The organism is Micromonospora olivasterospora (assembly GCF_007830265.1).
Lineage (GTDB): Bacteria > Actinomycetota > Actinomycetes > Mycobacteriales > Micromonosporaceae > Micromonospora > Micromonospora olivasterospora.
Genome location: NZ_VLKE01000001.1, coordinates 114,992 through 230,334 on the forward strand (window position 1 = coordinate 114,992; position 115,343 = coordinate 230,334).

Consider the following 115,343-nt stretch of genomic DNA (forward strand, 5'->3'; position numbering starts at 1 on the left):
ACTGCGAGGCGTATCGGGCGGCGTTCGCCGACGCGGAGATCACGCCGGCCGCGCTGGCCGAGTTCCAGCACAGCCACGACATCGCCGGCCTGCGGGCGGTCGACGACCACACCCTGGTCTTCCGGCTGGTCCGACCCGCCAACGACTTCCTGAACATCCTGGCCACCGGCTTCGCCACCCCCGCGCCGGTCGAGTACGACGCGTACCTGCCCGACAGCATGGAGTTCCGCCGCAACACCCGGTCCTGCGCCCCGTACCGGCTGACCCACTACGCCGACCGCGGGCTGGAGATCCGGATGGAGCGCAACCCGGTCTGGCGCAAGGAGACCGACCCGATCCGCAACCAGTACGTCGAGGGCATCCACATCACCGTCGCCTCGAACGTGCCGGTGCCCGAGATGGAGCGCCGGATGGACGCCGGCGAGGTGGATCTCGCCTGGTCGTACACCGCCGTGTCGTGGGACCGCCCGAAGCCCGGCCAGGAGGCCGCCCCGCGCACCTACCCGGGCTTCGCGCTCAACCCGTACATCGTGTTCAACCTGCGCAGCCCGAACCAGGGCCGGGCGACGTCCAACCCGAAGGTGCGCCAGGCCATCGCGTACGCGATCGACAAGGTGGCCATCGGCGAGATCCTCGACGCGCTGGACGCCCCGAACGAGCCGCTCGGGTCGATCATTCCCCGGGGCAGCGTCGGGCACCGCGACGACTTCGACCCGTACGCGACGCCGGGGCAGCGCGGCGACCGGGAGCGCGCCCGCCAGTTGCTGGTCGAGGCCGGGTACGGCGACGGGCTGACCCTGATCGCCGCGGTCCGCGAGATCGGCATCCACCGCAAGGTGATGGACTCGGTGGCCGCCAACCTCGCGGAGATCGGGATTGCGCTGGAGTGGCGGACCTTCACCCAGGCCGAGTACTACGGCTCGGCGCTGTCCGACCCGGAGGCGGGCCGGCGCGGCGACTGGGACATCGCCGAGCCCGGGTTCACCCCCGACTGGTTCGGCAACAACGGCCGGGTGATCGTGCAGCCCCTGTTCCAGACCAACGACGTGCCGGGCACCACGAACTACGGCGGCTACTCCAACCCGCGGGTGGACGCCCTCATCGAGCGCGCGCTGGAGGAGCCGGACGAGCGGCGGGCCGAGGAGCTGTGGCACGAGATCGACGTGCTGATCATGCAGGACCTCCCCGTCGTGCCGATCCTGTCCTTCGCGGCGATGACCTCGCGCTACTACGGCAAGCGGGTGCGCAACGCCGTGCACGTCCCGCAGATCGAGTTCTTCGACATCACCAACCTGTGGCTCGAACCGGCCCGGTGACCCCCCCGGTTGGCGGCATCCCGCCACCATCCGGGCCGGCCCGCCCGCCGCGCCGACCCCCCTCGTCCGGCGCGGCGGGCCCGTCCCGGCAGGTCCCGGCCCATGCCCGCGCCGACCCCCTCGTCCGGCGGATAGCGTGGGCGCATGGCGAACCCGACCCGCTGGGCCACCGACACCGGCCCCGAGCACTCGCAGTGGTACATCGACCGGTTCCGGAGGCTGGCGACCGAGGGCGCCGACCTCGCCGGCGAGGCCCGGCTGGTGGACACGCTGGTCGCCCCGGGCTCGCGGATCCTCGACGCCGGCTGCGGCACCGGCCGGGTCGGCGCGGCGCTCGCCGCCCGCGGCCACCGGGTCGTCGGGGTGGACGCCGACCCGGCGCTGGTCGAGGCGGCCCGGGCCGACCACCCGGGCCCGCGCTGGCTGGTCGCCGACCTGGCCGAGCTGGATCTCGCGGCGGCCGGCGAGCCGGAGCCGTTCGACGCGGCCGTGGTGGCCGGCAACGTGATGGCGTTCGTGGCGTCCGGCACCGAGCGGGAGGTGCTCCGCCGGGTCGCCGCCCACCTGCGCCCCGACGGGGTCGTCGCGGTGGGGTTCGGCACCGACCGGGGCTACCCGCTCACCGACTTCGACGCGGACGCGGTGGCGGCCGGGCTGCGCCTCGAGCACCGCTTCGCCACCTGGGACCTGCGCCCCTGGCGGGACGACGCCGACTTCGCCGTCACCGTGCTGCGCCGGCCGGCCGCCGCCTGAGCCGCGCCACGCGTCCACCGCGCCAGGCGTCCGTCGCGTCGCCGAGGCCGGAGTTGACCCGGCACGTGCGCACGGTATGTCTGTCCACGCAGGCGATCAGGTCGCTCACGCCGGGGCGGCGACCGCCCGAGCGGCGGCCGGGTCGAGAGGACTGCCGGCGGGTACCAGGCCGACCAGGCCGGCCGGCAGCCGCAGCGGTCGCACGTCCCGGTAGCCGAGCATGCCGAGCACCTCGGCGTCGGCCAGCACGTACCGTCGGCCCAGGTCGGTGACCACGGAGACCGCGCCGCCGGTGGCCCCGGGGGCGGCGGACGACTCGACGACCGCGCCGCGCCCCGGCTCGACCAGGACGTGGTCGGCGAGGGTGCCGCCGCGCGCCGCCGCGCCCGCGGTCCGGGGGCTGCCGGACAGGTCGGGCACGGCGGCGCCGAGCCGGACCTCGCGTACCCCGCCGTCGTCGCCGACGCGGGCGCAGAGCGCCCCGCCGTCCGGGGTGGCCAGCCGGGGCGGGCTGGCCGGCGGGGCGGCGGGCCCGGTCGGCGCCAGGTCGGGCAGCTTGGGCAGGGCGGCGAACCGGCCGAGGGTCATCGCCTCCGGCTCGCCCTGGCCGGTGCGGGCGAGCAGCAGGCTGGCCTGCAACTCGGTGATGCCGGCGAGGCCCCGGGCCAGCGCGACGGCGTACTGCCGGTTGCCGCCGGGGTTGCGGACGAGGAAGACGTCGCCGACCGCCGCGCCGGACACCCGCGCCGAGGGCTCCCCGAGGCCGGGCAGGTCCAGCGGGGCCAGGTCGGCGCCGGCCGGGAAGCTGTCGACCAGGGCGGGCGCGGCCGGCACGGCGCGCTGCCGGGTGGCGGCCAGCGCGGCCAGCACCCGGCCGGTGTCGCGCAGCAGGTGGCGCCGGCCGTGCCAGACCAGGTGCAGGCTGCCGTCGGGATGCCGGAGCAGGACGGCGTCGTCGCCCGGCGTACGGCCCCCGGCGGCGGCCACCCCGATCAACAGCGCCGACCGGGGGCCGCCCACCCGGCCTCGCCGGAGGCGACCGAGCAGACCGTCCACGGCGCGGTCGACAGGCGGTCGCGCTCCGGCAGCGAGTCGGGGGCGTCGGCGATACCCAGCGGGAGCCCGCGCGGCACGCCCTCGATCGAGCGACGGGAGACCAGCACGGTCTGCGGGCGCTCCGCGCCGACGATCAGCAGCGCGGAGGCGTAGTTGAGCACCGGGTGCAGCCGGCCGTCCCGGTAGACGAACCGGGCCCCGGACTCCTTCTCCACGATCACCGCGCCGGGATCGCGCCACTTGGTACCGCCGCCGGCGAACAGCCCGTACAGGGCGAAGCCACCGAGTGCGATCGCGGCCACCAGCACGCTGGCCAGCCCCGCGCCGGCCAGCCGGCGGAACGGCGACCGCGCCGGGTCGGTCTCCCGCATCACCAGGGCGGCGACCGCCCGCTGGACGGTGAACTGGTACGAGTGCAGCTGGTCCTGCCGCGACGGCATGCGCTCCCCTCCGACGGGCGACGAGTCGGTCGGCGCACAGGATAAGCGCTCCGTCGATCCCCCGGAGACCCTCCGTCGCCCCGCCCCGCCGCCCCGCCGCCCCCGGTGCCCGCCCCGCCCCGCCGCCCCGCCCCGCCGCCCCCGCCCCCGCCGCCCTCGCTTCGGCGATCAAGAGACTTCCGTCAGCCGCAGGCACGGATCCCGACACAAATCTCTTGGTCAGCGGGCGCCGCGGCGGCAAGGACGCCGCGCGGGCGGTAGCATCCGCACGAACCGGCCGAAGTGAGGACCCGTGGGCACGCGATTCGAGGAACTGGCCTGGCGGGAGACCCCGATCGGGGAGATCAGCCTGCGCCGACGGCACGATCCCGCGCTGGACCGCGAGGTGTACGAGGTCAAGCTCGACGACGAGTTCCTGATGTCCAGCCTCTTCCCGGTCGCGGAGATCGAGCTGGCCCGGCTGGGGCTGGCGCCGCTGGGCGGCGAGGCCCTCGACGTCGTGGTCGGCGGCCTCGGCCTCGGGTACACCGCCCGCACCGCCCTGGAGGACCCCCGGGTGCGCTCCCTGCTGGTGGTGGAGGCGATCGAGGACGTCATCGACTGGCACCGGCGGGGCCTGCTGCCGTTCGCGGAGGGGCTGGCCGCCGACCCGCGCACCCGCTTCGTCCGCGCGGACTTCTTCGCGGCCGTCCAGGACGGGACGGGCTTCGACCCCGACGAGCCGGGGCGGCGCTTCCACGCGGTCCTGCTGGACGTGGACCACTCCCCCCGGCACGTGCTGCACCCCGGTCACGCGCCGTTCTACACCGCCGAGGGATTGCGCCGGCTCGCCGAGCACCTGCACCCGGACGGCGTCTTCGCGCTGTGGTCCAACGACCCGCCGGACGCCGCGTTCCAGCGGGTGCTGACCGGGGTGTTCCCGACGTCGCTGGCCCACGTCGTCCGGTTCCCGAACCCGCTGCAGCGCCGGGAGTCCGCCAACACGGTCTACGTCGCCCGCAGGTGAGGACCGGCGCGCGCTACGCGTCGGCGAGCGCCGGGACCGGCAGGTCGTCGACGGGACGCGGCGCGGGCGTCGAGCGGTTGGGCAGCGACAGCCGGATCACCTTCCACCACGCGGAGGCGACCTGCCTGGGCAGGGAGCCGGTGGTGTACGTCAGCCCGTACCTGGCGAACAGCGCCCGCACCTCCGGCGCGATCTCCTGGTACCGGTTGCTCGGCAGGTCCGGGAAGAGGTGGTGCTCGATCTGGAACGACAGGTTCCCGGTCATGATGTGCAGCAGCCGGGGGCCGCTGATGTTGGCCGAGCCGAGCATCTGCCGCAGGTACCACTCGCCCCGGGTCTCCCCCTCGATGGACGTCTTCTCGAAGGTCTCCACACCCTCCGGGAAGTGCCCGCACATGATCACCGAGTGGCTCCACAGGTTGCGGATCAGGTTGGCGGTGAAGGTGGCCGCAAGGGTGCTGAGGAAGGACGGGCCGGACAGCAGCGGGTGCACGACGTAGTCCTTGAGCACCTGCTTACGGATCTTGCGGCCGACCGCCCGGACCCGGGCCCGGAACTCGGGGCGCTTGTGCCGGCCGTCGCGCAGGTTCTCGCCCAGCTCAAGGTCGTACGCGGCGATGCCGTACTCGAAGAAGCAGGCGTTGAGGAGGTTCCACAGCGGCTGCCCCAGGTGCACGGGGTGCCACGGCTGGTCCTCGTCGACCCGCATGATGCCGTACCCGAGGTCGTTGTCCTTGCCGAGCACGTTGGTGTACCGGTGGTGCAGCTCGTTGTGCGAGCGCTTCCACTGCTCCGGCGGGGAGACGTGGTCCCAGTCCCAGGTGGTCGAGTGGATCTTCGGGTCGCGCATCCAGTCCCACTGGCCGTGCAGGACGTTGTGGCCGATCTCCATGTTCTCCAGGATCTTGGCCACCGCGAGGCCGGCGGTGCCGACCACCCAGGCCGGCGGGAAGAGCGAGAACAGCAGCACCGCCCGGCTGCCCAGCTCCAGCTTGCGCTGGGTGGAGATGACCCGACGGATGTACCTCGCGTCGCGCTCGCCCCGGCTGGCGATCACCCGTTCCCGGATGGCGTCCAGCTCCCGGCCCAGGTTCTCGATGTCCTCGGCGGTGAGGTGGGCGATCTGGTTGCCGGGCTTCTTCTGGATCGCGGTCACGCGCGCTTCTCCTGTCAGAGGTCGATGTCGCAGGTACCGGCCGCCGCCGACACACAGGTCTGGACGAGCACGCCGTCGCCGGGTTCGGCTGTGGTGATCTCCCCGTTGCGCAGGTCCCGGACCGCCCCCTGGCGCAGCGGCACCACGCAGCCGAAGCAGATGCCCATCCGGCACCCGGACGGCATGAGCACCCCGGCGGCCTCGCCCGCGTCGAGCAGGGCCGTGCCGCCGTCGGCCCGGACGGTCACCCCGGCCCGCGTGAACGTGACGGCGCCGCCCGCACCGGGCGAGATCACCGTCGGCCGGAACCGCTCGGTGTGCAGCCGGTCGGCCACCCCGTGGTCGGCCCAGTGCCGCTCGACCGCGTCCAGCATGCCCCCGGGCCCGCACGCCCAGGTCCGCCGCTCCAGATGGTCGGGCACCAGGCGGGCCAGCTCCGCCACGCCCAGCCTGCCGTCGGCGTCGGTGTGCCGCGCCACCAGGCGGATCGCGCCGCGCGCGGCCAGCCCGCGCAGCTCGTCGCCGAAGATCACGTCGTCGGGCGTCGGCGCGGAGTGCACCAGCACGACGTCCGCGGCCGCGAGCGCCCCGGCGCGCAGCATGCCCATGACCGGGGTGATCCCGCTGCCGGCGGTGACGAACAGGACCCGCTCCGGGACGGCGGCGGGCAGGACGAAGTCCCCCTCGGCCTGGTCGAGCTGGACGAGGGTGCCCGGCCGGATCCGGCGGACCAGGTGGTTGCTGACCCGGCCGTCCGGGATCGCCTTCACGGTGACCGTGATCAACCCGTCGGCCCGGCCCGGGGCCGAGGTGAGCGAGTACGTCCGCCACTGCCGCACCCCGTCGACGTCCACGCCCAGGCGGACGTACTGCCCGGGTGTGTGCCCGCGCCAGCTGCGCCCCGGACGGATGGCCACGGTGGCCGCGTCCCGGGTCTCCGGGCGGACGTCGACGATCCGCCCACGCAGGGCGGTCCCCGCGCGCAGCGGGGCGACCATGTCGAGGTAGTCCCCGGGCAGCACCGGCGTGGTGACCGTCTCGGCGAGCCGGAGCAGCCGGTCCCGGAGGGTGACCTTGCCGGGCGGACGCGGGACGGTGGTGGTCATACGACCAGCCTGGCGGCGGCATCGCATAACATCTTGACCGGCGAAGGTGAATCAGCCGCGGGGTTTTGTTCGGGGAGTACAAGTGATGCCGGATCGCTCGGGGACCACCCGCCGGGCCGCCCATCTCGAACTGGACGAGCGGACCGCAACCGGACTGCGCGCCGCGCTGCCCCTGGTCGCCGAACGCACGGTCACCGCGATCACCGCCGAGGTGCCCGCCTACTCCGGCACCCTCACCGGGCAGATGCGGGACAAGATCGAGAACGCGGTACGCATCGCGCTGGGCACGTTCCTCCAGCTCCTGGAGCGGCCCCAGGGGTCCGACCCGGGCACCCCGCTCACCCCGGCGCTGGAGGCCGCGTACGCGCTCGGCAGCGGCGAGGCGCGCTCGGGCCGCAGCATGGACGCGCTGCTCGCGGCGTACCGGGTGGGCGCGCGGGTGGCGTGGCGGGAGGTCTCGGCCACCACCGTACGCGACGGGCTGCCCGCCGGGACGGTCGCCGAGTTCGCCGAGCTGATGTTCGCCTACATCGACGAACTCTCCGCCGCCAGCGTCGCCGGGCACGCCGACGAGCTGGCCAGCGCCGGGCGGGCCCGCCAGCGGTACCTGGAGCGGCTCACCCAGCAACTGCTGGCCGGCGAGGCCGAGGAGGTGCTGCGCCGCAGCGCCGAGCGGGCGGACTGGCCCCCGCCGCAGACCCTGACCGTGGTACTGCTGCCCCGCAGCAACCTGCGGGCCGTGCTGCCGGCGCTGAGCCCGCACACGCTGGAGAGCGGCGAGGACATGCCGGGGGTGGACGCGGCCGAGGAACTGGCCGTGCTGCTGGTGCCGGACATGCACGGCGGCCGGCGACGGCAGCTCGTCCGGGTGCTGCACGGGCACCGGGCGGTGCTGGGGCCGGCCCGGCCGTGGCACCGGGTCGCCGCCTCGTACGAGCGGGCGGCCCGGGCGCTGCCGCTGGGGCTGCGCTGCGGCGACCCGGACGCGCCGCTGGACACCGAGCAGCACCTGGCGCGCCTGCTGCTGAGCATGGACCCGGACGCCCTGGCCGACCTGCGTGCGCAGGTGTTGCGACCGCTGTCGTCGCTGCCGCCGGCAACCGCTCACCGGCTCGCCGAGACCCTGCGCTCCTGGCTGCTGCACCAGGGGCGCCGGGACGACGTCGCGGCGGACCTGTTCGTCCATCCGCAGACCGTCCGGTACCGGATGGCGAAGGTACGGGAGCTGTACGGCGACCGGCTGCACGACCCGGCCACGGTGCTCGACCTGACCCTCGCCCTGGCGGTCCTCCCAAACCCGACCCCAACCTGACCCACCCACCCACCCACCCACCCTGCCCCCGGCCCCGCCCCGCCCGCGGCCCCGCCCCGCCCGCGCGGCAGGCGCCGACACCCGCGATCTTGCACTTTTGGCCCCCGGTTCGCGGCCTTTGCACCATATGACCGGGCACAAAGTGCAAGATCGCGGGGGCGGGGGGTGGGGGTGGGGTGGGGGTGGGGGTGGGGTGGGGGTGGGGGTGGGGGTGGGGTGGGGGTGGGGGTGGGGTGGGGTGGGGGTGGGGTCAGGGTGGGGGTCAGGGTGGGGTGGGGCGGCGGACGGTGGTGAACAGGGCGGCGAGGGCTACGGCCAGGCAGCCGGCTCCGGCCAGCGCGAACGCCGCCGTGGTGCCGTGCCGCTGGGCCAGCCAGGTGAACGCCGCCGCGCCGATGCCGCCGAGCGAGAAGTGGATCGTCCAGAACGCCGCGGTGACGCGCCCGAGCAGATGCTCAGGCGTCACCTCCTGGCGCAGCGACAGCGAGCAGATGCCGCCCACGCTCACGCAGGCAAACCAGACGACCACCAGCGCGCCGACCCCGGTGGGCCGGCCGGTCAGCGCCAGGGCCGCGACGGCGACGCCGGCCAGCGCCACCGAGCCGATCCAGCACGCCCCGAAGCCGAGCCGCCGGCGCAGCCGCGCGACGAGCAGGGAGCCGGTCACCGTCCCCGCCGCGCCGGCCGTGAGCACCAGGCCCACCGTGCCGTCGGGCTGCCCGAGATCGTGCTTGAGGTGGTAGATCACCACGTCGTCGATGCCGTAGGTGAGCAGGATGAAGACCGTCAGCAGCCCGGTGAGCGGCCGCAGCACCGGGTGGCGGAGCAGGAACCGCGCCCCGGCCAGGAACTCGGCCCACGGCCCGGTGCGCTCGTCGGCGGGCGCGGCGGCCCGGGCGGGCAGCCGTACCAGCAGGAGCAGCGCCGCGGAGAGCGCGAAGCTCGCGGCGTCGACGGCGATCGCGCCCGCGGGGCCGAACCGGCCCGACACCGCGCCGGCCAGCGCGGGCCCGGCGACGGAGGCCAGCGCGGTGCCGGCGTGCAGCCGGCCGTTGGCCCGGGTCAGGCCCTCGGCCGGCACCAGGCTGCGCACCGCCGTGACGGCGGCGACCTGGAACACCATTCCGGTCGCCGCGGCCAGGGGCAGCAGCACGAACAGCGGCCAGACCGGCGGGGCGGGCGCCAGCAGCCAGACCAGCGGGATCGCCGCGAACAGCAGCGTCCGCAGCACGTCGCAGCCGACCAGCAGCGCCCGGCGATCGACGCGGTCCACCACGACGCCGGCGAACAGCCCGGCGAGGACGGCCGCCGTGCCGGACGCGCCGGTGAGCAGCCCGGCCGTGGCGACCGAGCCGGTCGCGTCGAGCACCAGCAGCGGCACGGCCAACTGCGAGAACGAGTCGCCGAGCACGGAGAGAACCTGCGCCGACCAGAACGTCTGGAAGCGCCGGTCGTGGCGCGACGAGCTGGGTACGGCCGGTTTTCCGGTGGCGACCGTCACGGCGCCGAGGCTAGCGGAACCCGGCCCGATCCGAGCACCCGCCACACCTCAACCACGAAGAGTAACCATGTTACCAACTCTTGACGCCCTGATGAACCGCGGACTACGGTCCCTCCTAATCGTTTAGGGGCCAGGCAGCGGTTACTCCGCGTTCTGCCTAATCGTTTAGGAGGCTTCGGCGGCCAAGAAACCCACCCTGCGCGACGTGAGCCGCGCCGCCGGGGTCTCCGTGTACACGGTCTCGCGGGCACTCAGCAACAGCGACGGCGTCTCCGCGACCAGCCGGGAGCTGGTGCTCCGGGCCGCCCGGGAGCTCGGCTACGTGCCCAACCGGGCGGCGCAGGAGCTCCGTAAGAACACCCGCAGCTCGGTCACGGTGATCACCGCCAGCACCTCGAACCACTACTACATCGACCTGATGAAGGGCATCCAGCGCACGCTGCGGGCCACCGACCGCACCATGGTCGTGGCCGACGTCGCGGCGGAGGGCGAGTACACCGAGGCGGTGGAGGACGCGGTCGTGCGCGACCTGATCCAGTCCCGTACCGCCGGGGTGATCGCCACCCTGACCCTCAGCCCCGAGAACGCGAAGCTGCTCAGCGACTGGGACATCCCTGTGGTGTTCGTGGACTCGGTACCGTCGGCCGGCGAGGTGCGGTATCCGGGAATCGCCACGGACAACTTCGCGGCCAGCATGAAGGTCGGGACGCACCTGGCGCAGCACGGCCTCACCGACTGGCTGTTCCTGGTCTACCCCGGGCGCTGGTCGACCCGGGCGGAACGCGAACGCGGCATCCGCGCCGCCGCGCAGGCGTACGGCGTACGGCTCACCGTCCTGGAGAGCCGCAACGACGCGCAGTCGGCGTACGAGACCCTGCGCGGGTACCTCGACGCCGCCGGGTCGCCCCGGCCGCAGGCGATCATCGCCGGCAACAACCCGATCGTGCACGGCACCCTGCGGGTGCTCCAGGAGAAGGGGATCCGGATCCCCGACGACACGGCCGTCGTCGGCTTCGACGAGTTCGCCTGGGCGCCCCTGCTGAACCCGCCGCTGACCGTCCTCAACGAGGACAGCGAGAGCATCGGCGTGCTGGCGGCCCAGACCCTGACCCGCGTCATCGACGAGCAGCTCGCCACGGAACGCCGGGGCGAGCACCCCACCCCCGTCTACCGACCCGAGGACCGCCGGGAGCTGGGCGCCGAACTGATCATCAGAAGATCCTGCGGCTGCTGACCGCAGCCGTCTCCGCCGCCGGCCCGGGCCGGTGGCCCCCGGCTCCGGCGCAGGTTCCACCGACCCGAACGGTCGCCTCCCAACCATTCCCCGCCCCACGGAGAACAGCTCATGAACCGTATCGCGCGCACCGTCGCCGTCCTTTCCCTCGCCGTCACCACCGCTCTCGCCTCCGCCGCCTGCACCTCCGGGGACAGCGAGGTCGCCGACAAGCCCAAGAAGATCGAGAAGATCGGGCTGATGGTCCAGGACATGTCCAACCCGTTCTTCTCGGCGATGGACAAGGGCGCCAAGGAGGCCGCCGCGAAGATCGGCGCCACCACCAACACCCAGGACGCCCAGCTCGACCTCGCCAACCAGAACAACCAGATCGACACGTTCATCCAGCAGGGGGTCGACCTGATCGTCGTCAGCGCCGTCGACGAGAACGGCATCCAGCCGGCGATCGAGCGGGCCAAGCGGGCCGGCATCATCGTGATCGCCGTGGACACCCCGGCCAAGGGCGCCGACGCGGTCATCATGACCGACGCCGTGCAGGCCGGCGAGAAGTCCTGCGAGTACCTGATCCAGCAGCTGGGCGGCAAGGGCAACATCCTGCTCGTCGACGGCACCCCGATCCAGACCATCCGGGACCGGATCACCGGCTGTAACAACGTGGTGAAGAAGAACCCGGGGATCAAGGTGGTCGGCCAGCAGGCGTCCAAGAACGACCGCGCCTCCGGGCTCGCCGTCACCACCGACATGCTCACCGCGACCCCCGACGTGCAGGGCATCTTCGGGATGAACGACCCCTCGGCGCTCGGCGCGGTGCTCGCCGTCGAGCAGGCCAAGGCCGCCGGCCGGATCAAGGTGACCGGCGTCGACGGCAGCCCCGAGGGCGTCGCCGAACTCAAGCGCGCCGGCCTCACCGTTCGTCGGGACCGCCACCCAGAACCCGGCCGAGATGGTGCGCCGGGCGGTCGAGGTGGCCCAGGGCATCGTCGACGGCAAGCCGCCGGCGCAGACCACGATCCTCATCCCGAGCGAGCTCGTCACCCCGGACACCGTCAACGAATACCAGGGCTGTTGACTTCCTCTGCCCCCTGAAGAGGGCAGATTCCTGGCGGCGCTCATGCGGCACGCCGGGTGGTTGACGCTTCGCAGCCCACAGGTGCGGGGCTCCACGTCCGTACACGACCAAGCCCGGCCGCGTTGAGAATGTTCAGGGCCGCGTTGGTGTCGGCGTGGTCGAGGTGCCCGCACGAGGTACAGGTGAACACGACGCCGTGACGGGAGCGGGGGTCACGGTGCCCGCAGGTTGAGCACGTTTGCGACGTGTACGCTGCTGGCACTTTCAGCAGTTGCCCGCCCCGCTCGGCCAGCTTGTACGCCAGCAGTTCAACGGTGCGTGCGTGGGCCTCGTTGAGCATGACCCGGTTCAGCCCGGCCTTCTGCCGCACGTTGCGGCCCGGCTCGGCGATGGCGCCTCTCGCAGAGCGGGTCATGTTTTCCACCCGCAGTTCTTCCACCGCCACGATGCCGTACCTTCCGGCGATGGTCGTGGTGGTCTTGTGCTGCCAGTCGTAGCGGCGGCGCTTGGCTCTCGCGCGTAACCCCGCGATCTGGGCGTAGGTGCGGTGCAGACGGTTCGACGTACGCTCGAACGGATTGCGGGCCCGCTTCTGCCGGGCGGCCTTGCGTTCCAGCCGCAGCAGCCGTTCGGCCTCCTTCGGCCGCAACCACGGTCCGTGGTGCTGGTCGTTGCCGTCGGACAGGGCCAGGGCGACGTTGACGCCCCGGTCGATCCCGACGGCGGGCCCCTGGTGCCGCGCTGGTGTCCCCACCTCCACTTCGGTGCGGAACACGATGTGCCAGCCGAGCGCGTCCCTGACGAGCCGGCCGCCGGTGGTGCGGCCGGGTTCACGGCCGACGCCGGGGATCGGCCCGGACCAGCGGAACCGGACCACGCCGGCTTTCGGGATGCGCACCTGACCGACGCGGCGGGACAGGCGGGTGATCGCGAGGTCTCGTCCCTGCGGCACGTCAACGGACATGCGTGACCGTAGGCGGGCTTTGAACTCCGGTACGGACGCCCGGCCTTCCCAGCAGTTTCTCCACGCCCGCACGTACGTTTTCAACACCTGCTGTGCGGCCTGCGCGGGCAGGTCCGCGAGCCACGGGATGTCCTTGCGTGCCTGCCGGATCGCTTCATCGGCCTGCTTCAGTGTGGGGCGTCGGTCGCGTCCGCCGCCCCACGTCCACCACCCGTGCAGCAGGTTCCACATCGTACGGGCCGCGTGGCCCTGAATGTCGAGTGCGGCGGCCTGCTCCGCAGTGGGGGCGAGACGACGTACGTATCCGTGGTTGATCTTCACGACGCGCCTCTCTTCCTCCACGGCCGCTCCCACTGGGTTTCGATGTACTTCTGGATGGTTACGGCGGACACGTTGCCGACCGACGACACGAAGTACGACCGGGACCACAGGGTTGGCAGCCGGCTGCGCAGGTGAGAGAACTCGTCGCGAAGCACCCGCGAGGTGAAGCCCTTGAACTGGTTCGCGATGTACGACGGCGAAGCGTTCGGGTCGGCCCGGACGAACAAGTGCACGTGGTCGGGCATGACTTCCAGCGCCACGATCGACCAGCCATGCTCGTCACACTTCTGCCCGATCAGGTCCCGCAGACGTTCGGCGACTGGGCCGACGAGCACGGGGCGGCGGTACTTCGGGCACCACACCACGTGGTATCCGAGGCTGTACACCGCCCCACGGTTCGTCTGATATTCGACCACGAACCTAGTATACGCATGGCACACAACTAACAGAGCAGCATCAGGGCAGCGATTCACCCGCCGCCTGAACACGGCAGCCCTCTCGCCTCAAATCGGTAGTTGTCCGCCACGGTGCGGCGCCGTCGCCGGCGCCGCACCGACCGGGAGCGAAGAGGGCACCAGATGACCAGGTCGGATCGCCAGCCGCTGCTGCGGTTGGACGGGATCAGCAAGCGCTTCGGCGCCACCCAGGCGCTGCGCGGAGTGGACTTCGAGCTGCGGGCCGGCGAGGTGCACGCCCTGATGGGCGAGAACGGCGCCGGCAAGTCGACCCTGATGAAGATCCTGGCTGGCAACGTGCGCCGGGACACGGGCCGCATCCTCATCGACGGGGAGGAGGTGGAGATCGCCTCACCCGCCGACGCCGTACGGCACGGCATCGCCGTCATCCACCAGGAGCTCAACACGGTGCCGGCGATGACCGTGGCGGAGAACCTCGCCCTCGGCCGGGAGCCGCGCACCCGCTACGGCGCACTCGACCGGCGGGCCATGACGGAGGCCGCCCGGCGCAAGCTCGCCCGGATCGGCGCGCGCATCGACCCGCGGCGGGAGTTGGGCGGGCTCAGCGTCGGCATGCAGCAGCTGGTGGAGATCGCCCGCGCGGTCAGCGAGAACGCCCGCATCCTGGTGCTCGACGAGCCGACCGCCGCGCTGTCGCGGGGCGAGGCGAGGCGGAGCAGCTCTACCGGATCATCGGGGAGATGCGCGCGGCCGGATCGAGGTCGTGGAACGGGGCCCGGTGCTGCACCACTACCGCATGCACGGCACCATCCCGGACGGCCTCCTGCCCGAGCTGCGGGGCAAGCGGTTCGCGATCGACTGGTGGTTCACCCACGGCACCCCGTACTTCCGCCGCCGCTACCACGTCGACGACTTCCGTACGGTCGTCAACGGCCGGTCCGTGACCAACAAGATCACGGTCGGCGACGAGTTCGAGGGCGGCCCGGGCGAGCTGGTGTTCGACCGGTTCGCGGCGTACGGCGGCACCCGCTACCGGGCCGGCGACCCGTACGCGCGGCAGCTGGTGCGGATGGTGCAGGAGACCGTCGCCGACTCGACCGCCACCTCGGCGAAGTTCGCCGCGTTCCGGGAGCTGCTGACCGGCGACATCGAGGCGGCGCACTGGGACCTGTACTGGCGGCTGTTCTGCGCCTGGGAGGGCGCCCTGGACACCGACGAGATCCGCCAGCGGCTGGCCCGCGTACGGGCCGACTCGCACGTCCTGGCCGACCTGCCCGAGCGCGCCTGGACGCTGACCGACCAGCCGGTGGACGTCTCCGCCGCGCCGGACGAGACCATCTTCCCGGGCGCGGCGGACAAGACCGTCGAGTTCCACAGCCGGCTGGGCCGGGCGATGGTGTGGTGGACCTCCGCGCCGTCCGGGGCGTTCCAGATCGTCCAGCGCCGCCAGTCCGGCTGGGTCAACTGGGGCACCAACGGCGAGAACGAGTGCCCCGAGCTGCCGGTCGGCGTCGAGATCAAGACCGCGTACGGCATGTTCCGGGACACCTGGCGGGCCGTCGCGGCGCAGCTGGAGACACCCGTGACCGTCGCCGTCTTCGATGTCGACTGAGCCCGGCCCGGCGGGCGGCCTGCTCGTGGTCGGCGAGGCGCTGGTGGACGTGGTGCACGGCCGGGACGGCTCGGTGCGGCGGCACCCGGGCGGCAGCCCGGCCAACGTGGCGGTCGGCCTGGCCCGGCTCGACCGGCCGGTGCACCTGCTCACCCGCACCGGCGACGACCCGGACGGCGCGCTGGTCCGCGGGCACCTGCGGGCGGCCGGCGTCCGGCTGGTCGGCGGCGGGGTCGACGGCCGCCGCACCGCGACCGCCGCGGCGTTCCTCGACGCCACCGGCGCGGCCCGGTACGAGTTCGACCTGCACTGGGAACTGCCGGGCGACCCACCGTTGCCCGAGCCGATCCTCGCCCTGCACGTCGGGTCGGTCGGCGCCTACCTGGAGCCGGGCGCGGGCGCCGTCGGGCGGATCGTGCGCGACCTGCGCGGCCGGGCCACGGTCAGCTACGACCCGAACGTCCGACCGGCCCTGGCCGCCGACCCGGGCCGGGCCCGGGACCGGATCGCCGCGACGGTGGCGCTCAGCGACGTGGTCAAGGTCAGCGACGAGGACCTGGCCTGGCTGCGGCCGGGCGTCGCGCCGGAGGCGGTGGCGGCCGAGTGGCTCGCGTCCGGCCCGGCCGTCGTCGTGGTGACCCAGGGGGCGCGGGGGTCGTTCGCCCTCAGCCGGGACGGGGTGACCCGCGCACCCGCGCGACCGGTGACCGTCGTCGACACGGTCGGCGCGGGGGACGCGTTCACCGTGGTCCTGCTCGACACCCTGGCCTCGGCCGGCCTGTTGGGGGCCGGGCAGCGCGCCGCGCTGCGGGAGGTCGACGGCCCGGCGCTGCGCGGGGTGCTCGACCACGCGGCGAGGCTGTCCGCGTACGTCTGCGCCCGGCCGGGCGCCCAGTCGCCCACCCGGGCGGAGCTGTCCGCGGGCTGACCGCCGGCGTCACCGGGGCCCAGTCGGCCGCCCCGCCGTCGGCGCGTAGCTTGGTGTGGCAGACGTCGCCGTCGGCAAAGACCGGGTGCCGGTGACCTTCCAGACCTTCCCGTTGGCCTTGGCCAGCAGGTACAGCTCGCCCGCGGCGTCGGTGCCGAAGCGCAGGTCGACCCGCGCCGGGTCGCCGGGCGCGCCGGGGCCGGAGAGGTCCTGCATCCGCACCGCGTTGCCGGCGGCGTCGAACAGGGCGAGCCGGTGGATCGGGGCGAGGCCGGCACCCCGGCGCATCTCGTTCGCCTCGGTGTAGAGGACGCGGCCGTCAACCAGGTCGCCGAAGACGTACTTGCCGCGCAGCGCGGGCAGGTCGTGCCCCCGGTAGACGAAGCCGCCGGCCACCGCGACGCCGAGGTCCGAGGTGCAGTCCCAGCCGGGCGGCGGGTCGTGGTCGTACGCCGCGACGGGGTACGTGTAGCCGTACCGCTCATCGTCGGCGGGCAGCGGCAGCAGCTTGTCGCAGGGGTTGGTGGCCGCCTTGTCGAAGACGTACGACCCCTCGCGCTCGCTCCAGCCGAAGTTGTCGCCGGCGCGCACCTCGTCGATCGCCTCGACGGCGTGCTCGCCGATGTGGCCCAGGAACATCCGGCCCGTGGCCAAGTCCCAGCTGAACCGGTGCGGGTCGCGGAAGCCGACGGCGTAGATCTCGCCGAGCGCGCCGTTCCGGCCGACAAACGGGTTGGCCGGCGGAATGCCGTACCGCCCGTTGGCGGAGTCGGTGCCGCGGGGGTCGATGCGCAGCAGCTTGCCGTGCGGCATGCCCAGGTTCTGCGGGTCGCCGTTGCGCACGCCCAGGCCGCCGTCGCCGACGGCGACGTACAGCAGCCCGTAGTCGGCGTCGTCGGGCTTCGCCGTGGGGTTGAAGTTGATTTCCTGGACGCCGTGGATCGGCCCGCCGAACCCGATGCGCAGCACCTCACGATGGGTGCCGGCGAAGGTGTCGGCGGCGGGGTCGGCGGCCGTCCACTCGGTGATGACGCCGTGGTAGATGGTGCCGGACTGGGCGTAGTCGGGCACCTTCCTGGTCGCGGACGCCTGCTCGGTGTGCAGGGTGTAGAACCGGCCGTTGCTGCCGAACTCGGGGTGGAACGTGACGTAGCCGAAGCCCTGGCCGAGGCCCCGGCCGGAGAAGAACCGCGGCGCGAAGGTCGCGGCCACGTCGAGGTAGACGTGCGGCACGCCGTTCTTGACCAGGTAGAGGTTGCCGTTGAGGTCGGGCACGGCCCGGCGTCCGGAGCCGTCGGGTAGCTCCATGATCGTGTTGATCCGGGCGGTCCGCATGAGCCGCTGGTCGACCGGCGCCGGGGTGGGCGTCGACCGCGGGAAGCTGGCGTACTCGCTCAGCACCAGCCCGAGCCGGGACTGGGCGGGCATCTTGGGGACGGGATCGTAGACGGCGTCGGTGGCGGGCCCGGCGGACACCGCGACCAGGATGGACAGGACGAGGGCGGCGGCCGTGAGCCCGGCCGCCGCCAGCACCGGCCGGCGGGTCGTCGGTGTGCGCACGGTGTTCTCCTTCTCGATGGGACGGTGCCGAGGATAGTCACCGAACCATGTGGTGGTACTGCTTGGCGACATCGTCCGGGGAGAGGACGCTGTCGAGAAACATCAGGCCGTCCATCCGGCAGTCGCAGGGGTTGGCCTCCCGGGTGTCCTGCGGGAAGCTCCCGCCGATCTTGATGCCGCGCGGGTCGGAAGCGGTGGTGACGTGCGGGCCGGGCCCGGACACGCGCCACGGGTCGTCGTCACGGGTGTAGAAGCCCGCCACCGGCTGACCGTCGCGGTACAGCGCCATGGCGCCCGTGGCGAAGTCGAAGGTGGCGGCGAGGTGCACCCACTCGCCCTTGGGCAGCAGGGTACGCCAGTCCTCGGCGGCGGCGAACGTCTGCGAGTTGCCCCCGTCGAGGCGCCGGCCGAACGCGACCAGGCGCAGCTCGCCGTGGACGTCGATGAGTTCGAGCAGCGCCCGCACGCCGTGCCCGTCGGAGTCGCCGGTCAGCACCCCGGCCAGCCCGATCGCGTGGTAGCGGTCGTCGAGGTCGGCGGTGCTGGAGTTGGGCGCCGGGCCGTCCATCTCCCGCTTGAACCACCCCAGCACGGTGGTCGCGCTGGTCCCGGCGAACGCCCGCAGGGTCCCCACGCCGCTGGCCGACCAGGTGCCGGCCTTCCAGTCGTCGTTGCCGGCCGTGGCCGGGTTGATCTGCCGGGTCTGCAGCGCGTCGCCGCTGCCCGGGTACGCGTGGTCCGGTACGCGCATCGCAGCGCCGCCGTTGATCAGCTCGATCTCGGTGCCGGAGCGGCCCTGGTCGCGTTCGAGGGCAGGGTCGCCCTCGACGGGGTGGTCGAAGTCGTAGAAGGCGACCAGGTGCGGTCGCAGGGCCGGGTGCACCCGGGGGCGGTCGGGATCCGCCTGCACGGGTGGCACTTCGGCACAGGCCGTCAGGCCCACCGTCAGTAGAGCGGCGGTGAGGGCGGCGGCTCGTCCTGGTCTGGTCAACGCGTACGGCCTTTCGTCGTATCCCGTCGGGCACGTGATCGCTTACGTGCCCGAGCTGGGGGTCGGCCAGCAGGTCTGTTCTGCGTCATGCAACCGCGAAGGTGAGGCGTCCGCCGATGCGACAGATTGAAATCAGATGGCCTGTCCTGGATGGCATCGCGGTTCCTGCTCCGCACGGCGGTGACGAACGGTCAGGGACGACTGATGTACCCGCAGCGTTGAAGGAATCCGACGCACCCCATCCAAAGAACGTTTGCGCACGGCCAGCGGTTCGGTGCGATCTATGTTTTCGCTGACCCGGCCCAGGAGGCGACCAACGCCACGGTGGCCACCACCGCGCCGGGCGCCGGCAACCCGACCGCCCACCGCACCTGGCCGGCGACCATCATCCCGCTGTTCGTCGCCGCGTTCGCCACCTACGCGTTCAGCTGGATGGAGTTCCCCGGCCGCGACCTGCTCTTCGTGGTGGTCGTCGGGCTGCTGGTCGTCCCGCTCCAGACCACGGCACAGGCCCACGGCACCCGAATCGCGAACCGGCCCGCCGGCACCCTCGGCCGGGTCGGCTGCTTCTCCACCCACGACCGCAAGCTCCTGTCCACCGGCGAAGGCGGCTTCCTCCTGACCAACGACCGCGAGCTCGCCGACCGCATCGACCGCTACACCCACCTCGGACACCTACGCGGCGGCCACGGCGTCAACTACAAACTGGCCGGCCCACTCGCCGCCATCGGCATGCGCCGCCTGACCCAACTCGACACCCAGCTCGACCGTCGGCGCCGCAACGCCGAACGGATCCTCGCCGCCCTGCCCGCTGGCGGCCTGCTGCGCGAGCTGCCGTACGGCGTGCAGGACAAACCGAACTACTACCACCTCGTGCTCCTCGCTACCAGCCGCGCCACCGATGTCGCCAGAGCCTTCCAGGCTGCGGGACTGCCGCCGGACTCGATCCGATGGCGGTACCGGCCGCTCTACCACCAGCAGCTGTTCCAAACACACGCCACGAGGTGCCCAAACGCCGAACGCCTCGCCACGAACACCATCCAACTGCCCGTTCACCCCCACCTGCCCGAGGCGACGGTAGCGTGGATGGCCGACCAAGCGGCCCAAGTCGCCCGAGGGGAAACCGCAGCATGATCCGCCACTTCACCAGCTCAGCGATCGTCTTCAACAGCGCGGGAAAGGTCCTTCTCGTCCACCACAACAAGATCGGCCTGTGGCTGTACCCGGGCGGACACGTCGACCCCAACGAAGACCCCGCCGAGGCCGCACTGCGTGAAGTCGTCGAAGAAACCGGCATCGAAGCCCAGATCCTCGCACCTCAGCGCTTCGCCCACCCCGCCGTCCGAAGCATCCCGACGCCATTCGCGATCATCGAGATGGACATCGAAGACCGCAAAGACGGCCTGCACCGGCACATCGACTTCGTCTACATCTGCCGAACCACCAGTGACACCCTCGACGCTCAACTCGAGGAGGTATCCAACGTCGCCTGGTTTGACATCGCCGACATCGCAGAACTACCCACCCCGAAGGAACTTCCATCGCTGATCGCCGAAGCATCCCGGGCAACAGCACAACTCGTCTAGGCCACAGCTCATAGCGCCCGTCGAGGGACTCGCCGCCGCCCGCCCTTCGCTATTCCCAGGAGCGAGCCGGAGATCCGAGCTCCGGCCCGCTCCGCATCAGTGACCACCGTGAAGTCGCGGACGTCGCGTGCGCTGACGAAGCTGCGCGGCCTGCTCGACCGCAAGGCTCCGCCGGCACAGGCCGGGGCCCGGCTCTCCTCGGAGAGCCGGGCCCCGGTGGTGCGTCGGTCGGTCAGTCGGTGCAGGACGGCAGGTCGAAGTGCCCCGGGGTGCCCGGGAAGGCCGCCCCGGCGCCCTGCTCCTTGTTGTCCCGCGGGTAGACGTAGGACAACTCCAGGAAGGCCGACGTTCCGGCCGTGGTCACGTCCGACGGGCTGCGACCCGCGCCGGTGGCCCAGGCCAGCCTGGTCAGGAAGTCCTGCATGGCCGGGCTGTGCTGGCGGATGTCGTTGAACCCGCCGTACGCCGAGTTGCAGTGGGTGAACAGGTTGTACGCGCCGTTCCAGTCGAACATCCGGTCGCCGTTGTTCGGCCCGTTCGCCGTCACGTCACCCTGCATCACGTCCCGGTCCCAGCCGCCGTACATCCAGTCGGTGCCGTGGTGGTGCTGGTTGTCGGCCAGGACGTCGTTGTCCAGGCCCGTCATCTCGAACCAGCGGCACGGGTCGACCGTGCCCGCCGCCAGGTCCACCGGCCAGGCCCCGGCCGCGCAGTTGTCCGGGTAGGAGCCGCGCGGACGGAAGTCCAGCAGGTCGGAGCTGAGCACCGCCGTCACGGCCGGGCCGCTGGTCGCCCCGGCGCCGCCGAAGAGGTGGTCGACGTACTGGTCGCGGTCGCCCCGGGCGGCGGCGCTGAAGACGCCGTTCACCTGGCACTGCGGGTTGGCCGCGTCGAGCACCGGGTCGCAGCCCTTGCCGCCCCACAGCACGTCCGAGCCCTCCGACCCGAACAGCTGGTCGCCGCCGCTGTCGCCGTTGGCGACGTCGTCACCGAAGCCGGCGTGGATGTTGTCGGCCCCGGCGCCGCCGCGGATCCAGTCGCCCGCCCCGGCGGTCAGCCCGGCGTACGGCATGGGCGCCGAGGTGGAGCCGCCGATCCAGGTGTCGCCGTCGGTGTCGTGCAGCAGGTCCACCCGCCGGTCGTAGTCGCCGGCCCGGAACCCGGTGAACGTCTCCTGCGGCACCGACGACAGCGTGACGGTGAAGCCCAGCGCCGCCACGTCGTCGGCGTTGAGGTACTGGTTCATCACGCCGCCCCGGTCACCGAGGATGGCGTCCGCGCCGTCGTCGCCGTACAGGGTGTCCGCGCCCAGCTCGCCGAACAGGTCGTCGTCGCCGGCCCCGCCCCGGATCAGGTCGTCGCCGTCCTGGCCCCAGACGCCGTCGTTGCCGGCATCGCCGTAGAGCTGGTCGGCACCGAAGGCGCCGGTCGGCTCGCAGGTGGGCTGGGCGGTGGTGCAGAACCGGGTGGACGGTCCCGGCAGCGCCGGGTCGTGGGTGCGGACCCGGGTGGCGTCGGCCGGCACCGCGCCGGTCGGGTACCGCTCGGTGTAGACCTTCTCGGCCTGCTGGCCGTTCACCGTGGTCACGGTGCGCAGCAGCGAGCCGTTGTCGCCGAGGATCACGTCGTCGGCGCCGTTGCCCTCGACCACGTCCGCGGTGTCCCGGTGGCCGGCGGCCGAGCTGCCGCCGATCAGGTCGTCCTGCCCGGCCGGCGCGCCGGCCCCGACCAGGTCGGCCGCGGCCGACGGGTCGCCCGGCCAGCCCGGGTCGGGCAGCGGCGTGACCGTGCTGCGCCCGGCCGCCGTCAGGGCGTTGTCGCCGCGGAGGACATCCGCGCCGCCGTTGCCCTCGGCGTAGTCGCCGTCACCGTCGCCGGCCAGGGCGTCGTCGCCGTCCTGTCCCCAGAGGGCGTCGACCCCGTCGCCGCCGCTGATCCGGTCGGCGCCGTACCGGCCGGCGACTGCCGCCGCCCGGTCCAGCAGCACCACGATCCGCGGGCCGAACGGGCTGCCGTCGGCGGCGAGCCGGACGGTCGCCGGGGTCGGCTGCTCACCGGGCAGCGGGCGCAGCACCGCGCCGTTGTCGCCGATGACCGCGTCGGAGCCGGGTCCGCCGAAGACGGCGTCCGCCGTGTCCGGCTGGCCCGTCGTGGTCGCGCCGCTGCCGTCGTACGCGGTGCTGGAGCCGCCGACCAGGTCGTCGTCGCCCGCGTTGCCCTCGACCCAGTCGGAGCCCGGGCCGCCCTCGGCGAAGTCGGCGCCGCCGCCGGCCTGCACCCGGTCCGGTCCGCCCTGGCCGAAGACCACGTCGTCGCCGTCGCCGCCGGAGATCAGGTCGCCGCCGCTGGTGCCGGCCACGGGGGCGAACCCGAGGTCGAGCAGGGTGACCTTGCGCTGCGGGCCGCTGCGGCCCTGGGTGACCCGGGTGGCGTCGGTGGTGGCCGGCGCGAACCGGGCGTTGTCCCCGGCGATCAGGTCGGCGTCGGCGTCGCCGTAGAGCTGGTCACCGGTGTCCGGCCGGCCGACTCCGGCGGCGGGCTCCTGCCCGGAGCCGCCGACGATCTCGTCCCGGCCGAGGTCGCCGTGGATGAGGTCGGCGCCGTTGTTCCCCTCGATCTGGTCGTCCCCGGCGTCGCCGTTGATCCGGTCGTCGCCCAGGCCGCCGTAGACGAGGTCGGCGTCCCCGCCGCCGGAGATCACGTCCCGGCGCCGGCGCCGGCCACGTCACCGGCCAGGTCCAGCGGGTACGGTCCGACGTCGCCGATGCGCGGGGTGCCGTTGTCGCCGACGATCCGGTCGGCGCCCTCCTCGCCGTAGAGGAAGTCCCGTCCGTCGGCGGCACCGGCGGCGCGCCCGCCGCCGTACAGCACGTCGTCGCCCGGACCGCCGGCGACCTGGTCGCCGCCGGCGTTGCCCTCGGCGGTGTCCGCGCCGGGCCCGCCGAAGAGGCCGTCGTTCCCGGCGTTGCCGAAGAGCAGGTCGTCGCCGTCGTCGCCGTGCAGCTGGTCGACGCCGTCGCCGCCCCAGGCCCGGTCGTTCCCGCCGCCCAGGTGCAGGGTGTCGTCGCCGAGCTGGCCGCAGGCGCGGTCGTCGCCGCCGCCGAGGTCCGCCCGGTCGTCGCCGCCGCCGGCGGTGACGACCTCGGTCCCGGCGCCGCCGAGGATGAGGTCGGCCGCGCCCTGGTCGGCGGGGGTCGGCTGGGCGTCGGCGAGGGTGGCGTCGGCGCACGCCTCGGCGGGCAGGTGCCGGTCGCCGAAGATGGTCGACCCGCCGTCCCCGCCGATCAGGTGGTCGCTGCCGAGGCCGCCGACGAGCAGCTTGGTCTGCGACTGCGTGTTCGCCGGCAGCGGCTCGTGGACGACCTCGCGGAACGGGCCGTAGCCGTCCGAGCCGTCCGCCTCGCCGACCCGGGAGGGCTCCGCGATCACGTAGTCGTCGTCGGGCCCGCCGAACAGCTCGTCGGTGCCGTAGCCGCCGACCAGCACGTCGTTGCCGCCGTAGCCGTAGACGCGGCCGGTCTGGCCGTTGGCCGAGTGCGAGACGACCAGGTCCACGCCGGCGCTGCCGTGCACGGTGTCCTGACCGGCGCCGGTGTCGACCTGGTTGACCAGCCCCTCCACGGCGTCGCCGCTGCCGGGCTGGTCCGCGTCGGCGGGGACGTTCGTGTCGTACGTGTGGATGGTGTCGTCGCCCTTACCGCCGTTGATCGTGTCCGCGCCGGGACCGCCGACCAGCGTGTTCGCGCCGTTGGGCCGGTCGTCGACGAGGACGCCGAGCACGTCGTCGCCGCCGTTGCCGAAGGCGGTGCTGGCGCCGTGTCCGACGGTGACGTGGTCCTGGGCGTCGTCGGCGTCGTGGCCGCCGTTCGGGGCGGTCAGGGAGGTCCAGTCCACCAGCCCGGTGAGGGGCTTGTCGCCGGCCCCGGTGCGCACGGTGGTGGTGCCCCGGTCGGTGCCGCCGAGGCCGCTGTCGCCGGCGACCACGTTGTCGCCGTCGCCGGTGGTGATGCTGTCGTTCCCGGGGCCGCCGGCGACCCGGCTGACCACGCCGGCCGCCTCGGCGGTGACGATCACGTCGTCGCCGCCGCGGCCGTCGACGTACGCCGGCCCGGTCCCGGTGCGGATGCGGTCCTTGCCGTCGGAGCCGAGCACCACCGCGGTCTTGTCGAACGCCGACGTCCTCGTGCCGTCGCCGCTGGTGTCGCCGTCGCCGACCAGCAGCACCGACAGGGACGTCTTGCCCGGATCGGCAACCTTGTAGCCGCGCCCGTCGACGACCACCCGGGTCAGGTTCGGGTCGAGGAACTCCTGCCGGCGGCCCAGGGCCTCCACCGCGAAGCCGTCGAAGTCGTCCGTGGCGCCCTCGGTGCCCGCGTCGGCGTAGTGCAGCGCGTACACCTTGACCACGTCACCGGCGTAGTCGTCGTCGGTGTTGTCCCACGCCGTGTCGCCGCGCTGCGCCTCCGTGCCGAACTTGCCGGCGAAGACGACCAGGGTGTCCCCGACGGTGCCGGCGAGTTCCGGCGGCGGCGGGTCGCAGTTCGGTTGCGCCCGAAAGTCGAGCAGCGTCGCGTCGACCAGGGTGAAGGCGAACTTCTTCTTGAACAGGAACAGGTTGATGGTGACGTAGACCCTCAGGAAGACCGAGAGCCGCCCGCTGGTGGTGAACAGGCAGATCGGGTTGTTCAGCAGGGCCTGGAGGAACTCGCTGGTGCGGAACTTCCCGTCGTTGTTCGGGTCGTTCCAGCTGAAGCCGACGGTGAGCTGGATGCCGCCCTCTATGCCGACCTTGACGATCAGCACGCTCACCTCGGCCCCGGCGGCGATCTCACCACGCAGGGTGACCACCGGGACGGGCTTGCCGCTGCTGTCGGCGGTCTTGAAGTACAGCCCGTCGAGCAGGCTGACGGCGTCCAGCTCGGTGCCGTCGGTGGCCGCCTCGACGGCGTGCCGGATGCCGGCGGTGTCCAGACCGGCGATGAACCGGGCCGTCACCGAGGCGCTGCCGGACAGCGTGACGAAGACCGGCGGCGGGGCGTAGACCGGGCCGAACGACTGCCGCCAGCTGAAGCCCAGCGCCAGCGGACCCGAGTCGAAGCTGACCAGCTCGACGTCCTGGCCCAGCAGCAGCCCGAACAGGGAGCCCGGGTTGTCGAAGATCGGGAAGCTGAAGCCGGTCTTCTGCGCGTTGCTCTTGCCGTCGGCGGTCGGGGTGAACAGCTTCTCGCCGTCGTCGCCCGCCGCGGTGTCGACGTCCGCCTTGACCTGCTCGGCCGTGGCCGGGTGGTAGTCCGACGTGCGGTCGATCAGGCTCTCGGCCGAGGCCGGCGAGACCTCCGTGGTCAGCGCCTTGGCGCTGTCCATCTTGAACGAGCCCAGCGGGATGGAGCAGCCGGAGTCGCAGTCGGGTATCCGGTTCACGAAGGTGACCACGGCGCGGATGGTGTCGACGAAGGCGAGGTCCGGCCCGCCGTTGAGGGTGCTGAACGTCTTCGCGAGCCAGACCAGGGTGATGTCGGGTCCGCCGGTGGCCCTCGACAGGTCCGACAGCACCGGGATCGGCGCGTACAGGGTGTCGATGACCGGCTGCAGCGGCCCGGTGACGGACTTGAGGTTCTCCACGACCGGCTTGAGGATCTTGTCGAAGAAGGCGCCGGCGTCCAGGGCGATGTCGGTGAACGTCACCTTCAGCGGCGTGGTCACGCCGTCGCCCGTCGCGGTGAGCCCGCCCCGCTTGTGCGTCAGGCCCCACTGCAGCCCGAAGTTGGCGCTGATGCCGGGCAGCGCGGAGTCCTCGCCGCCGGTGTCGACGGCCGCCGCCAGCTTCCAGTCGATCTTGACCTGGGCGGTGAGGTCGGTGGCCAGCAGCGAGCCCAGGTCGGCGAACTCGGCGAGGGTGAGCCGGTCGTCCGGGTTGGCCGTGCAGTCGGCGGTGACGGTGGGGTCGAAGCAGCTCTTCTCCCCCGGCGAGCCCTTCAGGTCGATGCCGAAGTACGCCTTCACCAGCGGGTCGGTGGCCCGCTTGGTCGCCTTGACCTGGATGAACGCGAGCTGGGCGGCGAGGTCGCCGGTCATGTCGAACTGGGCGCCGACCTGCACCTCGGGCGTCACGTCACCGTCGTGCGTGGGGACGTAGAAGCCCTCGTCCCGGTCCAGGACCAGGTCCAGGTGCAGCTTCCAGCCCAGCTTGGCCTGGATGCCGTCCGGGGCGCCCTTCTTCGCCTTCAGGGACAGGCCGGGGATGCCCAGGTCGAGCGGCACGTTGAGCTTCAGGCACTCGTCGGACGCGCTGGCGTCCTTGCAACCGTCGGCGGCGGACGGCGCACCCTTGGAGTTGGTGAGCTTGATCCGGATCGCCTGGAAGTCCTCGGGCGCGCAGGGCGCGGCGACGCCGCTGCGGCAGCTGACCACCGCGCTCACGCCCGGGTCCAGGTCGGCGAGCACCTCGTTGAGGGCCGCCTGCACGCCGGCGCTGTCGAGCGTGGCGTTGGCCAGCACCGGGCCGATCGCGGCCTTGATGTCCTCGCGCAGCTGCGCGACGAACCGCTCGCCCTGCTGCAGGTCGTCGCCGACCAGGGGCAGCTTGCCGTCGAAGCTGGCCAGTCGCAGCGCCTCCTCGATCTTGGCCAGGTACCCGTCGATGCCGACGTTGAAGTCGGTGAGCTTGAGCGACAGGTTGGCGAAGCAGGAGTCGAGGTTCGGGGTGCCGGCCGTGGGGGTGAGGTCCAGGCCGACGGTGAGGGTGAGCAGGTTGGTGTCGTCGGCCGGGTCGCAGTTGTTGACGAACAGCGGCGCCTTCGCGCAGAGCGGCACGTTCGCGCCACCGATCCCGTCGCCGCAGTCGGCGCCGGCGGTGGTGAACTTCGGCGTCAGCCCGAGCAGGCCGCTGATCGGCCCGTCCTCGGTCAGCCCGTCGAGGCCGACGCTCAGGTTGGCCTGCACGGTGGCGAAGTCGGGGTTCTTGCCGAGGTCGAGGGCGAGCGGCCCGACCCGCGCGGCGATCGCCGCGTTGGTGACCCCGCCGTCGACGGTGACGCTGGCCGAGGAGCTGTGGTCCAGCAGCGGCGCGGCGTTCAGCCGCAGGGGCAGCAGCAGGCCGAGCTGGGCGCGGGCGTCGACGTCCACCGCGAACGTGCCGGAGCTGTCGAGGGTGATCAGCTCCCGGTGGGCGTCCCAGGCGAAGTTGAGCGGCCCGCCGGTGTGGAACCTGCGCTTCCAGTCCAGCCCGAGCCGCAGGAACGGCCCGCCCTCCCGCTCGTCGAGCGTGAAGGCGATCCCGCTGTCCTCGCCGATGGCGGCGTTGAGCTTGTCGAGGACGTCCTGGAGGTTGTCCGGGGGCGAGGCGAGCAGCCGGTCCAGCGCGTCGGCCAGCTCCGGGCGCAGGGCGTACGCGGTGCCGTCCGCCGGCTTCGGCGTACCGGCCGCCTCGACGCGCAGGGTCTGCCGGTCGAGCTGCTTCAGCACCCGGTACGCCTTGCTGCCGATCACGACGGTCCGGCCCTCGAGCCGGGCGTCGAAGCCGGAGTCGTCGTCGACGCGGGAGGCGTCCTTGAGCCGGAAGTTCTCCCCGTCGGGGGCGAAGGTGACGTCCTTGCCGACGCCGCTCTCGTCCGCGCCGAGCAGCTGCCGGGCGGAGCGGCCGAGCAGCGGGATCTCCTTGTCCAGCGGGCCGCTGCCGTCGCCGGACTGGGACAGCGCGGCGTTGATCAGCCGCAGCGCCTCGACGACCACCGCGAAGAGCGCCTTCGGGTCGTCGGGGTTGAAGTCGACGGCGAACAGCCCGGAGAGCGCGGAGGTGTCGACCACCGGCTGTCCGCCGGCCGTCCAGCTCACGTCGACGCCGACGCCCTGACCGAGCGCGCCGGTGGCGCCTGGCACGCTGACCGTGACCCGGCCGGTGGTCTTCACCGACGTCGACACGACCAGGAGGTTCCCCGGGTCGGACTTCAACCGCTGGAAGAGCGTGCCCAGGCTGATGTCCTGCGCCTGCTTGAAGCTGACCTGGATCATCCGCTGGCCGGAGGCGGCCGGACCGACGGCGAGGTCGCCGGAGAGCTTGACCTTGAGGAAGCCGGCGGTGGCGAAGAAGTCCACCGCGGTGGCGATCGGGAAGTCGGCGGCGAACAGCGGCGTCGCCGGGTCGGTGCGCAGCAGCACCCGGTCGGCGGGCGCCGGGCTGCCGGGGCCGTCGCTCAGGTCGAGCACCAGGGTGACGGACGCGCTGTAGCGGGGCTTCACCTTCGCGAAGCTGGCCTGGGCGTTCGCCGCCCGCAGGCCGACCCGCTTGTCGCCGCCGACCGGCTTGGCGAGGGTGCCGGCCAGCTCGACCGCGCCGACGTTCGAGCTGGAGCCGCTGATCACCCACACGCTGTCGTTCGGCGGCTGCCCGCCGATCCAGTCCTCCCTGAGGGTGACGGAGTCGGCGGTGTTGGCGAGGACGGTGCCGGCGGAGGTGCCGGCGACCACCCGCTGGCCGATCAGCGCGCCCGGCGCGAACCGGTTGCCGCTGACGCTGAAGCCCTTGGCGGTGAAGGTCGCCCCGCGCCCGGACAGCTCCGCGGCGCCCGGGTCGAGCGGAACCTCCACCGTGGACTCGTGCTCCAGCTTGACCCGGAACACCAGCTTGTCGTCGGCGAAGGAGAGGCCGTCCACCGGCAGCCCCTCGGCGGCGAGCATGGCGAGCAACTGCTGGATGGAGCTGAACTTCGGCTGCCCGGCCAGGGCCGGGTCGTCGTGGTCAGGGTCGAACTGCGGGTCGTCCGGCCGCGGGTGGACGCTCTTGCGGAGGAAGTCGGTGAGCTTCTCGTTGACCTTCACCGCGTCGGCGAACGTGCCGCGCAGGAAGGGCAGGTTGAGGTTGCCGGCCGGGCCGCTCTGCTGCACGCCGCTGAGCAGGGTGGCGAGCTGGGCGAGCCCGGAGGCCAGGTCCAGCGGGCTCATGTTGCGGAACTTGGCGATCGTCTCGTCCAGGCCGGTGGTGGTCACCGTGGGGGTGCCGACGGAGATGTCGTTCCAGTCGACGTTCACGGTCGCCGCCACGGCGGGCAGCGCGAAGGGCGCGCCGGAGACGGCCGCGCCCAGCTTCACCACGCCGTGCACCGAGCCGGGGCCGGGCTCCGTCTCGGTGTCGGAGATCTTCCCGCCGCCGGAGTTGTCCAGCGCCACCTGCACCAGGCCGGCGAGCGAGCCGGGCGCGCCGAGCTCCCCGGTGTTCGCGCCGGCGGACGTGTCGAAGGCGAGCCGGCCGTCGCCGTTGGGGTCGGTCAGGGTGACCTTCAGGTGGGTACGCGCGGTGAGGGTGCTGCCGGCGGTCAGCGTGACCCCGAGAATGCCGACCGAGGCGGTGGCCTGGTCGAGGTCGGCGCGCAGCCGCGCCGCCGCGTCGATGTCGATGCGCGGGGTGTCCCCGTCGCGCACCAGATAGGTCTCCCCCGCGGCGGTGTGCCGGACCCGCAGGTGCAGGGTGGCCCAGCCGGTGACGCTGACCGCCTTGTCGAGCGTCACCCCGGCCAGGGTGAGGTCCTTGTCGACCACCTCCTGCTTCGTGGTCAGCAGCACGTCCAGCAGGTGATCCCCGCCGCTGCTGGTGACCGAGCTGGTGAGGCGGGTGCCGTTGCCCAGGTCCACATCGTCCTTGGTCAGGCCGCTGGCCAGGGCGTCGGACGCCTTCTTGGCCAGCTGGTCCGCGTTGACGAGCGCGCCCGGGCTGACCCCGAGCAGCGGCAACGGCTGGCCGAGCAGCCCGACCTGGGACAGACCCCCGTCGGCCCAGGTCGCGGTGCGGGACATCAGGTTCTTGAGCGCGGTCTCCCATGCCTCGTCGGCGTGGGCGGGCGCCGCCGTCCACACCAGAGCCAGCGCAGCGGTCACCACCGTCGCGATGGCCGCGGCGAGCAGCCGTCGTAGAGCCACCATGAGCCACCTCGTTCCTCGATGGCCGTCGACGACGGCACGGGGGTCGGCGACAGCACATCGACAGCGACCACCGTCCACAACGACTGTGTCGGCATCGTGACAAGGCGTCAGACCGAACGGCTAACGCCGCCGCACCGGGCGGCCACTCAGGCCGGTGCGCGCGGAGCGGAGACGCCTACCGAGGGCGGATTGCGGCCCGCCGGACGCGGGGCGAAAGTCGGTGCCCTACGCCCTGTGTCGCCCGCCGCCGGCCCAGGGTCCGCGGGGGTCGAGGTCGCGCGGCACGGCCGGCAGCGTCGGCGGCTCCAGCGGATCTGGTCGGGCGAGGCCACGGCCGCCGACTGGACGGCGATCACGCCGTTCACCCACGGCCGGTGGGACGCGGCCAGCCAGTCCCACGTCGCCCGGGAGGCGAGCCAACGGAACGCGGAGGCCGCGGCCGTCTACTACTCGGCCGGCGCCCTCGACCCGGAGGCGGTCAGGTCCGCCGCCGCCCGCCTCCGGGCGCGGGTCCTGCTCGTCGCCGGCGAATACGACGTCGCTCTCCCCCCGAAGTGCGCCGCCGGGTACGCGGGCCTGTTCCCGCACGCCGAGTTGGCCGTGCAGCCGGGCGCCGGGCACCACCCCTGGCTCGACGACGCCGAGGGGTTCCTCAGGACGATGGCCGGGTTCCTGCGCTGACGACGCGTCCCCGGCGACGGCGGCGCGGTCAGTCGACCCCGAGGCGCAGCAGCCGCGCGCCGTTGGTCCACGGGACCCCGCGCATCCAGTCGTCGCCCAGGTCGAGGCGGGTCAGCGCCCGCAGTTGGTGGGCGTAGGGGTACGGGATGTTGGGGAAGTCCGAGCCGCGGACGACCCTGTCGGCCAGGGCGGGCAGCCGCTGAGGGTATCCGGCGGGCAGGGGCGCGAACCTGTCGGCGAAGTCCGTGCCGCCCATGGTGGTGTCGAGGTGGACACCGGGATACCGCTCGGCGAGGTCGGCGAAGGCGTCGTACTCGGGCATGCCGAGATGCGCGATCACCAGCAGCAGGTCGGGGTGCCTGCCCAGCAGCCGCCGGACGCCGTCCGGGCCGGTGTGGCGCCCCGGCGCCGGCGCGGAGCCGCCGTGCAGGACGACGGGCACCCGCTGCTCGGCGAGGACGGCCCAGGCCGGGTCGAGCAGCGGGTCGTCCGCCGCGAACCCGCCCACCTGCAGGTGGACCTTGAACAGCCGGGCCCCGGCCGTGACGGCCTCGGCGACCTAGTCACCGACGCCCGGCTCCGGATACATGGTGGCGCAGCGCACCGCGTCGGGGATCGGCCAGGGGACCCCGTACCGGACGTCGGCCTCGTCGAAGAAGGCCCCCACGTTGCGCAGCATCGGCTCGGGCAGGAAGTGGACGTGGATGTCCACCAGCCCCGCCAGCCCGATGGCGGCCAGGTACGCGGGAACGTCGTCGTCCGTGGCGGGACCCGGCGTCGTACTCACGGGTGGCCAGCCTAGGGGAAGGGCCTTCCGCCGTGCGGACGCGCGTCCGCCGGGCCTACCGCCGGCGGGCCGACCGCCGCACGCCCGCCCGCCAGGCAACCAGGAGCAGGACGGCCAGCACGAGAGCGGCGGCGAGGCTGAGCGCGACGGGCACGGGGAACGACCGGGACGTCCCGATCCGATCGTGGCCCCGGCCCTCGGCGGCGACCGCGAGACTGTCGTGCTTGTCCTCGCCCGGCGCGACCAGGCGGCCGACCGAGGCGTCGGCGGGAAGGGCGAAGCCCCAGTTGAGCAGGGCCAGGGCCTCCCCCAGACTGCCCAGCGGCGCGGTCTCCGCCCCGAGCAGGGCCACCACGAGCCGCCGGCCGTCGCGCTCGGCCACGCCGACGTACGTCTGCCGGGCCAGGTCCGTGAAGCCCGTCTTGCCGCCCAGCATCCCCGGGTAGCTGTCCAGCAGGGTGTTCTCGTTGCGGATCTCGAAGGGGAGCTGCGTCGACACCTGCGCCGCCCTCGTCGCGACGTACCGCCGGAAGTCCTCCCTGGCGAAGGTCGCCCGGGCGATCAGCGCGAGGTCGTACGCGCTGGTGTACTGGCCGGGGCCGTCGAGGCCCGAGGGCGTCGCGGCGTGGGTCTGGTTCGCGTGCAGCCGGCGTGCCTCGTCGTTCATCGCCTGGACGCCGCCCTGCCTGCCGGCGGTGCCGCCGCCGACGCGGGCCAGCACGTTGGCCGCGTCGTTGCCCGAGCGGAGGAGCAGCCCCAGCCAGAGGCTCTCCACGGAGTACCGGCCGCCCGGGACCACCCCCATCAGCGAACTGGCCGAGTCGAGATCCTCCAGGTCGGCCCTGGTCGCCTCGACGACCTGGTTCGGGTCGAGGCGCGGCATGAGCGCCGCCGCCAGCAGCAGCTTCTGCACGCTGGCCGGCGTCCGGCGCTCATGGGGACCGCACCCGCCCAGGACCACGCCGCTGTTGAGGTCGGCCACGAGCCAGGAGGTCGCCGTCACGGCGGGCGCGTTCGGCGCGCCGGCGGGGATCACCAGTCCCGCCGTCGCCAGCGCCTCTCCCCCGACCGCCCCGTCGGCCGGGTCGACCGGCGGCGGGGCGGGCGCGGTCGGCGGCGGGACCGGCGGCGGCACGGCCGGGCACGCCACGGACGGCGCGGCGGCCGCCCGCGCCGGCGGCCCGACCGTCACCGCGGGCACGAGGAGAAGCGCGCTGAAGGTCGCGGTGGCGACGCGAAAGTCGGTCACGGTTGAGAACGTAGTCCTCGGAACCGGGGGCGCGGCCGGGTTCGGGAAACGGGCCGGGGGGCGTTCCGCCGCGGCTACCGTGACCGGCCCGGCCCGCACCCACTCGCGCGCCGGCACCCACCAGTGGAACGCCCCACCCAGCGACAGGTTGACGGGGTGGTCGCCGTTGGTCCCGGTGCCGCCGGCAGCGCACGGGCTGCCATTCGTCGCTCGACCGACCGCCCGTGAATCGATTTCGGGTATCCGCCGAAACGCCGGACGCGTCCGGGGGCCGCCGAGAGAATGTGGCGAAAGGGAATCACGAACGGGAGGAGGCATGATGGGCTTCGAGCGACGACTGTCGCTGCTGGCCGCGGCCATCGCGGCCGCGCCACTGGCCCTCGCCGCGTGTACCGCCGACCAGCGGCCGGACGGCAAGTCCGCCGGGGTACGGGCCGCGGCGCCGGAGCTGGCCCTGACGCCCGCCGACCGGGCCCGCGACGTGCCGATCAGCGCCGAGGTGGGCACCAGCGTCAAGGGCGGCCGGATCACCGACGTCCGCCTCACCGACGAGAAGGGCGTCCAGGTCAGGGGCGAACCGCGGGAGGACGCGTCGGCCTGGGTGCCGGTCACGCCGCTGCGGCCGCAGCGCACCTACACGGCCGAGGTCACCGCCACCGGCGACTCCGGGAAGACCACCACCCGCAGGACCACGTTCACCACGACGGCGGCGTCCGCGAAGCCGGAGATCACCAGCAACCTGTACTTCGAGAGCAACCAGACGTACGGCACGGCGATGCCGGTGACGGTCGCCTTCGACCCGCCGATTCCCGAGGCGGCCAGGGCCGACGTGCAGCGCCGCCTGTTCGTGAGGACGAACCCGCCGCAGCCGGGAACCTGGTCCTGGGTCTCCGACGGCTCCCAGGCGTACTACCGGGCGCCCGACCTCTGGCAGCCGGGCACGACGATCAGTGTGCGGGCCGCGCTCGAGGGGCTGCCGATCGGCAAGGACCGGATCGGCGACGCGGACCGGTCGGCCACCTCCAAGATCGGCCGGCAGGTGTCCCTGGAGATCGACAACGCCACCAAGCAGATGGCCGTGCTCCGCGACGGCAAGCTGATCCGCAAGATCCCGGTCAGCCTCGGCAAGCCGAGCACCCCGACCTCCAGCGGCAAGATGGTGATCATGGAAAAGCACCAGTACGCCACGTTCGACACCCGGGGTGACCCGAACGGCGGCTACGTGGTCGACGTGGAGGACGCCCAGCGGCTCACCGCCGGCGGCGAGTACATCCACGGGGCGCCGTGGTCGGAGGGGGACCAGGGCAACACCAACGTCTCGCACGGCTGCACCAACGTCTCCGCGGCGGCCGCCGACTGGCTGATGACCGTCACCCAGGTCGGCGACCTGGTCACCGTCAAGGGCACCGAGGTCCCGTTGACCGAGGGCAACGGCTGGACGGCCTGGAACGTCGACTGGGACGAGTTCGTCAAGGGCAGCGCCCTGCCGGTCCCGGCCGGGCTCCGGCCGGCTCCGGCCCAGGCGCCGCATCCGGGCGCCGTGGCCGGCGGTTCGCCGGCGCCGGTCCCGTCCGTCGGCGGGCGCTGACAGCACCGCCGGGCAGCCCCGCCCCGCACCCCTCGTCCGGCGGCGACGAGGGGCGCCGGGGCGGGGCGCCTGCGACCCGCGGGCTGGGGGCGGAGGCCAGCGCGGGGCCGTCGCGCCGGCGCGGGGCCGTCCTCCGGGAGCCTCCGCGCCGGCTCCGGACCGGGCCGACGAGCGGGTAGCAGGCGGCGGACCAGGTACGAGACGCAGTACGGCACCCCCCGAGCGCACCGAACGATCCTTATGTTCGTCGATATTTTTGCCACCAGGTGGGCGCCACTCGCCCCTCCCGTGATGGAGCCCACATGCGCGCTTCGCTCCGCGCCGCTCGCGACCGAGCTCAAGGTGTCGGTCCGCACGATCTACCGGGACGTGGTCGCGCTCGGCACCGCCGGCATCCCCGTCCACGCCGACCCGACCGGCTACCGGTTGGTGGACGGCTACCGGACCCACCTGACCGGGCTCACCGCGGACGAGGCCCGGGGGCTGGTGCTGGCCGGGCTGCCCGGCGCCGCCGCGGATCTCGGGCTGGCGGAGGCGGTGGCCGCCGCGCAGCTGAAGCTGACCGCCGCGCTGCCGGAGACGCTGCGGGAACGGGCGACCCGGATGCGGCAGCGGTTCCACCTCGACACCCCCGGCTGGTACCACGACGGGGACAACTCCGAGCACCTCGCCGCGGTGGCCGACGCCGTGTGGCGGCAACAGGCCGTCGCCGTGCGGTACGAGACCTGGACCCGGCTCGTGGACCGCCGGCTCGACCCGTACGGGCTGGTCCTCAAGGCCGGCAAGTGGTATCTGGTGGCAGCCCGACGGCTGGTTCCTGGCTCGGCTGCCGATCGAGTCGGACAGCCACGCCGAGGCGGAGTTCCTGCGGCTAGGCGCGCACGTCGAGGTGCTCGAGCCGGCGTCACTGCGGGAGCGGTTGGCGGCCACCGTGGCGGCCCTGGCGAGCCTGTACGCCGACGCTGGCGAGCCGGGTCCGCACCGACGAGCGGTGTAGGCCACCGAACGGCAGGCGGCGAAGGCCGTTCGCGCGCGGCCCGCCCGCCCACCCCTGGCGCCGAATCCACGGGACACCCCGCCGGGGCGTGACCCGATAAGCTCCGCGATCAGAGCGGACGTTGAGAACGGCCGGAACGGGGATGTGCGCTCCGGTCGCCGATTCACGAGGCTCGACCCTTGCCGTGCCCATCGCGACCGCCGTGGGGGACCCCGCCGCATGGAACCGCAGCCCCGCCCGTTTTCGCCGGGCCAGCCGCAGCCCTACGTCCCCCCACCGACCCACACCGTCCCGCAGAGCGCGCCGGTGGCGCCGGTGGCGCCGGTCGCGCCGGTCGCGCCGGTCGCGCCGGTCCCGGACGGGCCGGTGGCGTGGAGCGCGGCGGGGCCGGCCGCGACCCGGATGGCGGGGGCCACCGGGCACGCTGTCGGCATCGCCGGGCGGCAGACGCTGCGCGGCGTCAAGGCGGTCGGTAGCGGAATCGGGCGCTTCTTCGTCGGCGCCGGGTATTTCTTCCGCGGCGGGAAACTCTTCGTCACCACGCCCAGCCTGTGGGCGCTCGCGCTGTTGCCCGTCGCGCTGACCAGCCTGGCCCTGCTGGGGCTGCACGAGGCCACCGCGACGCTGGCCGGACGTCTCAGCGACTGGCTGCTCGGGCTCGTGTCCGGCTGGCCCGACGCCGTGCTGTGGCTCCTCGACCAGGTGCTGCGGATCGCCGCCAACCTACTGTTCCACCTGGCGATCACCGCGCTCACCGTGCCGCTGACCATGCTGTTCGGCGCGGCGTTCTTCCCGCTGCTGACCCGCAGCGTGATCCGGCGCAGCGGCGGGACGAACCGGGACGCACCGCCCTGGTACCGCTCGGCGGCCGTCTGCCTGCGCCAGGCCCTCATCATCACCGTGGTCCTGGACGTCGGCTGGCTGATCATCCTGCCGCTGCTGTGGATCCCCGGCGTGAACCTGGCCGCCGCTCTCGCGGGTGGGCTGCTGTTCAACGGATTCCTGGTCGGCTCGCTGGTGTTCGCCGTGCCGCTGCACCACCACGGCGTCCGCGGCGCCGGCGAACAACTACGCTTCGCCTGGCGGAACCTCAGCTTCACCCTCGGCTTCGGCGTGACCAGCCTCTGCGCGCTGATCCCGCCGGTACTGTCGCTGCGGATGCTCGCGCTGCTACCGATCAGTCCGGTGCTCGCCGCGCCGGGCGTCGGCCTGTACCTGCTGACCGCGCCCTCCGCCCTGGTCGGCGCGGTTCTGTTGCACCGCCGGATCGACGCGGCCGGCGACGCCCGGCTGGCCTCGCAGGCGCCACGGCCGGCCCTGGATCACGCGAGCTGAACCTGCCTCAGGCCTGCATCCGGTTGGCCAGGCCCGACTCGCGCAGGCGGCGGCGCTGCCCGTCGGCCACGATGATCTCCACGACGATCAGGATGAAGGAGACAGCCGCCAGCAGGCCCAGCGCGCCGGTCGCCGACATCCGCCATGCGACGGGGACGAGTGCGGCCAGCACCAGTACGGCGGTCACCCGGGTCCAGATGATCGTCCTGATCGTGTGGGCGATCCGCAGCTGGTAGGCGACGTTGGCCAGGAGGAAGAGGGCTATTCCCCCGTAGAGGCCGAAGAGACCGATCGCGGAGAGCGGTTCGCCGGGGTGACGTCCTTCGATGCGGCCGACGTTCTTGACCAGCTCGCGTATCCCGAGGGCCGGCAGGAGGATGCCGGCGACCATGGGCAGGTGCAGGTAGCTGTAGGCGTCCCGGGCGAGGGCGAATCTCGTCTTCGGGTCGGCCCGCTCGAGGACCTGCTCACCGATGAGCGCCACCACGTCGAAGTAGGCCCAGAGCACTGCCCCCGTGACGGTCATGGCCAGCAGGACGGCGAGCACGAGCCGCCAGCTGATCGACACGTCGGAGCTGGACGTTCCGATCGAGATGATGTTCTCGCCCACGGCCACGATCAGGATCAACCCGTACCGCTCGCACCAGTGCCGGGCGGAGAAGATACCGATCTCCCAGACGGGCAACGTGAAGCTACCCACGTAGTCCACGAGCACGGCCAGCAGCCAGAGGAGGGTCACGGTGGTGTAGACCTGTCGCTGGTCGGTGAGGAGCCGGTGCGGCACGAGCGCGGCGCAGAGGAGCAGGGCGGTGCTGGCGACCATCGGCACCGCAGGCACCAGGACGTGCCGGGCCAGGCGCTGGGCCGAGACGGCGTACGCGTACAGCGCCAGGTGCAGCGACCGCACGAGGAAGTAGCAGGCGGGGAAGAGGAGCGGGCCGTACAGTCCGCCGGGCCGGTCGGTGAACACGACGAGGGTCGACAGCGCCATCACGAAGGTGATCCCGGTGACCACGAACAGCCCGAACCGCATCACCCCGAAGCTGGCCTGCAGGTTGTTGCTCAGCCACGCGAAGGCGCCCCAGGACCACCAGAGCAGGGCCAGCACGAGCATCCCGCGAAGCACGCCCTGCGGGGTGTAGTCGCTCACGATCAGCGCGCCGAGCTGGACGAAGGCAAAGACGAAGACCAGGTCGAAGAAGAGCTCCTCGGTGGCCGCGCGGGTGCCCTCGCGTACCCGCCGCCTGCCGAACAGGCTACTGACGGCGTCATTCAGGTATACGCGTACGGGCTTGCGCCCTGTGGTCCTCCCCCTGTCACCTCCGCCCGCCGATCGGTCCTCCGTCACCGCGCCAGTCTGACAGGACGCCCGGCCCGTAATGGCCCGTTTCTTAGCGGATAGCCGGATTCTGTGCGGGTCCGACGCCCCACACCCTCACGCTCTACGCCGCGGCGACCACGCGGTCGCCACTGGGCCTTCCCGATGACGACTTCCGGGCGGCAACGCGGTGGCCTACCGCGCCCCTCCGGACCTCTCGCGCTGCGGCAGCACGGTGTACCTGGGATCGGCCGCGGAAGCTGCGGCGAGGCCGGTCGCCCCGAACGGGTACGGCAGCTCCCGGTACGCCTCGTGCCACCCGGAGACGGCGGTGTTGGCGATCAGGGCTCCGGTGCAGGTGGTGATCGCGGGGGCGACGGCCGTGGCGGCCAACCCGCTCCGGCGGGCCAGCGACCCGACGGGTTCCGCCCCGCGGCGCGGCAGCAGGCTCGCCGCTGCGGCAGCTGATTGCCGACCGGTTCGGCGGCCCGGACGCGGTCCTGGTGGTCGACGAGAGCTACTTCTCGATCACGGCGACCACGCTCGACGGCCGCGTCCTGCGCTCCCGCAGCGTCCGCGGGATCGAGCAGGAGGTGTACGCCCTACTCACGGCCTACCAGGCCCTCATCTGCACAGCCGGGGACGCAACCTCCACCCAGCCGGGCCTGGACATGGACCGACTCAGTTGCACGATCCTCATCGGCGCCGCCGTCGACACCATCACCGACAGCGGAATCCTTCCCGACGGCCCAGCCGACCTCCTCGGCACGATAGGCAAACCGCGCTAGTCCTTTTGAACAGTCACCCACTCTTTCGGGGATTGACACCGATCCAAGCTGTGCGATGCTGACACCACGAGGGCGCTCCTTAGTAGAGCAGACGAACCAACTGGTGTATCAACCGTGATCCTCCTGCTCAGGAGCACCTCGCTCACTCGACACGCCCGAACCCAAGCCGAGTACCGGTGGATTCAGGCTGAGACGGAAAGGCACGCATGACCACGACGGACGTCGGCGAGCAGAACGCCGGCTACATGTTCGACAACGCCACCGACGAGGCCCCGCACCAACTGCGTCACCTCAGTGAGATCCTCGACGCCGGTACCCGCCGGACCCTGGTCGAGCTGGGTGTCGGGCCCGGGTGGAAGGTCACCGACATCGGGGCCGGGGCGGGCACGCTGACCGCCTGGCTGTCCGACCAGGTCGCCCCGGGCGGGCACGTCACCGCCGTGGACCTCGACCCCCGCCACATCACCGCCGGCCCCCACGTCACCGTGCGGGCCGGCGACATCCGGCGCCTGCGGCTGGAGGGATCACAGCAGGCCATCGTGGCCCGGCTGGTGCTGATGCACATACCCGAACGCGAGCAGGTCCTCGCGGACCTGGTGGAGGCCCTCGCCCCGGGCGGGGCGCTCGTCGTCGCGGACTGGGACTGCACCTGGCGCGACATGATCCGCCGCAGCCCCAGCCCCCGCGCCACCCGGCTGCTCGAGCAGTTCCAGGACGCTCTGCTGTCCTTCGGCGAGTCACGGGGCGCGGACATGGGGTGGGCCAAGCGGGCGCCGGAGGCGATGCTGCGTCTGGGCCTGGACAACGTCGACAGCCGCGTCGAGTCCCGGTCGTGGCGCGGCGGCACCGGCATCTGCCTGCTGCACCGCTCCAACTCGATCCAGCGGGAGTCGGAACTGCTCGCCGCCGGCATGACCCCCGAGGATCTGGCCGAGTTGCGGCAGGTGCTGATGGATCCTGATCTGATGCTGTCGGGCTACCTGATGCATACCACCGTCGGCCGCCGCCCTACCCAGACCTGACCCCCGCCGTACGACGGGAAGAGGAGTGCCGTGGGCCTGCCCGGGCTTGTCAACGCCTACACGATCACCGCGCTCGACGGTGTCGCGTAGGGTTGCTGCTGTTCACCGTCGCCGCCGGCCTCACGCTGATCTTCGGTGTGGCCTGGGCGGTCACGATGGCCCACGGCACCTTTTACCTTGCCAGCCTGCGGAACTGGGCGGGCTGCAGCCCGGTGAACGGGAAGATCCACTCCTAACGGACCGCCGAGATCACCTGCACCCCGGCACGATCCACCGTAGACCGACCAGCGAGTTACGCGACGTCCCATATGCAAGATCCGCGTGAAGCGGGTTGGCGGTGGCCGACCGCGGACTCGCCCGGACCGGGTTCTCGCGGAAAAGGCGTGCACCAGCAATGGCAACCATGATCAATGGCTATGACCTTCACCAAAAAATCGGCCTAGCGGTGCAGGTGCCGGCTGATGCTGCGCAGCTTCTCGGCGGTTTCCTCCAGCTCGCGCTCCGGGGTGGACTGTTCGATGATGCCGGCGCCTGCGCGCAGCCAGGTCCGGCCCTCCTGCTGGAAGACCGACCGCAGGACCAGGGCCGCGTCCATCGAGCCGTCCGCGTCGATGGTGAGGACCGCCCCGCTGTACAGGCCACGCGGCGCGTTCTCAAGCCGTTCGATGGCCTCACACGCGGCGGCTTTCGGCACACCGGAGGCGGTGATCGCCGGGAAGAGCACGGCGAGCGCGTGCCAGGCGTTGCGACCGCTGTTCAGCGTGGCGCTGAGCCGCGACGCGAGGTGCTGCACGCTGCCCCGTTCCTTCACGTCCATGAAGTCGTCGACCTGCACGGTGCCGGGCACGGCCAGCGAGGTGAGCTCGTCGAACGCGAGCTTCACACTGATCGCGTGTTCGAAGACCTCCTTGGCGTCGGCCTGCAGCTCTGCCCGGAGCGCCGTGTCGAGCAACGGGTCGCCATGCCGGGCCCGGGTACCCGCCAGCGGCTGCGTGGAGACGCTGCCGGCGGCGGTCACCTCGACCACCGTCTCGGGGCTGAAGCCCGCGCACCGCAGGCCGCCGAGGTCCAGCAGGTACGAGCGGGCAGGGGTGTTGGCGCGGCGTCCCGCCTCGTACGTGGCGACCAGGTCGACGTCGCCGTCGACCGGCACGAGCCGGGACAGGATCACCTTCTGGTACCGCCGGGCCCGGATCTCCTCGACCGCGCTGGCCACCGCTTTCCGGTAGAAGTCGGCGTCGTGATCGGGATCGGGCGGCGGCAGCGGCGTGGCACCGCACGGAACCGCCCTCGTTGCGGCGTCCACTGCGGACGTGAGCAGGAGCAGGTCTGCCGCGTCGACCGTCCGCACGTCGATGGCGTCGAGGGAGATCCGCACCTCCCGGGCGGGGACCATGAGATGTAGGAGCGGCCCACGGGCCGCCGCCGAGTCCCCGTGCAGCAGCTGGCCGAGTCCGAATCCGGCCCAGCCGTACGCTTGCGCGCCGCCGATCGGGCAACGGCTGAGCGCGTCCGCCACGGTCTGCAAAGGGTCCGCGCCGACGGCGCGTACCGACCAGCCATCGGCGTCGCGAACCCGCAGCGTGTCGGCGTATAACACCAGCTCGTACGCGGATCCGGACGCCAGGGACCAGGTGCCGTTGTTCTCGTAGAGGACGTACGGGCCCGACGTCGCCCGGGCTAGCTCGGTGGCCAGTCGCAGCGGGTCACCGGCGCCGACCATGCGACCCGAGTAGTACGGACTGCTGAGCTTTCGGTCGTCTTCCAACAACCCAGGACGATCCACCCGGACGGCCTCCTTCGACGGGCGGTCTCCTGTGGACGACTACCAGGGCGCCGCGGCTCGCGCTCACATCATCAGCGGCACTGATGACGCGTGTCAATCAACTGGGAGCGTGGAGGGCCGTTCAAGCTTGAATTTTGTGGACGAGGGTAATCCATTGTGGCTCGATACGGTGTGGAGATGTGGCGAGGGCGCCCTCTGAGCTGGGATGATCGGGTTTGTCTATGACTGCGGGTGACCTACAACTACCCGCAGGCCGGCCACGGCCCGAAGTGGCACTGGGCCACCGAGTCGTACGCCGACCGGCTCGACCCGGGCCTGCCACTGCCGGGCGCGCGGGAGAGGGGTGCGGCGTCTGATCGCCGCACCCCCACTCGACTCGCGAGCCCCTGCGGGCCCGTTCCGCCGCCGCGCCTGGCTCAGCCCTGCCGAAGCTCGCCCGTGGCTCCCTGCGCCTGCCGCTGTACCTGCTGAGCAGCCGACTTGGCCTGCCCCTGGACGGCGGACGCGCCGTGTACGGCAGTGGATCCCACCGACTGGGCCGCGTGCTTCGCAGGTTCGCGTAGGTTGTCCCGCATCTGGTGGCCGACCTGGCTGGCCTGCTCGCGCAGTTCGCCAGAATGCTGACGGGCCGTTTGCTTGGCCTGGCCGGCCCACTGCCGCTCGGGGCGGCTGGGCGGGATCAGCGCGGAGACCAGCAGCCCGGCGCCGAAGGCGATCAGGCCTGCCGCCAGCGGGTTACCCTGAGCCTGCTGCTCGAGTTCGCGCGCCTGGGCGCGCATCGATCCCGCGGCGGACGACATGTGCTGGCCGGCGCCGTGTCCGTCCGTTGGTGTGCCCATCATCTTCTCCTTGACTCGGGTGAGCGCCCCGCGGGCCTGACCGACACGGTCGCTGGCGATCCGCCGTGGGTCGACCTTGTCGGTCAGCGCGTCGACATCGCTGATCAACTCGCTGCGGGTGTGCTCGATCTGCTGCCGAATCCGGTCCGGATCGGTCGACATCTCTGCTCCCTTCCGGCTCGTTCACCGGCCGCGCAGGGCATCCGGTATCTGCCGCGCGGTCTGTTGCGTCCGGGGCAGCACCGCACGGAACTGCCGCAGCTTCGTCCGCCCGACCGCGAGGAGGACGGCGGCGACGATCGCCCACACCGCCGCCACGATGAGTGCCGCCCAGCTCTGGTCCATCACGTTGGAAAGACCCCACCAGGCCGCGTACGACACGAACAGGACGGTCAGGAAACCCGCGAGGGCCGCACCGGCGAACATGCCGCCGGCCTTGCCGGCCTGGCTCGCCTCCTCCCGCAGTTCCGCCCTGGCCAGCTCGATTTCCTGGCGGACCAGTGTCGACAGGTCACGGGTCACGTCACCCAGCAGTTCACCGACCGAGTGGGTGCGTTCCTTCTCCGGGGCGCTCACGGTGTCACCCCACCCGGGATGTCCGTCTCCCGCCGGCCGTCCGGCGACACGTTCTGCGCCCGCGCCGCCCCGATGTAGGGGCCTTCGCCCGTGTACCGAGCCTCGGTCGCTCCCTGGGATGCCTGCGGGCCGGTCGGTTGGCCCGGCTGCGCGGTCTGGGCCGCCTGCTCGCTCGGCCGCTTCCCGTTACCGGAAGTCAGGTTCCGGGTGAGCCGACCGACCAGCACTCCGGCCACCGCCGCACCAGCGAGAAACATCCCCGGGTGCTGGCGGGCGTACCCGCGCACGTCGTCCATCATCTCGCCGGGTTCACGCGCGTCGAGCCAACCGGCGGCCCGGTCCGCGGCCGTCGCCGCCCGCCGGACAGCCTCACCGGCCAGCCCGCTGTCCCCGCCACGATCGGCCATGGAACCGAGCTCCCGGCCGAGACCGCGCAACCCCTCAGCGGCCCGATGCTGCTGTGTCCGCGCCTGGTCGCGCAGCTGCGAGGTGGCCTCCCCGGTCAGGTGCCGCGCCTCCTGCCGCGCCTGCGCGGCCACCTGCCGGCCCTGCTCGGCGGCAGTGTGACCGACCAGGCCACCCGCCTGCGCCGTCTGCTGACCCACCTGGGACGCCGCCTGGCGGGCCTGCTCTGTGGTGCCGCCCGGCGGTCTGCTCTGGTTGATCGCCGTCATCGCGCGCTCCTCTCCTCGGCTCCCGGCCACGATGCAGCCCGGAACAACACCCGCGTACCCCCACCGCCTCACCACATTCGTGAGCCGGGGCCCGCAGGGAGAGTGATCGCCGGGCGCGACGACGATTACCGGATCGCCCTGACCCGGCGTCCCGTGCGCCGGATTATTCGCCTTTCGCCAGAATCGCGCCTTCCTTGCGTTTGGCCTTGCACAGGGTCAGGACGTCGATTCGCAGTACGTCCGCTGATGGGGTGATCATGCTGGGCAGGGAACCGGCGCCGACCGTCACCCTGTGCCGGGCGCCAACTGCCGGACCTAGGCCCACTCCGCCGTGCGCGGCCTGGGTATCGCCGGGCCAGCCAGCCGCCAACCGCCTCCGCCTGTGATAATCCGGTTACGCCCGAGGCGTTCCCGAAGGTCATGGATGACAACGCCCACTGCGGCGATCGTGGCGGGCCGGTCATGCGGTGGCAACGACGACCAGATCCACCTCCTGCTGCGCGGCACTCCCCGCGCCTCGACGAGTATCCGCAGCACGGCGAACCCCTGTGGGCCGAGCCGGATGGGCCGAGCCGGCCCGTCGAGGACGTACCGATGCTCGACATCGAGTCGCAGGCCGCCGAACGACAGCACGTCGGTGCCGTCGACCGGTTCCGGCGCGATCGGGTCCCGCATCCACCAGCCGTCCGCCCCGGTGAGAATGCGTGCGGCACCGATCTTCTTACGGATGTTGGCGATCACCACGCCGATCTGGGCGGTCGTCGGCGGCCGGTACCCGCGCGGCATGGCGGCCCAGATCGCCTCCCGGCTGAGGGGTGTTCCCCGCGCCGTGATCAGGACGGCCAGCACGGCGACCTGCTGGCCACTGAGCATGACCGCGCTCGACTCGGCGTGCAGTCGGACCATGCCGGTGGACGTCTGCAACTCCACCCCGGCGTAGCACAGCGGGGCATCCAGCACGGGTATGGACAACTGGCGCCGACCGGTGCTGGTCCGTGGGCGCCGTCCTTGACGGCACTGAGGGATTGCCGACAGCCCAGCGCCTGCCGCCGGAGAGGCGTTCTCAGCCGGGGGCCAGCCGGCCGAACAGCGGACCATGGCTTGATCAACCATCATCAAGAACCTCACCATCTGGCTGGCCGGCGGCCACTACCCCAGCCGGGCAGCCCGAACCTCAGTCCGTACTTCTGAACCAGGCCCTTCGGCGGCGGGGTGCGCCGGGAGGTCGTCGGAGGCGTGCCGTGGACGCCGGACGTCTCCGGTCAGGCCGGCGATCGACCGGCTGGCACGCCGCTCGGACGGCACCCGGGGTGGGGTCGGCGGAGCCCGACCCCACCCCGGTCCCGGACCCGGCTCCGGGGTCCGGGCGTCGGGATGCGCGCCCCCTCTGCGTCGTGCCCGGCGCGCATCCCATGACCCACCTCCCGCTACTTTCCTGACCCGGCGAGGACGCCCTGCACGAAGTAGCGCTGGAAGGCGAAGAAGACCACCAGCGGGATGAGCATGGACAGGAACGCGCCGGGACCGATCGTGTCGAGGTTGGACGAGAACGACCGCATCTGCTCCCGCAGGGCGTAGGTGATCGGGGCGTTGTCGGATGTCGCGAAGACGAGCGAGACCAGCAGGTCGTTCCAGACCCACAGGAACTGGAAGATGGCCAGCGAGGCGATGGCCGGCCAGCCGATCGGCAGCACCACACGGGCGAAGATGAGCACCTCCCGGGCGCCGTCCATGCGGGCCGCCTCGAGCAGGTCGCGCGGTATGTTCAGGAAGAAGTTCCGCAACAGGAAGATCGCGAACGGCAACCCGAAGGCCACGTGGAAGGCGACCACCGCCGAGATCTCGCCGTAGATGCCGAGGGTCCGGAAGATCCGCGCGTCCGGCACGATCGCCACCTGGACCGGCACGACGATCAACGCGACGACCAGCACGAACAGCCAGTCCCGGCCGGGAAAGTCCAACCAGGCCAGAGCGTACGCGCCGAGCGCGCCGAGCAGGACCACGAGCAGGGTCGACGGAACGGTGATCAGCACCGTGTTCCACAGCGATTCGACGATCCGCTCGTTCTGCAGCACCTGGGCGTAGTTGTCGAGGGTCAGCTGGGCCGGTGCGGTGAAGACCGTCCACCAGCCGGTGGCGCTGTTGTCGGCGCTGCTACGCAGGCTCGCCACGGCCAGACCGAAGGTCGGCAGTAGCCAGAAGGCGCCGATCAGGACCACCAGCAGCCGCAGTAGCGCCTTGCCGAACCGCATCATGAACCGGGTCCAGGGCCCCGGTCGCGGCCGGCCGCCCCGCGCGGTACCGGCGGGCACCAGTTCCAGCGCCGTGTCGGTGGTGGCGTGGCTCATCAGCTATTCCTCCTCAGGCGCCGGATGTTGAACAGCATCGCGGGAAGCACCAGGGCGAACAGCAGGACCGCGAGGGCGCTGCCGAGCCCGTAGTCCAGGCCGCCGCCGAAGGAGACCCGGTACATTTCCAGGGCGACCACGGTCGCGTCGTCCTGGGACGACTCGGGTGCGAGCACGTAGACGAGGTCGAAGATTTTCAGGACGTTGATGGTCAGGGTGACCAGCACCACGACGAGCACGGGCCGGACCAGCGGCACGGTCACGTGCCGGAAGGTCTGCCACTCGTTCGCGCCGTCCATCCGAGCCGCTTCGAGTGCCTCCCGGGGCAGGGCGGCCAGACCGGCCGACACCAGCACCATGGCGAAGCCGGCCCAGATCCAGATGTACGCCCCGATGACCGCGGGCGTGATGAGTGACGGCCCGAGCCAGGTGACGCCGTTGAACGGCTCGGTGAAGTTGTCGGCGGGCAGCCGGATGACATAGGGGCCGGAGGTGAGTTCGGGGAACGCGAACCGCCCGGCGGCGTCGGTCCGGGCGGTGGCGACCACGGTGCCCCCGTCGGCCACCGCCTCGACGGTCATCTGGGGCAACCCGACCTCGCCGGTGTCGACGATCCCCGCCCGGCCGCCACCGCCGCGGGTGAAGTCGAGCCACACCACCCCCTGCAGTCCGGGGCCGCCGGCGGGTGCCGTGGCCGGCTCGGCGTCGGTCGGGATCCGGTCCGGCGGCAGTCCCACGAGGGCTAGGTGGACGGGTTCACCCGGTTTCACCGGCCCTCTGGAGTCGAAGCCACCGTTCGTCGGCACCAGCTCGCCCTGTTCCCGAGCATCGACGCCGTAGTAGCGCGACGGGGGCGCAAAGGCGTCGTGCACCGACACGACGGCCGCGTTGAGCACGCCGCGGTCCGGGTTCTCGTCGTAGACCAGCCGGAAGGTGACACCGGCGGCCAGGAACGAGATGGCCATCGGCATGAACAGGACGGCCTTGAGCACGGCCGCCCGGCGCAGTCGCTCGGTCAACACCGCGAAGATCAGCCCAAGGGTGGTGGCCACGGCAGGTGCCACGATCACCCAGACGAGGTTGTTCACGATGGCTCGTCGGGTGTTCGACGAGGTGAACATCGCGACGTAGTTGTCGAAGCCGACGAACTTCGATCCGTCGCCGTTGCGGAAGCTGAGCCACAGCGTGTAGACGATGGGATAGCAGACCAGCACCAGCAGCAGCACGAGGGCGGGGCCGAGGAAGAGCGCGACCATCAGTCGGGTCTCCCGCGACCGTCTGCGGGCCGCGGTCCCGGCGGTGGTCTGTGGGCCGCCGGGGGCGTCCCGGCGGCCCGGGCCACCGGCGACATGCCGTGGGCCGTCGGGGCCGCCGGGGCCGTCGGCCACGCTCGCCCGGCCCGTTGTTGTCTGGGCAGGGAGCGGACGGGTGCCCTGGGCCGGGTCGGGCGTGAGCGTCATCAGTTGCCTCCGAAGTCCTTCTTCGCGGCGGTCTCAAGCTGCTGGGCCAATGCCTGCGGGGCGATCGGCTTGGCGAGGAAGTCCTGCAGCAGCACCCAGAGGTGGGCGCTGGTGCCACCGCCGAACGTCTGCGGCGTGAGGTCCGACAGGTCGAAACGCAGCGATTCGGCCTGCACCACCGCCTCGGCGAGCTGCCGGGTGGTGTCGTCCGGGTACGTCGCGATGTCCAGTCCCGAGTTCGCCGAGATGAACCCGCCCTTGGCCGCCATGATCTTCGCCGCCTCGGGCGAGGCGAGGAAGGCCATCAGGGCGTTCGCCTCCGGCGTGTCCTTGAAGGCGACCGCCTGGTCGCCCGCGGTCACCACCGCCGGCTTCGAGCCGTCGACCGACGGCCAGTTGAAGAACTTCGCTGACTCGCCGACCTTCAACTCACCCAGTTTGTTGATCTCCGAGGCGACGAAGTCGCCCTCGAACAGCATCGCTCCCTTCGGCGACTTGCCGAACACGTCGGCGATCGCCTGGGTGAAGGCGGTCTGCGTCGGGCTGCCCGCCAGGAAGCGCGGCGTACGCCAGTAGTCGGCCAGCAGGGTCAGCGTCTTGACCACGCTGGGGTCGGTCCAGGGGATCTCGTGCTTGGCCAGCTTGTCGTACATTTCCGGGCCGGCGACCCGCAGGTAGGTGTTCTCGAACCAGTCGGTCAGCACCCACCCGTCGCCGCCGGCGGCGACCATGGGCGTCACCCCGGAGTCGGCGAGCGCGGTGGAGACCCTCTTCAGCTCGTCCCAGGTCTTCGGCGGCTGCACCCCGGCGTCGGCGAAGCTGTCGACCCGGTACCAGATCACCGACTTGTTGGCCACCTTGAAGTAGACGCCGTAGAGCTGCCCGTTCACGGTGCCCAGTTCCTGCCAGGCAGAGCTGTAGTTGTCCTTGATCGCGGCGGCCGCGTCACCGGTCAGCGGTTTGACCGCGCCCCGCTTCACGAACTCGGCCACCACCCCGGGCTGCGAGATCAACGCGACATCCGGCGGCGAACCCCCAGCGATCCGGCTGTTGAGCAGCACCGGCAGATCGTTGCCACCGGAGGTGTACTTCACCGTCGCGCCGGTCTTCGCGGCGAAGGCATCCAGCACCGCCTGGAAGTTCGCCTGCTCGGCACCGGACCACGTGGCCGCCACCTCGACCGTCTTGCCGGCGAGGTTCGCGTCCGGCGAGGTGGGCGCCGGGCTGTCATCGCCGCCGCATCCTGCGGCGGTGGCGAGGACCGCCGTCGCCACCGCGAGCGGTACCCATCGTCGTACCATGGACCCTCCTGAATCTGGTCTGCGGATCGGGACTGGACCGGGGCGGGCGACAAGCCGGCGCCCGCCCCGCGTTCGGAGTCGACCGCGGTTGAGTGGCAGCTCAACCGCGGTCGACGGACGGACGCCGACCCAGGTTCCGGATCGGCGGTCGGACCGCCTCGCCGTCCTATGTGGTCGGTGCTAATCAATCACATCGCGTTAACCGGTCGGTGATTGCGCCGAGTCTTCAACACCGTCGCGTTTCGCGGAAGTCATCGGGGTGCTACGTGACGGGACCGACGAACACCTCACAAGATCCACTTGCCCGGATCCACCCCTGACTCGGCGGTAACTATTCGGCGATCCGCTCTGAGCTGGCAAAACACCATCCGGGTCGACATGTCGTCCCAAATCCCGGTAGCACCGATCGGTGAACGAACCGTCGCGGTGTTGAGATTGGACCCCACTGCGGTATCTGGACTGTTACGGGGACACTTCTTTTCGAGGAAAATTTTCACCTGCTTGAGCCAGAGCGACGTCCGGATCCGTTCAACCTGTTGGGGTAAGCCGGCGCGACAGGAGGACAGCGTGGAGGACCTGGCGGGGTACACGGTCGCCGTCCTGTCGGAGCGGCGTCGACACGACCTCGCCACCCTGCTGGAAGCCACCTCGGCGCGGACGATCAACGTCCAGGCGGTCCGCTCGGTGGCCCAACCGGTGGCGGAGGCCGTCGCTGTCGCCACCCGCACCTGCGTGACGAGACCGGTGCACGAGGTCATCGTGTCGTCGGGCCTGGGCCTGCGGGCCTGGCTGCGCGTGGTCCGGCAGACCGGCCATCTCGACGCGCTCCTCGACCGGCTGACGCATGCCCGTCTGCTGGCCCGCGACGGGCACGCCGCCGACACGCTGCGGGACCTCGGCCTGAGCCAGATCTGGGCGACCACCTCGACGACCACCGAGGATCTGTTCCGCTATCTCCTCGCCCAGCCGATGATCGGGCGCCGGGTGGTGGCGCAGATAGAGTCGGAGCCACACCGGGAGTACTGCGAGGCCCTGCGCCGCAACGGGGCGACCGTGGTCGAGGTCGTCACCAACCGGTTTCTCCCGCCGCTGCGGAGCGACGTCCTGCGCCGGCTGTGCGGCGTCATCATCCGGCGGCAGGTCGACGCCGTCGCGCTGACCGGGGCGACCGCCACCGAGAACCTGTTGCGCCAGGCCGAGGCCGACGGCGTGCTCGGCGAGGTGCTCAACGCGCTGACCGCCGACATCGTCCCGGCCTGCCTGGGTCACCTGGCGGCGGAGCCGCTCCGGGCGTTCGGCCTCAGCGCGTACGTGGCGAACAGTCCCGCCCTGCCCGACCTGGTCAAGGTCCTGGCGGACCAGCTTCCGGGACGGTCGCTCCAGCTCGACGTGCAGGGTCACCGGATGGAGATCCGCAGCCAGGCGATGGTGATCGGCCACCAGGTGATTCCGGTCCAGCCCGGCCCGATCTCGGTGTTACGGGCGCTGGCCCGCCGTCCGGGCCGGGTGCTGTCCCCGGCCGAGATCCGGGCAGCCACACCGAGCTGGGCGGACGTCGACGACCACGCCGTCGAGATGGCGGTGTCGCGGCTGCGGCGGACCTTCGGCGACACCCCACTGGACGGCGTCGACCTGATCCAGACCGTGATGAGGCGTGGCTACCGGTTGGCGGCCTGACCTGAGGGCTCAGTCGTCAACGGGGTGGCGGTCACCGGAATCGCCGGCGGCTGTTCGCGCATGACGTAGAGCCCCCTCTCCACGTCCACGAGCAGGGTGCCCTGCGGACCGTAGATGACCGCCGTGACGTCGTAGCGGTACTGATGGAACGTCCGCTTCGCCTCCACGTTGCGCTCGTTGACCTCGCTCATCTCGGCCGCGTGGGCTTCGCCGTCCTCGTGCTCGACACCGAAGCCGTCGCCGTTCCAGCCGAGCTTCCTGATGCCGGCGGGAGCGCCACCCTGCGGGCCGAACGAGAACTCCCAGCCGGAGGACGAGTCGCCCTTGTTGATCGGGCCCGACTCGTTCTGCTGGTATCGCCGGGCCTTCTGCGCGAAGGCCAGCGGTCGGCCGGCCTTGTCGACATAGATCTCCGCCCGCCGGATGTCCAGCCCGAGAGTGATTCCGGGGCCCGGAACCTGGTAGCGGTGTTCGAGCAGCGACTCGAGGCGAGATCGCAGCATCATCTCGGACGCGTGGTGTGCCATCAAACGGTCGAGATCGCTGCCACCGTGCCCGCCAGGCACTCGCCAGGAGCCGTCGACGCTCAGGTCCAGGCCCTGACGCAGCCGCGGCGGTTGGGTGGTCAGCGCCGCCCAGCGTTCGAATTCCCGAGCCACCCGGTTCAGCCGCCACGGATGGAGGTTGCGGTCACCCACCAGGTCCGTGTTCAAGCGAGGGCGGGTGGGGCTGGGCTCCGCCCATCGAGGTGTCGGCCGGCCGGCGCCGGCCTGGGCCGGGGTCGGAGCCGGACCCAGCCCCTGCCAACTCCCCGGCTGTTCGGCCGTCGGCCTGGTCAGGTATCGCGGCACGATGAGCCGGACGTCCCCGGTAACCTGAATCTGCTCCTGCCAGCCGAGCCCGGGGAGCTGGTGCCAGAGGTCGCGGACCGACCGTTCCAGCTTCGGCTGCCAGAGGCCGGCGAGCCAGGCGCCGCCGAACAGCACGTTGCGCGCTGAATCGCGCATGAACGTGACCGCTTGGGGCAGCTCCGTGGTCAACGTCATCTCGATGGTGAAGTCCAACGGGTACTCGAACTCGTGCGACTCCTTGGGTCCGGTCCGGAAGATGTCCTTGGGCTCGGACTGCATGCCGCGTTCACTGGACTCCGCACTCTCCTGCCCGTAGTCACCAAACCCGCCGAGGACCCCCCTCTGAGCGATCCACGCGCCACGGCCAGAGAAGCTGACCTCCCCACCCCATGAGCGGCCGAAGGTGTCCGTGTTGGACTGGGCGTCGTGCGTCTCACCACGCAGGGTGAGGCTGACCTGCTCTCGCGGGCGGTCGCTCGACGGCGCGGCGGCCGGGGTGGCGCTGACCCGCACCCACAGGTATTGCGTGGTGTGGTAGGGCGTGGGCACCGGAAACCAGCCGTACACGCCCTCGCCGGACAGCGGAAGGTACTGCGGCTCCAGGTTGCGGGAGGAGAATCGCTTCACCAGCGCGCGCCGCAGGTGGTCGGGGATACCCTCGCCGGAGGCGAACAGGCCACGCTGCCGCAGCCGGTGCAGGATCGTGTCCAGCACGGCGTTGGCCCGCAACCGCTCAGGGTGCCCCACGGCGGGCAACAGCTCAGGGTCGATGATCTCGCGCGATGACGCCGAGTCCGGCGCCTGTGTCCGGGGACGGTCCAGCCCCAGGTCCTCGGCCGCACGATCGGTCGCCAGGAGATCCACCGCGTCGTCGACCTCCAGGTAGACGGGAGCGGTGGCCGTGGTCTCGCCGTCCCTGGTGCGCAGGGCGGTGACCTCGAAGACCGCCCGGCCGTGATAGGCGTGGACGACGTCGTTGTAGGTGGCCCGGGTGATGTCGATGGCGCCGTAGTCCTTGCCGTTCGAGCCGCCGAACGAAACCCCACCCTCGACGTACAGGCCACCGCCGACACGGCCGCGCTCGTGGGCCTTGTCCGAGTCGCCGCTGTCCGAGTCGCCCTTCTTCGCGGTCGTTGCGTGGTTGAGATACTGGCCCCCGACACCGGCCTTGCCGCCGAAGCTGAACCCGTTGCTCGTCCCGGCGGCGTGACTGATCGCCGATTGCCGGTACTGCTCGAGTTCGACACCGTTCGCGCTGTCGATGGCGTCGCTACTGTACTGGTAGGTCAGGCCCGCCGCGAAGAACCGCTCCCGGACCCGGACGGTCTGCTGGTACCCGTCGTGGGCGGGCAGTTGCAGTTCCCACCCGTGCTCCTCGACCGCCTCCGGGAACCCGCCGGCCAGTTCCGAGCCGGCACCGAGATCGAAGATGGCGTCGGGCCAGTTCATCGGCTCGTCGAACCACTCGTCGGAGAGGCCGTTCACCTGCTGGTACAGCCGCGCCGCGGTGGCCGGCAGCTCGGGCACGTACCGGAAGGCCGCATACAACCCGGCGCTGCCCTGGACGTCCAACGGCAGGTGCGGCGGTTGATCAGCCGGTGCCCATGCGGCCTCGGGTCGCGGGTTCGGGCGGGTCACACCCGCGCCGTCGAGCCGCGTCGGCGGAATCGCCCGCTCCTCGCCGGTGCGCGGATCACGCGGCACATGCTCGACCGGTACCGCGATGTGGGTCGCCACCTCGCCGCCGCGTCCAGCACCGATCAACCAGGTCTCGCGGGGCCCCCAGCCGCTGTCTGTCTGCTCGCGGATCGCGACCTCGAACACCGTGCTGTAGCGATGGTCGACGACGTGTCCGTCGGTCTCGGTCCGGCGGTACTCCTGCACCACCTGGCTGAGCTCGTGCTCGTTCGACCGTGCGTGCCCCGCCGTGACGCCGAGCCGGGGAAAGAACGGCCTCCCCTGGTGTTCCGTCCTGTGCTCGTTCTGATCGGACTGCTCGATGGTGCGCACCGGGATCGACATCCGGCCACCCAGGCCGCTGAGGCTGCCCTCGGTCGACCGGGAACCCGACGTGGTGGCCCCGGTCATCGCGCGGACGTTGACCGTCATCGGGTATTCCGGACTGTCCAGCAGTTCCCTCCGGTGCTCGGTCACCATGACCTGGTACCGCTGGCGACCGACCCGCACGGTGAACTTCTTCCCCGCCTGCGTCCGCGTCGGATCGGCCTCCATCGCCGCCCGTCCCACCTCCGTCAGGACGGTGCGGCTCGCCACGGCCCCGATGTCGGCGCGCCCCGACTTCTGTCGCAGCACCGCCTGCACCAGGTCGGCGACCTGTTCTGCCCCGGGCATGTTCGCCGCGATCCCCAGGCCCTGGCCGCGCCGCATGGCCAGCGCCAGCGGCTCGCGAAGCGCCGGGCCGGCGGGGGGCACGTAGGGCTGCCGCGCCTGCGGCGCCCCGAGCACCCGCGGCGACAACCGGATGGCGATCTCGTCCGCAGGTGTCGGAGCCGGTGCAGGGGTCGCGGCGGCCGGCGTGATCACCGCGCGCGGCCGCCCCGTGCCCGGCCCACCGAATTCAGGGGTGAAGACCGTCCCGAAGACACCACGCTCGAACTGCTGCGCCTCGCTCAACGGCACGCCCAATTCGCCGACCACCCGCCGGGTCACCGGTACCACCGAGGAATCGCCATGCGTGGTCACCGTGACGTCGAACACCACCCGGTAACGAGCCTGGTCTTCCTTGCGGTTCAGCACCGTGTGGTTCAGGACCTTGCCGCCCACCTCCAGCGCGGACTCCCGTTCGGACTCGCCGCCGAAGCCGAACGAGAAAGCGCCGGTCGTCCTGTCGGCGGCCTCCTCCCGGCCACCCGGGTCGGTCGCCGCGTGGGTCAGTCCGAGAAGCCCCACGTCCGCCTCGAGGCCGGCGCCGCTCGTACCCGACACCTCCTCCCCGGAGGTCGCGATCACCCCGAGGTCGTCTCGTACCGTGACGCCCTCGGTGATCTCCACCAGCTGCAGCTCCCGAATGACCGCCCTCGTGGCGACGTGGCCGCGGAACCTGCCGACCCTGAGCCGCTCGTCGATCGTGTCCGTCATGTCCCCGTTCGACAGCAACCACCGACTACGGTTGCGGGTCGTCCGCTCGTTGAGCAGTTGGCGGGTGACCTTCGCGGCGACGCCCGCCGCGGCGTCGGCCGGCAGGGCGGCCGACAACACCTGGTGCCAGCCGGTCACGAGTGGGGTCAGGTCGATCGCGTTGAGCACGTCCCGGGCCTGCGGCGTCGACCGCGCCAGCGGCTCGGGTGGCGACGGCGCGAGCTGAGCTGCCCGGTTCGGCGCGGCGCTGCCGTTGGCGTACAGGGTCGGCAGGGAGATGTCGAGGAGGCCGGTCTCGACCGGCACCGACGGCCGTCCCCACTCGGCGCCGTTCACGAAGACCCGGAACGACACCCCGCTGATGAACGACGTCGACGCGATCACGTACAGCTTCCGCCCCCAGATGACGCGGGTCTCCCGGGACACCGCGTGTTGGCGATCGCCCTTGGCCGACAGCGTGGGGAGGCCCGCGATCAACCTGGACGCGCGCCCGGTCGAGATGTCGAAGGCTTCCTCCAGCCCACCGCCGGACTTGCGTCCGCTGGACACGGACGTGTCGTTGCCGACCTTCGTCGAACCGAACGAGACTCCGTATGCCCGCGGCCCCCCGGCATTCCCGGGCGCGGGTCGCGGATCGTGCGGCACGGGACGGATCCACACCAGCCGCCCGCCCGCACTGAAGGTCTCTCCGGAGAACAGCACCTGCTCCCAGTGCTCACGGTGTTCCTCGACGGCACGGGAATCCCGCTGGTCCGGTGCCGTCAGCAGCGTGTGCAGCACCCCCGACACCCGTGCGCGGATGGCCGCCTCCTGGGTGGCGGTGCCCAGGTCCAGCCGGTCGGCCGTGCCCGTCTCGATGTCGTCGGCTGCCCCGGTCGGCCACCCTGACGGCAGGTCGTCCATCAACTGCGTAACCGTGTCCGTCACCTCCTGCGGCGTCAGGTGCCGCACCGCCGAGACGCTCAGCTCACCGAGGGCACCGTCGGCGAAGTACCACGGCGTCGCCGGCTCAGGCTCCCCGGCCTCCCCCTTGGCCGCGGCCCGAGTGGCGTCGGCCTGATCCCGCTCCTCGACCGCACGCTCCCAGGCCGTACGCGCCTCGGACGCCGCATTCCGGGCGCGGTCGAGCTGCTCCTGGTAGCGCGCGACGTTCCGCTCCAACCGGGTCCGTTCCGCCGTGCGTGCCGCCGCGTCGACCGCGTCCCTCAGCTCGGCCTGGCGCCACATCCCCGCCTGCCGCTCCGCGTTGTCGGCGTCCCGCCGCTCCGCCTCGACCCGCTCGCGTTCATCCTCGACCGCCCGCAGGTCGGCCCGCTGCCGCTCGTCCTCCTGCCGCCGCGCGTCCTCGTCCGCCCGTACCCGATCAGCCTCCGCCAGTTCGGCTTCCCGCCGGCCCTCCTCCCACCGCCGCTGCGCCTGCTCGGCCAACTGGTCGTCGGCGCGCTGCGCGTCCTGCCGGATCTTCGCCGCCTCCGCGGCCAGCTCGCGCTCCCGCGCGCGCCACTGCGCTGCCGCGGCCGCCGCGCGCCGTTGCGCTGCCGTAGCGGCCGCGCGCCACTGCGCTACCGGAGCGGCCGCGCGCCGTTGCCGCTCCCGCTCCGCAGCCAGGTGCTCCCGCCCCGGGTCGTGATCCGCCAACTCTCGCCGCGCCTCATCCGCCGCGGCCCGCGCCTCCTGCTCCTGACGCCGCTGCTCCTGCCGGTCAGCCTCTGCCTGCGCGGCATCGCGTACCGCGTTCCGGACCGCCAGCGCCCGCTGTACGCCCTGCCACGTTTCCCGCCGCTGCTGCTCGTCCTTCCGGGCCTGTTCGCGTGCCGCCGCCCGCTCGCGTGCCTCCTGACCCGCCACCAGACGCTGCGCCGCCCGGGTGGCCGCCTCCTGCCTGGCCACCTCCCGCTCGCCGGCCCGCTGGGTCGCGAGCCGCTCGGCGGCCTCCCGCGCCGCGTCCCGCTGCCGGATCCGCTCCGCCGCCCGGTCCGCCGCCGCCGCCCCGCCGGCCTGCAACGCCTGTAGGCCGTCCGTCCACTGCTGTACCGCCGTCCGCCAGTCCGCCTCCCGGGCGGCGGCGTCCTGTTCCAGCGTCTGTCGCCTCCGGTCAGCCAGCCGTACGGCCCGCTCCAGCAACTGGTGCCCGCGCCGTTCCGCTGTTGCGCGCTGCCGTTCCAGCTCAGTAACCCGGTCCTGGGCCCTGGTGAGCCGCTCCCACACCGCACGCTCCGCCGCTCGCGTCTCGTTCCCGTCACTCAGCGCCTGTGGTGCGGGCGCTGGCGAAACGGCCGCGCGCGCGGCGACCTGTCGCGCCACGTCCTCCCGAGCGGCGGACAGCTCGCTCCACGCCGCGGCGAGGTCACTCTCGACGGCAGCGGCCGTGTCCCGGATACCGGCCAACTCCTGGGTCAACCGTTCGACCTCCGGGGGGTTCCCGGCCGGCGTGGCGTCCCCATCGTCGATACTGCCGCCCGTCGCGGGGGACGCGGGGCCGCCGCCCCCGGCCAGGTCCAACTCTTCCGGGATCGTCACGATCGCGTTGTCGCCTACCGTCGACGGCGCCCGCGGAACACCCACCCCGTTCGTCGTCGCCACGAACCGCAGCCGACGAGGCTGGGCAGGCCCCCAGGCCAGTCCACCTCGCTGCCCGTCGAGGAACACCACCTTCCCGTCATAGGTGCGCATCACGTTCACGGCATGGGATATCTCGTCGCCCTCACCGGTCGTCACCAGCACACCGCGGGCACCCGGAGCCGCGGCGGTCATGACCTCCACCACCGCCGCGTAGTCGGCTGCCTCCACCAGCGGCCGGCCCGCGTACCGCTCCAGCCATGCCACCGGGCTGGCCTTCTCCGGCGGCACCCGGTGCCCAGCCCCCTCAGCCAACGACAGGTCGGTGCCGATCGCCGCCAACACGCAGTTCGTCTCGAAGTCGCCACCACGGTAGGGATTCACCCCGCCCAGCCACGGGAACCGACTCAATGCCTCGGCCTGCGACAACCCGCCCGGCAACAACTCGTCCTCCACCGCTCGGCCGGCCAGTTCGGCGGACGCCGGACGCGGGGACGGGACGTGAACGACGACATCCGCCCGGCGGAGGTCGTCGGGCGCCGCAACTCCGTCAGACCTGGTGTCGCCCAGGTCACGGCCTAGAGAATCCGAGGTGATCACGATATCGGCCGCCGTCACATCCTGCCCGCCTTGGAGCAGCGCGGTCAGGTCCTGGGCCAGGTGCCGCCTGAGGACGTCGCTGACGCTGTTTGCCCGTTCCCACCCGGTGGTCACCGCGCTACCGGCCCACAGGCGGGTGCCGTTGCCGTATCCGGTGACACCGAGAGTGGGCATGGGAAGGTCGTTGTCGTGCCGCCATACCGCGAGCTTGCTGGTCTGCCGCGTAACCGATCGCAGCTTGTTGAGTTCGACCGGTCCCGGAGTCTTGGACCCTGGATCGAAGCTGATCCGCATCGGATCAGGATCGGTGGAGCCGCCGACGACGACCGTGGTGAGGGGGTTGGATTGCTCGACCGGCACGCCGGCGTCGTAGAGCACCGCCTGCTGCTCGTGGAAGGTCTCGCCGGGGCGCTGGCTGAACATCTTGAAATGCCACGTGTCGCTCGCCCGCGGCAGATCCATCAACCTCGCCATCGCGGCGCGAGCGGACCGCCACGCCGCCGCATCAGACCCGTCCGCCTCGGTTCCCGGCCTCTCGACGACGCCGAGTGCCTCCGCCAGGTCCAGTCTGCGTTGCAGCGCGTCGACCGCCTGGGGGTCGCCACCACCATCCGCCAATGCGCGTTCGAGCGTCGCCTTGACGGTGTCGAACCGACCGCGATACGCGGCCCGTGTTCGTTCGATCGCCTCGTCGACGGCACGTCTGCGCTCACCGACACGGGCGTAGTTCTCCAAGGTGATCTGGGTCTTTCCGTCGGCGCTCTGCGCGACGACCGCCGCGAAGTGGTAGCCGTAGGCGTCGGCGACCGTGCCGCCACGGGCGAAGTCCGTCGTCATCGAGGCTTCGCCGTCGGCGCCCTGAGACATGATGGTGCTGGTGGCGTAGGCCTCGCCGATCCTGGGCCAGGCATGTTCGTTGATGCCGATCCGCCTCGCGACCTGGCTGAGTCTGGCGTGCTCGGCGCGGCTCGCCGGATCGTTCCGGAGCGCGGCACCGTACGCGGCACCAGGAAGTGGAGGTTCTGTGAAGCCGCCGGTCAACCGCCGGTCGGCCGCGATCCTGGCCGTCGCCCATTCCGGGTCGACGGCGGCGAGGGGGAGGTCGCCGGCAGCGACGGCAGCCACCCCCTCGGCGAGATGATGCACACCCAGCAACTCCCGCCCGTTCCCGGCGTCGGTCGCCGCCAGGAGGGTCCGGCCCTCGCCTCGGAACACCACCCCGTCGGGTACGCCACCGAGGACGACGCCCGCGAAGTCGACGCAGACGTCCGGCGGGGGGTTGTCGAAGTCCGCGCTCACCTTGCGGAGTCTCACGGGTCGGCCACCGTGGTGGACAGTGACGGTGACGGCACTGTCCACCGTCAGCCTGACGTTGGCCCCGGCCCTCGCCAGCCCGCGCCGTGCCGCGTCGATGACCTCATCGGTCGCGTAGAACTCCGTCGCCTCGGTCACCGGGCGGGCGCCGCTGACCGAGGCGATGCCGTTGATGGCGAGCGTGCCGTCGTCGGACAGCCGCAGCGGTGGATGCCTGTGGGCGACCACCCGTTGTGCCGGAACGTGCGCGGGAAAGTCCGCCACGGTGGGCCGGCTGTCCGGGCTCGTGCTGACGACGCTCAGCTGCTGGTACGACCGGAACGGCGCCCTGTTCTGAGCCGCGCTCAGGCCACCGGACGATGCCTCAAGCTGGTACGCGCTCGTCGTTCTGGGCGTCGGCCGGGGGTGTGGCAAGGGTGTTCTCGTCAGCCGCGGCCGTTCGACCTCCGGCGTGCTTCCGGTCGGCGTCGCGTCCGCCGTCGCGGGTGGCGTGGCGCCGCCACCTCCGTTCGCGGCGGCCCGATCCTCGGCGTCGACCGGACTGCCGGGGTCAGCTGGAGGGGGCCATTCCTCCGGTACGGTATCCAGCCTGGGCGAGTAGTCGGATCCGGAAAGCTCGAACTTCATCTGCTTCTTGAAGTCCTCGTAGGCGGCTCTCAGTTCGCGGTTGATCCACAGCTTGTCGTAGCGGGACATGCGGAACTCGATTTTGTCCCAGTCATCCTTGGCCCTCCGGAAGTCGATCGTCGAGCCCTGCGCGGGGAGGTCCTCGTACGAGGAACTCTCCGACGAGGAGATCTCACCGAGGGAATGCCGCGACGCGTGGTCGTCCTCGGCAACGGAGGTGTCGTGAGGGCCGGGCAGCTCGTCGGGCGACGGCGTGCGGTACCCATCGGCCGGCACCCGCGACTCCGACGGGGGGCGGGCAGCCCCGTCCATCCCGGCTAGATCCGCTTCTTTTGGGACGGTCACGGTCGCGGCGTCCCCCACCCTCGACGGCGGGCGTGGGATGCCCACGCCGTCGGTCGTCGCCACGAACCGCAACCGGCCAGGCTCGGCCGGCCCCCGGGCCAGCCCACCCCGCTGACCGTCGAGGAACACCACCCTCCCGTCATAGGTGCGCATCACGTTGACGGCATGGGAAACCGTGTCGCCCTCACCGGTCGTCACCAGCACACCCCGGGCGCCGGGCTTCGCCGCGGCCATGACCTCCACCACCGCGTCGTAGTCGGCCACCTCCACCAACGGCCGACCCGCGTACCGCTGCAACCACGCCACCGGCAACACCACGTCGGGCGGCACCTGCCAACCCACCCCGTCCGCCAACGACATGTCGGTACCGATCGCCGTCAAGATGCAGTTCGTCGCGGAATCCCGCCTCCGCGAGTTCGGACTGTCCGGGTCGGCATCACGGCCCGGGTTCACACCGCCCAACCAGTCGAACCACAACGACGCCTCAGCCGGCGACATCTGACTCGGTAGCACCACATCCCCACGCTTTGACACACCAGCAAACGCCGCCGCACCACCAGGCAACGACGACCCATCCCCGGCGCCCGACCCGTCCCCGGCGCCCGGACGCCGCCCGGTCGGCTCAGGTGCCCACTCGGCTCGCAGGATGCGCACGTTGCGCCTTTCCTGCCGGTCTCGGAGTTGTTCTATGAGCGCATCGAAATCATCGCCCCCCCTGCCCGTGTCGATGAGCCGGTAGGCGTGTCCGGATCCATCGGCGAACGGCGCCCTGACCACGACGAAAACGCCGGTGACAGCTGAACCGACCGGCCGCCGCCTCTTCCCCACCCGGAAGGTGATCGGCGTCCCAGGGGTAAGGTTCACCTTTGCCCCGCCGAACGCCGTGCCCCCCGAACCAACACTGAGAGCCAGGGGTCTGGGCAACTTTCCCCCGTGTCCCGACGACTCCAATACGTCTTCAAACGATACCGCTTCGGAAAGCTCCCATCGATCGTCCGGTTCCCACAGCGCTTTCTTGCGCAGCCGCTCGATGTCGCGCGCAGTGGGGGCCCGCTCCAGATTCAGGTACAGCGCCCGTCCGGTAGGGCTGTTTTCGGCCGCTAGCTCCACGGCTGCGGTGGGTCGACCAACGATGTCATACCCGAGTTCGAGGCGAAGCCTCTCGATGTCCGCAGGAAAGACAAACGACCTTCCGTCGACCACCACAGCCTGCGAGATATAGACCGGACGGCCGGCGATCGTTACGTCCAACTGCCCGAAATTCGATCTGGAGTCCAGGGACGTCGTGATGTGGTAGGAATCGACGAACGATGGTGGCTCGAATTCCCACACCTGGCCGGGCAGCTCCCGCAACTCCGGCGTGACACCGCCGGAACCACCGGCCATCACGGTTTCGCTCGAACCCGCGTCCGCCCGGCCCGCCCCCGCGGGTAACGAAGGCCCACCCCCGATGCGCCGACGCTTCGTGGCCCGCCGAGTTCTCGACTCGGCTCGCTCTTTGCGCCGGTCGGGTAACGCCTGCCGGCCTTTGAACTCGTTAATGAGCGCCGTGAAATCATCGGTGCTCTGGCCCGTGTCGATGAGCCGATAGGCGTATTCGGGCTCATTCGCCGGCGCGTCCGGTCTTGGGACCAACGGCGCCTTGACCACGACGAAAACGCCGGTGACCCGCTCCGATACCACCAACTTTCCTACCCGCAGGGTGATCGGCGTCCCAGAGGTGAGATTCACCTTCGCCTCACCGAACGTCGTGAGCCCGGAACCGGCACCGACATGCAGGGGGCTGGGCAATCGGTTACCCGAATCCATTGTGTCTACGAAGGACACTGCTTCGGAAAGATCCCACCGATCCGCTGGTTCCCACAGCGTCAATTTGCGCAACCGTAGGATGTCGTACACGGTGGGGGAAGGCTTGACCAGTTCCACGTACAGGTCCCGTCTGGCCCCGCTCCTTTCGGCCGGCATCTCCGCAACCACAGCGGGTCGACCAGTGACGTCATGCCCGAGTTCGAGACCAATTCGCTTCATGTCCGGGGGGAAGACAAACGAACCTCCGTCGGCCACCACGGGCGCCGGGGCATACACCGGGCGGGCGGTGGCGAAGCCGGCCCGCCCCGCCCCGCCGCCCTCGCCGAGCCGTACGCCCAATCGCCTATCGGATGGTTGTAGGGACGTCGTGATGCGGTAAGAATCGACGAACGATGGGAGGTCGGCTTTCCACCCCTGGCCGGGTGCCCTCTTCTTCAGCAGGCGAAGCTCGTCGTCAGTGAACTCGCGGTCGATCTTTCGGTAAATCCTGCTTTCGGTGCCGTCGCCCGCAGTGTACGGAATTTCGATAATTCCGACACCCTTTTCGCCGACCTTCCCGAAACTGACGTCGACCACATCTCCCAGGACAGCAACTCCATCGATACGACCGAGGTTTACCCTCCGGTGGTTCAGCGAGATGGCCAGCTCTGGGACCGGACGGCTGACCCCCATCCTCACGTCCTTGTCAGCCCGCAGCGGGGTGGTGGCGACGCGGATGGTGAATGGGTCTTCGAGGTTCGATGGGGTCTGATCTTCCCATCTGCCTTGGTCGTAGCGGTTGTTCAGGTCGCGGAGGTATCGGAGGTGTTCTGTGATCTCCTGGGCCTGATCGCGGGAGGATGTGGGGGGTTGACGGATGGCCGCGAGGTTGCGGTCGAACGTGTCCCTCCGGATGCGCGAGTAGGTGCTGTCGGGATTCTTTTCCGCCTTGGCGATCGCCACTCGCAGCAGACCGAGTGCCTCGTTGGACACGTCAGCCAGTCGCTGCTGTTCGTTGGGGTCTGTCTCTGTCTGCGAGAAGCCCACAGCGATGCGGGCACCGCCTGGGTCATGAGATTGGGCGAGGAAGCCGGCCGACAACTGTTTGATCGCCGAGTCCACTTTCTCCTGCAAGTCCGGCGCGACACCGTCGGACCCACCGGCCATCATCGTCCCGCTCGGCCCCGGCCCGTCCACCTCCGACAGCGGGTCCAGAGACTCGACCAGCGCGCGGCTCTCCGGCGGCGACGCTGGATCAAACGGCGCTGGCAGATCCAACCCTGCCGGCAGGTCCGGGGAGTCGACCGGTGCACTGATCACCGGCGGCGCCCCTCCCAGGTCAAGCGCCGGCGTCAGATCCCTTGGACTGCGATACGACACCTGCCAACCGCCGCCCATCACCTCCTCGGCAGGCAGCTGCTCACCCGCACCCGACCCCGAAGGCGACCCGCCCCGAACGCTCGGCCCATCCTCGATGCGCGGACGATGCGCGGCCCGCCCAGTCGCCGACTCGGCTCCCTTTTTGCGCTCGCCGGGCCTGACCCGCCCCCGCCGCAAGCCGGTCAGCCTCAGGCCAATCTGCCGGTCTTCGAGCTGCTTTATGAAAGCATCGTAATCCGTCTTGCCCGTGCTGAAGAGCCGGAAGGCGTATTCGGGTTCGGAAGCGGGCGCGTCCCGTCTTGGGACCAACGGCGCCTTGACCACGACGACAATCTCTTTGACGCTATCGACAAGGCCGTTGACGACATTCTTTCCGACCGGCCGGAGCCGCTCCCCCACCCCCAAGGTGATCGGCGTCCCAGGGTCGAGATTCACCTCCTGCCCGTCTAACGTCTTTGCCGATTTTCTGCCGATACTAAGACGCAGGGGATTCGGCAATCGCCTTTGCGAGTCCATTGTGTCATCGAAATATCTCACGCGGGAGATATCCCACCAGTTCCCGCGTTCCCACAGCGACGATTTGCGCAGCCGCTCGATGTCGTCGAAGGTGGGGGCAGGCTTGACCAGTTGCAGATACAGGTCCTGTCCGGCCCCGCCCTTCTCTGCCGGCATCACCACGACCGCGAGGGGTCCACCATCCAGGCCATACCCGAGTCGGAGAATAACCTCCTTCATGTTCCCAGGGATGACGAATTGAATTCCGTCGGCCGCCTTGACGGCTGGGATACGGGGGTGCTGGAGTTTTTCGCCTTCGGAACCCTTGCCGAACTTACAGCTCAATCGGCCCGTATCGTGCGCAAAGCCCGCCGCGATGTGATAGAAGAGGCCGACCGGCGGCTCGTCGAGTTGCCACGCCTGGCCGGGTGCCTTGTCCCTCAGTTCGGCCAGCTCGCTGTCAGTAAATTTGCGGTCGATCTCTCGGTAGGCAAACTTTTCGACGCCGTTGGCCAGGTACGGGATTTTGACAATGCCGACACCCGTCCCGTTGTCCGACCCGAAATCGATAGCTACCATATCGCCCGGGAGGACCATGTGGTCGACACGAGTGAGTTCCACGTCCTTGCCGCCCAGCCGGGTGAGCAATGCCGAGTACGCGTGGCTGCCGGCGTGAACGTAGGCGGGGATACGGAGGGTGAACGGGTCATTGAGTTTCCATCGATAGTCACCTTCCCAGTCGCCGCCGCTGCTGAGGGCGTTGAGGTACCGACGGTGTGCTGCAAGTTCTTCGGCTTGGCGGCGAGGGAAGGCGGGGCGTTGGCCGATGGCCGCGAGCTCGCGGTCAAATATGTATTTCAGGAGGGACCGGTGACGCTCGGTAAATTTCTCCTCTGCCGCGGCGATTTCGGCTTTCAGTAGACCGAGCGCCTCGTTGAAAAGTCTATCCCGTCGCTGCTGTTCGCGATCGGATATCAAATTCCGCGGGTAGCCACTGGCGATGCGGTCGGCGATGTCGACATCGTTTGGGTCACGAGGTTCAAGGATGATGTAACCACCCTTCCACCACACGACCGGGTGTCGGATGGCGCCGCCATCGGACGGCGGGCCGATGTCGTACGGGTCGCCGAACGGATGGTGGATCCGCATCGGCTGGTCCAACCCCTTGGCCAGGACGTGGAGAGCCACACGCGCGACTTCGTAATCCGCAGATCGGGTGTTTGCGATCTTGTCGAGCCAGATCCGGTGCAGGGCATCTCGTCGCTGCTCGGACATATTCTCCGGATCCGGATACGGAAGAAGCTCCCTGAACCTCGACGATCCGCCCAGGGCGAGTTCCTCGGCCAGTTGGCGGGCCAACCATCCGCGCAATCCAGTCTGGGTGGTGATGCCTTTCTTCCCCAACTCTTCCCGGTAGGTATTCAACACCGACTCGTTGAAGGCGTGGCTCGACCTGAGATCGATTTTCGCGGGATCGAATTCGAACACCTCGCGCACCCACTTGCCAAACGCCGCCTCGGCAGCGGTTCCAGCTAACTTCAAGTACCTGGTGGCTGCTTCCACTTCCTTTTCCCAGTCCGGCTTCTGCCCGCCCGACGGCGACCATCCCGAGCCGGCCGCCGGTGTCGTCAGATCGAGCCCTGCCAGCGGGTCATCCCACAGAGAAAGACGCTCCGGGTCAAGACCGGACGGGTCGCCTTCCGCTGGGCCGGACGGCTGTCCGTCTTCGTCGGAGCCGGCCTGGGGGTGCCATTCCATCGCCGCCGCCCACCCCGGCAACGCACCGGACGACAGGTCCAGAGAGCTGGTCTCCTCCTGCATGGCTTGGGACGGGCCGCGGGGTGGGGTGGTGGAGGCGAGCAGGATGGCGTTGGGGTCGATGCTGGTCGTGGTGGTGGGCTGCGGGTGTGCGGTGGTGCGGTCGGGAAGGAGGTTGGTGATGGTGGTGGGTCGTCCGGTGTTGTCGAACGCGGCGAGTCGGGTGCTCGATGCGAACAGGTGCCGCAGCCACGGGTCGGTGGTCGGGTCGGGTGGTTCGGGTCGGTCCTCGGCGCCGGGCACCAGGCCGTCGCGCACCTTGATGGTCGGTGGTCCGGATGGTTGTGGTTGGCTGTGGAGGGCGAACACGTGTTGTGGTTCGTTGGGTGGTGCGACCCTGACCACGACCATCGAGCCCGGTGCCGCCCGTAGGGCGGCGAGTACGTCTTCTGGTGTGACTCCGTCGGGCCAGCCGTCGGGGTGGGCGACGTGTTCGGGTGTGGCGTCGAGGATGTCCAGGAGTTGCGGCCAGCTCGTGGTGGGGGCGAGTCGGCCGTCGGGTCCGATGATCCGGTCGTCGGATACCGTCCGGTTGCTGGGCCGTCCGTAGGCGGTGGTGTAGGCGTCGAGGGTGGCCTGGACGCACCACCACCACGGGTCGCGGCTGTTGTCGGGGCCCACCGGTGTCTGATCGATCCAGTCGGCGACCCGCTGCGCGGACTCGGCCGCCGCGGCCGGCCCGGTCGCCGCGACCGCCGGTTCCGGTGCCGTGCTGGCCGGCTCGCCGCGTCCGGCCGGGTCACCACCGACCGAGTCGCCCAACGAGGACACGTCACTGAACGGATCCGGGTCCCCGCTGTCGGGCTTGGCCGGGTCGCGGCTGATCGGCTCGTCCAGTGAGGAGAGGTCACTGACCGTGAAGGTGTCGTCGGGCCTGCCATCGCGGCTGAACAAGTCGTCACCGGAGGCGGACAGGTCACTGACCGATGTCCTGTCGCTGGTGTGGTCGTGGTTCCACGTGCCGTCGGTCCGGGGGGCAACACCACCCGGCACCGTAGTACGGGCGCCGGCCGCATCCGGCGTGCCCGGAGTGCCCGGAGTGCCCAACGCACCCGGCGCGCTGGGTGTGGCCGGCACACCGGACGTGCCCGGCACACCGGGCACGGCCGGCACGCTGGGCGTGGCCGGCACGCTGGGGGTGCCGGGCGTGGCGTTGCCGGTGGCCGGGGCGAGTACCTGGTGGTATCCGTTGACCCAGTCATGTCGGAATGAACCGGCGAGGGTGTCATGGTTGGCCGGTTCGACGCCGTACTTGCGGGCCAGAGCGGTCAACTGGGTTTCTGCCTGGCTGGTCGCTGCTGCGGTGTGCTGCTCGGGAGTCACCGGCAGCATCGGCAGGTCGGTAGGCCGGTGTGCCGGGGTGTCCGTGCCGGAAGGGGTGGTGTGTGGTGCGGTGGTGTCGGGGATGGCCGCGGCCGTGACCCGGGCGGGCAGGTCGGTGACCGCCTGCCGGACCACGTCCGCCACGGCGTTGACCTGCGCGGCGTCGGGCCTGACCACCGCAGCCGACGGCACGACGGGCGGCACGGCCAGTGGTGCCGTCAGTGGTGCGGCGGGTAGTGGAGTGGCACCGAGGATCGCGTCGAGGCTCCGGTCCACGTGGGCCCGCACGTCCCGCTCGACCGCGGCGCGCACGACCTCCGACGGCACCGCCGCCGCCCCGGCGCCCCCCGGCACGCCAGCGCCCCCTGGCGGGACGACGCCGCCTGGCAGGGGGGCGGTCGCCGGTGCGCCCGTGGTGAAGTACTGGTCGAGGTGGTGCCCGACGGCCAGGTGCGCGATCGAACGCAACGCCTGCCGGTCGAACTCCGCCGGCAGCGCGGCGACAACCTGCTCCGGACGTACCGCCGCCGGGATCTGCCCACCCGCCGGGACCTGCCCCGCGAGGGTTTCGGTGATCCGGGCGACCGCCCGCTCCCGGACACCGAACAGGAACTGGTCGGTCAGGGCGGTGGCGGGCAGACCGACCTGAGACAGGAAAACGGGCACGGCCGGATCGTTCTGCCGGGCGTCGGCCCACTCGGTGAACACCTGATCGACCGGCACCGGAAGCCCGGCCAGGAACTGCCGCGCCTGCCCCGTCCCGGCCAACAACCCACCGTAGCGGTCCGCCAGTTCCTGCTGGAACCGCTGCCACTGCTCCACCACCGGCCCACCCGCTGCCGCGACCCACTCAGGCACCGGCGCAGCCGGCACCGACCACGACGGCACCGACCACGACGGCACCGACCACGACGGCACCGACAGATCCAGGTGCGGCGCGGGCAGGTCCAGGTGCGGCGCGGGCAGGTCCAGGTGCGGCGCGGGCAGGTCCAGCGCCGGCGTGGGCAGATTCGACGCCGGCAGCAGCGGCACGGGCGGGGGCGGCGGGGCCTGCCCGCCGGTCACCGCAGGCTTCGGGTCGTCAACCCCAGCCTCGTACCCCGCGGACGTGTCCCCACCCACCGGTGTCGGCCCCACCGGCATCACCGGCCTACCGTCCGACGTGAGACCGATGTGAGGCACCCGCACCCGGGGCTGCACCACGGCGCGACTCAAGACCAGCCCGAGCCCGCTCGCGGCCGCCCCGCCCGCCCCCGAAATCGCCCCGGACAAAAGATCCGCACCAAGATTACCGGGGTCCCAGTACCCCTCGACCATCAAGCTGGCACCGATACCGAACAGCCCCTCCCCGAGGGTCTCCGTCACCGGCCGCGACAGCACATCGGTCAGCAGATGCTTGGTGGCATCCGACACGGCGAGCTTGCCGACCGCGCCCGCGACAACGCCAGCGACCCTGCCCAACGCCGGCCCGCCCACCGTGGTCAGGAACGCCACCGCCCCCGCGAACGCCGCCTGCTTACCGACCGCCGACCAGTTCACCCCCGGCTGCAGACCATCGGTCATCATCGACACCTCGGCCAGCAACGCAGAACCCGGCATGAACAACATCTGCATAGCCGTGCCACTCGCCGCCGACCGCACCAACGCCGAACGCAGGATCGCCTGAATGATCGTCCGCGTCTGCGCGATGTGCGCCGCCGCCCCCACCGGATTCCAGAACCACATCGCCGCGGCGACAGCGAACTCGGCAATCATGAAGTTGAACATGGCCAACGCCGTACGCTTGCCGACCTCCGTCTCCACGAAGAACTTCTTCTCCGCCTCGACCACGGCGAGCATCAGGTCGGCCGTCTCGGCCATCTTCCCCACAAACGGAGCGGTCTGCGCCACGAACCGGTCGAAGGCCTCACCCTCCCCCGCCTGCCGGACCGCCCTGATCGTCTGCTCCAGCAACGGACCCAGCACCGTACGCACCCGACCCGCCAGCGTTCCCAGCGTGCCGATGTCATCCCGCAACAACGGCAGCTTCGCCCGGGACACCCTCATCCCGGTGAACGCTTCCAAAGCCCGCAACGCGCTCTCGCTGAGCTCAAGGGTCGGACCGGCGGCGGCCAACGCGCAACGCTTCCCTCCCTGCCCCGAATCAGGGGCACCCAGTGCGAATCAGTCAGCCGCGATGACCGCCGCTCATAGCCGGAACCAGATCAGCGCCGGTCTTCTCCGTCTTCACCCCCGATACGGTGTTGGAGGCCCACCTTCTCGCCCTGGAACCCGGCCGCGTTTGGCCAAAAACCCCGAGCACGATATTCCCGAAGAGGTTCTGCAAGATCGCGCGAACCTGCTGGCTCTGCTCGTCCTCCCCCACCCACCGACACTCGGCGACGAGCTTGAGCGGGTCCACCGTCCCCACCAGCTCATCCCTGAAATCCCCCAGCAACTCCACCCGCTGAGCCAGGGCATCGCCGTTGAAGGTGATCCCTTTTCACCCACGACACCGTCCGCCCCCGCTGCGGCGCCGTCGTCACGATCAGGTCGGCCAGCTCGGCCGGCGCGAGTCGCCGGTAGGCGTCCCTGTTGAAGGTGATCCGGGTCAGCTCGCCCTGCCCACCCACGGTCACCGACAGCAGCTTCTTCTTTTCCTCCACAGTGGCCTTCGACCGGGGCACGCGCCGGCGTACCCGGTCCGCCATGGCCTCAACCTCATCCAGGGCCGCACGCATCTCGGCCAACAGTTCCTCGTCGCCCAGCCCGCTCATCCCGTTGCCTCCTCTGCCATCTCACGGCTGGGCCATAGCGGCGGGTTCACTTTGGCGCAACAATGTTCAACGGCCCCGGTGCCGACGGCGTTCATCCTGGATGCCGGGACGCTCGTCAGGCGTGTCGAACTCGTCGTCCTCGACCCGCGCACCACGACCACGCCGGCCGATCACCACGGGCGCACAGTCGGGGTCGGTACCCCAGCCCTTCTCGTCCTCCTTCAACCAGGTGCTGCGCTGACGATCGCGGTCCTTCCCGGGCTGGTGGGCACCGGGGGTCACCGGTCGCTCATCACCCCTGAAGGGATCCGCGACTAGGCCGTGTCTCGTCGATCTTGGGTGAGGTCACGTAGCCAGATCTTCATCGTGGCGATGTCGACGGTGGCCTGGTACATGTAGTCGCGCTTGTCGTACCTGGTCGCGACCGCCCGGAACTGCTTGAGCTTGTTGAACGCCCGCTCAGCGGTGTTGCGCTGCTTGTAGCGCTCCCGGTCGAAGTTCGGTGGCCGGCCGCCGCGGGATCCCTTCTTGCGGCGGTTGGCCGCCTGATCGGCCTTGATCGGGATCGTGGCCTTGATGCCGCGGCGGCGTAGGTGAGAACGGATGGCCTTCGAGCTGTACGCCTTGTCAGCCAGGACATGCCCGGGGCGGGTACGCGGCCGGCCGACCCGGCGCGGGATCCGGATAGCGGCCATGACCTGCGTGAAGCCGGTACAGTCGGCCCGCTGCCCGCACGTGGTGTGCCGGGCGATCGGACGGCAACGCCGGTCAGCGGCCAGGTGCAGCTTGGTGGTCAACCCGCCACGGGACCGGCCGAGGGCTTCCCTTCCGCCCTTTTCGTCCCTTGCGGCTTCCCCCTTTTCGGGTGATCCGCCGCCAGGGCGGGCCGAGCACCCGCCGCGTGCTGGTGCGCCCGGATCGAGGAGGTGTCCACCCCGACCGTCCACTCGTCGCCTTCCTCGGCGTCGCAGTCGATCCGCAACGCCGCGCAGATCCGCGACCAGGTCCCGTCCATCGCCCACCTGCGTTTCCGCTGGTAGACCGTCTTCCACGGACCGAACCGCTCCGGCAGGTCACGCCACGGAATCCCGGTACGTTCCCGGTACAAGATCCCCGAGACCGTCGTCCGATGGTCGCGCCATCGGCCCCCACGCGGCGGATCCGCTGGCAGCAACGGCGCCAGAAGCGCCCACTCGTCATCGGTCAACTCATGCCGTCGAGACACGCCAATCTATCTACCAAAACCCGCCCCGAAGATCCACGAGACACGCCCTAGTACCAACGCCGTTCAGTTAGGGTCTGCCGAGAAATAAGTAGAGGTTTTCCTGTCCGGCCGTGTTGGATGTGGTATGGCCGTGACGGTGGAAACCGAACAAATGCTGGCGGCGAAGTTCGAAGCGATCTTTCCGCATCTGGATGAGCGGCAGCGTCGCCTGCTGATGGGCGCTGAGGCGCGGGCGTTGGGGCACGGCGGGATCCGGGCGGTGGCCCGGGCTGCCGGGGTCGCCGAGAACACGGTCTCTCGCGGCGTGTCCGACTTGGACGCAGGCGATCCCCCTTTGGGTAGGGCACGCCGCCTGGGCGGAGGCCGCAGAAGCCTGTCCGAGACGGATCCGGGGTTGCGCCCGGCGTTGCTGGCTCTGGTCGAGCCGGACGAGCGGGGCGATCCGATGTCGCCTCTGCGATGGACGACCAAGTCGACCCGCACCCTCGCCGCGGAGTTGACCCGTCAGGGCCACCCGGTGGGCGCCGACACCGTGGCCGACCTGCTGCGGTCCGACGGGTTCAGCCTGCAGGCCAACGCCAAGACCATCGAGGGTAAGCAGCATCCGGACCGCGACGCGCAGTTCCGCTACATCAACGACCAGGTCAGAGACCATCAGGACACCGGTGACCCGGTCGTCAGCGTGGACACCAAGAAGAAGGAACTGGTCGGCCCGTTCGCCAACGCCGGCCGCCAGTGGCGGCCGGCCGGTGAACCGGTCGCTACCCGCACTCACGACTTCCCCGACAGCGAGCTGGGCAAGGCGGTGCCTTACGGCATCTACGACCTGGCCGCCAACACCGGCTGGGTCAACGTCGGCACCGACCACGACACCGCCGCGTTCGCCGTGGAGTCGATCCGCCGTTGGTGGAACAGCATCGGCTCCAGCGACTATCCGCACGCCAGGCGGCTGCTGATCACCGCGGACGCGGGTGGCTCCAACGGCTACCGCACCCGCGCCTGGAAAGCGGAACTGGCCGCCCTCGCCGTGCAGACAGGGCTGGACATCACCGTGTGCCACTTCCCACCCGGCACCTCAAAGTGGAACAAGGTCGAACACCGGCTGTTCTCCCACATCACCATGAACTGGCGGGGCCGGCCGCTGACCAGCCATGACGTGATCGTGCAGAGCATCGCCGCCACCACGACCCGCACCGGCCTACGCGTACACGCCGCCCTCGACACCAACACCTACGACACCGGCGTACGCCTCAGCGACCGACAACACGACGCGCTACCGCTGAGCCGCCACGACTGGCACGGTGAGTGGAACTACACCCTGCACCCCGAGGAATACGAACAGGTCAACAACGCCCCCGACCCGTTCGACCAGCCCAGCCCCGACCTGGCCTGGCTAGCGCATCCGGCCCTGACCGGACTACCCCCCGACGAGTGGGACGCACTGATCACCACCCTGATGACACTGCACGACCAGCAGCGGGAAACACGCCTGAACAAGCGACGCGGTCACCGTCCCCGACTGACCGCGCCCGGCACCGGCCGCCGCCCGTCCTCACCCTCGCCGACCGGCTCATCGCCGCCATCCTGCACCACCGACTCGCCCTGTCCCAGGTCGCCGTCGCCGCCCTGTTCAGCGTCCGACCCGAAACAATCAACAGGCGGATACGCGAGACCCGGCAACTCCTGCAACAGGCGGGACACAGCATCCAACCCGGCCCACAGCGACTCGCCACCCTAAACGACCTCTACACCCTCGCCACCACAGAAGGCATCACCACCCCGCCAGAGCCCAAAGCCGCGTCTTGATGATCTGCAGCCCCTAACTGAACGGCGTTGGTACTAGCCGGTCAGTGCGGACAGGTGGATGCGCCCCCGGGTCGCTCATCCTGAGGGATTGCAAGTGGGGGGGGTAACGGCGGCACTTTCCCCACTCGCCGGTTGCTACGCGAGAGCCCAGGAGGATTAAGACATAAAGGCATTAAAATGCCCAGCCGCCTCGTCGGCTGGGCCCGCGACACCCTCCGCACCACCATCGAGATCGTGCGCAAACCCGCCGATCTGCGCGGGTTCGTCGTGCACCCCCGCCGCTGGGTGGTGGAGAGGACTCTCGCCTGGCTGACCGCCCACCGCAGGCTGGCCCGCGATTACGAAACCCACCCCACCACGTCGGAAGCCATGATCCGCTGGGCCGCCATCAGCGGCATGCTCCACCGCCTCACCCCAGGTGGACCTGCCACCCGCCAACAACGCCGCACTTTCAACACACCCGACTGACCCACATGTGAAACGCCTTCTGAGGCCGATCTGGGCGCCGGTGATCACGAGCTGCACCCCGGCCAGGCCGCGGGCTTTGAGGCTGCGGAGGAACGCGGTCCAGAAGACGCCGTCCTCGCTGTCACCGACGGCGAAGCCGAGGACTTCCCGCCAACCAACGGCGCGAACGCCGATGGCCACGACGATCGCCTGGGACACCCCCCTGCGGTCAACGCGGCTCTTCGAAGTTGAGCGGGGTGCGTGGCTGGAGCCGGCCCGGGTGTGAGGGGCTCGCAGCTCGTCGGTGATCATCTGAGTGTCTATTTCGGATGGTCACAAGTGAAGAGCTGCGAGCATGGTCAACGATACGACCCGGCTGCTGGGCCTGGACGGCCTGGTCGCTGAGCGGGTTGAGCTGGACGCCGCGGGTGTCCCGGTGATGGACCTGTCTACTGGTTGTGAGCAGGCACGATGCTGCCCGCAGTGCGGGCAGCGCGCGGCGCGGATGAAGCAGTGGACGATGACCCGGCCGCGGGACCTGCCGGTCGGCGGCCGGCCGGGTGAAGTTGCGCTGGCGGAAACGTCGCTGGTACTGCCCGACACCGGGCTGTCCGCGTAAGAGGCCGCGCAAGTAGGTCAGTGTGCGCCGGGCGGGTACGAGGCGGGCACAGGAAACGGTGATCATGAAGGTTCCTACACCCAGTGACCATCGGAACGCCTGTGCCCGCCATCCCATTATGGCTGAGCGACCAGTTCGCCGCGCTGTTGCCCGTACGACCTGCCGTCGATCCGGCCCACCCGCTGGGCTGTCACCGGCCGCGTATCGCTGACCGGATCGTGTTCGACAAGCTCCTTCAAGTCCTGCGGTTCGGCTGCTCCTACGAAGGCATCGCCGATACCACCTGCTCGGCCACCACGATCCGCAACCGCCGCGACGAATGGATCCGCCTCGGCGTGTTCGCCCAGCTCAAGAAGGTCGTCCTGGACGTCTACGACCGCATCGTCGGACTGCTGCTCGACGACCTCGCGATCATCACCGTACGTAGCCTCATCCGGCAAGCCTGGACTCTCTACCGATGGGACACCCGACCCATCCGCCGACCATGACACCCACCTGTCTGCGCGGCCTCTTATCTGGCATGGGCCTGTTCAACGACCCGGGTCGGGGGTCAGGCCCCGTCCGGACCCGGCGCGGGGTCTGGATGTGTGGTGACCCACGCGTGGGCGGGATGGCTCACGTCACCGATGTCGACTACCGTCACTTTACGATGATGGTGGGTAGCTATCGGTGGTCAACACCGTCGGTGGAGGGCGTCGGTCGGATCGCGGGGCGAGGAGTTGGGGTCTTGGCCGCCGGGTGGGCGACGTGCCGAGGTCACCACCGAGGAGATGGTCGGGGCTGGGGTGGGCGGTCCGCTCGGCTGGCTGTTCCGCACTGGGTGTCCTTGGTTCGGGGGCGGGGAAGGAGCGTGCGCTGATGGCTGCCGCCGCTTTTTCGACTGTTGAGCTCAGTGAGAGCTCGATGCGGGCTTTGGAAGCGTTCACCGGGGTGCCGGTGTCCCGGGCGAAGTTGCCGTTGTTGTGGGATGACATCGGCACGCTGGAGATGCTGGCGGGTCGGGTGCGTACGGTGCTGGGTCCGTTGCTGGAGCAGACGGTCAGGGCGGTCCGGCAGGCGGGGGAGGGTGAGGCCTTCGACCGGTTCGTGGCGCAGACCGTTCCGTTCGTGGGGAAGATGGCCGAGACGGCCGATCTGATGCTCGCCGTGATGGAGGCGGAGAAGAAGTTCTTCCTGGAGACGGAGGCCGGCAAGCGTACGACGGTGGCGATGTTCTCCTTCATGCAGGCCGAGTTCGCCGCCGCCGCCGCGATGTGGTTCTGGAATCCCGTGGGGGCGGCGGCGCACCTGGCGGAGGCGCGGACGATCATTCAGGTGGTCCTGCGGTCGGCGTTGGTGCGGTCGGCGGCGAGTAGCACGGCGATGCAGATGTTGTTCATGCCGGGTTCCGCGTTGCTGGCCGAGGTGTCGATGATGACCGATGGTTTGCAGTCGGGGGTGAACTGGTCGGCGGTCGGTAAGCAGGCGGCGTACGCGGGGGCGGTGGCGTTCCTGAGCACGGTGGGCGGGCCGGCGTTGGGCAAGGCCGCTGGCGCGGTCGCCGCCGCGGTCGGCAAACTCGGCCTGTCGGACAGCACCAAGATGCTGTTGACCGATCTGTTGACGCGGCCGGTGTTGGAGGCCGGCACGGAGGGGATCCTCGGTTGGTTTGCCACCGCGATGGTCGACCGGAAGCTCGAGTTCGACCCCGATAATTTTGCTGCGGACACAATTTCCGGGGCGATTTCGGGGGGAGGGGGATCGGCCGCGAGCGGGCTCGGGCTCGTCTTGAATCGCGCCGTGAACCTGCCCCGGGTGCGGGTGCCTCGCCCCGACTTCACGTGGGATGGTAGGCCGGTCATGCCGGTGGGGCCGACACCGGTTGGCGGGGACACATTCACGGGGTACCTGGCTGGGGCCGATGATCCGAAGGCTGCGGGTACCGGCGCGCAGGCCCCGCCACCGCCCGCGCCGCCGCCGCTGCCGGCATCGAACATGCTCACGCCGAAGCTGGACCTGCCCGTGCCGCACCTGGACCCGTCGGTGCCGTCGTGGTCGGTGCCGAGCCTGTCGGTGCCGGCTGCGCCGGCGCCGCAGTGGGTCGCGGCAGCGGGTGGGCCGGTGGTCGAGCGGTGGCGACAGTTCCAGCAGGATCTGGTGGATCGTTACGGTGGGTTGCTGGCCGGGGTGGCTCGGGCGGGCGAGAGCATGGCCGCGCTCGTTATGCCGATCGAGCGGGTTTTCGCCGGGTGGGTCGACGCCCGGCGGGGTGATCGGGTTGTTGCGGGTTTCCTGTCTGCGGTCGGTCTGCCCGCTGCCGCGCTGACCGAGGGATTTTTGACGGGTGTTCGGCAGCGGGCGGTGGCCGGGATGGCCGAGGCGTTGGCGTCCGCGGGTGGGCAGTTCCCGGCCGGGGTGCGGGCGCAGCAGGTGGTCGCCGGGCTGCCGGCGGAGTTCGACCGGCAGGCGCTTCGCTCGATCGCGCACCTGGCCGTCCAACACCACATCGACCAGTACCTCGCCGCCGGCCTACCCACAGGCGCGGGCACGCCGACAGGCACGGGCACGCCGACAGGCCCCGGCACGTCGTCGGGCCCCGGCACGTCGTCGGCCGCTGGCACACCGGGAGGCGCTGGCACGTCGTCGGGCGCGGGCGTGCCGGCAGGTGCCGGGGCGGGGGTGCCGTCCGCCGCCGCGGTCGAGGTGGTCGAGAGGGAAACGCGGAACTGGGTGGACCGCAGCCTCGATGCGATCCTCGGCACCTCCGCGCTGCCCGCAGTGCTGCCCGCAGTGCTGCCGGCCGTGCTGCCCGCTGTGGTGGCCGGTCCCGACGCCGCGCAGGTCAGTGCCGTGGCGAACGTGGTCCGGCAGGTGGTCACCGACCTGCCCGCCCGTTTCTCGGCTGCGACCATTGCCGACATCACCGCACCGCACGCCATCCCGTTCCCGGCGGACGCCCCGGCAAGCTGGCGTACCGGCGCGCCGGCAGTGTCGGTGACTGTCGAGCAGCACACCGCAGCCGCGGCCAGCCTGGCAGAAAAGCAGTTCACCGCCCTGGCCCACCGCTACGGTGTCGACCCGGCCGGTCACGACACCCTCGCCGAACTGTTCCGAGGGGACTGGGTGGATGGATACCATCAGGTGCTCACGCAGGCCGGCGGCAGCACGCCCAGCATGCCGGGCACTCCGGACACGGCCAGCGCCCGCAGTAGGGAGCCGGGCGGCGCTGCCTTCCGCGTTGACGCCACGCCGATCTACGCCAGCGACACGACCCCGGTCAGTGACGTGTCCGTGGCAAGCGATGCGGTGTTCAGCCCCGATCTCGGCTCCAGAGACACGGATTCGACCGGTTTCAGGGACACGGGTTCGATCGGTGACGTGTCGGTGCGCGACGAACCGGTCAGCGTCGACTCTGCCGGTCTCGGCGAGCCGGCCGTCGCGGCTACCGGGTCGGCCGCGCAACGAATCCACGACCTCGCCAGCGGCGGCCACGGCCGTGCCAGCGACGCTCAGCTGCGCCGCCTCGCCGCGGACATCGGTATCCAGACGGCGTCGCCGGACGGGATCCTGCCCCGACTGTTCGAGGTGTCCAGGGACATCGTCATGGCGGACACGTTCAGCGGGGTGTACTTCGCAGACCCGGCGGCGGCGGATCCGGACGCGGCGGCGGATCGCACGGCGGCGCAGGCGCTGCCGTGGGTGCGGGGATGGTTCACCATCGCCGGGCACCGGAACCTGGCCGAGCGGCTGGCCGACGATCCCGTGCGTCAGGCCTTGTTCCTCCGGATGCTCACCGCCTCGCCCGCCTGGCGACACGCCGTCGCGCAGGCGCGGCAGCGCGGCGGCGACGCACCCGACATCTTGCTGGTCTGGTGCGACGCGGCATGGCAGGCACCGGGACAGGCCACCTCCTTCGGTGAATGGCTGCGCACCCGGCTGCGCGCCCGGCGGCTGATGTCGTCCACGCACGAGGTCGACCAGATGCCCGGCGAGTTGCGGCCACACGTGGACGAGCCGGTACGGTCGGTGTTGTTCTCGGACGCCTCGGTGGAGTTGTTCGGACCGGATCTCGTGGAGGCGGTACGGACCGCGGACATCATCGACAACGGTCAGGAACCCGGCGTCCGCTGGCCGGACCAGGAGGACTTCGCCGCCGCTGGCGGCCGGCACCGGTGGGCCGGCAACACCTCACACGGCCAGTCGCCCGATCCAGCGCAAGACGGCCACCCGTCTGCTCCTGGCCCGGCGTCCGCGGCCCAGTGGATGTGGGGCCCGTCGCGGGATCCAAAGGCGGAATTGCCGGTGCCGGGCCCCGCCCTCGGACCGGACCACCCGCAGGGTGAGGACCTGTCCTGGCTGGACGACTGGGATACGCTGCCGATGCCCGGGCTGGCACCTGCCCCGCCGGCAGGCACGGGGCTGTCCGGGCTGCCCTGGCTGCCCTGGCCGCTGGACGACCCGGACGCCCCCACCGCGTCGTCCTGGCCGGCGGGGCCGGCCGCACCGGCCTGGCCGATGGAGGAGGGACCGGCGGGGTGGACGGAACCGGGGTGGCCGGTTTCCGGCAGTGATGTGACCGCCCACGGTGCTGGGATGTCCACCGACCCCGGCCAGCCGCGCAATCAGGCCGGCGACGGCGGGGATCTCGGCGACTGGGCCACCTGGCAGGGGCCGGACATGGACTGGCAACCATCCCTCGCGCACTCCCCGGCGGTGACCCGCACCGACGCCGGCACTGTCCACGCCGGCGACACCCCCCATCACCCGGCCGACGAGCCACCCACCACGCCCGCCCCGCTGCACCCCGACCAACCCCAACCCCAACCCACTGCGGACAGCCGGCGGGTGCGCAACCGGAATGATGCCCGGACGCTGTTCGACCAGCACGCCGACCACATCGCCACCACAACACAGCAGCGTGAACAGCTGCGGCAGTTGTGGAACGCCCTGATCGACCATATGGGCGACGACGGGACCATCACCGCCAGCGAGCCAGACCTCGCCGAGGCGACATCCACATCGCAGCCGACGGTGCATCGCCGGATCGTGGCATTACGCGACAGTGGTCTGCTGCAGCTGGTCCAGGAAGCACACGGTCGCGTGGCGGCGCGGTACAGGGTGAGCGATCCGGGTCCTCCCCGGCAAGCACCGGTGCCGGCCCTTCCCGCGGGCAGCCAGTGGGTGCGCAACCGGAATGATGCCCAGACGCTGTTCGACCAGCACGCCGACCACATAGCCACCACAACACAGCAGCGGGTGGATCAGCTGCTGAAGTTGTGGAACGCCCTGATCAACCATATGGGCGCCGACGGGACCATCACCGCCAGCGAGTCAGACCTCGCCGCAGCGACATCCACATCGCAGTCGACGGTGCATTCCCGGATCGGGGTACTGCGCGACAGTGGTCTGCTGCAGCTGGTCCAGGAAGCACGCCGTGGTGTGGCGGCGCGGTACGGGGTGAGCGATCCGGGTCAGCCCCGGCAAGCACCGTTGCCGGACCTTCCCGAGGGCAGCCAGTGGGTACGCAACCGGAATGATGCCCAGACGCTGTTCGACCAGCACGCCGACCACATAGCCACCACAACACAGCAGCGGGAACCGCTGCGGCAGTTGTGGAACGCCCTGATCAACCATATGGGCGCCGACGGGACCATCACCGCCAGCGAGCGAGACCTCGCCGCAGCGACATCCACATTGCGGCAGACGGTGCATTACCGGATCGGGGCATTACGCGACAGTGGTCTGCTGCAGCTGGTCCAGGAAGCACACGGTCGCGTGGCGGCGCGGTACAGGGTGAGCGATCCGGGTCCTCCCCGGCAAGCACCGTTGCCGGACCTTCCCGAGGGCAGCCAGTGGGTACGCAACCGGAATGATGCCCGGACGCTGTTCGACCAGCACGCCGACCACATCGCCACCACAACACAGCAGCGGGAACAGCTGCCGCAGTTGTGGAACGCCCTGATCAACCATATGGGCGACGACGGGATCATCACCGCCAGCGTGCCAGCCCTCGCCGAGGCGACATCCACATCGCACTCGACGGTGCATTCCCGGATTGGGGTATTACGCGACCGTGGTCTGCTGCAGCTGGTCCGGGACGGCCACGGTGGCGTGGCGGCGCGGTACGGGGTGAGCGATCCGGGTCCGTCCCGGCAAGCACCGTTGCCGGACCTTCCCGAGGGCAGCCAGTGGGTACGCAACCGGAATGATGCCCGGACGCTGTTCGACCAGCACGCCGACCACATCGCCACCACAACACAGCAGCGGGTGGATCAGCTGCTGAAGTTGTGGAACGCCCTGATCAACCATATGGACGACGACGGGACCATCACCGCCAGCCTGTCAGACCTCGCCGCAGCGACATTCACACCGCAGTCGACGGTGCATGACCGGATCGGGGTACTGCGCGGCCGTGGTCTGCTGCAGCTGGTCCAGGAAGCACACCGTGGCGTGGCGGCGCGGTACGGGGTGAGCGATCCGGGTCAGCCCCGGCAAGCACCGGTGCCGGGCCCTGCCCCCGGACCGGACCGCCCGCAGGGTAGTGAGGATCCGTACCGGCTGAACCACGGGGAAACGTCACCGATGCCCGGGCCGGCACCTGCCCCGCCGGCGGGCACGGGTCTGCCCGGGCTCTCAGGGCCGCCCGGGCCGCTGGACGCCCCGGACGCCCCCACCGCGTCGGCCTGGCCGGCGGGGCCGGCCGCGTCGGCCTGGCCGATGGAGGAGGGACCGGCGGGACCGGCGGGGCCGATTTCCGGCATTGATGTGACCGCCCACGGTGCTGCGATCTCCACCGACCCCGGCCAGCCGCGCATCGACGATCAGGCCGGCGACGGCGGGAACCCCGGCGACTGGGCCACCTGGCAGGAGGACCCAGCCCTCGATCCGTTTGATCCGCTCCATCCGGCGGCGTGGGGCGGCCCGCCCACGGCCGTGGGCACGGGACTCTACCCCGGGCCGCAACCGATGGATCCGACCCGGCCGCAAGCCCCGCCCGACCCGACACCGTGGTCGCCGCCCAGCGGCGACCAGCCCAGCCAGTTCCCAGGGACACAGTCGTTCCCGCCCGGACCGGGCATGCAGGAACCGGCACCTCAGTCACCGATGCCCGGGCCGGCACCTGCCCCGCCGGCGGACACGGGTCTGCCCGGGCTGCCCTGGCCGCTGGACGACCCGGACGCCCCCACCGCGTCGGCCTGGACGGCGGGGCCGGCCGCGCCGGCCTGGACGGCGGGGTGGACGGAACCGGGGTGGCCGGATCCCGACATTGATGTGACCACCCACGGTGCTGGGATGTCCACCGACCCCGGCCAGCCGAGCATCGATGATCAGGCCGGCGAGGGCAGCGGGAACCTCGGCGACTGGGCCACCTGGCAGGGGCCGGACATGGACTGGCAACCATCCCTCGCGCCCTCCCCGGCGGTGACCCGCACCGACGCCGGCACTGTCCACGCCTACGACACCCCCCATCACCCGGCCGACGAGCCACCCACCACCCCCGCCCCGCTGCACCCCGACCAACCCCAACCCACTGCGGGCAGCCAGTGGGTGCGCAACCGGAATGATGCCCGGACGCTGTTCGACCAGCACGCCGACCACATCGCCACCACAACACAGCAGCGGGAACAGCTGCCGCAGTTGTGGAACGCCCTGATCAACCATATGGGCGACGACGGGATCATCACCGTCACCGAGTCAGCCCTCGCCGCAGCGACATCCACATCGCAGCAGACGGTGCATAACCGGATCGTGGCATTACGCGACCGTGGTCTGCTGCAGCTGGTCCAGGAAGCACGCCCTGGTGTGGCGGCGCGGTACGGGGTGAGCGATCCGGGTCCTCCCCGGCAAGCACCGTTGCCGGACCTTTCCGCGGGCAGCCAGTGGGTACGCAACCGGAATGATGCCCGGACGCTGTTCGACCAGCACGCCGACCACATCGCCACCACAACACAGCAGCGGGAACAGCTGCCGCAGTTGTGGAACGCCCTGATCAACCGTATGGCCGCCGACGGGATCATCACCGCCAGCGTGCCAGCCCTCGCCGCGGCGACATCCACATCGCAGTCGACGGTGCATTCCCGGATCGGGGTACTGCGCGACCGTGGTCTGCTGCAGCTGGTCCGGGAAGGCCACGGTGGCGGGGCGGCGCGGTACAGGGTGACCGATCCGGGTCAGCCCCGGCAAGCACCGTTGCCGGCCCTTCCCGCGGGCAGCCAGTGGGTACGCAACCGGAATGATGCCCGGACGCTGTTCGACCAGCACGCCGACCACATCGCCACCACAACACAGCAGCGGGTGGATCAGCTGCTGAAGTTGTGGAACGCCCTGATCAACCATATGGACGACGACGGGACCATCACCGCCAGCGAGTCAGACCTCGCCGAGGCGACATCCACACCGCAGCAGACGGTGCATGACCGGATCGGGGTATTACGCGACCGTGGTCTGCTGCAGCTGGTCCAGGAAGCACACGGTCGCGGGGCGGCGCGGTACAGGGTGACCGATCCGGGTCAGCCCCGGCAAGCACCGTTGCCGGCCCTTCCCGCGGGCAGCCAGTGGGTACGCAACCGGAATGATGCCCGGACGCTGTTCGACCAGCACGCCGACCACATCGCCACCACAACACAGCAGCGGGAACAGCTGCCGAAGTTGTGGAACGCCCTGATCAACCATATGGCCGCCGACGGGACCATCACCGCCAGCGAGCCAGCCCTCGCCGCAGCGACATCCACATCGCAGACGACGGTGCATCGCCGGATCGTGGCATTACGCGACCGTGGTCTGCTGCAGCTGGTCCAGGAAACACACCGTGGCGTGGCGGCGCGGTACAGGGTGACCGATCCAGGTCAGCCCCGGCAAGCACCATTGCCGGGCCCTGCCCCCGGACCGGACCGCCCGCAGGGTAGTGAGGATCTGTCCCGGCTGAACCACGGGGATACGTCGCCGATGCCCCGGCCGGCACCTGCCCCGCCAGCGGACACGGGTCTGCCCGGGCTCTCAGGGCCGCCCGGGCCGCTGGACGCCCCGGACGCCCTCACGGCGTCGGCCTGGCCGGCGGGGCCGGCCGCGTCGGCCCGGCCGATGGAGGAGGGACCGGCGGGGCCGGCGGGGCCGGTTTCCGGCATTGATGTGACCGCCCACGGTGCTGGAATGTCCACCGACTTCGGCCAGCCGCGCATCGATGATCAGGCCGGCGACGGCGGGAACCCCGGCGACTGGGCCACCTGGCAGGAGGACCCAGCCCTCGATCTGTTTGATCCGCTCCATCCGGCGGCGTGGGGCGGCCCGCCCACGGCCGTGGGCACGGGACTCTACCCCGGGCCGCAACCGATGGATCCGACCTGGCCGCAAGCCCCGCCCGACCCGACACCGTGGTCGCCGCCCAGCGGCGACCAGCCCAGCCAGTTCCCAGGGACCCAGGCGTTCCCGCCCGGACCGGGCATGCAGGAACCGGCACCTCAGTCGCCGATGCCCGGGCCGGCACCTGCCCCGCCGGCGGGCACGGGGCTGCCCGGGCTGCCCTGGCCGCTGGACGACCCGGACGCCCCCACCGCGTCGGCCTGGCCGGCGGGGCCGGCCGCACCGGCCTGGCCGATGGAGGAGGGACCGGCGGGGTGGACGGAACCGGGGTGGCCGGTTTCCGACATTGATGTGACCGCCCACGGTGCTGGGATGTCCACCGACCCCGGCCAGCCGCGCAATCAGGCCGGCGACGGCAGCGGGAACCTCGGCGACTGGGCCACCTGGCAGGGGCCGGACATGGACTGGCAACCATCCCTCGCGCCCTCCCCGGCGGTGACCCGCACCGACGCCGGCACTGTCCACGCCGGCGACACCCCCCATCACCCGGCCGACGAGCCACCCACCACCACCGCCCCGCTGCACCCCGACCAACCCCAACCCACTGCGGGCAGCCAGTGGGTGCGCAACCCGGATGATGCCCGGACGCTGTTCGACCAGCACGCCGACCACATCGCCACCACAACACAGCAGCGGGAACAGCTGCCGCAGTTGTGGAACGCCCTGATCAACCATATGGACGACGACGGGACCATCACCGCCAGCGAGTCAGCCCTCGCCGCAGCGACATCCACATCGCAGCCGACGGTGCATAACCGGATCGTGGCATTACGCGACCGTGGTCTGCTGCAGCTGGTCCAGGAAGCACACGGTGGCGTGGCGGCGCGGTACAGGGTGACCGATCCGGGTCAGCCCCGGCAAGCACCGATGCCGGACCTTCCCGAAGGCAGCCAGTGGATACGCAACCGGAATGATGCCCAGACGCTGTTCGACCAGCACGCCGACCACATAGCCACCACAACACAGCAGCGGGAACAGCTGCCGCAGTTGTGGAACGCCCTGATCAACCATATGGACGACGACGGGACCATCACCGCCAGCGAGTCAGCCCTCGCCGCGGCGACATCCACATTGCAGCAGACGGTGCATTCCCGGATCGTGGCATTACGCGACCGTGGTCTGCTGCAGCTGGTCCGGGAAGGCCACGGTGGCGGGGCGGCGCGGTACAGGGTGACCGATCCGGGTCAGCCCCGGCAAGCACCGTTGCCGGCCCTTCCCGCGGGCAGCCAGTGGGTACGCAACCGGAATGATGCCCGGACGCTGTTCGACCAGCACGCCGACCACATCGCCACCACAACACAGCAGCGGGAACAGCTGCCGCAGTTGTGGAACGCCCTGATCAACCATATGGCCGCCGACGGGATCATCACCGCCAGCGAGTCAGCCCTCGCCGCGGCGACATCCACATCGCAGCAGACGGTGCATCGCCGGATCGTGGCATTACGCGACCGTGGTCTGCTGCAGCTGGTCCGGGAAGGCCACGGTGGCGGGGCGGCGCGGTACGGGGTGAGCGATCCGGGTCAGCCCCGGCAAGCACCGGTGCCGGGCCCTGCCCCCGGACCGGACCGCCCGCAGGGTGGTGAGGATCCGTCCCGGCTGAACCACGGGGATACGTCGCCGATGCCCGGGCCGGTACCTGCCCCGGCGGCGGGCACGGGTCTGCCCGGGCTCTCAGGGCCGCCCGGGCCGCTGGACGCCCCGGACGCCCTCACGGCGTCGGCCTGGCCGGCGGGGCCGGCCTGGACGGTGGAGGGGGCGGGGTCGGCGGGGCCGGTTTCCGGCATTGATGTGACCGCCCACGGTGCTGCGATGTCCACCGACCCCGGCCAGCCGCGCATCGATGATCAGGCCGGCGACGGCGGGAACCTCGGCGCCTGGGCCACCTGGCAGGAGGACCCAGCCCTCGATCTGTTTGATCCGCTCCATCCGGTGGCGTGGGTCGGCCCGCCCACGGCCGTGGGCACGGGACTCTACCCCGGGCCGCAACCGATGGATCCGACCTGGCCGCAGGCCCCGCCCGGCCCGACACCGTGGTCGCCGCCCAGCGGCGACCAGCCCAGCCAGTTCCCAGGGACACAGTCGTTCCCGCCCGGACCGGGCATGCAGGAACCGGCACCTCAGTCACCGATGCCCGGGCCGGCACCTGCCCCGCCGGCGGACACGGGCCTGCCCCCCGGGCTGCCCTGGCCGCTGGACGACCCAGACGCCCCCACCGCGTCGGCCTGGCCGGCGGCCTGGCCGATGGAGGAGGGACCGGCGGGGTGGACGGAACCGGGGTGGCCGGTTTCCGACATTGATGTGACCACCCACGGTGCTGCGATGTCCACCGACCCCGGCCAGCCGCGCAATCAGGCCGGCGACGGCAGCGGGAACCTCGGCGACTGGGCCACCTGGCAGGGGCCGGACATGGACTGGCAACCCTCCCTCGCGCCCTCCCCAGCGGTGACCCGCACCGACGCCGGCACTGTCCACGCCTACGACACCCCCCATCACCCGGCCGACCAGCCATCCACCACCGCCCCACTGCACCCCGACCAACCCCAACCCACTGCGGGCAGCCAGTGGGTGCGCAACCGGAATGATGCCCGGACGCTGTTCGACCAGCACGCCGACCACATCGCCACCACAACACCGCAGCGGGAACATCTGCAGCAGTTGTGGAACGCCCTGATCAACCATATGGGCGCCGACGGGACCATCACCGCCAGCGAGTCAGCCCTCGCCGCAGCGACATCCACACTGCGGCAGACGGTGCATGACCGGATCGTGGTATTGCGCGACAGTGGTCTGCTGCAGCTGGTCCGGGAAGGCCACGGTCGCGTGGCGGCGCGGTACAGGGTGACCGATCCGGGTCAGCCCCGGCATGCACCGTTGCCGGACCTTCCCGAGGGCAGCCAGTGGGTACGCAACCGGAATGATGCCCGGACGCTGTTCGACCAGCACGCCGACCACATCGCCACCACAACACCGCAGCGGGAACATCTGCAGCAGTTGTGGAACGCCCTGATCAACCATATGGACGCCGACGGGACCATCACCGCCAGCGAGCCAGCCCTCGCCGCAGCGACATCCACACCGCAGCCGACGGTGCATTCCCGGATCGTGGCATTACGCGACCGTGGTCTGCTGCAGCTGGTCCAGGAAGCACGCCCTGGTGTGGCGGCGCGGTACAGGGTGACCGATCCGGGTCAGCCCCGGCAAGCACCGGTGCCGGCCCTTCCCGAGGGCAGCCAGTGGGTGCGCAACCGGAATGATGCCCGGACGCTGTTCGATCAGCACGCCGACCACATCGCCACCACAACACAGCAGCGGGTGGATCAGCTGCTGAAGTTGTGGAACGCCCTGATCAACCATATCGACGACGGCGGGACCATCACGGCCAGCGAGCGAGACCTCGCCGCGGCGACATCCACACCGCAGCAGACGGTGCATAAACGGATCGTGGCATTACGCGACCGTGGTCTGCTGCAGCTGGTCCAGGAAGCACGCCCTGGTGTGGCGGCGCGGTACGGGGTGACCGATCCGGGCCAGCCCCGGCAAGCACCGGTGCCGGGCCCCGCCCCCGAACCGGACCGCCCGCAGGGTAGTGAGGACCTGTCCCGGCTGAACCACGGGGATACGTCACCGATGCCCGGGCCGGCACCTGCCCCGCCAGCGGACACGGGTCTGCCCGGGCTCTCAGGGCCGCCCGGGCCGCTGGACGCCCCGGACGCCCTCACGGCGTCGGCCTGGCCGGCGGGGCCGCCCGCGTCGGCCTGGCCGATGGAGGAGGGACCGGCGGGACCGGCGGGGCCGGTTTCCGGCATTGATGTGACCACCCACGGTGCTGTGATCTCCACCGACCCCGGCCAGCCGCGCGATCAGGCCGGCGACGGCAGCGGGAACCTCGGCGACTGGGCCACCTGGCAGGAGGACCCAGCCCTCGATCTGTTTGATCCGCTCCATCCGGCGGCGTGGGTCGGCCCGCCCACGGCCGTGGGCACGGGACTCTACCCCGGACCGCAACCGATGGATCCGACCTGGGCGCAGGCCCCGCCCGGCCCGACATCGTGGTCGCCGCCCAGCGGCGACCAGCCCAGCCAGTTCCCAGGGACACAGTCGTTCCCGCCCGGACCGGGCATGCAGGAACCGGCACCTCAGTCACCGATGCCCGGGCCGGCACCTGCCCCGCCAGCGGACACGGGCCGGCCCCCGGGCTGCCCGGGCCGCTGGACGACCCAGACGCCCCCACCGCGTCGGCCTGGCCGGCGGGGCCGGCCGCACCGGCCTGGCCGATGGAGGAGGGACCGGCGGGGTGGACGGAACCAGGGTGGCCGGTTTCCGACATTGATGTGACCGCCCACGGTGCTGGGATGTCCACCGACCCCGGCCAGCCGCGCAATCAGGCCGGCGACGGCAGCGGGAACCTCGGCGACTGGGCCACCTGGCAGGGGCCGGACATGGACTGGCAACCATCCCCCGCGCCCTCCCCGGCGGTGACCCGCACCGACGCCGGCACTGTCCACGCCGGCGACACCCCCCATCACCCGGCCGACGAGCCACCCACCACCACCGCCCCGCTGCACCCCGACCAACCCCAACCCCAACCCACTGCGGACAGCCGGCGGGTGCGCGACCGGGATGAGGCCCGGAGGCTGTTCGACAAGCACGCCGCCCACATCGCCCGCGAAACGGAGCACCGAAGGCATCTGGGGGAGTTGTGGAACGCCCTGATCGAGCGTATGGACGGCGAGGGGACCATCACCGCCAGTCTGTCAGCCCTCGCCAAGGCAACATCCACCGAGGCGACATCCACAACGCGGCCGACGGTACAAAATCGGATGGGGGTATTGCTCGGCAGTGGTCTGCTGCAGCTGGTCCAGAATGGTAGCGGTCGCCTGGCGGCGCAGTACAGGGTGACCGATCCGGGTGAGCCCCAGCAAGCACCGTTGCCGGCCCTTCCCACGGGCAGCCGGTGGGTGCGCAACCGGGACGGGGCCCGGCCAGTGTTCGGCCGGCACGCCGGCCGCTTCAAAATGCAGTGGCGGGATGATCTGCAGGAGTTGTGGAACGTCCTGATCGGCCGTATGGACGACGCCGGGATGATCACCGCCAGCGAGTCAGACCTCACCGAGGCGACATCCATACCGCGGGCGACGGTGCATAGCCGGATCGAGGCATTGCGCGACAGTGGTCTGCTGCAGATGGTCCAGGAAGGTCACCGTCACGCGGCGGCGCAGTACAGGGTGATCGATCCGGGTCAGCCCCAGCAAGCACCGGTGCCCGGCCCTGCTCTCGCACCGGACCTCCCGCAGGGTGAGGACCTGCCCCGGCTGGACGACTGGGACACGCTGCCGATGTCCGGGCCGGCACCTGCCCCGCCAGCGGGCACGAATCTGCCCGGGCCGCCGGACGACCCGGACGCCCCCACGGCATCGCCCTGGCCGACCGGCCCGGTTCCCGACATTGATGTGACCCACGGCCACGGTGCTGCGATACCCACCAACTTCGGCCAGCCGCCCACCGACAATCAGCCCGACGACGGCAACAGGAACCTCGGCGCCTGGGCCACCAACCAGGAACCCGACATGGACTGGCAACCATCCCGCGCACCCTCCCCAGCGGTGCCCCTCCACGCCGACGACACCCTCCAGCACCCGGCCGACCAGCCACCCACCGCCACCGCCCCACTGCACCCCGACCAACCCCAACCCCAACCCACTGCGGCCGGCGGGTCGGTGCGCGACCCGGATGCGGCCCGAACGCTGTTCGACAAGCACGCCGAACACATCGCCACCGCAACGCAGCAGCAGCCGGAAAAGCTGCGGCAGTTGTGGAACGCCCTGATCGAGCAAATGGACGGCGAGGGGAACATCACCGCCAGCCCGACAGCCCTCGCCAATGCGATATCCACAGAAGAGCAGAGGGTGGTGAAGTCGACGGTACATAATTGGATCGCGGCGTTGCGCGACCGTGGTCTGCTGCATCAGCTCCAGAAAGGTCGCGGCCGCCTGCCGGCGCAGTACAGGGTGACCGATCCGGGTGAGCCCCAGCAAGCACCGTTGTCGGCCCTTCCCGCGGGCAGCAAGTGGGTGCGCAACCGGGATAGGGCCCGGCAAGTGTTCGACCAGCACGACGGCCGCTTCGCAATGCGCCGGCGGGATGATCTGAAGCGGTTGTGGAACGCCCTGATCGACCATATGGACGACGCCGGGAGAATCACCGCCAGCGAATCAGCCCTCGCCGACGAGACAAAAACACAGAAGCAGACGGTAGGTAAGCGGATCAAAGAATTGCGCGACCGTGGTCTGCTGCAGCTGGTCAAGGAAAGTCACAGTCAGGTGGCGGCGCAGTACGCGGTGAGCGATCCGGGTCAGCCCCGGCAAGCACCGATGCCGGGCCCTGCCCTCGGACCGGACCGCCCGCAGGGTGAGGACCTGCCCCGGCGGGACCACGGGGATACGTCGCCGATGCCCGGGCCGGAATCTGCCTCGTCGGCGGGCACGGGTCTGCCTGGGCCCTCAGGGCTGCCCAGGCCGCCGGACGACCCGGACGCCCCCACGGCATCGTCCTGATACTCCAACGGAGGGTCGTGGCTTCGGCTGCTGATCGTTCGTCGACTGGTCGTGGTGGATGCGCAGTTGGTCGGGTCGTGGGATGCCGGGTTGGAGGAGTTGTTCTTCCGGTTCTCGCATCGGTTACTCGGATGGAGCCGCGGCGGCGGGCGTGGGCGTATGTGCGGGGGTTGCTGGCGCCGTTGGAGCGGCGTAACGGCTGGACCCTCGCGGAGCAGGCTGGGCAGGTCTCGCCGGACGGGTTGCAGGGCATGTTGTGCAGCGCGGCGTGGGACCGGGACGCGGTCCGCGATGACGTACGCGACTACGTCGTGGAGCAGATCGGCGATGCGGCGGGGCGCTTGTCGCCGACGACACCGGGTTCGTCAAGCAGCGCCTCGGCGGGGGTCCAACGGCAGTACCCGGGACCGGTGCTGAGCGGCGGCGATCCCGGACGAGGTCGAGTTCGCCACGAAGCCGCCTGCACGACGACCACACGTAGCGTCCCGCTGATCGAGGAAGTGCGCCCGATCGTGGCTCGCCGCCTGGACTCCGTTACCGAGCCGCAGTCTCGACTGTTCGCCGGTCCGCGCGGTGGACGGATCAGCACGGCCGCACTGCGGGACGCCACGCATCGGGATGAGGTGGTGACGAAGCTGGGCTACGAATATCTGCGCCGGCACGATCTGCGGCACACCGGCCTGACGTGGATGGCCGACGCGGGCGTGCCGGTGCATGTGCTGCGGAAGATCGCCGGACACGGCTCGCTCACCACGACGCAGCGATACCTACACCCCGACCGGCAGGCGTACACCGACGCCGGAGCGGCACTCAGCGCCCATCTGAAGGCCCGCCGGTCCCCCCGGTGGTCCCCAGCTACGCACGGTCTAGACGACCGACCCCTACCGTTCCAGCAACGACGAGAGGCCACTGACCAGGGCGGACGCCCGGTCGGTGGGTACCACTACGTTCACCGCCATCTGACCTGCGCCCACCACAGCGCGGGCGGGTGGCCACAGCCGTGGTCACCCGTCCGCGCTGTGTGTGCGGGAAGCACCGACCCGTGCGGAGAAGCCCGTCAGGAGTGTGGCACCGGCGATCGTGCATGCCACGAGGTCAGCTGTTGATAGGACGCCGCCGCCACCACGAGAAGGTCCTCCTCGAAGGCCCGGCCGATCAGCTGCATCCCGATCGGCAGTCCGTCTTCGGTGAATCCGGCAGGGAGGCTGATGGCGGGGAGTCCGGTCAGCGAGGGGATCGCATTGTAGCGCAGCACTCCCGTGATGACGTCCACCGTCTGCCCGCTCGGAAGCGTGATCTCCTCCGCACCGAGCGGGGGTGCTCCGAACTCGACGGTAGGCGTCACCAAGACGTCGAAGCTACGCAACACGTCGTCCAGCAGCGACTGCAGATGGCTCCGGTAGCGCTGCGCTTGAATGTAGTGACTCGCCAGAAACAGCTCGGCGCCTTCCATGAGAGTACGTAGGTCGTCACCGTACTCGTCGGCGCGGGTCCGCACCCACCGGCCGTGCGTCCCGGCGGGTTCTGCCATGTTGACCACCTTGAGCGCGGTGATGGCGTGCTCGAGGTCGTCGATGTGCACCGTCTCGACGACGGCGCTGAAGGAGCCCAACGGTGACAGGGCCGCGTCGAGCGCCTGCTGGACATCCGGGTCGGTAGGCCGGTCGGGGCCGGGGGCCAGCACGGCGACTCGAAGGTTGGTGGGTTCAGCCGGCCGGAGCGCGACCGGGCGCATGGACGTGGCCGGGTCCTTCGAGTCGTGTCCCGCGATCGCCCGCAGGATCGTCCCGCAGTCTTCGGCCGTACGCGCCAAGGGGCCTACGGTGTCCATGCTCCAGGCCAGGGGCGTGACACCGGAGTTGCTCACCCGGCCGATGGTCGGGCGAATGCCGGTGACGCCGTTGAACGCCGCCGGGAGCCGGACCGAGCAACCGGTATCGGTGCCCAGGGCTCCGAAGACCTCGCGCGCTGCGACGGCGACCCCCGACCCACCGCTGGATCCGCCCGGCGAACGGCCGACATCCCACGGATTCCGGGTGGGGCCGGTGTGCGGGTTGTACGTCGTGACCCCTTGGGCGAACTCGTGCATGTTCAGGCGGCCCAGGATCACCGCTCCCGCTCGCTTCAGCCGCTCGACGACGGTCGCGTCCGACGACGCGACGTCTCCCGCGAGAATCGCGCTGCCCGCCGCATTGACGTAACCGGCCTGCGAGATGTTGTCCTTGAGCGCGAGAGGGACGCCGTGCAGTTCGCCGAGCACATGCCCGGCACGTCGCATGGTGTCCAAGGCGTCGGCGACCTCCAGCGCCCGGGTGGGATCCACCTGGACGAAGGCGTTGAGCGTCCCGTCCAGTTCCTCGATGCGGTCCAGGCATGCCTGGGTGGCTTCCCGGGAGCTGACCTCGCCGCTGGCCAGCAGCGTGCGCAGCGCCACGATGTCGAGGTCGGCGACGGTCTGCGCACTCACTGCGGCGCCCGGTAGAGAGGAAGGTGCGGCCGGGAGTCGACGAACCGGCTCAGCTCGTTCGCCGCCGGTAGCAGGGACTCCAGGTGGGCTCGATCGACCCGAGCACGTTCGTCGGACAGGTCCAGATCCACGAGACGTGCCATGTCACGCACCAGCCGGTCCGCCGAGCTGAGCTCGTCGTCGGTGCTCATGAGGCTGCTGATGCCGCGAACGGGCCGAACTGCGCCGCGCTCCAGCCGGCGTCGAACGGAGCGATGGTGGCGAACCGCAGCCGCATCTCCACGAACTTCCAGCGACCGTCCTCGATGCGCATGGTGTCGTCGTACCATCCCGAGACCCAGTGGTCGCCTCTGCCGTTGACCGTCGACGGCTGCCACAGGTACCAGCGGACCTTCGCCGAGTTCCCGTCCTCGCTGAGCTCGATGTGCGGCGCCACGATGACGTGGAACGCCCAACTCATCCGCCCCGCCGAGTCGGCGTAGAACCGCCTGAGCGCTTCGGTACCCCGGTGCTCTCCGAAGCCGTGGTCGCCGATCCAGGCGCCGTCCTCGGTGAAGAGCTCCAGGTATCGGTCGGCGTCCGCGCCGGTGTCACACAGGTAGGCGTAGTGGGCCTTGAGCCGGCGGATCTCCTCATGGGACTCGAGCCTGCGGATCCGCTCCTCCAGAGCGATGGTCATGAGTGTGCTTCCTTTCTGCGATGAACTCGGGGTGTGCGGGTGGGGTCACATCGTCTGGCCCTCGCCGCTGGTCAACCGGGACATGATCAGTGCGACGAGAATGATCACGCCGTACGCCGCATCGATCCAGAAGGACGGCACCTGGGAGAGGGTCAGCACGTTGGAGACGACTCCCAGGGTGAGGACACCGGTCAGCGCACCGAACATCGAACCCCGGCCGCCGTTGAGGCTGATCCCGCCGATGACCGAGGCGGCGACGGCGGTGAAGATCAGGTTCTGTCCCTGCACCGCGGTGACGGCACCGAGCCGGCCGGCCTGCATCAGGCCGGCGAGGGCGGCCATCGCCCCGCCGAAGACGAAGATGCCGAAGAGCACTCGCTGTACCCGGATGCCGGCGGCGCGCGCGGCGTCGGGATTGCCACCGATGGCGTAGATCGCCCGGCCGATCCGGTGGTAGCGCAGGAACACCCCCACACTCAGGAACAGGATGCCCGCGATGTAGACCGAGACGGGGATCCCCAGGACGGAGCCCGACCCGAGCCAGAGGATGACGTCGGGCAGCCCGAAGACGGTCTTGCCGCTTCCCACTCCGAGCACCAGGCCCCGCAACAGGATCATCATCGCCAAGGTCGCGACGAAGGCGTTCAGCTTCAGGTACACGATCAGGCCGCCGTTCACGGCACCGAACGCCACACCTACGCCCAGTGCTACCAGGATGCCCAGGACGGGGTTCAGCTCCACCCCGTACCCGCCCGTCGCCGCCGGGACCACCAGCAACGCTGCGACCATGGCCGACAAACCGAAGGTCGATTCCAAGGACAGGTCGATCCGGCCGACCAACAGCACAAGCGACAGCGCCACGACGATGACGGCCAGCTCGGAGGACTGCTGGAGCACATTGATCAGATTCCGGGCGGTCAGGAACCGGTCGTTGAGCAGGGCGCCGACCACGACCGCCGCGATGAGAGCCGGCACCAGGGCGAAGTTCCGGAAGAACGGAACTGCGGCTGCCGGCCAGCCGCCGCGTTCGCGCCTGGGCAGGACGGAGGCAGACGTCGAGGTGTGCGCGCTCATGAGGGGTTCTCCACGGGTGTGTTCTGCTGACTCAGTCCTTCGATCGCTGCCACGAGCTCGGAGTCCTCCCATCCTGAGGTGAACTCGGCGGTAAAGCGGTTCTGCACGATCACGAGCACCCGGTCGCAGTAGCGGAGCTCGTCGATCTCGTCCGAGACGACGATTGCGGCCCTGCCGTCCGCGACAAACTGCTCGACGCGGTGCATGAGAGCGTCACGCGAGGCGACGTCCACACCCTGCGTGGGACGCTCGAGCACCAGGACGTCCGGGTCCGATGCGAGGGCCCTCCCGACAACCACCTTCTGCTGGTTGCCTCCGCTGAGCGCCTTGACCGGGGTCTGCAGGTCGGACGTGACCACCCCGCAGGAGTCCACCAGCTCCGCGGCGAGACGCCGCTGACGAGCGCGCCCGACGAATCCTGCCGGACCCAGTGCCGGCAGGACGCTCAAGGTGAGGTTCTCGGCGACGGACATCCCTGCCACGAAGCCGCTCCGGTGCCGGTCCTGGGGCACGAAGCCGATGCCGGCCTTGATCGCCGCGTCGACCCGGCCGAAGGGCAGGGCCACGCCACGCAGTGCCACGTTTCCCGACACGACCGGACGAAGGCCGGCGAGACTCTGGGCCAGCTCGAATCCGCCGGCTCCTGCCTGTCCCGCCACGCCTAGGATCTCCCCCTCGCGCAGCTGCAGATCCACTCCGGGTAGATCTCGTTGCCAGGTCAGGGCACGAACGTCGAGCAGGATCGGCGACGGCTCCCCGGCTGCGCCGAGTCGCGCGGTGCGGGCTGCCGAGTCCTCGCCGACCATGGCCTCGACCACTTGATGCTCCGCGAAGGAGCTCAGTGCTCCCGCGGCGACCGTGCGCCCATTTCGCAGGATCGTCACGTCGTCGCAGACCTCGTACATCTCGGCGAGGTGGTGGGATATGTACAAGAAGGTGAGACCGGACTCGCGCAGCTGATTGAGGACCGACAGGAGCCGCTTGATCTCAGGCCCTTCGAGCTCGGCAGTCGGCTCGTCGAGGATCAACAGCGGAGTGCGGCGCTTCAGGGCACGGGCGATCTCGATGATGCGCCGCTGTTCGAGCCCCAGGTCTGCCACATCGGTGTCCACCGGAATCCGGATGTCCCAGCGCTCCAACTCCTCCCGAGCCTGCCGACGCATCCGCTTCCAGTCGATGGCGCCGAACCGGGTGGTCGGCTGCTCGTTGAGGAAGAGGTTCTCCGCGACGGAGGCGCCGGGGACGACCGACGGCCGCTGGTAGACGCACGAGACGAGCGACTTCCAGGCGTTGCGGTCGGCCACCGGCGGCACCGGTTCGCCGTCGATGCGCACGATCCCGCTGTCGGCGGACTCCAGGCCGGAGACGATCGACACCAGGGTCGACTTGCCGGCGCCGTTACGACCGACAAGAGCGTGCGAGCTGCCCCGCCGGACCGTGAGCGCGCCGTCGGCGAGCGCTTGAGTGGCGCCGTAACGCTTGGTGACCGCCTCGACATGGAGGGTGGCTGGGCCGGGGTCGCGCTCCCCCGGCCCACCCTTCATCGCCATCGAGCTCACGAGTTCGCGTTGTTCCCGAACAGCGAGGCGTCGTCGACGTTCGCCTTCGTGACGAGAGGTGAGGGCAACAGGTCCTCCGGGTTGCCGTTGTTGACGACGATGGTGCTGTCGTGGTCGGTCTTGCCCGCCTTGAAGGTCTCCCCCTTCATCGCTCGGGCGAGGTAGTCGATGCCGTACTCGGCGTACTTGTCGATCGGCTGCGAGACCGTGGCGTCCAGGTATCCCTGCCGGATCTGGTCGAGACCGAAGGGGCAGCCGTCGATGGAGACGATGGAGATGTGCCCCGGCTCGCCGGCCTTCGTCAACTTGTGCGCACCCTTGAGCACGTTGATCACCGACGGCAGCAGGCCGCAGTCGGAGTGCACGTAGATACCCGTGATGTCGTCGTCGGCACTGATCACCGACTGGGTCTGGTTGGCGGCCTCGTCGGCGTTCCAGTGGGTGGGCTTGGACACGACGGCGATGCCGGGGAAGTTCTCCTTGATGCAGTCGTTGAAGCCGTTGGTCCGATCGAGGCCGTTGATGCTGGCCAGGTCACCTTGGAGTTCGAGCACCTTGCCCGCGCCGTTCAGCAGCCTGCCCATCTCCTCACACGCCGACTTGCCCATGAGCGCATTGTCTGCTCGGACGGTGATGGCCACCTTGCCATTCGACGGCGCGACGTCCGTCGCTACGACGGGCACGTCGTTGTCCTTCGCATAGTCGAGAGCGGGCGCGATCGCGTCGGAGTCGATCGGGACCACGATGAGACCCTCGGCGCCGTTGGTGATCAGCGTTCGCACATCGGTGATCTGCCGGCCCGGGTCCTGCTTGGCATCGGTCGGTTCCAGCAGGCGCAGGCCCGCGTCCTTCGCCTCGGCCAGGGTCAGCTTCTGCTGAACGACATAGCCCTCCTGAGAGAGGAACGGCATCGCCAGTCCGATCGTTTTCCCCTCACTCGTGCCGGCTCCGTCACCGGATCCGTCGTCCGATCCGCAGGCGCTCAGCATCAAGGCGCTGGCCGCGATGAACGCCACCAGGGCCCCGGGTCGCTTGATTCTCAACATGTCACTCCTTGGATGTGTGCCGAGATCACAGGAACTGCTCGAAGCCGCCAGGGCCTCGTGTCGATGGCTCACTCTTCGACACCGCTTGTCATCCTGTCAATAAGTTGTTCTTATGTCTTTACTTAGCTGGCAGTGGGGAAGGCGAAGCCGGTGCTGCCCCTGTCTGCACGTTCCGGCCACCTCGTGGTGACGACCTTGGCCTGGGTGTAGAACCGCACGCCCTCGGGCCCGTGGATGTGGTGGTCGGCGAAACGCGAGTCCTTCCATCCACCGAAGGAGTGGAACGCCATCGGGACGGGCACCGGCACGTTGACACCGACCATCCCTGCCTTGACCTGCCGTTGGAAGGTCCGGGCAACCCCACCCGAGGCGGTGAACACCGCCGTCCCGTTGCCATAGGGATTGGCGTTCACGAGTTCCAACGCCGTGCCTAGACTCGGCACCCGCAGGACGCAGAGCAACGGCCCGAACACCTCGTCCTGGTACGCGCTCATCGTGCTGGAGACCCGATCAAGCAAGGTAGGACCGACGAAGAAGCCCTCGTCGTGGCCTGGAACCGTCGTGCCTCGCCCGTCGACCACCACGTCGGCGCCGTCCCGCTCCGCCTGGTCGACGTACCCGACGACGCGGTCACGGGCAACCGGGGAGATCACCGGCCCGAGGTCGGAGTCAGGCGAGGTGCCGGGGCCCACCCTCAGGCCGAGCGTGAGGTCACGGAGCTTCGCGACGAGTTCGTCGGCGATGCCACCGACCGCGAGAACGGCCGAGATGGCCATGCATCGCTGGCCCGCCGAGCCGTAGGCGGCCGCGAGGATCTGGCGCGCCGCGTGGTCGAGATCGGCGTCGGGCATCACCACCGCATGATTCTTCGCACCCCCCAGCGCCTGTACCCGTTTCCCCGCCGCGCTGGCGGTCTGGTGGACGTACCGGGCCACCGGCGTCGACCCGACGAACGAGACCGCGGCGACGTCCCGGTGCCTCAGCAACGCATCCACCGCGACCCGGTCACCATGAAGCACGTTGAAGACGCCGGCCGGTAGTCCCGCTTCGGCGTACAAGCGAGCGATGAGGTCGGAAGCGCCCGGTACCCGCTCGGACGGTTTCAAGACGAATGTGTTGCCCGTGGCGATCGCGATCGGGTGCATCCACAACGGGACCATCGCCGGGAAGTTGAACGGAGTGATCCCGGCCACCACGCCGAGCGGCTGCCGGAACGTGAACGTGTCCACACCGGTCGAGACCTGATCGCTGTACTCGCCCTTGAGCAGCTCGGGGACTCCGCACGCGAACTCCACCACCTCGCGTCCGCGCACGACCTCTCCCCGCGCGTCGTCGATCGTCTTCCCGTGTTCGGCGGAGATCACCTCCGCGAGGTCGGTCTCATGCTCGACGAGGAGCTGGCGGAACGCGTACATGACCCGGGAACGTGCCGTGACCGACGCCTCCGCCCACGACTCGTAAGCCTTGGCGGCGCTTGCCACCGCGGCGTCGGCATCAGCCTCCGAGGCGAGTCTGACCCGGCGCATCGTCGCACCCGTCGCCGGGTCATAGACGTCCGCGACCCGATCGCCCTGTCCTGCGTACCTGCTGCCGCCGATGATGTGGTCGTACGTTGTCGTCTCGATCGCCATCAGAGCATCCTCACCGCGGCGTCGACCGCCGACTCGACGTCGCCGTCGGCCGGGTAGAGCATCGACCTGCCCACGACCAAGCCACGCACGTTCGGACTCTCGAGCGCTGCGGACCAGGAGTCGAACTGCGCGGCCTGGTCCGGCCCCACCTCGCCGCCGAGTAACAGCACAGGCATGGTCGTCGAGGACAGCAGGGCCTCCATGTCGGCTACCACCGGCAGCTTCAACCACGTATACGCCGAGGTGGAGCCGAGGCCGGCCGCGATCGTGGCCGCCCGGATAGCCTCCGTCACGTTCAGGTCATTGGCCAGCCGTCCGTTGGCCCGCCGGGAGATGAAGGGCTCGATCATCGCCATCAGACCGTGCCGGGCCAGGTCGTCGACGGCTGCGCCGCACGCGTGGAGGGTCGAAGGCGTCGCCAGGTCCTCCGGATCGATGCGAAGCAGCATCTTCCCGCCTTGGAGTCCGCCCGCGGCTATGGCGTCGGCAGAGTAGCCGGTGAATCGATCGTCGATCTCGAACGACGTGTTGGCGATGCCACCACGGTTCATCGAGCCGATCACGACCTTGCCTTCGAGCGCACCCAGCAGCAGAAGGTCTTCGATCACGTCCGCGGTGCCGAGGACGCCGTCGACACCATCGTGCGCAAGCGCACGCACGAGTCGGTCGAGCAGGCCGACCCGGTTCGCCATGGCCAGAGCGTCGGAGCCGGCGCCCAACGCACCACGCGCCGGATGATCGGCGGCGACCATCATCAGTCGCTTCTCACTACTCCGCCAGAGCTGCGGCATGGCGCGCTGGGCGAGGAGCTGTTTGATCCGCCCCGGATCCACCGCGCGCATGCGAACGAGATCGCGCACTTCATCAGGTCCTACCACCGTCATATTCACTCCGTCCGAATCAGGCTTCTGGGGTTGGCGCAAGGAGATCGGCGAGCACCGGCATCTCGTCGGCGCATCCGAGACGACCGACCACGTGGGCCCCGGCGCGACCGGCGATCTCGAGCATCTCCGCGAGTTCCCAGTCGTGCAGGAGCCCGTGGCATACGACGCCGCCGAACGCGTCACCCGCCCCGAGTCCGTTGACCACGGCCACGGGCGTCACGGCGACGTGGACGACGTCGCCGGCTCGCGAACCGAGCACGCCATCCGGCCCTTGCTTCACGATCGCGAGTTCGACGCCGCGCTCGTGGAGGCGGGCCGCCAGTTCGTCCGGACTCCCGGGGCCTACGGCGACCGCACACTCCTGGGCGTTGCCGAGAGCAACGTCGACGTAGGGCAGCAGCTCCGCGATCCGTGCCGCCGCCTCATCCGGCGACGGCCAGAAGGTTGGGCGGTAGTCGAGGTCGAGGACGGTGAGCCCCGGCCGGTCCCGCCGGGCACGCGCGATCGCATGGTGAGCGCTCCGGCTGGGCTCACGACTCAGCCCGCTGGCCGTCAGCCACAGCAGTCGAGCCTCGCTGATCGCGGCACGATCCAGGTCGTCCTCCCCGATCATCAGATCCGGCGCGACAGGCGCCCGGTAGAAGTACAGCGGGAAGTCGTCGGGCGGGAACAGCTCGCAGAACGTGATCGGCGTCGCCAGGTCCGGCACCGTCTTCACGAACTCCGTCGCCACGCCGAAGCGCTCCAGGGCGCGGACGGCGAAGGAGCCGAACGGGTCGCCCCCGACACCCGTGACGACCGCCGCCCGGTTGCCGAGCCGGGCCGCAGCAACCGCGACATTGGTGGCACTGCCGCCCAGGAACTTGCGGAATGTCTCCACCTCGTCGAGCCCGACTCCGGACTGCTCGGGGTACAGGTCGACGCCGATCCGCCCTACAGTGACGACGTCGTACTGGTCGACGTGTTTGTCTTTACATTCAGGCACGATCGCAAGTCTCACCGACCGCCCCCGCCGCTGTCAAGCTTTGTCCTTACATAAGGACTTCTGGATGCCAGCCGGTATGCTGCACCCGTGACCAACCCGCTCCAGATCGTCGTCGACCGCTCGAGCCCGATCCCGCTGTACTTCCAGGTGGCCGAGCAGATCGAGGCCGCCATCAATCAGGGCGTGCTCACCCCGGGCGAGAAGGTCGAGAACGAGGTCACGCTTGCCGCAGAGTTGGGCCTGTCGCGCCCCACCATGCGACAGGCGATCCAGACGCTGGTGAACAAGGGCCTGGTCGTGCGAAAGAGGGGCGTGGGCACGCAGGTCGTACAGAGCAAGGTGCGTCGCTCGGTCGGGCTCACCAGCCTGTACGATGACCTTGCCTCGGCGAACCAGGATCCGCGCAGCGAAATCCTGCGCCTGGAGCGGATCGTCGCCGATGAACCGGCGTGCACGGCCCTCGCGCTCGACTCCGGCGACAAGGTCTGGCATCTGAGGCGGCTACGTTTCATCGGCGAGGAACCGCTCGCCATCATGACCAACTACATCCCGGCAACGGTTGCGGATCTGGAGTCGTTCGACCTCGAGAACGGCGGACTGTATGGCTCATTGCGCCAACACGGCGTCCATATGCAAGTCGCCCGTCAACGCATCGGAGCCAGGCGCGCCGAAGGCGACGAAGCGCGCCTCCTCCGCCAGGCACGTGGCGCGCCTCTGCTGACCATGAGCCGCACCAGCTACGACAGTGCCGGAAGGATCGTCGAGTACTGCAACCACGTATACCGACCCGACCTCTACTCGTTCGAGACCACACTCGTCGACCGCTGATTCCCTATCGAGGATCGGTTGTCAAGAGGGCGGGTTGCCGGTGGTGGTCTCGGCGACGCGGATGAGCAGCAGCGCGAGCCAGCGCAGCAGGATGTGGGCGCGGATGCGGTCCTCGCGGCGGTGCAACACCGGCCGTAGGTCCAGGGTGGTCTTCATGTGGATGTGTCGGAAGGTCGGCTCTGGCACCGAAACGGTGGTGGGCACCGTCCTGAGTCGCCGGTGTTGTAGGTGATCATGATTCCGGTGGGACGTGACCAAGTCGGTATTCCCCGGGCCGTCTTCGCTGGTCATCGAGCAGGTGATCGATCAAGGAGAGGTCGTGCAGGTCGCGGCCCGAACGGCGGGGACGCCGGAGGCCTGCCCGCAGTGCGGGCAGCTCAGCGACCGCGTCCACGCCTATCATCAGCGGCAGCTGGCTGATCTCCCGGTCGGCGGGCGGGCAGTGATCGTGCATGCACGGGTTCGCCGGCTGGTCTGCGCGGCGGGGTCCTGTTCGCAGCGGACGTTCCGGGAGCAGGTGCCCGTGCTGGCGCAGCGGTGGGCGCGGCGGACCCGGCAGCTGACGTCGGTCAAGCGGTCTGCGGTGTCGTACGTGTGGATCTCCGTAACGTCGGCCGTGGTCTCGTCGCAGGTGCCGTCCGTGGCCGGGTCGAATCGGGAGCTACCGGTCCAACCTCACTTCACCCCTCTTGACCGCCGGCGTTGGTCGCCCGGTCGATCAGGGTGCGCAGGTGTGCTTCGCCGAGGCCGTCGGGGCGGAACAGGATGCGGTACATGATCGGCGCGACCAGTTGGTCCATGACCGCCTCCAGGGGCGGTGTCGGTTCCTGCCGTTCGGTGGCGCGGGCGAGGATGATGTTGATCTGCTCTGCGGCGTAGGCGGAGCACTGCCCGGCGTTGGTGCCGTCGGGATCGCCGAGCAGTGCGTCCCGGATGTAGGCCTTCCCCGGTGGTGAGGACATCTCGTCGAGGAAGGACTCGGCCCAGGCGGCGAGATCTTCCGTGAAGGAGCCGTGGTCGTCGGGCGCCGCCTCGGGCCGCAGCCGTTCGACGGCCACGTCCGACAGCAGTTCCTGCAGGTCACCCCAGCGCCGGTAGATGGTCGAGGGGGTGACACCGGCCCGAGCGGCGATCATCGGGACGGTCAGGTTGTCGCGGTCGGTCTCGGCCAGCAGGGCGCGCACCGCGTCGTGGACCGACCTCTGGACGCGGGTGCTGCGGCCACCGGGGCGTGCCATGGGCTTGCGGCTCATGGTCACCAGCCTAAGGCAAACGTTTCGCTTTAACCGGTAGCCTCCTCGTGGGCCAGACCGACGCGCAGCAGGACGTCCTCGGTGAAGGGTGCTCCGATCAGCTGCAGGCCAATCGGCAGGGCGTCCTCGTCGAGGCCAACCGGAACGCTCAGAGCCGGAAAACCGGTCAGGTTCGCGGGAGCACAGAGCCGCACGTACGCGTCCGTCACGCTCTCCATCTCCCCGTTCGGCCAGACGATGCTCTCCTGCCCGATCGGAACCGCGGTGATCGGCACGGTCGGAGCGGCGAGGACGTCGACCTCGGTGAACAGCCCTGACCATGCCTCCCGGACCAGGGTGCGGGCACGCTGGCCGCGCAGGTATTCGCCGGCGCCCAGCAGCCCGCCGGCTTCGAGCAGGCCGCGGACGTCCTCGCCGTACAGGTCGGCGGCGGCGCGCAGGGTGTGCTCGTGGTAGGCGCTCGCCTCGGCCAGCATGATCACTGACTGCGCGGGGACGAGGTAGCGCGTCATCGGGATGTCCACGTCGACGAGGGTGGCGCCCAGCGCGGCGAGCTTGTCGACGGCGGCGAGCACCGCCCTCTCGACCTGCGGGTCGAGCCGGTCGAAGTAGTAGTTCCGCGGCACGCCCACGCGAATTCCGCGCAATTCGGTGTGCAGCGCGGCGCGGCGCCCGGTGAGGGCGGAGAGGGCGAGAGCGGCGTCGGCGACCGTACGCGTGATCGGTCCGACGTGGTCCAGGGACCACGACAGTGACGTCACGCCCTGGCGGGGCACGAGGTCGTACGTCGGCTTGAGGCCCACCACGCCGTTGAGGGCGGCCGGGACGCGGATCGAGCCGCCGGTGTCGGTGCCGAGGGCGAAGGTGGCGCTGCCCGCGGCCACGGCTGCCGCGGACCCTCCGCTGGATCCGCCGGCCACCCTGTCGCCGTTGACGGCGTTGCGCGTCTGCGGCGTGATCAGACCGTAGGCGAACTCGTGGGTGTGGGTCTTGCCGAGCATGATCGCCCCAGCGTCGCGCAGGCTCGACACCACCGCGCTGTCCTTCTCGGCGCGGTGGCCGTCGCGCACCCCGGAGCCCGCACCGGTGGGTCTGCCCTCGATGTCGATGAGGTCCTTGATGCCGACCGGGATGCCGGCGAGCGGGCCAGCGTCCCGGCCGGCGGCCAGCGCGCGTTCGGCCGCGCGCGCCGCCTCGCGCGCTCCGTCGGCGTCGATCGCGGAGTACGCGTTGAGCTGGGGCTCCGTGCGCTCGGCGCGCTCCAGCACGGCGTCGACCACCTCGACGGGCGAGAGTTCGCGAGCCTGGATCGCGGCGGCGAGTTCGGTAAGCGACAGGTCAGGCAGCTGCATGATCATCCTTTTGTTGACGCGTGCCGGCCTCGTACACGAAGGCCGGTGGTGTGTCGCCGAAGTCGAGCTCCCGCAGGACGTTGACGACGTCGTGGATGTGGTTGGTCGCCGCCGCGAGCCCGGCGTGCCGGGCTTCCTCGACCAGCAGCCCGGCACGGGCGGCGAGAGCGGCCGCCTCCGGGGGCGTGAGGGGGGTGGTCATGCACATCCTCCACTTAAAGCTAAGGGTTTGCGTTAGGGAACCATACGGGCTACGGTCCACTAACGCAAACGGATAGCTTTAAGTGGAGGTGTCATGCCAGCGGGACTCTTCCCCCGGTACGCGGCGGTGCTCATCGCACTGCTGGCCGCCTCCAGCGCGCCGACCCCGCTCTACCCGCTCTACCAGCAGCAATGGAAACTCTCGGAACTCACGATCAGCGTCGTCTTCGCCGTCTACCCCGTGGGGTTGCTGCTGGCGTTGCTGCTCGCCGGCGCCCAGTCCGACCGCTACGGCCGTAAACCGGTCACCGTGATCGCTCTGATCGTCCAGGCGGTCGCGATGCTGCTGCTGGCTGTTGCCGCCGGGCCTGGCCTGCTGATCGCCGCGCGGGCCGTACAGGGAATCGCCACCGGCGTGGCCATCGGGGCGGCCGGCGCCGCCCTGCTGGACCTCGAAGCCCCCGGTCGCCCGGGACGCGGTGCGCTGGCCAACAGCGTCGCACCTCCCGCAGGGATGGCGCTCGGCGTCGTAGCCGCGACCGTGCTCGTCTACCTCCGCCCTGAGAACACCGTGATGATCTACCTCGCCCTGGCGGTCCTGTTCATCGCCGGGGCAGCGATGCTCCTCACAGGGCCAGAGCCGCGACTTCGACCGCCCGGCTCCATGCGGCCGTCCACCCCCGCCACGGCGACTGCGACGACCGGCGCAACGCACATCAACTCGGCCCCACCGCGCCGTCAGCTCCGGGTGCCCGCGACGGCTCGCCGCGAACTGCGGATCCTGGCCGCGGCGATGGTGGCGGTCTGGGCGCTCGGCGGCTTCTACTCCTCGCTCGGCCCGTCCCTGCTGCTGCACATCGCCCCGGACCTGCCCCTCGCGGCAGGCGGCCTGATCTTCCTCGCTGTGACGGTCACCGCCGTACCGGCTGTGCTGCTCACCAGAGCGGCACCCCGCGCGGCAGTTCGGGTCGGCAGCCTGGCCGTACCCCTCGCCGCGGTACTGACCGTGGCCGCTCTGCACGGCGGCGGACCGCCCGCGCTGCTCGGCGGGGCGGTACTGGCCGGCGCCGCGTTCGGCATGGTCAACCAGGGCAGCGTACGCATCATCACCGCACCGGTCGGCGAGCGCCACCGAGCCGCGGTCGTCGCCGTGTGCTCCATCGTCAACTACCTGGCGATGAGCCTGCCCGCCGTCGCGGTGGGCGCCGTCGCCCGCACGTCCGGTCTCGCCACCGCCACGCACGTCTACGCCGTGGGCACCGTCCTGCTCGGACTCGCCGCCTCGGTGGTGCTCGCCCTGGCTCCCCGTTCGATCCCCAACACCGAAGGACACTGAAGCGCCATGACCGCCACCTGGACCGTAGGCTCCATCACCATCCACCGCATCGACGAACTGCTGCTCGCCCCACAGACCGGGCGGTGGCTGCTGCCGGACGCGACCCCCGACCTGGTCGCCCGGCAGGACTGGCTACGCCCCGACTTCGCCAGCCCCGACGCCGAGCTGCGCCTGCACAGCCACAGCTTCGCCGTCGAGACCGAAGGACTGCGGGTGCTCGTCGACACCGGCATCGGCAACGGCAAGAGCCGCGCCAACCCGGCCTGGCACAACCTCGACACCACCTACCGGGACAACCTGCGTAGCGTCGGCTTCACGCCGGACTCCGTCGACCTGGTCGTGCTGACCCACCTGCACACCGACCACGTCGGCTGGAACACCCACGAGGTCAACGGAACCTGGGTTCCCACCTTCGGCAACGCCCGCCACATCACCTCCCGCGTGGAGCGCGAATTCTGGGCCGGGTACGCAATGGACGCGCCGCGCCGGCAGATGTTCGAGGACTCGGTGCTCCCGGTGGAACAGGCCGGTCTGCTCGAGCCCGTCGAGGTCCCCGGCGACGGGATCGAGATCGCCCCGGGGCTGCGGCTGCTACCCACCCCCGGCCACACCCCCGGCCACATCTCCGTCCACCTCAGCAGTGCGGGAGAGACAGCACTGATCTCGGGCGACGCCCTCCACCACCCCGTCCAGTTGGCCCATCCCTCGCTGAGCTCCTGCGTCGACATCGACGCAACCCAGGCCGAGGCCACCCGCCGACGGCTGCTCGCCTCACTCGCCGGCACCGGCACCCTTCTACTGGGCAGCCACTTCCCCGCTCCGACCGGCGGACACGTGCTGCCTGAGGGCGACGCCTACCGCCTCGGGCATCAGGCGAAGGCGGCAGTCCCGGCATCGAGTTGATCCACCGGCTGATCGGGCTCGGCTGTGCGTGCAGGACATTCGCGGCTACCGACGCGGCGACGCCGAGGGCGAGGGTGCGCGCACCGTCGCCTCGGCGTCGGGGCACTCCATGAGAACGGCTCGGCGGCGTGCGGCCGGGCCGATTGCCCGGGAACTGGCTCGATTCACGCGGCAGCTGACGTGCAGCCTTGCGAGGCAACGAGGAGGTTGCCGACTTCGGACAGCCGAGCACCGGGTGTTGCAGTACAGCCGGATCAACGCCTCGTCGCGCAGATTGGCGAAGCCCTTGCCCTTGCACGCGTCGAGGAGCTTGCCGGTGTCCTCGTCGCACACTACCGGGATCAGCTTCCGGGGCGTCTTCGGCTGCCGCACCCGCTCCATCGGCGACCGGTCGATGGCCTGCTCGTCAACGAGCAGCCACTTGAAGAACTGCTGCAACCCCTTGTGCTTGTTCAACGCCGTCGACGCGGACCTGGTGTCGATCATCCACGCCTGGAACGCCTCCACGTGCGCCCGCGTCACCGGACACGGGTCGTCGGCCGCGTCCTCGGCATCCGGGTCCGGCGAGTGCTCCCCCAGATAGCGGCCAAGTTGCGCGGCGGCGAGCAAGTAGTTGTAGCGGGTGGTCTGCGGGTAGTTCCCGGCCCGCAGCGACCGGTCCCAGTCCCGAAGGAACCCGGCCCAGGTCCGGGACAGTCCCGAGGAGCCCCCCGACGGTGAGCTTCTGAAGATCCAGTAGTGACCTGACAACCTGCCCGAGTCAAGGAGTCCAACAGCGGCGTGCTAGACCGGGCATCCATGCCAAGCAATAAAAGTAGGGCTCCTGCAAGTCGCTGACCTGCGGAAACCATTTCACTGTCGGGACGGCCGGATTCGAACCGACGACCCCTGACCAGAAGTAGTCCGGTGGCCCAGCGGCATGCTCACGCACGTTTGCCCAGGTCGCCTCAAGCATAATCCGGCCGAGTAAAGGGGTCGTCGACCACGTCACCCGCCGTGCTGTGCGGCGGTCTGAACCCGCCGGCGTGAGCAGTCAGCTTCTCCGCCGCATCTGGCCCACCCGCACGAGAACCGTCGCATCGCGCGGAAGCGGCTCAACCCGGAGCAGATCGCGTAGGCGGCCTGTGCGGTTACCCCCGCCAGGCCGACAAGATCTCCGAAGGACCCCACACCACATCCGCTTTCGTCGGGTCGACCTGTGGCGACACGCCGCTGAGGGAGACGATCACGAGCCCGCAACGGCTGTGGTCGAAGCCGGGCACCTGTGCCGCGCCCGCCGCCAGTTCGGCAAGGTCGCGCGCGTCGAAAGGACTGCTGAGCCACTTAATCGAACCCGCGAAGTAGACGGTCTGAGCCACCGGCGCCCGGTCCGCGCCAATGATGTCGATCTCCGGGTTGAACTGGCGGTTCCACCAACCCCCAACCGCCTGCACGTCTGACCAGGGCAGGCTTCCGGCGATCGCGGCGAGTTCCAGGGACTCTCGGATAAGCGGTTCGACGGCGCGGCCACGCCATCCCTTCCAGCGCCGCTGGACGAGTTTGAATGCTGCCTCCGGGCGGCCTCGACGGGCCTGTTCCTGCGCGCCACGGAGAATCGCCAGGTACAGGCGTAAGTTGCTGTCGGCGACTCGATACAACGCCGGTCTGCTCGGCTTCGTCGACAGCGGCTCGTCGACGGCCAGCACCCTCTTTTCCTCCACCAGCCGGCGCAGGAGAGGGGAGAGCAGACCGGACGCGAGCGGAGATTGGGCACCGCCTGCCGTCGAGGCGATGTTGGCATAGGCCCGATCGCCGCCACCGATTGCCTCAAGGACGCGGCGTGCCTGGTCCGGCGCGGGGAACTCGGCCAGCAGCGCCGCTTCCGGGATGCTGAAGACGACCGAGGCCGGATCGGCGCACTCCTCCTCGAGGAAGGCCAGCGGCGGCTTGGCCGGTGGCCAGGCCCTAATGATCCCCGGGAGACCTCCGCAGATCAGATGCGCATCAATTGCATCTGCCCCGCTGAGATCCAGCGCGCGCGCCGTCTCCGCCGGGCTCAGCGGCCCGAGCACGAGCGCGTCGGCGCGGCCGAAAAACGGCCGGTCGTATGCGGTCAGCCGCTCCATCATGTGGACGTCGCTGCCTAGGAGCAGAAGGAGTACGGGCTTGGTGGACAGTAGCCGGTCCCAAGCCGTCTGCAACGCGCCGTCGAAGAGCGCATCCTGCTCGGCAAGCCATGGAACCTCGTCGATAACGACCACGGATGGGACGTCCGGGAGGACAGAGGCTAGCGACCGGAAGGCGTCTGGCCAACCTCCGGCGGATATCGGCACCAAATCCGGGTTCGTCGGCAGCGGTGAATCACGCAACTCGGCCAGGAAGGTGGAGATCGCCTCGGTAGAGGACGCGCCCTTGGTTGCGGCGTAGAAGAGGTAAGGCACCTCAGCGCGGTTGCAGAACTCCTGGACGAGCCGCGATTTGCCCACCTGGCGCCGGCCCCGGATGGTGACCGCCAGTCCGGCACTCCCTGTTCGGAGCCGGTCCAGCCGCTTCTGCAACAAGGCAAGTTCGGCCGTTCGACCGACGAAGATTCCCGGCATCATGTAATCCCAGTCTACGTAGATGCTTTCTACGTAGACTCACTCTACCAAGCTTCTGTTGCCTGCCTCGTAGGAACCACGCCCCGGCGTCGCAAGGGTGGCGGGTAGTTGCCGGCGCGATTCCGCTCCAACCCCGCCTACACCTTCGGCACCGTCGTACGGCGGGCCGGCGAGAAACGCCGCCGCCGATGACCCGATCGACCTGACCTACATCCTCGCCAAAGCCGGCGGGGCCCCCACCGGCTGGCAAACGTGAAGTGGTCGGGGCCGCCCGTGCCGGCCCTCGCCGAACGGCGACAGACGCGGCTGGCCGACCGGGGCCGAGGCTGACCGACGGCTCAGGCCATCGGTTGGCCCGGAACCACCCTGACGATTGCACCGATCCCGTCCAGCGCCCTGTGGATAACCTTCTACTGGACCTGTCGTGGACGGGGCGACGGTGCTGACCGTGCCGGCCTGAGCCTGGGCGGCCGACGGCGGGGTGGGCGGGCCGATCACCAGGCGCAGGGCGCGTAGTCCTTGAGGAAGCAGCCGTACAAGTCTTCGCCCTGTTCGCCGCGGACGATCGGGTCGTAAACGCGGGCCGCGCCGTCGACTAGGTCCAGCGGGGCGTGGAAGCCGGCGTCCGCCAGCCGCATCTTCGTCGGGTGGGGCCGCTCGTCGGTGATCCAGCCAGTGTCGACGCTGGTCATGAGGATGCCGTCGGCCAGCATCTCCTGTGCGCTGGTCCGGGTCAGCATGTTCAGCGCGGCCTTGGCCATGTTGGTGTGCGGGTGCCCTGGCCCCTTGTAACCGCGGGCGAACTGGCCCTCCATCGCCGACACGTTCACCACGTACTTGCGGCGGGCGGTCGCTGCGGCCATCGCCGGTCGTAGCCGGCTGACCAGCACGAACGGCGCGGTCACGTTGCACAACTGCACTTCAAGCAGCTCGACCGGGTCCACCTCGTGCACCCGCTGCACCCAACTGTTGACCGGGTCAAGGTCCGGCACCAGACCGCCGGCGTCGATGGCGCTGGCTGCCGCGATCCGTTCCGGCGAGGCGGAGCCGCTGGTCAACGCCAGCGCGGTGAGCGCGTGCGGGGAGATCGCGGGCGACTTCGGTGAGCCGATCAGGCTGCCCGCAGGGTTGCCCCGGCCGGCCGGTTTGGCGAACGTGATCATCTCCGGCAGCGGGCCGTCCGGCAGGGCCGCCACCTCGCTGGCGACGAGTTGCGCGTACGCCCCGGGCGTGCGGCGGACGGTCTGCGCCGCGTTGTTGATCAGGATGTCGAGTGGTCCCTGGCCGCTGACCGAGTCAGCGAGGGCGATCACCTGGGCGGGGTCGCGTAGGTCGATCCCGACGATCCGCAGGCGGTGGAGCCAGTCCGCGCTGTCGGGCATCGCGGCGAATCGGCGGGCCGCGTCGTGGGGAAACCGTGTGGTGACCGTGGTGTGCGCGCCGTCGCGCAGCAGCCGCAGCGCGATGTACATGCCGATCTTCGCCCGGCCGCCGGTGAGCAGCGCGCGCCGGCCGGTCAGGTCGGTGCGGGCGTTCCGGCGCTCCCGGTTGAGCGCGGCGCAGGGCGGGCAGAGTTGGTGGTAGAAGGCGTCCACCTCGCGGTAGCGCTGCTTGCAGACGTAGCAGCCGCGCGGATTGTGCAGGAAGCCGGCCGTGGCACCCACGGTGGGGGAGGCGAGCGGGTTGCCCTGGGTCTCGTCGTCGATCCGGCCCGGGGCGCCGGTGGCGGTGGCCGCCGTCACCGCGCGGTCGGCCGCCGCGATGGCATCCCGCTGTTCCTTGCGTCGCCGCTGCTTGATCACCTTGTAGAGCTTCGCTGTGGCCCGCTGCACCCGCACCACGTCGGGGTGATCGGGAGGAAGGTCCTCCAACGCCTCAAAGACGCTGAGACAGGTCTCCAGCCGGGTCGGATCAATGCCGTATTGACCGGTTTCCGTAATATTGTCCGCCGTCATGCCGTCGCTGTCTCGTCCCGTTCCCTGAGCCGGATCTACCCGGCTCACCCCAAGTCCGACCCGGAACTGTACGCACCGCACGGCCTCCGACGCATCCCGCGCCGTTGCATCAGCCCGAAGACCGTCGGGGCCAACCTCGCCCGGGTCTATATTTCCAGGTCAGAAACCGTAGCCGGAACGCCGGTAACGGACTTCTTGCCGTTTGCCCCGTCAGACCGTGGTGCGTCACCCGACCAGCCATCGGCACCCTGATGACTCGGATGGGCAGTGGATTCTACTTGATCAAGTGCGAGCGAACCGCGATGGGGTTGGAGCCGAAAAGCACTCCGCCAGGGCGGCCGACGAACAGGCGGCTGCCCGGCAGGTCGAGCCCCAACAGGGGCCGAAGGCGATGCTCTCACAGTTGGAACACGACGCAGGCGGGACCTCGTAGCGCCGGGTCAGGCCGGGCTCGGCGGTAACAATTCTCCGTCGAGTGGTGGCGGTTTTCTATGAATGTTCACGACCTCGCCGGCCGGCCCCTGCGGGTCGAACAGGTCGAGGCCATCGCTCTCTGACCGGTTGCCGTAGACCGTCTCAGATACGGCGCTCGCCCGCACGGCGCCAGTGGCGCTGGCAGTAGCTTCCGGCTCACTCACGGGTACGGCAGTGATGGGATTCACGCCGCAGCGGTGTGGCCGGGCCCCGCCGGTCGTCCACCTTGTCGCGTCGTGGCTTGAGCACGCTCGTCAGGTGAAGCTGCGCGTCTTCCGGAGCGCCGCTTATCGGCATCTCGTACGTCGCCACCCGCTCCAGCCAGTCATGGGGAACGTGGCCCCGGTCCGGATCGCCAACAAGGACCCGAGCGCCCTTCGCGACGACGCGGGCGAGGAACGGCAGCATCCGGGCCGCCACAGACGGGTGGTAGAGCGCGTCACCGGCCAACACCACATCCATGCCGTCAACGTCGCCGTCAAGCAGGTCTCTCGACGACAGGGTCAACTCGACGCCGTTGGCGTGGGCGTTGGCGTTGATTGCCGCGATCGAGTAGGGGTCGATGTCGTTGGCGGTGACTCCGGCGGCGCCGGCTATCGCTGCGGCGATAGCGACCAGCCCGGAGCCGGATGCGACGTCGAGGACATGGCAACCGGCCACGGTGTCCGGGTGATCGAGGATGTAACGCGCGAGAGCCTGTCCGCCGGTCCAGGCCGACGCCCAGAACGGCGGCGGGAGGACGTGGCCCGCTTCGGCTTCGAGTCGGGCCCAGAGGACGATCGCGTCCTCGGCCATGACCAGTCGCACCTCTGGCACCAGCGGCACCGGGGCCAGCCGGAGCCGGTCGATGCTGGCGGTCCCGGCCGCGCACTCGGGGGCGGACAGCGCTTGCAACACCAGCGGTTTGAGGCCGGGAAGGAGCGTGGTGTCGGAGCGGACCGGCGTTCGCCGGTCCGTGATCTCAGCCACCGCCGTGGCGGCGGGCGAGGCCTCGTCGCCACGGCTTGGCGGAGTCAACGTCAGACCAGACGGATGTTGGCGGCCTGAAGCCCCTTCTGGCCCTGCTCGACGTCAAACTCGACCCGCTGGTTCTCTTCCAGGCTGCGGAACCCGCTCGATGAGATGGCGGAGAAGTGGGCGAAGACGTCAGCGCCGCCACCATCCTGCGCGATGAAGCCGAAGCCCTTGTCCGCGTTGAACCACTTGACTGTGCCGAATGCCATGTCTTCTCCTTTGGGTAGCGCCACGTACGGACCCTCGGTTGCCGCCGCTGCTGGTCCGGAAGAACCGGCAGGACAGAAGGCGCCTGGCGGGTTAGATACCCACCAGGCGCTGGCAAAGTATGCGACAAACCGAAGGTTGCAACCCGGTGAGGCTAGCACGGGCGCGCCACGCGCGCGGTGTATTCGCTGTCAGCGCTGACCGCGCCGGCTACCAACCCGCGTGCCGGAAGAGAACGCCGCCGCGCCCCGTGTGGCGGACGTGGTTTCCGCGGCACTCGCCCGACGACCTTCCGAGCCTCTCCCGCGCGTTGCGCTGGCGGTCGATCCGCCCGTCGCCGTGCGGGGATCCTGCCGCGTGGCGCTGTGGCCTGGTCTGTGATGCGGCGCCGTCGTCGCTACGGGAGGCGTCACGAAGCGGCGCTCGCCCGGGGCGAGTTCGGTGAGCAGCGAGTCACCGGGCCCGAGCTGGGTGATGGTCGGGTTGATGCCGGCCTGGCGGGTGAGGTCGCGCACGTCGGTGACCTGGTCGTCGGTCATCAGGGTGACGACGGTGCCGCTCGCTCCGGCACGCGCGGTCCGCCCCGAGCGGTGCAGGTATGCCTTGTGCTCGGCGGGCGGGTCGGCGTGGATCACGAGAGCTACGTCGTCGACGTGGATTCCGCGCGCCGCGATGTCGGTCGCGACGAGCGTGCGGGCGTCGCCGGCGGAGAACGCCGCCAGATTACGTGTGCGGGCGTTTTGCGCCAGGTTGCCGTGCAGCTCCACGGCGGGCACGCCCGAGGCGACCAGTTGGCTGGTCAGCTTCTTGGCGCCCCGCTTGGTGCGGGTGAATACGAGCGTGCGCCCCGGGGCTGCCGTCAGGTCGATCAGGACGGGGAGCCGGTCATCGTGACGCACCCGGAGCACGTGGTGGGTCATCGCGGCGACCGGGGACATCGCCGAGTCGACGCTGTGGGTGACTGGGTTGGAGAGGTACCGCCGCACGAGAACGTCGACGCCCGCGTCGAGCGTCGCCGAGAACAGCAGCCGCTGGGAGCGGGGCGGTGTCTTGTCGAGGAGTCGCCGTACGACCGGCAGGAAGCCCAGGTCGGCCATGTGGTCCGCCTCGTCGAGCACCGTGACCTCGACGGCGTCGAGGATCGCGTGGCCGGTCGACACGTGGTCGGCGAGCCGGCCGGGACAGGCGATGAGGATATCGACCCCGGCACGCAGTGCACTGACCTGTGGCCGCGCGCTCACCCCACCGAAGATCGTCAGGGTCTGCAGCGACAGCCCGATGGCCAGCGGTGCGATCGTCGCTTCGATCTGGGTCGCCAGCTCGCGGGTGGGCGCCAGGATGAGTGAGCGCGGGCGGCCGGGCAGCCGCGGAGACGTGGCGGCCGAGAGCCGGGCGAGGACCGGGAGAGCGAAGGCGTATGTCTTGCCCGATCCCGTCCTGCCACGACCCAGCACGTCGCGTCCGGCGAGTGAATCCGGGAGCGTCGCGGCCTGGATCGGGAATGGCGCGCCGATGCCCGCCTGCTCGAGCGCGGCGACCAGGCGGCCGGGCACGCCGAGGTCGGCGAAGGAGGTGGGTGTGACAAGGGGTGTCTTGCTGGGGCGGCGTGCCACCATGGGAGTCTCCGAACGTGGAAGGGGCCGCCCTGCACGGCGCTGACCGATTGGTCGCGGCGCGTGGCGGTCGACATCAGAGGCAGGCCGTGGTCGGAACCGGCGGACTGGTTGATCAATCTACCCGCACCCGGGCCCAGGCCGTACACGATGGCTTTTTGGGTTAAGGTTCGACGGGCCGAGCGAAACGGATCCACGCCCGCCGGCGAGCGGCCGGATCCGCCCCGCTCATTTTCCGCACCCGGCTTGCATGTGCGAGCGGGTGGGTCGCGCGTTGGCGCGCAAACATTGGAGCAGATCTTGACTGATGTAACCGCGCATGACCCGAATTTGTTCCGTGAAGCACCGGGAGCAGATGCGGCTTTCGACCACACACCTGCCGTCGACGTAAGTTCGGCTGCGATGACCCGCCTGCGCACCCCGTTCCGTGTCGAGCGTGACGCCGACCGGAAGCCGACGGCTCGTTAGGCATCACGACGCAACGGAGCCCAGTCGGTAGGGCTACCACGCGTGTCGGTTCGACGCGTCGCAGGTACCGACATCCTGTGCAGGTGGATCAGCACGTCTCCACGACTGGACCACCAGATCGGGCGGTGGCGGTGGACCGCCGCTCGGCCTTGCCCGCGTACGTTGTCGCGTCGGCCATCCCGGTCAACGTGTCCCCGTCGAGGGTGTTGCCGCGATCCGCGACCGCCGCACCCATCGGGACGCGGGTCGGGGTGGGCGCCGCAGTGCAACAGCGCACGGTGTAGGCGCCGCTCGTCTCGGCACCGGTGATGAGAGTCGGACAGCTTATGACATGACCAGCTTGGGGCTTGACTGGATGGCTGGGAGGTACGTGCGCCGAGGCGGTCGAACGTGGTCGCTGTCGGCGCGCTGTTGTATCGCTTCGATCGGTCCGTGGATGCGCTCGCCGGACATCCGCTCAGAAAGACATACGCGGCGCTGCGACGGCGGCGCTCCGCGGATGCGTCCCGTGCCGGCCCGGTCAGGTCTCCTGACTCTCGTCCACAATCCGTGGTTTCCCGACTACGGCGGCCGCCTTCCCAAGATCATTACCGTTCGTCTTTCTGCAGGTGGTGCTATACGGCCAGCAGGTGAGAATCGAACGCCATTGGTGGAACGGGGACCGGAGTCCGCGGGGGCGTCGCGACGTCTACATCCGCACCGACGGCCAGCGATGGGAAGTAGAGGCGCAGACCGGCGGCATCACAGGCCGATCGAAGCTACACCCCTGTCCGAGTCGGGCGTCGGCAAAGATCCTCGCCGACGCGTGGCTGGGTGGTCGTCCGGAGTGGCGAGAAATGGTGCCCTGACAGTGGAGGTCAGGAGCACTCCTGGCAGACCTCCCGGCCGTCGGGCTGCGCGGCGAACTGACTGCGGTGGTGCACCAGAAAGCAGCGCGCGCATCGAAACTCGTCCGGCTGCATCGGCACGACAGCTACGGTCAGTTCCTCGCCGGACAGGTCCGCGCCGGGCAACTCGAAGTTCTCGGCAGCCTCGGCCTCGTCGAGGTCGACTCTCGCTGACTGTGACGCCGCGCCGCGCGCCTTGAGTTCCTCCAGGCTGTCGTCTTCAACCTCAACAGCGGGTCGGCGCGGTGCGTCGTAATCGACGGGCTTGCTCATTGTGATGGCCTCTCCGGCTTGGTTCATGGATGTCACGACGGTAGACCGCGGGGGTCACGTCG

Annotated in this window: 71 protein-coding genes and 10 pseudogenes (1 of these 81 cut by a window edge); 31 read left to right on the forward strand and 50 right to left on the reverse strand. The window is 70.6% G+C overall.

Going from position 1 to position 115,343, the window contains the following annotated elements; genetic code table 11:
* Positions 1–1,316, forward strand: partial view of an ABC transporter substrate-binding protein gene (locus JD77_RS00410; protein ID WP_145772550.1) — the 3' portion only. The gene continues 460 nt to the left of window position 1, outside the view; 1,316 of the gene's 1,776 nt are visible here — the last part of the coding sequence; its start codon lies beyond the left edge, outside the window; it ends in the stop codon at positions 1,314–1,316.
* A 144-nt stretch (positions 1,317–1,460) separates the two neighbouring features.
* Complete coding sequence (locus JD77_RS00415; protein WP_145772551.1) at positions 1,461–2,069, forward strand: class I SAM-dependent methyltransferase; 609 nt, start codon at positions 1,461–1,463, stop codon at positions 2,067–2,069.
* 105 nt (positions 2,070–2,174) lie between these two features.
* On the opposite strand, the pseudogene eccB reads toward JD77_RS00415, so the two are convergent.
* Positions 2,175–3,565: pseudogene (gene eccB, locus JD77_RS00420) on the reverse strand (type VII secretion protein EccB).
* 292 nt (positions 3,566–3,857) lie between these two features.
* Between eccB and JD77_RS00430 the strand changes: the two are divergent.
* Positions 3,858–4,571: a polyamine aminopropyltransferase gene (locus tag JD77_RS00430; RefSeq protein WP_145772552.1), complete on the forward strand. Its 714-nt coding sequence runs from the start codon at positions 3,858–3,860 to the stop codon at positions 4,569–4,571.
* Between the two features lie 13 nt (positions 4,572–4,584).
* Here the strand turns inward: JD77_RS00430 and JD77_RS00435 are convergent, their stop codons facing one another.
* Together JD77_RS00435 and JD77_RS00440 are read right to left on the reverse strand one after the other, a co-directional pair.
* On the reverse strand, positions 4,585–5,727 hold the full coding sequence (locus JD77_RS00435; protein WP_145772553.1) for a fatty acid desaturase family protein: 1,143 nt from the start codon (positions 5,725–5,727) through the stop codon (positions 4,585–4,587).
* A gap of 14 nt (positions 5,728–5,741) precedes the next feature.
* Positions 5,742–6,833 carry a ferredoxin reductase gene (locus JD77_RS00440; RefSeq protein WP_145772554.1) on the reverse strand — a complete coding sequence of 364 codons (1,092 nt, stop codon included), beginning with the start codon at positions 6,831–6,833 and terminating at the stop codon, positions 5,742–5,744.
* An 85-nt stretch (positions 6,834–6,918) separates the two neighbouring features.
* Here JD77_RS00440 and JD77_RS00445 point away from each other — a divergent pair, with 85 nt between their 5' ends.
* Positions 6,919–8,145 (forward strand): PucR family transcriptional regulator, encoded by a 1,227-nt coding sequence (locus JD77_RS00445; protein WP_145772555.1) that lies wholly within the window; start codon positions 6,919–6,921, stop codon positions 8,143–8,145.
* Between the two features lie 262 nt (positions 8,146–8,407).
* On the opposite strand, the gene JD77_RS00455 is transcribed toward JD77_RS00445, so the two are convergent.
* Entirely contained in the window at positions 8,408–9,646 is a 1,239-nt protein-coding gene (locus JD77_RS00455) for an MFS transporter (protein WP_145772556.1), read from the reverse strand.
* Between the two features lie 205 nt (positions 9,647–9,851).
* Here JD77_RS00455 and JD77_RS00460 point away from each other — a divergent pair, with 205 nt between their 5' ends.
* Positions 9,852–10,880 carry a LacI family DNA-binding transcriptional regulator gene (locus JD77_RS00460; protein WP_211372446.1) on the forward strand — a complete coding sequence of 343 codons (1,029 nt, stop codon included), beginning with the start codon at positions 9,852–9,854 and terminating at the stop codon, positions 10,878–10,880.
* Positions 10,881–10,991: 111 nt separating this feature from the next.
* Positions 10,992–11,966, forward strand: coding sequence for a substrate-binding domain-containing protein (locus tag JD77_RS00465; RefSeq protein ID WP_211372447.1), 975 nt, complete (start codon positions 10,992–10,994; stop codon positions 11,964–11,966).
* Between the two features lie 23 nt (positions 11,967–11,989).
* On the opposite strand, the gene JD77_RS00470 is transcribed toward JD77_RS00465, so the two are convergent.
* Together JD77_RS00470 and tnpA are read right to left on the reverse strand one after the other, a co-directional pair.
* Positions 11,990–13,255 carry an RNA-guided endonuclease InsQ/TnpB family protein gene (locus tag JD77_RS00470; RefSeq protein WP_145772558.1) on the reverse strand — a complete coding sequence of 422 codons (1,266 nt, stop codon included), beginning with the start codon at positions 13,253–13,255 and terminating at the stop codon, positions 11,990–11,992.
* Complete coding sequence (gene tnpA / locus JD77_RS00475) at positions 13,231–13,650, reverse strand: IS200/IS605 family transposase (protein WP_145772559.1); 420 nt, start codon at positions 13,648–13,650, stop codon at positions 13,231–13,233. Before tnpA ends, JD77_RS00470 begins: the two co-directional genes overlap by 25 nt.
* Positions 13,651–13,812: 162 nt before the next feature.
* Here tnpA and JD77_RS33190 point away from each other — a divergent pair.
* From JD77_RS33190 to JD77_RS00490, 3 genes and pseudogenes are all read left to right on the forward strand, one after another.
* A pseudogene (locus JD77_RS33190) lies at positions 13,813–14,325 on the forward strand (ATP-binding cassette domain-containing protein); the annotation flags it as partial.
* An 88-nt stretch (positions 14,326–14,413) separates the two neighbouring features.
* On the forward strand, positions 14,414–15,262 hold the full coding sequence (locus tag JD77_RS00485; RefSeq protein ID WP_211372448.1) for a hypothetical protein: 849 nt from the start codon (positions 14,414–14,416) through the stop codon (positions 15,260–15,262).
* On the forward strand, positions 15,252–16,190 hold the full coding sequence (locus JD77_RS00490; protein WP_145772560.1) for a carbohydrate kinase family protein: 939 nt from the start codon (positions 15,252–15,254) through the stop codon (positions 16,188–16,190). Before JD77_RS00485 ends, JD77_RS00490 begins: the two co-directional genes overlap by 11 nt.
* Before the next feature lie 9 nt (positions 16,191–16,199).
* On the opposite strand, the gene JD77_RS00495 is transcribed toward JD77_RS00490, so the two are convergent.
* Together JD77_RS00495 and JD77_RS00500 are read right to left on the reverse strand one after the other, a co-directional pair.
* Positions 16,200–17,750, reverse strand: coding sequence for a PQQ-dependent sugar dehydrogenase (locus JD77_RS00495; RefSeq protein ID WP_145772561.1), 1,551 nt, complete (start codon positions 17,748–17,750; stop codon positions 16,200–16,202).
* Between the two features lie 37 nt (positions 17,751–17,787).
* Entirely contained in the window at positions 17,788–18,660 is an 873-nt protein-coding gene (locus JD77_RS00500; RefSeq protein ID WP_246140466.1) for a LamG domain-containing protein, read from the reverse strand.
* Positions 18,661–19,065: 405 nt separating this feature from the next.
* On the opposite strand from JD77_RS00500, the gene JD77_RS00505 reads away from it, so the two are divergent.
* Together JD77_RS00505 and JD77_RS00510 are read left to right on the forward strand one after the other, a co-directional pair.
* A complete protein-coding gene (locus JD77_RS00505; protein ID WP_246140467.1) occupies positions 19,066–19,875 on the forward strand; it encodes a DegT/DnrJ/EryC1/StrS family aminotransferase in 810 nt (269 codons plus the stop codon).
* Positions 19,872–20,327, forward strand: a complete 456-nt coding sequence (locus JD77_RS00510) for an NUDIX hydrolase (RefSeq protein WP_145772563.1) — start codon at positions 19,872–19,874, stop codon at positions 20,325–20,327. Before JD77_RS00505 ends, JD77_RS00510 begins: the two co-directional genes overlap by 4 nt.
* Before the next feature lie 232 nt (positions 20,328–20,559).
* Here JD77_RS00510 and JD77_RS00515 read toward each other — a convergent pair whose 3' ends face one another.
* Both JD77_RS00515 and JD77_RS00520 read right to left on the reverse strand, forming a co-directional pair.
* The gene (locus JD77_RS00515; RefSeq protein WP_145772564.1) at positions 20,560–23,028 is read right to left on the reverse strand and encodes a calcium-binding protein; all 2,469 of its coding nucleotides are present in this window, start codon (positions 23,026–23,028) and stop codon (positions 20,560–20,562) included.
* Entirely contained in the window at positions 23,025–30,242 is a 7,218-nt protein-coding gene (locus JD77_RS00520) for a calcium-binding protein (RefSeq protein WP_145772565.1), read from the reverse strand. Before JD77_RS00520 ends, JD77_RS00515 begins: the two co-directional genes overlap by 4 nt.
* Before the next feature lie 234 nt (positions 30,243–30,476).
* On the opposite strand from JD77_RS00520, the gene JD77_RS00525 reads away from it, so the two are divergent.
* Positions 30,477–30,923: an alpha/beta fold hydrolase gene (locus tag JD77_RS00525; protein ID WP_246140468.1), complete on the forward strand. Its 447-nt coding sequence runs from the start codon at positions 30,477–30,479 to the stop codon at positions 30,921–30,923.
* Positions 30,924–30,951: 28 nt separating this feature from the next.
* Here the strand turns inward: JD77_RS00525 and JD77_RS00530 are convergent.
* Together JD77_RS00530 and JD77_RS00535 are read right to left on the reverse strand one after the other, a co-directional pair.
* Positions 30,952–31,710 (reverse strand): annotated as a pseudogene (locus JD77_RS00530) (amidohydrolase family protein).
* Between the two features lie 55 nt (positions 31,711–31,765).
* A complete protein-coding gene (locus tag JD77_RS00535) occupies positions 31,766–32,959 on the reverse strand; it encodes a D-alanyl-D-alanine carboxypeptidase family protein (protein WP_342799616.1) in 1,194 nt (397 codons plus the stop codon).
* 319 nt (positions 32,960–33,278) lie between these two features.
* Here JD77_RS00535 and JD77_RS00540 point away from each other — a divergent pair, with 319 nt between their 5' ends.
* The 3 genes from JD77_RS00540 to JD77_RS00550 all read left to right on the forward strand — a co-directional run bounded on the left by JD77_RS00540 (position 33,279) and on the right by JD77_RS00550 (position 36,879).
* Positions 33,279–34,547, forward strand: coding sequence for a L,D-transpeptidase (locus JD77_RS00540; RefSeq protein WP_145777350.1), 1,269 nt, complete (start codon positions 33,279–33,281; stop codon positions 34,545–34,547).
* A 291-nt stretch (positions 34,548–34,838) separates the two neighbouring features.
* Positions 34,839–35,636: a helix-turn-helix transcriptional regulator gene (locus tag JD77_RS35310; protein WP_425463553.1), complete on the forward strand. Its 798-nt coding sequence runs from the start codon at positions 34,839–34,841 to the stop codon at positions 35,634–35,636.
* Positions 35,637–35,763: 127 nt separating this feature from the next.
* The gene (locus JD77_RS00550) at positions 35,764–36,879 is read left to right on the forward strand and encodes an EI24 domain-containing protein (RefSeq protein WP_281292071.1); all 1,116 of its coding nucleotides are present in this window, start codon (positions 35,764–35,766) and stop codon (positions 36,877–36,879) included.
* 7 nt (positions 36,880–36,886) lie between these two features.
* Here the strand turns inward: JD77_RS00550 and JD77_RS00555 are convergent, their stop codons facing one another.
* Both JD77_RS00555 and JD77_RS00560 read right to left on the reverse strand, forming a co-directional pair.
* Positions 36,887–38,227: a low temperature requirement protein A gene (locus JD77_RS00555; RefSeq protein ID WP_170286332.1), complete on the reverse strand. Its 1,341-nt coding sequence runs from the start codon at positions 38,225–38,227 to the stop codon at positions 36,887–36,889.
* A 165-nt stretch (positions 38,228–38,392) separates the two neighbouring features.
* The gene (locus JD77_RS00560) at positions 38,393–38,590 is read right to left on the reverse strand and encodes a hypothetical protein (RefSeq protein WP_145772570.1); all 198 of its coding nucleotides are present in this window, start codon (positions 38,588–38,590) and stop codon (positions 38,393–38,395) included.
* Positions 38,591–38,700: 110 nt separating this feature from the next.
* Here JD77_RS00560 and JD77_RS00565 point away from each other — a divergent pair, with 110 nt between their 5' ends.
* The gene (locus tag JD77_RS00565) at positions 38,701–38,985 is read left to right on the forward strand and encodes a hypothetical protein (protein ID WP_145772571.1); all 285 of its coding nucleotides are present in this window, start codon (positions 38,701–38,703) and stop codon (positions 38,983–38,985) included.
* Between the two features lie 206 nt (positions 38,986–39,191).
* On the forward strand, positions 39,192–40,007 hold the full coding sequence (locus tag JD77_RS00570) for a class I SAM-dependent methyltransferase (protein ID WP_145772572.1): 816 nt from the start codon (positions 39,192–39,194) through the stop codon (positions 40,005–40,007).
* Positions 40,008–40,182: 175 nt separating this feature from the next.
* Here the strand turns inward: JD77_RS00570 and JD77_RS00580 are convergent.
* From JD77_RS00580 to JD77_RS00620, 9 genes and pseudogenes are all read right to left on the reverse strand, one after another.
* Positions 40,183–40,266: pseudogene (locus tag JD77_RS00580) on the reverse strand (IS5/IS1182 family transposase); the annotation flags it as partial.
* 180 nt (positions 40,267–40,446) lie between these two features.
* Positions 40,447–41,793 (reverse strand): salicylate synthase, encoded by a 1,347-nt coding sequence (locus JD77_RS00585; RefSeq protein WP_211372449.1) that lies wholly within the window; start codon positions 41,791–41,793, stop codon positions 40,447–40,449.
* A gap of 416 nt (positions 41,794–42,209) precedes the next feature.
* Positions 42,210–42,794 (reverse strand): DUF3618 domain-containing protein, encoded by a 585-nt coding sequence (locus JD77_RS00590; RefSeq protein WP_145772573.1) that lies wholly within the window; start codon positions 42,792–42,794, stop codon positions 42,210–42,212.
* A 21-nt stretch (positions 42,795–42,815) separates the two neighbouring features.
* The gene (locus JD77_RS00595; RefSeq protein ID WP_145772574.1) at positions 42,816–43,208 is read right to left on the reverse strand and encodes a phage holin family protein; all 393 of its coding nucleotides are present in this window, start codon (positions 43,206–43,208) and stop codon (positions 42,816–42,818) included.
* A complete protein-coding gene (locus tag JD77_RS00600) occupies positions 43,205–43,882 on the reverse strand; it encodes a hypothetical protein (RefSeq protein WP_145772575.1) in 678 nt (225 codons plus the stop codon). Before JD77_RS00600 ends, JD77_RS00595 begins: the two co-directional genes overlap by 4 nt.
* 315 nt (positions 43,883–44,197) lie before the next feature.
* A complete protein-coding gene (locus tag JD77_RS00605) occupies positions 44,198–44,854 on the reverse strand; it encodes a hypothetical protein (protein WP_170286333.1) in 657 nt (218 codons plus the stop codon).
* A gap of 455 nt (positions 44,855–45,309) precedes the next feature.
* Positions 45,310–46,230 (reverse strand): carbohydrate ABC transporter permease, encoded by a 921-nt coding sequence (locus tag JD77_RS00610; protein WP_145772577.1) that lies wholly within the window; start codon positions 46,228–46,230, stop codon positions 45,310–45,312.
* Positions 46,230–47,690, reverse strand: coding sequence for an ABC transporter permease subunit (locus JD77_RS00615; protein WP_246140469.1), 1,461 nt, complete (start codon positions 47,688–47,690; stop codon positions 46,230–46,232). Before JD77_RS00615 ends, JD77_RS00610 begins: the two co-directional genes overlap by 1 nt.
* Positions 47,690–48,991 carry an ABC transporter substrate-binding protein gene (locus tag JD77_RS00620; protein WP_145772578.1) on the reverse strand — a complete coding sequence of 434 codons (1,302 nt, stop codon included), beginning with the start codon at positions 48,989–48,991 and terminating at the stop codon, positions 47,690–47,692. Before JD77_RS00620 ends, JD77_RS00615 begins: the two co-directional genes overlap by 1 nt.
* A 567-nt stretch (positions 48,992–49,558) precedes the next feature.
* Between JD77_RS00620 and JD77_RS00625 the strand changes: the two genes are divergently transcribed.
* Positions 49,559–50,668 carry a uroporphyrinogen-III synthase gene (locus JD77_RS00625; RefSeq protein WP_170286334.1) on the forward strand — a complete coding sequence of 370 codons (1,110 nt, stop codon included), beginning with the start codon at positions 49,559–49,561 and terminating at the stop codon, positions 50,666–50,668.
* Here JD77_RS00625 and JD77_RS00630 read toward each other — a convergent pair.
* Positions 50,650–67,179, reverse strand: coding sequence for a toxin glutamine deamidase domain-containing protein (locus JD77_RS00630; protein WP_145772580.1), 16,530 nt, complete (start codon positions 67,177–67,179; stop codon positions 50,650–50,652). The genes JD77_RS00625 and JD77_RS00630 overlap by 19 nt on opposite strands.
* 1,087 nt (positions 67,180–68,266) lie before the next feature.
* Here JD77_RS00630 and JD77_RS00635 point away from each other — a divergent pair.
* Positions 68,267–68,533 carry a hypothetical protein gene (locus tag JD77_RS00635; protein WP_145772581.1) on the forward strand — a complete coding sequence of 89 codons (267 nt, stop codon included), beginning with the start codon at positions 68,267–68,269 and terminating at the stop codon, positions 68,531–68,533.
* 501 nt (positions 68,534–69,034) lie between these two features.
* On the opposite strand, the gene JD77_RS00640 is transcribed toward JD77_RS00635, so the two are convergent.
* From JD77_RS00640 to JD77_RS00655, 4 genes are all read right to left on the reverse strand, one after another.
* Positions 69,035–69,310: a hypothetical protein gene (locus JD77_RS00640; protein WP_145772582.1), complete on the reverse strand. Its 276-nt coding sequence runs from the start codon at positions 69,308–69,310 to the stop codon at positions 69,035–69,037.
* Positions 69,282–69,623: a YbaB/EbfC family nucleoid-associated protein gene (locus tag JD77_RS00645; RefSeq protein WP_211372450.1), complete on the reverse strand. Its 342-nt coding sequence runs from the start codon at positions 69,621–69,623 to the stop codon at positions 69,282–69,284. Before JD77_RS00645 ends, JD77_RS00640 begins: the two co-directional genes overlap by 29 nt.
* Before the next feature lie 66 nt (positions 69,624–69,689).
* On the reverse strand, positions 69,690–69,905 hold the full coding sequence (locus JD77_RS00650; protein ID WP_145772583.1) for a hypothetical protein: 216 nt from the start codon (positions 69,903–69,905) through the stop codon (positions 69,690–69,692).
* Positions 69,906–69,937: 32 nt separating this feature from the next.
* A protein-coding gene (locus tag JD77_RS00655) for an IS5 family transposase (protein WP_425463585.1) occupies positions 69,938–70,854 on the reverse strand; the annotation gives its coding sequence in 2 pieces (ribosomal slippage) (positions 69,938–70,507 and positions 70,510–70,854; 915 coding nt in all).
* A 118-nt stretch (positions 70,855–70,972) separates the two neighbouring features.
* Between JD77_RS00655 and JD77_RS00660 the strand changes: the two are divergent.
* Together JD77_RS00660 and JD77_RS00665 are read left to right on the forward strand one after the other, a co-directional pair.
* Positions 70,973–72,654 (forward strand): annotated as a pseudogene (locus JD77_RS00660) (ISAzo13 family transposase).
* Positions 72,655–72,831: 177 nt separating this feature from the next.
* Complete coding sequence (locus tag JD77_RS00665; RefSeq protein WP_145772584.1) at positions 72,832–73,122, forward strand: transposase; 291 nt, start codon at positions 72,832–72,834, stop codon at positions 73,120–73,122.
* 18 nt (positions 73,123–73,140) lie between these two features.
* On the opposite strand, the pseudogene JD77_RS00670 reads toward JD77_RS00665, so the two are convergent.
* Positions 73,141–73,344 (reverse strand): annotated as a pseudogene (locus JD77_RS00670) (transposase); the annotation flags it as partial.
* Positions 73,345–73,456: 112 nt separating this feature from the next.
* On the opposite strand from JD77_RS00670, the pseudogene JD77_RS00675 reads away from it, so the two are divergent.
* From JD77_RS00675 to JD77_RS35005, 6 genes and pseudogenes are all read left to right on the forward strand, one after another.
* Positions 73,457–73,721, forward strand: a pseudogene (locus JD77_RS00675) (transposase family protein); the annotation flags it as partial.
* 100 nt (positions 73,722–73,821) lie between these two features.
* Positions 73,822–74,133: pseudogene (locus tag JD77_RS00680) on the forward strand (transposase); the annotation flags it as partial.
* A 490-nt stretch (positions 74,134–74,623) separates the two neighbouring features.
* Positions 74,624–87,394: a hypothetical protein gene (locus JD77_RS00685; RefSeq protein ID WP_145772585.1), complete on the forward strand. Its 12,771-nt coding sequence runs from the start codon at positions 74,624–74,626 to the stop codon at positions 87,392–87,394.
* Between the two features lie 17 nt (positions 87,395–87,411).
* Positions 87,412–89,613, forward strand: coding sequence for a MarR family transcriptional regulator (locus JD77_RS00690; protein WP_145772586.1), 2,202 nt, complete (start codon positions 87,412–87,414; stop codon positions 89,611–89,613).
* A gap of 90 nt (positions 89,614–89,703) precedes the next feature.
* A pseudogene (locus JD77_RS33195) lies at positions 89,704–90,020 on the forward strand (transposase); the annotation flags it as partial.
* 69 nt (positions 90,021–90,089) lie between these two features.
* Positions 90,090–90,483 (forward strand): annotated as a pseudogene (locus JD77_RS35005) (tyrosine-type recombinase/integrase); the annotation flags it as partial.
* A 187-nt stretch (positions 90,484–90,670) separates the two neighbouring features.
* Here the strand turns inward: JD77_RS35005 and JD77_RS00700 are convergent.
* The 9 genes from JD77_RS00700 to iolC form a co-directional block, all read right to left on the reverse strand.
* A complete protein-coding gene (locus JD77_RS00700) occupies positions 90,671–92,080 on the reverse strand; it encodes an amidase (protein ID WP_145772587.1) in 1,410 nt (469 codons plus the stop codon).
* Positions 92,077–92,271, reverse strand: coding sequence for a hypothetical protein (locus JD77_RS00705; protein WP_145772588.1), 195 nt, complete (start codon positions 92,269–92,271; stop codon positions 92,077–92,079). The genes JD77_RS00700 and JD77_RS00705 overlap by 4 nt, the downstream gene beginning before the upstream one ends.
* A complete protein-coding gene (locus JD77_RS00710; RefSeq protein ID WP_145772589.1) occupies positions 92,268–92,759 on the reverse strand; it encodes a nuclear transport factor 2 family protein in 492 nt (163 codons plus the stop codon). The genes JD77_RS00705 and JD77_RS00710 overlap by 4 nt, the downstream gene beginning before the upstream one ends.
* Positions 92,760–92,804: 45 nt before the next feature.
* Positions 92,805–93,833 carry an ABC transporter permease gene (locus JD77_RS00715; RefSeq protein ID WP_145772590.1) on the reverse strand — a complete coding sequence of 343 codons (1,029 nt, stop codon included), beginning with the start codon at positions 93,831–93,833 and terminating at the stop codon, positions 92,805–92,807.
* Positions 93,830–95,383 carry a sugar ABC transporter ATP-binding protein gene (locus tag JD77_RS00720; RefSeq protein ID WP_211372451.1) on the reverse strand — a complete coding sequence of 518 codons (1,554 nt, stop codon included), beginning with the start codon at positions 95,381–95,383 and terminating at the stop codon, positions 93,830–93,832. The genes JD77_RS00715 and JD77_RS00720 overlap by 4 nt, the downstream gene beginning before the upstream one ends.
* A gap of 5 nt (positions 95,384–95,388) precedes the next feature.
* Positions 95,389–96,408 carry a sugar ABC transporter substrate-binding protein gene (locus JD77_RS00725; RefSeq protein ID WP_170286335.1) on the reverse strand — a complete coding sequence of 340 codons (1,020 nt, stop codon included), beginning with the start codon at positions 96,406–96,408 and terminating at the stop codon, positions 95,389–95,391.
* A 152-nt stretch (positions 96,409–96,560) separates the two neighbouring features.
* Complete coding sequence (locus JD77_RS00730; protein WP_145772592.1) at positions 96,561–98,069, reverse strand: CoA-acylating methylmalonate-semialdehyde dehydrogenase; 1,509 nt, start codon at positions 98,067–98,069, stop codon at positions 96,561–96,563.
* A complete protein-coding gene (locus tag JD77_RS00735; protein WP_145772593.1) occupies positions 98,069–98,953 on the reverse strand; it encodes a Cgl0159 family (beta/alpha)8-fold protein in 885 nt (294 codons plus the stop codon). Before JD77_RS00735 ends, JD77_RS00730 begins: the two co-directional genes overlap by 1 nt.
* Positions 98,954–98,969: 16 nt before the next feature.
* Entirely contained in the window at positions 98,970–99,953 is a 984-nt protein-coding gene (gene iolC / locus JD77_RS00740) for a 5-dehydro-2-deoxygluconokinase (protein WP_246140472.1), read from the reverse strand.
* A gap of 72 nt (positions 99,954–100,025) precedes the next feature.
* Between iolC and JD77_RS00745 the strand changes: the two genes are divergently transcribed.
* Positions 100,026–100,766 carry a GntR family transcriptional regulator gene (locus JD77_RS00745; RefSeq protein ID WP_145772594.1) on the forward strand — a complete coding sequence of 247 codons (741 nt, stop codon included), beginning with the start codon at positions 100,026–100,028 and terminating at the stop codon, positions 100,764–100,766.
* A gap of 21 nt (positions 100,767–100,787) precedes the next feature.
* Here the strand turns inward: JD77_RS00745 and JD77_RS31730 are convergent, their stop codons facing one another.
* Positions 100,788–100,952, reverse strand: coding sequence for a hypothetical protein (locus tag JD77_RS31730; protein WP_170286295.1), 165 nt, complete (start codon positions 100,950–100,952; stop codon positions 100,788–100,790).
* A 133-nt stretch (positions 100,953–101,085) separates the two neighbouring features.
* Between JD77_RS31730 and JD77_RS35315 the strand changes: the two genes are divergently transcribed.
* A complete protein-coding gene (locus JD77_RS35315; protein WP_425463586.1) occupies positions 101,086–101,544 on the forward strand; it encodes a transposase family protein in 459 nt (152 codons plus the stop codon).
* Here JD77_RS35315 and JD77_RS00755 read toward each other — a convergent pair.
* Genes JD77_RS00755 through JD77_RS00765 form a run of 3 tightly spaced genes read right to left on the reverse strand, consistent with a single transcriptional unit; the run spans position 101,447 to position 103,573 of the window.
* The gene (locus JD77_RS00755; RefSeq protein ID WP_107074648.1) at positions 101,447–102,019 is read right to left on the reverse strand and encodes a TetR/AcrR family transcriptional regulator; all 573 of its coding nucleotides are present in this window, start codon (positions 102,017–102,019) and stop codon (positions 101,447–101,449) included. The genes JD77_RS35315 and JD77_RS00755 overlap by 98 nt on opposite strands.
* A gap of 29 nt (positions 102,020–102,048) precedes the next feature.
* A complete protein-coding gene (locus tag JD77_RS00760; RefSeq protein ID WP_145772596.1) occupies positions 102,049–103,371 on the reverse strand; it encodes an amidase in 1,323 nt (440 codons plus the stop codon).
* On the reverse strand, positions 103,358–103,573 hold the full coding sequence (locus tag JD77_RS00765; RefSeq protein WP_145772597.1) for a hypothetical protein: 216 nt from the start codon (positions 103,571–103,573) through the stop codon (positions 103,358–103,360). The genes JD77_RS00760 and JD77_RS00765 overlap by 14 nt, the downstream gene beginning before the upstream one ends.
* Before the next feature lie 93 nt (positions 103,574–103,666).
* Between JD77_RS00765 and JD77_RS00770 the strand changes: the two genes are divergently transcribed.
* Together JD77_RS00770 and JD77_RS00775 are read left to right on the forward strand one after the other, a co-directional pair.
* A complete protein-coding gene (locus tag JD77_RS00770) occupies positions 103,667–104,908 on the forward strand; it encodes an MFS transporter (RefSeq protein WP_145772598.1) in 1,242 nt (413 codons plus the stop codon).
* Between the two features lie 6 nt (positions 104,909–104,914).
* Positions 104,915–105,811: an MBL fold metallo-hydrolase gene (locus tag JD77_RS00775; protein ID WP_145772599.1), complete on the forward strand. Its 897-nt coding sequence runs from the start codon at positions 104,915–104,917 to the stop codon at positions 105,809–105,811.
* Between the two features lie 45 nt (positions 105,812–105,856).
* Here JD77_RS00775 and JD77_RS00780 read toward each other — a convergent pair whose 3' ends face one another.
* The 8 genes from JD77_RS00780 to JD77_RS00815 form a co-directional block, all read right to left on the reverse strand.
* Entirely contained in the window at positions 105,857–106,561 is a 705-nt protein-coding gene (locus JD77_RS00780) for a tyrosine-type recombinase/integrase (protein ID WP_246140473.1), read from the reverse strand.
* Between the two features lie 380 nt (positions 106,562–106,941).
* A complete protein-coding gene (locus tag JD77_RS00785; protein ID WP_246140474.1) occupies positions 106,942–108,393 on the reverse strand; it encodes an ATP-binding protein in 1,452 nt (483 codons plus the stop codon).
* Positions 108,394–108,884: 491 nt separating this feature from the next.
* Entirely contained in the window at positions 108,885–110,345 is a 1,461-nt protein-coding gene (locus JD77_RS00790) for an SDR family oxidoreductase (protein WP_145772600.1), read from the reverse strand.
* A gap of 630 nt (positions 110,346–110,975) precedes the next feature.
* Complete coding sequence (locus JD77_RS00795; RefSeq protein WP_246141181.1) at positions 110,976–111,716, reverse strand: class I SAM-dependent methyltransferase; 741 nt, start codon at positions 111,714–111,716, stop codon at positions 110,976–110,978.
* A gap of 122 nt (positions 111,717–111,838) precedes the next feature.
* Positions 111,839–112,042, reverse strand: coding sequence for a cold-shock protein (locus JD77_RS00800; protein ID WP_073838002.1), 204 nt, complete (start codon positions 112,040–112,042; stop codon positions 111,839–111,841).
* A gap of 189 nt (positions 112,043–112,231) precedes the next feature.
* Positions 112,232–113,656 (reverse strand): DEAD/DEAH box helicase, encoded by a 1,425-nt coding sequence (locus JD77_RS00805; protein WP_145772601.1) that lies wholly within the window; start codon positions 113,654–113,656, stop codon positions 112,232–112,234.
* Between the two features lie 553 nt (positions 113,657–114,209).
* On the reverse strand, positions 114,210–114,356 hold the full coding sequence (locus JD77_RS31735; RefSeq protein ID WP_170286336.1) for a hypothetical protein: 147 nt from the start codon (positions 114,354–114,356) through the stop codon (positions 114,210–114,212).
* A 622-nt stretch (positions 114,357–114,978) separates the two neighbouring features.
* Positions 114,979–115,308 (reverse strand): DUF4193 domain-containing protein, encoded by a 330-nt coding sequence (locus tag JD77_RS00815; protein ID WP_425463554.1) that lies wholly within the window; start codon positions 115,306–115,308, stop codon positions 114,979–114,981.
* Positions 115,309–115,343: the final 35 nt, after the last annotated feature.

Bases quoted from the DNA above. Each gene is read 5' to 3' on its own strand.
- JD77_RS00415 (WP_145772551.1), top strand. From the start codon at position 1,461: ATGGCGAACCCGACCCGCTGGGCCACCGACACCGGCCCCGAGCACTCG.
- JD77_RS00440 (WP_145772554.1), bottom strand. From the start codon at position 6,833: ATGACCACCACCGTCCCGCGTCCGCCCGGCAAGGTCACCCTCCGGGAC.
- JD77_RS00445 (WP_145772555.1), top strand. From the start codon at position 6,919: ATGCCGGATCGCTCGGGGACCACCCGCCGGGCCGCCCATCTCGAACTG.
- JD77_RS00465 (WP_211372447.1), top strand. From the start codon at position 10,992: ATGAACCGTATCGCGCGCACCGTCGCCGTCCTTTCCCTCGCCGTCACC.
- JD77_RS00490 (WP_145772560.1), top strand. From the start codon at position 15,252: ATGTCGACTGAGCCCGGCCCGGCGGGCGGCCTGCTCGTGGTCGGCGAG.
- JD77_RS00510 (WP_145772563.1), top strand. From the start codon at position 19,872: ATGATCCGCCACTTCACCAGCTCAGCGATCGTCTTCAACAGCGCGGGA.
- JD77_RS00520 (WP_145772565.1), bottom strand. From the start codon at position 30,242: ATGGTGGCTCTACGACGGCTGCTCGCCGCGGCCATCGCGACGGTGGTG.
- JD77_RS00540 (WP_145777350.1), top strand. From the start codon at position 33,279: ATGGGCTTCGAGCGACGACTGTCGCTGCTGGCCGCGGCCATCGCGGCC.
- JD77_RS35310 (WP_425463553.1), top strand. From the start codon at position 34,839: ATGGAGCCCACATGCGCGCTTCGCTCCGCGCCGCTCGCGACCGAGCTC.
- JD77_RS00550 (WP_281292071.1), top strand. From the start codon at position 35,764: ATGGAACCGCAGCCCCGCCCGTTTTCGCCGGGCCAGCCGCAGCCCTAC.
- JD77_RS00570 (WP_145772572.1), top strand. From the start codon at position 39,192: ATGACCACGACGGACGTCGGCGAGCAGAACGCCGGCTACATGTTCGAC.
- JD77_RS00590 (WP_145772573.1), bottom strand. From the start codon at position 42,794: ATGTCGACCGATCCGGACCGGATTCGGCAGCAGATCGAGCACACCCGC.
- JD77_RS00600 (WP_145772575.1), bottom strand. From the start codon at position 43,882: ATGACGGCGATCAACCAGAGCAGACCGCCGGGCGGCACCACAGAGCAG.
- JD77_RS00610 (WP_145772577.1), bottom strand. From the start codon at position 46,230: ATGAGCCACGCCACCACCGACACGGCGCTGGAACTGGTGCCCGCCGGT.
- JD77_RS00615 (WP_246140469.1), bottom strand. From the start codon at position 47,690: ATGACGCTCACGCCCGACCCGGCCCAGGGCACCCGTCCGCTCCCTGCC.
- JD77_RS00620 (WP_145772578.1), bottom strand. From the start codon at position 48,991: ATGGTACGACGATGGGTACCGCTCGCGGTGGCGACGGCGGTCCTCGCC.
- JD77_RS00645 (WP_211372450.1), bottom strand. From the start codon at position 69,623: ATGAGCGGGCTGGGCGACGAGGAACTGTTGGCCGAGATGCGTGCGGCC.
- JD77_RS00665 (WP_145772584.1), top strand. From the start codon at position 72,832: ATGCCCAGCCGCCTCGTCGGCTGGGCCCGCGACACCCTCCGCACCACC.
- JD77_RS00685 (WP_145772585.1), top strand. From the start codon at position 74,624: ATGCGGGCTTTGGAAGCGTTCACCGGGGTGCCGGTGTCCCGGGCGAAG.
- JD77_RS00690 (WP_145772586.1), top strand. From the start codon at position 87,412: ATGTCCACCGACCCCGGCCAGCCGCGCAATCAGGCCGGCGACGGCAGC.
- JD77_RS00705 (WP_145772588.1), bottom strand. From the start codon at position 92,271: ATGAGCACCGACGACGAGCTCAGCTCGGCGGACCGGCTGGTGCGTGAC.
- JD77_RS00710 (WP_145772589.1), bottom strand. From the start codon at position 92,759: ATGACCATCGCTCTGGAGGAGCGGATCCGCAGGCTCGAGTCCCATGAG.
- JD77_RS00715 (WP_145772590.1), bottom strand. From the start codon at position 93,833: ATGAGCGCGCACACCTCGACGTCTGCCTCCGTCCTGCCCAGGCGCGAA.
- JD77_RS00720 (WP_211372451.1), bottom strand. From the start codon at position 95,383: ATGGCGATGAAGGGTGGGCCGGGGGAGCGCGACCCCGGCCCAGCCACC.
- JD77_RS00730 (WP_145772592.1), bottom strand. From the start codon at position 98,069: ATGGCGATCGAGACGACAACGTACGACCACATCATCGGCGGCAGCAGG.
- JD77_RS00735 (WP_145772593.1), bottom strand. From the start codon at position 98,953: ATGACGGTGGTAGGACCTGATGAAGTGCGCGATCTCGTTCGCATGCGC.
- JD77_RS00755 (WP_107074648.1), bottom strand. From the start codon at position 102,019: ATGAGCCGCAAGCCCATGGCACGCCCCGGTGGCCGCAGCACCCGCGTC.
- JD77_RS00760 (WP_145772596.1), bottom strand. From the start codon at position 103,371: ATGCAGCTGCCTGACCTGTCGCTTACCGAACTCGCCGCCGCGATCCAG.
- JD77_RS00765 (WP_145772597.1), bottom strand. From the start codon at position 103,573: ATGACCACCCCCCTCACGCCCCCGGAGGCGGCCGCTCTCGCCGCCCGT.
- JD77_RS00770 (WP_145772598.1), top strand. From the start codon at position 103,667: ATGCCAGCGGGACTCTTCCCCCGGTACGCGGCGGTGCTCATCGCACTG.
- JD77_RS00775 (WP_145772599.1), top strand. From the start codon at position 104,915: ATGACCGCCACCTGGACCGTAGGCTCCATCACCATCCACCGCATCGAC.
- JD77_RS00785 (WP_246140474.1), bottom strand. From the start codon at position 108,393: ATGATGCCGGGAATCTTCGTCGGTCGAACGGCCGAACTTGCCTTGTTG.
- JD77_RS00790 (WP_145772600.1), bottom strand. From the start codon at position 110,345: ATGACGGCGGACAATATTACGGAAACCGGTCAATACGGCATTGATCCG.
- JD77_RS00800 (WP_073838002.1), bottom strand. From the start codon at position 112,042: ATGGCATTCGGCACAGTCAAGTGGTTCAACGCGGACAAGGGCTTCGGC.
- JD77_RS00805 (WP_145772601.1), bottom strand. From the start codon at position 113,656: ATGGTGGCACGCCGCCCCAGCAAGACACCCCTTGTCACACCCACCTCC.
- JD77_RS31735 (WP_170286336.1), bottom strand. From the start codon at position 114,356: ATGGGTGCGGCGGTCGCGGATCGCGGCAACACCCTCGACGGGGACACG.
- JD77_RS00815 (WP_425463554.1), bottom strand. From the start codon at position 115,308: ATGAACCAAGCCGGAGAGGCCATCACAATGAGCAAGCCCGTCGATTAC.